This is a genomic window from Nocardia sp. NPDC051981 (assembly GCF_040680715.1).
Lineage (GTDB): Bacteria > Actinomycetota > Actinomycetes > Mycobacteriales > Mycobacteriaceae > Nocardia.
The window spans coordinates 226,135-310,564 of the sequence record NZ_JBFAXK010000007.1 but is presented as its reverse complement, the minus strand read 5'-3'; the positions used below and the strand labels follow the sequence as shown (position 1 = coordinate 310,564).

Genomic DNA, 84,430 nt, shown 5'->3' with positions numbered 1-84,430 from the left:
CCAGGGCCGAGGTCGCGGCAAACTTCGTGTAACGCATACTTCTCGTCGCTTTCTTGATCGGGCGCTTCCCTCCTGGGAGCGAGGTCCTCATCGAGCACCCGAATCAAGATAAGTCAGCAAATGTTGCCTACTTGTTGCCAAACCGTAGCGAAGACACTCCTTAAAGTATGTTTTGCGTAAAGACGGCGTTCGCTGAACCCGTTGCGAGTGACCCAGGCAACCTTTCGGCACATAAAGAGGCCCGCCTCACACCCCCTTCCAGAGCGGTCGAGGCGGGCCTTTCTTCGCGAGCCGACCGAGGCCGGATCCTTGCTGGGGTCAGCACCGCTCAGGCCGTCGACGGCCACGTCGATCGAGTACTCGAGGTCGGCGAGGGTGTAGCTCAGCGGGCAGCCGGCGCTGAGCGATAGCCAAGAGCGTGTATCGATAGCCGATGTCACTGACTCCCAAACATGGTGAGCCAGATCACTTTTCAGTGGATCAGCGGCGGAAGCGCTCGCGCAGCTGCGGGTCGTTCTCCCACCACAGTCCGGTGGACACCGGCTCGTCGTCGGCCTCCCCGTCCCGGGTCGCGGTGCGCGACACCGCCTTCCGCCGCGTCCGCGCCGCCTCGGCGGCATCCAGCTCGGCATCGATCTCCCGGGCCCGGCGCTTCTCGTCGGCGGCGAAAGCCCGCATGACGACCAGCGAGTAGATCAGCCCGAGGAAATCGCCGAGCAGCCACAGGATGCCCGCGCCGATGGTCTGGTCCAGGCGCGCGTCCGGACCCCAGGTGCGGCCGAGCGAACCGTAGTAGCCGGCGGCGACCAGCGGCCCCAGCCACAGCACGATGCCGAGGATGCCGTCGGCCAGGGACTCCGCGATGGTGATGAGCAGCGACAGCCCCTGCGTGAAGTGCTTGGGCACCGGATCGATCTGCAGGCGCGAATAGAAGTACAGGAACCCGATGGCCACCACGATGATTCGGGTGACCGCGTCGACGCCCCCGTGCCGCAGCACCGACTCGTACCAGGGCGAGAGGAACAACGCCCAGGGCAGCAGCAGGATCAGCATCGAGGCGGTGGCCGGGTGGGTGAGCAGCCGGGCGACACTGCCGGAGAGCATGGCGTCCAGGCGTTTCCGGCCCGCCGGGCCCAGTGCCGCGCGCAGCACGGTGAACGGCGCACCGGCCGCGAGCGCGAAGGGCACCAGGTAGAGCAGCAGGAGCACCTGTAGCGCGCGCACCCAGAACAGGGTGTCGGAGTAGACGCCGATCATGCCGACGCCGGTGTACAGCCACACTCCCAGCCCGGCCAGCCCGAAGTAGAGGGCCCGGCTCACCGGAAGCTGTTCGCCGCGCTGTCTTCCCTTGAGGAAGCAGGCCGCGTACGCGAGCCCCAGGAGCGCGATGACCAGCACGGTCGAGGTGTCCCACCGCCAGGAGATCACCACACTGCTCAACTGCAGCGGTGTTCGGGTCTGTAACACGGGACCCAGTATGCGCCGTGCCGCCGCGGGGGACGGCACGGCTCCCGGGAAGGCGGTGCGCGGCTAGCGTGAGACCAGGCGGCGGTAGGTCACGGTGTCGAATTCGCGCCCATGCTCGTCGACCGCGACCACGTCCATCTCGCTGGAGAACACGCCGGGCCGCACATCCACGCGAATGAACGAGTAGCGGCTGAACCGCACCCGCGACCAGGCGACGGCCTCCTTGCCCTCCTTGCCGTCGGAGCCCCACAGGGTGCTCTCCGGCACGAAGGTGTCGGGCTGCTCGTTGCCGCGGTAGGTGTCGCCCGCGGCGAAGGTGCCGTGCGCCGCGCCGCCTCCGCCGACCACGTAGTAGACGGTGCCGTCGGTGTCGGGGTAGACGATCGAGTTGTCGGGCGCGGCCTTCGTCGGCTGCCCGCCGCGCATCGGGTCGGTGCGCTCGAAGTTGTGATTGTGGCCCTGCAGCACCAGATCGACCCGGTACTTGTCGAACAGGTCGGCCCAGGCCCCGCGCACGCCGCCGTCGCTGGCGCCGCCGATGCCGGTGGCGTAGGCGCACTCGTGGAAGAAGCAGACGATGAAGTCGATGCTCGGGTTCGCGCGGTAGCCGGCCAGGCTGGATTCCACCCAACTGGTCTGTGCGCCACCGGAATAGCCGAGGTTGGCGCGGACCTGCCAGCTCACCTCGTTGGCGTCCAGCGACAGCACCGCCACATTGCCGTAGGTGAACGAGTACACCGACGGGCAGCCCGCGGGCCCGTTGTCCGGAAAGTCCATGCGCGCCATCAGGCCGCCGTAGCCGTGATTGCCGTAGACGGCTTCCATGTCGTGGTTGCCGGTGGCGAACATCCAGGGCACATGGCCCGCGCTGCTCTCGATGGCCTGCAGGTAGGTGTCCCACACGAACGGGTTGTAGGCGTCGATGGCGTCGGTGTCGGCCTTGCCGTTGGGCACGAACCAGTCCGGGCCGCCGCCGTGGGAGGTGTCGGCGTAGCAGATGTCGCCGGCCAGAATGTGGAATTCCGGGTTGCTGGCGACGATCTGGCGCTGGATGTTCTCGGCATTGCGGGAGCTGGGGGCGTCGCCCTCGCCGTACTTGTTGCGGTAGGCGCCCGCGGGCAGTGCCGGGGTGTCGTCGACGCCCTGGTCGCCCATCATGGTGAAGCGGAACGGCAGCAGTGCGGCGCGTGAGCTCGGCATGGCGGTGTTCGCGGAGAGCACGTCGCTGCTGTAGCCGTCGGCGGTGCGCCAGCGGTAGAAGTGCGGCAGGCGGCCGGGCAGTCCGTCGACGGGGGCGTGGACGTAGAACTGTTCGGCCGACAACACTCCCCCGTCGGTGCGCGGGAGCTGGGTGACCAGGTTGCGGACCTCGGCCTCGAGGGTGCCGCCGAGCGCGGGGGTCGGGCCGTGGTCGAGGAAGACCTTGGTGGAGCCCGGGTTTCGCGACAGCTGGGCGGAGAAGCGCAGCTGGCTGGCCGCGTCCGTGCCGTACCCGACGCGGCGGCCGCCGACGGTCAGCGGGGCGTCGTCGGCGTAGGCGACGCCGCGGCCGCCGAAGGCGGAGCCGAGTCCGGCGGCGATGGCCGCGCTGCCTCGCAGGAAGGTGCGCCGGCTCACGCGATGCCGTTTCAAATACGAACGGTGCCAGTCGTATTGCTCGTCCATCGTCATCTGTGCGGCGAGCTGTGCCGGAATGCCCGTGCGGGGCACCGTGCCGAGGGGATTCAGCATCGAGAAAACCTTGTCACCGTGAGTCCGTTTGCGCGGTCATCAAAACGCCGCAAGCTTACGGACTCGCGACATGGCGGTGAACACAGGACAATTCGCGCGGCGAGTCGTCGGAATCAGGCGGGCAGCGCGATGTGCGGGTCGGTCGAGCGATACGGCTCGGCACGCGGACCAGTGGCGAAGCCGCGCAGCACGGTGGCGACGGCATGGTCGATGGAACAGGCCGCGCTCCCGCTCCGCGTATTCGATGTAGGCGCGCCCGGCGGTGGCCAGAGTTCCGCCGCCGCGGCGACGGGTCAGCGGCAGGCCTACGACAGCCGCAGCGCGAACTGGCTGCGGTCTGAGCCGGGCGACGCCCGAAACCGGTTGGGCTCAATCGGTTTCGGGCGTCATCAGACCCTGGTGGGTCGCCTCGTACTCGGTCTCGAAGGCCCGCTCACGGCGACGTTCGCGCAGCTTCCACACGATCAGCGCGAGTACGACGATGACGACGACACCGATGGCCAGGTCCCGGCCGACCGTCTTGGCCACCGCCTCGTAGGACTGCCCGGCCACGAAGCCGAGCACCACGAACGTGGTGCCCCAGACGATTCCGCCGGCGGCATTGAACAGCAGGAAGCGCGGATAGGGCATGCGCGAGGTGCCCGCCAGCGCGGGCATCATGGCCCGGAAGAACGCGGTGAACCGGCCGAGGAACACCGCCCAGCCGCCGCGCCGGGCCAGATAGTCCTGGGCGCGGTCGAGGCGGCCGCGATGCCGGTCCAGGATCGAGGCCTGCAGCAGCCGCGGACCCACGTGCTTGCCGATCTCGTAGCCGACGCTGTCGCCGAGGATGGCGGCAGCCACCACCAGCAGGATCATCAGCCACAACAGCACATGGCCCTGGCTGGCGGCCACACCGCCGAGCACCGCCGCCGTCTCACCGGGGATCACGAAGCCGACGAAGATCGCGTCCTCGGCGAACACCAGCAGGGTGACGACCAGGTACACCCAGATCGGCGCGATATCCAATATCCGGTGCAACAGCGAATTCATGTCCGCCACGGTACCCAGGCCGCTCGACCCGGGTGCTCGGGACGCTCAGCTCGCGGACGCCGCCATCCGAGCCTGTTCGGGCCGTCGCCGCAGCAGCGCCCACAGGCCCAGCGCACAGCCCACCGCGATCGCGAGGGCCGCGCAGCCCGGTGCGTACGAGGTGAAATCGGCTATGGTGCAAGGCTTTCCGGGATCGATCAGCAGGCAGTGCCCACGCCGGGCATAGTCGCGCAGCGCGAGCACCGGTGAGGGCACGTAGATCAGGGCGATGCCGAGCACCCGGGTGGAGCCGTAGCGCGGGGTGACCGCGCCGAAGCAGTAACCCGCCAGCAGGGCGAGCAGCGCGTGCCCGAGCACGGTGAGGACGACGGGATGCCCGGCCACGACCGTCAGCACCGCGTAGACGGACAGGCCGATGATGCCGACCGCGGCGGCCCGCGCACCGGGCCAGCGGATACCCACCACCAGCCCGCCGGCGACCAGCACCAGGAGACCCCAGATCGACCATCCCGGAATGCTGGTCACGAGGACGGCGCTGCCCGTCCCGGCCAGCGCCACCGCGAGCAACACCTGGACGCCGTCCCGCTTGGGCAGCATGAGCGCGGTGAGCAGGGCCCCGGCCGCCGTGGCCGCGCACGTCACCGCGATCACGAGCGGGCTGTCGCCGTGGCGGGCCAGCACACCGGACCCGACCAGGTCGACGCCGATCATGAAGGCGCCCGCGATGATCGGGACGATGGGCAGCTGGATCGAATGTGCTTCCACCGGATGCGCGCCCGGCTCGCGCAGGAACCGGAGTCCGATGACGAGCAGGGCCAGCGCGATCAGCCACAGCGGGGGCGCGCCGAGCGCGGGCCAATTCTGCGGGAAGTGCGGATCGACCACCTTGGACTTGGATTCCGGGAGGAGATCCTGGGCGACCACGCTGCCGAGCGCGCCCAGCAGCCACGCCGACGCCGCCCAGGTATACCGGGATTCGACGCGGGAGCGGGACAGCACCCCGGCCCCCGAACCGCCGAGAATGAGCCCGCCGGCAATGGAATCCAGGAAGTTCAGGGTGGCCAGCGAGGTGCCGAGCACGGCGTGGCCCCCCAGCAGGTGATTGACGAACAGCAGCGCCGCCCCGCCCAGCGCCACACCCCAGCGCAGGCTCTGCCCGCCCAGCGCGGTCGACAGCACGGCGGTCACGATCGCGACCAGCGCCCCCGCGGCAATCGCCTGCGGCAGACTGAAGACCAGCAGATCAAGATGCAGCGCCGAACTGCGGGAGGTCCACGCGAAGTCAATGGGCAGCATGAGCGCCAGCCCGGCGACGAGCGCCGCCAGGAACGCGGTGCCCGCCTCGATGGCGTCGCGGCCGCCCCGGACCCTCATCGGGATCCGGTGGACCGAGATCCGTCCAGCCGCTGACCAGCACTCATGGCGCCAGATTAGCAATCATCACGCTATCGAGCCGGGAGGTCGGCGGCCGCGTCCCCCACCCGCGATTCGCACATTCCGGGCCGGTGAGCAGGATGGATACCATGCGGCGGGCGGAATCCCGTCAGGCCCAGTGCGCGAGGACCATCGCCATCGCGGCGAGCCCCACCGCCGCCACACCCGCGAGCACCAGGAGCAGCAGCGGTCCGGTGCCGCGATGCGCGCCGCGGTGCAGACTTCGGCTGCGCGCCATGGCGATTGCCGCCACCAGCATCATGACCACGGCCGCGCTCAACGGCAGCAGGCCGGTCGGCCGCCAGTCGATCCCGCCCTCGGCGGCCACCTTCGTGAACAGTGCGGCATTGGCGATGGCGGAGATGGCGGTGCGCCGCCAGGCCAGCGCGGTGCGCTCGGTCGCCAGTCCGGGATCGCGGGCGATCGCCGGCGTGCTCACAGGCTGAGCACGCCGACCACGGCGATCGCGGAGATCAGCGCGACACCGGCCGCGAGTACCGGGATCAGCGCATTGCCCGGCAGCCGTTCGCCCGCCCGCATGGCCCGTTCCACCTTGCGCCACTGCGCGTACGCCCCGACCGCGAGCACCACCGCCAGCACGATGGCCGACATGGCGATGGCCGCGCGCACGCCGTGGATATGGAAGCCTTCGACCAGCGTGTGGACGGCGACACCGCCCGCGAGCAGGCCCAGCGCGGTGCGGATCCAGGCCAGGAAGGTGCGTTCGTTCGCGAGGGTGAATCGGTAGTCGAGTTCGGTCTGCTCTTCGGAAGCCACCCCTCCAAGTTATTGCGCAAAAACTGCAATAGCAGCACAGTGTGAGCACTCGGACAGGCCGGTGACCGGCCATGGCCGGCGCGAATCAGCGCACTCGGCTCACCGGATCCTCCGCAGCCGAGCTGTACGACGCGCTGATGCTCCGAATCCCTCCCCCACGGTCGCTTTGAATCGCGCCATTGCCGTCGGCATGCGCTCCGGCCCCGACGCCGGGCTCGAATTACTCGACACGGTGGCCGCCGCACCCGGCTCCGACCCGGCCCGCCTGGTCGCCGCCGCGCGCCGATCTGCTGCGCCGCTCGGGCCGCAATGATGCCGCGGCACGCGAATATCGGGCCGCGCTCGATCTCACCGCGAACGAGGCCGAGCGCGCCTACCTGCTCCGCCGGCTCGCCGCGGTCGGAGGCTGATTCAGCCGGTCGACCACATGCTCTGCTCCGGTACCGGACCATCCACACACAGCGGCTACCTGCGACCGCAGCATGTCGATCCGGCGGTGATCAGCGATATTGCCGACTGGCTCGGCGCGGAACCCGTCCGGCCGGGCCTGGGAGAGCGCCTGACAGAAGGCTGGAAACGCTTGCGCGGCATCGCCTCTCGAGCCAGCATCAGCGGATGAAAATGAGACATGTTGCAGTGTTGACGGCGAGCGCGGCGGTCGCGTTCGGTGTCGCCTCCGCAAGCGCGGGCGCGGCACCCATGCACACCCGCGACACCGCCATCGCGCTCGCCTATCTCGACGCGCTGATCAGCCACGACGCGTCGGCGGTGCCGTTCGCGCCGGACGCGACGCGGGTCGAAGCGGGCCTGCAGACCGGCTTCTCGGGGTCGCAGCTCACCTACGACCTCGAGCACGGGCCGCAGTATTCGCTCGTGCAGCGCTTCTACAATCTGCGCCTGACCGAGGCGGACGGTGTGGTGACGGCACGGTATCTGCTGGATTCCGGCGTCGCGGGGGTGCGGCTGGTGACGGTGGACATCACCGAAACCTTCGCGATCAGTGACGGTCTCATCCACACCATCGACGCCACCATCGTGCCGGTCGGCTAGCTCGCCCGGGAGCGGCGCATGAGCAGCAGCGGCCGTCCCGTCGACACCAACCAGTACTCGAAGGCGTTGAGGCCGGCCAGGATCGCGGTCGCCGCGGCCAGCGTCGCGATCTGCGGCAGCAGCGGCGCGGCGGCGGTCAGGACCGCCAGCGCCAGCGCGGTGACGAACCGGCCGAGGGTGGCCGCGCCGAACATGCGCCAGCGGGTGAACAGGAAGGTGGTCACGTAGAGGGTGGCGCCCAGCGGCAGCAGATATCCGGTCACGCCATGCGCCACCGCGGTCGGATGCTCGACCATGGTCCGCGCGCCCACCGCCACCAGCACCAGGCCGATCACCAGCAGCAGGTGCCCGTAGCTGAGCACATCCCGCACGACCGTGCCGCGCACCTGGTTGGTGCGCAGCGAATGCTCGACCGCGGCGAAGCCGTAGGCGAAGTACAGCCACCACAGGCCGCAGCCGAGCACGAAGATCAGCACCACCGCGATCCAGGCCGCCACACCCAGGTGTGCTTCCGCCGCTTGGGAACCCACCGAGGCGACGGTCTCGCCGAGCGCGATGATGACGAAGGTGGCGAAGCGTTCGGGCAGATGGGTCGCACCGAACTGGACCTTCTCCAGGCGGCGCGCCAGCAGCGCCGGACCGCCGAAGGCCAGCGCCACCGCGATGATCCAGAGCCCGTTGCGCATTCCGCCCGCGGGCGCGAGTGCGGCCGCCACCAGGAGCACCGCCGCCGCCAGGGTCACCGTGAACGGATTGAGCCAGTTCCCGAAGGTCCCCGCCGACGAGAATGCCCGCTTGTGCTGCATCTCGCCCCACAGCAGCAGCCGCAGTGCCAGGTGCGCGCCGGCCAGCAGCAGCGGTTGCGCGTGCCCGGTGAACGCGTGTGGCGCGGTGATCGCGATGACGAACATGCACAATCCGCAGGCGAACAGGAATAGCCGCTGCTGGTTGGAATCCTCCACCCCGTGCACGGCCAGCGTGGTCCCCACCCACGACCACCACATGATGCCCAGCAGCAGCACCGTCTGCCCGACCGCGCCCCAGCTCTGCCCCGTCACCGCCACGTGCGCGGCCTGCGTCACCGCGAACACCAGCACCAGATCGAAGAACAACTCGGCCCAGCTGGCCCGCTCGTGGGCCTCGTGTAGAGGTTCAGTCACACCCGTAAATCCCTGCCTAGCTCCACATCCGGCGGGTTCACTCTAGATCGTCTGGGCGGCATCGGCTTCCGTCAGGGCGCGGAGGAAGGCGGGTGGGACCTCGGGCCAGTCGGGGCGCCAGCGGCCCGCGGCCTGGTCGGCGGCGAGGGCGGCGAGGGTGGCGACGACGTGCGGGCCGCCGTCGAGGATGTAGCGCACCGAGCCGTGTTCGGCGCACTGGGCGGTGACGGTGGCGAGCAGGGTCTTGGCGGCGTCGGTGCGGCCGGTGGCGGCGAGGCACGCGACCAGCAGGCGGCGGGCCTTCAGGAGTTCGCGGGGGCGGCGGACGGCTTCGAGCTCGTCGACCCATTCCTGGGCCCAGGCGCGGGCCAGTTCCCGGGACTCGGTGGCGGATTCGGCCAGCAGCAGGCGGATGGCGGTGAATTCCTCGTACAGGACGGTGAATTCGTCGATGGGGTCGATCGGGGTGCGGCGGTGGGCGTGGTCGACCACCGCGAGCGGGCCGAAGTCGGGGTGCGGCGGCAGGCCCAGGCGCAGCCGCTCGTTCTCGACCTCGGCGCGCAGCCGGGGAAGCGACATCGAATCGGCCACGCGCGCACCCTCGTTCAGGCGGCGGATGGCGGCGGCGCGGTCGCCGCGCAGCGCCTTCACCCGGGCGCCGACCACGTAGCGGGCCAGTTTGAAGTCGACGACACCGGCGTCGGCGCCGAGTTTGTAGCCCTCGTCGAGCAGGCGCTCCGCCTCGGCGACCTCGCCACGCTCGTAGAGCAGTTCACCGAGCAGCGATCCGGCCAGGCGGGCTCCGTAGGAGTGGCTGCCGCCGGATTGCTTGGCGATCTTCAGGGCGCTGCGGAAGTACTCCTCGGCGCGCGGGATGTCGAGTTGCAGGCTGGCGGCCAGACCCAGAAAGCACAGGCCGTGAACATTGTTGTAGTAGCCCTTGTTCCGGCGCATGTACGGGGCCGACCACTCCTGGATGCGGATCGCCTCCTCGAAGTCGTAGCGGTAACCCGCGGCGAAACTCGCGCAGTTGGCGCCGATGGCCACCACATACGGTGAGAGTTCGTCGGCCATCGCGAAACACGGTGCGAGCCAATCCTCCACGCCGGTCAGCACATCCGCGCGGACCGTCACCACCGCGTGCACCACACCCGCTTCGGAGCGCAGCCGGGTCGTGGTCCGCGGGTCGAGACCGCCGCGCTCGAGCGTCTGTTCCGCCAGGGACAGCGCGCGTTCGGCCGGACCGGCCCGGTGCAGCAGGATGTTCGCCCACGCCAGATCCAGTTGCAGCCGCGGATGGGATTCGATGACGGCCGGCGGCAGCTTGTTCACCAGGCCGATGAGGCTGGCCATCTGGCCGTATTCGAGCAGCGACATGCCGTCGCGCTCCACGATTTCGACCGCGCGCTGCTCGTCACCGGTCAGCAGGGCGTGGTCGACCGCCTCGCTCACGTGCCGGTGCCCGGCGAACCATTCCGAGGCCGCACGATGCAGGCGGTCGATCTCCGCGGGCCGATCGTGTTCGAGCCGCTGCCGTAGGAAGTCCTGGAACAGCTGGTGGTAGCGGAACCACGGGCCGCCGTCGACCCGGCGCAGGAATAGGTCCTGCTGCTCGATCCGTTCCAGCAGGGCCTGCCCGTCGGGCACGCCGGTGAGCGCGGCGGCCAGCTCGCCGCAGGTGCGTTCGGTGACCGAGGTCGCCACCATGAAGTCGAGCACGCCGGGTTCGAGGGCCTCCAGCACGTTCTCGGCGAGGAATTCGCCGATGGCGTGGTGACGCCCGGTGAGCTGCCCGATCAGCTGCCCGGGATCGTCACTGCCGCGCAGCGACAGCGCCGCCAGTTGCAGTGCCGCGACCCAGCCGCCGGTGGATTCGGTGAGGTCCGCCACGTCATCGCGGTCGAGTTCCAGCCCGCCCAGCTCGACCAGCAGGGCATAGGCCTCGCCGGCGGAGAATCGCAATGCGGCGGTGTCGATTTCCACCAGCTCGTCGCGGGCGCGCATGGAGCTCATGGGCAGCCCGGTCTGGTGGCGGCTGGTCACCAGCATGCACAGCACCGGACTGCAGCTCTCGATCAGGAAGCGCAGCGCGGCCTGGGTATTCGGGTCGCTCACACGATGCCAGTCGTCGATGACCACGGTGAGCGGCTCGCCGCGCTGGTCGATGTCGTTGATGAGCGAGGTCAGTACGAAGCGCCCGGCCTCGTCGCCGTGTTCCTCGAGCAGTTCGCTCAGTTCGCGCGCCAGGGCGGGCCGGACCGCGCGCACCGCTTCGATCAGGTGGGAGAGGAACCACACCACATTGTCGTCGTCGTTGTCGACGGTCAGCCAGGCCACCGAGCCGCCGGCGGCGGCGACCGCCGCACACCATTGCGCGGCGAGGGTGGTCTTGCCGAAACCGGTGGGGCCGTGGACGACCGCGAGCCGGCGGTCGCTGCCCGAGCGCAGCGCGTCGAGCAGGCGCGGGCGGTCCACCAGGACCCGGGTGAGCGTGGGCGGGCGCAGCCGGGTGGCCGGGACCGGCGGCGTGGCGGTGGTGATGCGGGAGCGCCGGCGCCCGGCCTGGGGCGGGGTGGTGCGACCGACGGTCCGGGCCCGGTCCGTCGGCGGTGGCGGTTCCGCGGCGGGCGCCGGAATCGGTATGTCGTCAGGTGGCAGCCCGTGCCGTTGCTGGATATCCCGCAGCGCCGCACCGAATTCGGCGGCGGAGCCGGGGCGTTGGGAGCGCTCGCGCGACATGGCCGCCTCGATCGCCCCGGTGAGGTCGGCGGGCAGGCCCTCCCCGGTCAGGTCCGGCATCGGATGCCTGGTGATCCGCACGAACTGTGCGACCAGCTGTTCCCCGCTGCGCCGTTCGAACACCGCGTGCCCGGTGGCCGCGCAGAACAGGGTCGCCGCCAGGCTGTAGACGTCGGCGGTGACATCCGGGGTCTGCCCCTGCAGCACCTCCGGCGCGGTGTAGGCGGGCGACCCGGTGATCGTGCCCGCCGCGGTCTCGAATCCGCCTGTCAGCCGCGCGATTCCGAAATCGGCGAGCTGCGGCTCCCCGTACTCGGTGAGCAGAATGTTCCCGGGCTTCACATCCCGGTGCAGCAGTCCCCGCCGATGCGCCGTCTCCAACGCCCCCGACAGCCGCACCCCGAGATGCAGCACCTCCGGCCATTCGACCGGACCGCCCTGCTGTATGCGGGTATCGAGCGACCCGTGCGCGTGGAACGGCATCACGATGTAGGGCCGCCCGGTGTCGGTGGACCCGACCTCGAACACCGTCACGATATTCGGATGCCCCGACAGTTTCCCCATGGCGAGCTGCTCGCGCACAAACCGTTCCAGACTGTCGGATTCCAGATCCGTGGTCAGTACCTTGATGGCCACGGTTCGCCCCAGCGCGTGCTGAAAACAGCGGTACACCACGCCGAATCCCCCGCGCCCCACCTCGACCGGCTCCCCGAACCCGGCAGCCGCCAGCTCCGCCGCGAACCCGAGAGTCTCTTCGCGGCGCGTGGAAAACGGATCGACATGCGGCACAGCGACCCCGATACGAGAACGAGCCAGTCACCCCGAGCATAAGCCGATCACCGCCACCGCGCGCCGATCTCCGCCCGCGTGAATCTGCGTCGCGCATCGATCAGCCAGTCGGGCCGTTCCCGCCGCAGCCGCAGCACCTCCCCGACGGTCCAGCCGCAGCCCAGTTCCGGCAGGTCCCCGACCGCGATGTTCAACCGCGCGGCCGCGGCCGCGCGCTTCAAGGGCGTTGCCGCCGAGGCATTTCGATTCCGCTTCGTTGTCATGGTCGTCAATGGTGCGGACGGTCCATGCGGCGCCGCGGCGGTTCGGCGACTTCGCACCCCTCGGTGGTTCAGCGCGGCCGGAAGAAGTCCGCTCGGGGCGCAACTGGACACCGCAGGTCGACTTCAGTTCTCCGCCCCCAATTCCGCACCGCGCCAGCCCGTCCGCCGGATCCTCGTTTGCACGAGCTCCGTACTCGGCGAGATCAGATCTGCGACAGCACTATCCGGTAGCACAGTCGGAGCGGACCGAACTGTCGCTTCCATGCGAACGCGGGATGGTGCGCCGCAGCGCCGCTACCGTCCGACCGCTGGGTATGGTGGTCGCGTCGCTGGTCCTCTCGGGAATCGCAGGGTTTCGGCACTCCCGCTGGACACAAGGTTCACGAAACAATCCCGAGACAAGGATGGTTCATGGCCGTGAGCGTGAAGACAGTGCCGACGGCTCGGTCTGCCTCGGCCCGGCGGGGGCGTATGCGGCCGGGCCGGGCCGCGACAGCCGCGCTCATGTGTGCGGCACTCGCCTCGACGATGCTCTCCGGGCGAGTGTGCGCCGAAACGGCCGATGGTTCCGAGGGGTGGTCGGCGATGGCGGAGGTATTCTCTCCGAACGATTTCCGTGCGGCGCCGTTTCTGGGCAACGGCCGCATCGGTGCGATGATCCCACCCAGCGGGGCCGGGTACCAAGGCTACGGCGAGGGAGTCGTCACCTCGTATCCATTGCAGGAGCCGCGCTACACGGGCACCTATCTGGCCGGGTTCTACGCGGATGCCCCCTCCTTGCAAGCCACCCAGGCATTGGCGGCGCTGCCGGCGTGGTCGGGGCTGACCGTGGCCGCCGACGGGAATACCTATCGAGCAGATGTCGATCCGGCGACGGTCGGCACCTATAGTCAGCGTCTGAACTACCGCGACGCGACCGCCACCACCAAGGCGACCTGGTCGCCGAGCCCCGAGCACCACGTGGATCTGGAGTTCGAGACCTTCATCTCCCGGTCCGAACCGAACCTGGCGATTCAACAGCTCACCGTCACCCCGCACTACTCCGGGCGGCTCGACATCACCGATCTCATCGACGGCGCCGCAGCCCGCCGAGTCACCCCGGTCACGGCCTCGAGCGACGCCGCGAGCAAACAGAGCACCGTTGGCGTGCGCGCCGAAAACACCGACAGCACAGCCTATCTGGTCTCCACTATCGACACCCCCGACAACCTGATTGCCACCTCGATCCCGGCGGCGGCCAACACCGCCGGACTGGGGTTCACCGCCTCGATGACCGCCGGTCACCCCTACACCTTCACCAAGTACGTCGGCATCGCCTCCTCCGACGACGGCCCCGACCCTCGGGCGATCGCCACCGCGGCATCCCAGCGCGGCCTCGAACGCGGCTACGCGACCGAGCACGCCGATCATGTCGCCGCATGGAACACCCTGTGGCAGCCCGCGATCGAGGTTCCCGGACGCGAGGATTACCGCTTGTGGCTCCGGGCCTCGCTGTACTCGGTGTTGTCCAGCGTGCGCGAAGGCCAACACTGGTCGGTGCAACCGGCGGGCCTGTCCTCCACCGATTACGCGGGCATGACCTTCTGGGACGCCGACACCTTCGTCTTTCCCATGCTGCTTGCGCTCTACCCGGCGTTGGCGCGCACCATTGTCGACTTCCGGGTCGCCGCGCTACCGCAGGCCCGCGCCAACGCACACGCGTACGGGCTGCCCGGTGCGGTGTATCCGTGGAACGATGGTCCCGCACAGCGCTGCGGGAGCCCGGTGGTGTGCGGGCTGAGCGAAGAACATCTGGCCAACGACATCGTGCTCGCCCAATGGCAGTACTACCTGGCCACCGCGGATCTGGCATGGCTGTGCACCGGTGGCGCGCCGGTGATCACCGCGATCGCCGACTACCTCACCGTGCGCGTCGGCCCGAAACTGCCCGACGGTCGCTACCATTACGCACCGGTCGGCGGGCCCGACGAGTATGTCGCCGTCTCCATCGACAATGCCGTCACGAACGCCGGTGTGGTCAACACCATGCGTACTGCCGCTGCTGCCGCACAACTGTCCGGGCTTCCCGTGGACCCGCGCTGGGCCGACATCGCAGCGAACATGGCCATGCCTCCCGACATCGCTCCCGGCGTTCCCGCGGAATACCTCGGATATCAAGGCACACCGATCAAACAAGCCGACACCGTGCTGCTGAGCTACCCGTTCTCCTACACCGCACCGGGATACTCGGCGGTCGACACCTACCGCTATTACTTCGACCGCACCGATCCCGACGGCCCGAACATGAGCAACAGCATCGGAGCCATCATCGCCGCACAATTTGATCCGGGCCGCACTCAGGAATTCCTCGACCGGTCTGTCCAGCCGTATGTCCGCGAGCCCTACTACTTCCAATCCGAGGCGCGCGGGGACCGCTCCGGCGCCAACACCATCGGACAACCCGCGTGGGTCTTCGTCACCGGCGCAGCGGGATTCCTGCAAGCAATGCTGTACGCCCCCTCCGGATTACGCTGGACCGACACCGGCCCACGCCTGGACCCCATGCTGCCCAGCGGATTCCCGGACGGTCTCACCATCAGGCACCTCTCCATCCGAGGCAGCACCCTCACCCTGCGGATCCAACCCGAAATCTCCACTGTCGAAGTGACCGCCGGTGATCCGATCACCCTCGAAACACCCACCGGCACACGCACTGTCACCTCGGCGGCGCCGTTGACCCTGCCGACACGACGAGCCGACCGATAGCACTCGAACAGCCGCCTCGAACCGAGCAACGCGTCCCCGCGGAGACAGCAGGCGGAATACCCGTGCAGGGCTGCCACTATGCCTGTTGTCTCTCGGGGTCCCGGCCTGGCAGGACGGACAATGCCGCCGAGCGCGCGGCGATTCCACTGCCGAGACCCGGGCGATTTACCGCCTACCCGGGCGCACGATCGACAAAACGAACTCCCGCTCAACAGGTTTCGGACTCGCAGCCCACTTGCTCCCCGGCGTTGTTCGACAGCCTACGAAAGGTTAGGTCCCAGCCACGGCAAACAGCTCGAGCTGCAGTCCGTCGGGGTCGCGGAAGCACAGAACCTTGCCGAACGGCGTGTCTGCCACCGGCGACCAGGTGACGCCACGTTCGTCCAGGAACGTGGACCACTCCTCCAGCGCAGCCGTGCTGTCCACCCCGAACGCCAGGTGATCCAGCCCCTTTTGACTCGGGTGGTAATCCGAGCCGCCCTCGAGGTGCTGCTGGAACGCGAGGATGGTGCCCTTGGAGTCCATGCAGATGGTCTCCAGGAAGTCGTCGCAGTCGAGCGTGGTGATCGGCTGGAACCCGAGGAGGTCGCCGTACCAGGCGACGCTGGCGTCGCGGTTGCTGACCGACAACGACAGGTGGGATATGCCGGTGATCTGAGGGGACAAGACTCACTCCAATACTCCGAAACGGAGCATTAGAATACTCCGGAACGGAGTATTGTGACAAGGTATGGCGCTGACTACCACTTCGTATGCGATCCTGTCCCTGCTGGCCGTCCGTCCGTGGACGACTTACGAACTCAAACAGCAGATGGACCGGAGCCTGCGCGCGATGTGGCCACGCGCGGGCAGCGTCCTCTACGACGAGCCCAAGAAGCTGGTGGAGCACGGCCTGGCGGTGAGCCGCGCCGAGTTCACCGGCCGCCGCAGGAGCACGGTGTACGAGATCACCGAGGCAGGTCGGCAGACGCTGCGGGAGTGGCTGGACGTGCCCGGGGCCGGTCCGGTCCTGGAGTTCGAGGGCCTGCTCAAGGTGGCGTTTGCCGACCATGGCGACATCGACCAGCTCCGCGCCAACATAGCCCGGATCAGGGTCGAGGCCGAGTCCCGGATGGCCGCCGTCGCCGACCGGATGGCCGAATTCGAGCAGACCGGCGGCCCCTACCCCGACCGGCTCCCGGTCATCGCGTTGAGCGCTCGCTTCCTGCGCGAACAGAACGAGCTCCTGCTCCGCTGGGCCCAGTGGGCCGAACAGGAGACCGCCCACTGGACCGGCACGACCCCCGAGACCGGCGCTCGGGTACCACCGGACGCATTCTCGGATTCGATGTGACGACCCCCTGCACCGCCGAAACCATCCTGCGGCCACCAGCTCGTTCCCGGTCGTCAGCTCGCGCACCTGCGCCAGCCGGCGCTCGGTCAGCGGTCGGTCGACAGCGACGAACTCGTGATACTGATATTCGCTCGGAGCCGCTCCTCGTATACCGCGGACTCTGATGGCACGGCACGGAAGTCGGATTCGTCACCGAAGTGGAAGTACAAGCGTCCGTGCAGAACTCCCGTATCGGTCACGCTTTCTGCGCGCCGATAACCGAAACGCTATGCCTCGGCCGCGAGCTGGCCGCACGCCGCGGCGATTTCCTGGCCGCGGGTATCGCGTACCGTGCACGGCACGCCCTGAGCCTCCACTCGCCGAACGAATTCCCGCTCAACAGGTTTGGGGCTCGCATCCCACTTGCTCCCCGGAGTCGGGTTCAGCGGGATCAGGTTCACGTGCACACGGGAGCCCAATGCCTTGTGCAGCTTTTTACCGAGCATGTCGGCACGCCAGGGCTGGTCGTTGACGTCGCGGATCAACGCATACTCGATCGACACCCGGCGACCCGACTTATCGGCGTAATACCGTGCGGCATCGAGAACTTCGGCAACCGGCCAACGATTGTTGACCGGCACCAAGGTGTCTCGGAGTTCATCGTCGGGAGTGTGCAGCGAAACAGCCAAGGTCACCGAGAGATCCTCGTCGGCGAGCTTGCGGATGGCGGGAGCCAGACCCACGGTGGAGACCACCACATTGCGCTGGGAGATGCCGAGGCCGTCGGGGGCGGGAGAGGTGATGCGGCGGACCGCGTTGACCACGCGCTTGTAGTTGGCCAGCGGCTCGCCCATGCCCATGAACACGATGTTGGACAGGCGGCCGGGGCCGCCGGCCACCTCGCCGTCGCGCAGGGCCGCCGCGGCGGCGCGGACCTGGTCGACGATTTCCGCGGTGGACAGGTTGCGGTTCAGGCCGCCCTGGCCGGTGGCGCAGAAGGGGCAGGCCATGCCGCAACCTGCCTGCGACGAGATGCACAGGGTGTTGCGGTCGGGATAGCGCATCAGCACCGACTCGAGCAGCGTGCCGTCGTTCGCCCGCCACAGGGATTTGCGGGTGGTCCCGTCGTCACATTCGATGTGCCGGACCTCGGTGAGCAGCGGCGGGAACAGCGCCTCGGCGACGGTGGCCCGCATGGCCTCCGGCAGATCGGTCATCAGGGCCGGGTCGGCGACCAGCCGTCCGTAGTACTGGCGCGCGATCTGATCGGCGCGGAACTTCGGCAGGCCGAGCTCCTCGACCACCGTCTTGCGCTCCTGCGAATCGAGGTCGGCGAGATGCCGCGGCGGCATACCGCGACGAGGGGCGTCGAAAACGAGGGGCAAGGGGGTAGTCATAACCGTTCCAGTGTCCCATCCCCCGGCGGGCCGACGCCGCCCGGGGGAATCGCGTTCCTCACAGTCAGCGCGATCACATGGGCGGCGGCTCCACGTCGCAGGTGCCCCGCATCCGGGCGGCGGCCGCCCGCGATTCCGGATGGTCGGGGCCGGGGGCGGCCGCGTAGGCCTCCAGGGTGTCCTATAGTCGCCGAGGCCGGCGTCACCACCGGCCTGCTCGTCCTCATCGGAGACGACCCGGGCATGGATGATCGTGCCGTCGGGCAGTTCGATCTGCTTGATCTCGCCCATGGTCGCCCCCCTGTCACCGCTGCCGCGTCAGCGCCCCTGCGTTGAACCACCGAAACATTCTGAGCGGCAACCGTTTCAACGTGTCAGAGCAGCGCGGTGAGTACCAGCCAGGCCACGAAGGCCGACGGCAGCATGGAATCCAGGCGATCCATGATCCCGCCGTGGCCGGGCAGCAGCGTGCCCATGTCCTTGATCCCGAGCTCCCGCTTGACCTGCGATTCGATCAGGTCCCCGCTGGTCGCCACCAGCACCAGGCCCACGCCGAGCAGCACGCCGATCATCGAGTTCGCCTGCAGCAGCAGCGTCACCGTGAGCAGGCCGCCGATCACGCAGAACACCAGCGATCCGCCGAAGCCCTCCCAGGACTTCTTCGGGCTGATGTGCGGCACCATCGGGTGCTTGCCGAACAGCACGCCGGCCACATAGCCGCCCACGTCCGAGCAGACCACCAGGATCATGAAGGTGAGCACCCGCAGGTTGCCCTTGTCCTCCTGCAGCATCAGTACCGCGAAGGCCGCCAGCAGCGGAATCCAGGCCAGCACGAACACCGCGATGGCGGTGTCGCGCAGGTAGTTTCGCGGTGTGGCCCGCAGGCCGTGGTCGAACAGCCGCCACACCATGATCGTCAGCGCGGTCGCGCCGAAGGCGCCCAGCACCCCCTGCGGCCCGGACGGCCAGGCCAGCCACACCACCGCCTGCCCGCCGACCAGCAGCGGAATCCGGGGCACCAGCACATCGGCCTCGCGCAGCCGCTTGGCCACCTCCCAGGTCGCCACCGCGATCGCCACCGCGATCACGCCGATCAGCACCTTGGGCGCCCACAGCAGAATCGCGATGAGGGACAACCCCAGCCCGAATCCGACCGCCAGCGCCGCCGGCAGGTTGCGGCCCGCCTTCGACGCCGGCGGGTTCCCCTCGTCATTTCCCGGCCCTGCCGACTGCGCGCCCGCCACCGGCGGTGTGGCGGCGTCCTCCGGCCTCTGGCCGGTGGCGGCAGTCTCTTCGGCCACGATTGTCCCGTCGCTCACTTGTCGTCCGTTCGTCCCTGCCCCCGGCCGGCGTCGGCCGTCCTAGACCTCGAGCAGCTCAGCTTCCTTGTGCTTCACCAGTTCGTCGACGTGCGCGACGTATTTCTGCGTGGTCTTGTCGAGTTCCTTCTCGGCGCGGCCGACCTCGTCCTCGCCGGCCTCGCCGTCTTTCTGGATGCGGCCGAGCTCGTCCATCGCCTTGCGGCGGACATTGCGGATCGAGATCTTGGCATCCTCGCCCTTGGACTTGGCCTGCTTGACCATTTCCCGGCGGCGCTCCTCGGTGAGCTGCGGGACGCTGACGCGAATGATGTCGCCATTGTTGGTCGGGTTCACCCCGAGGTCCGAGTTGCGGATCGCGGTCTCGATCGGCTGCAGCTGGGACTGCTCGTAGGGCTTGATGACGAGCATGCGCGGCTCGGGCACCGTGATGGAGGCCATCTGGGTGATCGGCGTCGGCGAACCGTAGTAGTCGACCACAACTCGCGAGAACATGCTGGGATTCGCGCGCCCGGTCCGAATGGAGCCCAGATCGTCCTTCACCACCGAGACGGCCTTCTCCATTTTTTCTTCGGCGTCGAAGAGCGCTTCTTCAATCACGGCGATTCCTCCACTGCGTCATCGTTCTTGTCTCGGTCATGACCGGACCAGCGTGCCGATCTTCTCACCGGCGACCGCGCGGGCGATATTTCCCTTGGTCAACAGATTGAACACCAGCATGGGCATCTGGTTGTCCATACACAGGCTGAAAGCGGTGGCATCGGCGACCTTCAGGCCGCGTTCCAACGCCTCCTTGTGGGTGATCTCGGTGAACATGGTGGCGTCGGGGTCCTCCCGCGGATCCGCGGTGAAGACGCCGTCCACGGCCTTCGCCATCAGGACCACCTCGGCGCCGATCTCCAGCGCGCGCTGGGCGGCGGTGGTGTCGGTGGAGAAGTAGGGCATGCCCATGCCCGCGCCGAAGATCACGACGCGGCCCTTCTCCAGGTGCCGCTTGGCGCGCAGCGGCAGGTACGGCTCGGCGACCTGTCCCATGGTGATGGCGGTCTGCACCCGGGTATCGATGCCCTGCTTCTGCAGGAAGTCCTGCAGCGCAAGGGAGTTCATGACGGTACCGAGCATGCCCATGTAGTCCGAGCGGGCCCGCTCCATGCCGCGTTCCTCGAGCTCGGCGCCACGGAAGAAGTTACCGCCGCCGATGACGACCGCCACCTGGACACCGGTCTCGACGACCTCGGCGATCTGCTCCGCGACCGCCTGCACCACATCGGGATCGAGACCCACCCGACCACCGCCGAACATCTCGCCACCGAGCTTGAGGAGCACTCGGCGGTAGCCCTTGCGATCGGGGGCGGTATCCGGGTCCGTCATCGGTCTCCTTGTCTCGGCGGTCGAGCGTGCGCACGCACATGAAAAGACCATCCCGGCCGATGGATTGCACGGGACGGCTTGAAAGCTCCATCCATCCTGCCTCACGACCGGTGGCGAGCGTGACCCGACCCTCGATACGGCGCTCCGATTCGTGACATTTACCCGATTTATCCGGCCGCCAGGACCGCGGCGATTCGCCCAGCGGCGACCGGCGTGGCCGGGGCCTGCACCACCATCAGCAGGTTCGGGTGCTCGACCGGGCGCAATTGGAATACTTCGAGTTCGATCGGCCCGGCCCGCGGATGACGCACGGTAATGGTGGCGGGCCGGAATCGGCGCACCGGATACTCCGACCACCAGCGCCGGAAGTCCGAGCTCACAACGGACAATTCCGACACCAAGGCGGCCAGCCGGGGATCATCGGGGCGACGGCCCACGGCATCGCGCACCTGACTCACCATCGCGCGCGCCGCACGCTCCCAATGCGCCATGCGCATGCGATTCGCGTTCTCGGTGAACATCATCCAGAGCAGATTGCGGCGTTCCGGCGGCAGGGCGAGCGGATCGTCGCGGACCAGCACATAGGCCCGATTCCAGACCAGATAGTCGAATCCAGCGTCGTACACGCTCGCCGGACTGGGCATGACCGCGTCCACCAATCGCTGCAGTCGAGGCCGGTCGGCCTCGGGCCCGGCGTCCTCCGGCTCGGCGAGACCGGCCAGAAACCGCAGGTGACGATGCTGATCGGGATCCAGCCGGAGGGTGCGGGCCAGGGCGTCGATGACCTGCCGGCTGGCCGCCACCTCGCGCCCCTGCTCCAGCCACGTGTACCAGGTCACCCCCACCCCCGACAGCTCGGCGACCTCCTCCCGCCGCAATCCGGGCGTGCGCCGCCGCGCGGGATCGCCGTACGGCACCAGGCCCACGTCCCCCGGCTGCAACCGCGCCCGCTGCGCCCGCAGGAACTCGCCCAGCTGCGCATGCCGGGCGGAGACGTGATGCGAGCCGGAAGTGCCGTTGCCACTTACCATTCGGCCGTCCCCCTGTACAGAGACCTGCCTAGCATTATCGCCACCAGGACAGGCGCGCACGCGGCTTCCTACCGTCGAATCGAGATCGACGCGACGGGAGCTGAAGATGAGCGCGGACAACGGACCGGTACTGGTCATCGGAGCAACCGGGCGGCAAGGCAGCGCCACCGCCACCGCACTACTGGAGCGGGGCCGGCCGGTCCGGGCCTTCGTCCGCAATCCGAACGCACCGCAGGCGCGCCGACTGCGGGAAGCGGGGGCCGAGCTCACGGCCGGCGACCTGGACGACGAGGAATCGCTGCGGACCGCCATGGACGGCGCACACGGCGTCTTCCTCATGCTGACCATGATGGACGGCGTCCACATCAGCCTGGCCGCCGTCGCCGACGAGGAGCGGCGCGGGAAAGCGGTAGCGGACGTGGCCGCCAAAGCCGGCGTCGCGCACCTGGTCTACAGCTCGCTGCACGGGGTCGGAGCGGGCTCCGGCATCGAGTACTACGACGCCAAGGAGCACATCGAGGACCACATCCGCGCCCTCGGACTGCCCGCGACCGTACTGCGGCCGGTGTCGTTCATGGACAATTTCGCCACCTACAACCGGCCTGCCCGCGACGGAGACCACCTGGTCCTGGCCCTGCCGGTGCCTCCGGACCTGCCCATGCCGCTCATCGCCATCCGCGATATCGGCCGCTTCGCCGCCCTGGCCTTCGACCGCCCCGACGAGTTCCTGGGCCGCACCCTGACCCTCGCCGGCGACAGCCCGACGCCGTCGCAGATCGCCGAAACCCTCGCGCGCTCAGCCGGATTACTCCCGCGGACCGTCCAGGTCCCCGTCGAGCAGATCCGCGCCTTCGACGAGCAGGTCGGAAAGATGTTCGCCTTCTTCAACTCCCGCCCCGCCCCGGCCATCGACGTGCCCGCCTTGCGCGCGGCTCTCCCCGATCTGATGACCCTCGACGCCTGGCTGACCGCCACCGACTGGACGCTCTGAGGAGCACGCGATGACCGACGGACTACTGGCCGCCGACGGCCTGCTGCTGCCACCCGGCGCAGGCGAGAAGGTGCAGCCCACCATGACGCTCAAGGTCGGGGCCGACCACTCCGATGCCTGGTCCGCCTTCGAAGCCGAGGTTCCGCCCGGTTTCGACGTCGGCGCACACTGGCACGGCCACGCCGAGGAGATCTTCTACATCGTCGAGGGCGAACTCGACCTGCTGGCCTTCCACCCCGAGGCCGAGGCCGTGGGCGACTGGCTCAGCTGGCGGGCCGCCGACGGCACGCCCGTCTACCGTGGCGGCCCGGGCAGCTTCATGTACGTGCCCGCGGGTTGCCCCCACGCCTTCCACAATCCCGGAACCACCACCGCCAGAATGCTTTTCATGGTCACGCCGGCCGGGCACGAGAAGTATCTCGCCGAGCTGAGCGACCTGCTACTGTCCGGCTCGGCAACCACGGAGGCTATCTCCGAGCTACGGCTGAAGCATGACATCCACCAGCTGACGGCACTACAGAACCGGCCCACCTGACACCCGGCCCCCGGAAACCTTGCCCAGGAAACAGGGGGGCGCTCAATCCTGTTTCACATAAAGCTGTTTCACATACCTTCGGCGCGTGACCACGAAGAACCGCACGGTCCGGACCGGACTGGCAGCCCCCGCCCTCGCCGCGACCCTCGCGACCGTCGCGGGCCCCGCGGCGGCCATTCGCCACCGGCACCGACAGCGGGAGCAGGGCCTGACTCTCCCCCCGGCAGCAGCCGCGGCGGAACACGAGAAGGCCCCTCGCTCATCGGAATCCGATGGGCGAGGGGCCTTTTCGATGCTTCAGGCGATTACGCCTGGCCGACCTCGAAGCGGGCGAAGCGGGTGATGGTGACACCGGCCTCGTCCAGCTGCTGCTTGACGGTCTTCTTGGAGTCGGTGACCGACGCCTGCTCCAGCAGGACGACGTCCTTGTAGAAGCCGTTGACGCGACCCTCGACGATCTTCGACAGGGCGGCCTCCGGCTTGCCCTCCTCCTTGGCGGTCGCCTCGGCGATCTCGCGCTCCTTGGCGACGAGCTCGGCCGGGACGTCCTCGCGGGTCAGGTACTTGGCCTTGAGGGCCGCGACCTGCATGCCGGCCGCACGGGCGGCGTCGGCGTCGGTGCCGGTGTACTCGACCAGAACGCCGACGGCGGGCGGCAGGTCGGTGGCGCGCTTGTGCAGGTAGACGGTGGTGGTGCCGTCGAAGGTGGCGACGCGGCGCAGCTCGAGCTTCTCGCCGATCTTGGCGGCCAGCTCCTGCAGCACCTGGTCGGCGGTCTTGCCATCGACCTCAACGGCCTTCAGGGCGTCCAGGTCGGCCGGGCGGGCCTTCGCGGCGGCGGCCACGATGGCGTTCGCGACGTCCTGGAACTCCTGGTTCTTGGCCACGAAGTCGGTCTCGGAGTTGATCTCGATCAGGACGCCGTCCTGCGCGACGACCAGGCCCTCGGCGGTGGCGCGCTCAGCGCGCTTGCCGACATCCTTGGCGCCCTTGATACGCAGGAACTCGACGGCCTTGTCGAAGTCGCCCGCGTTCTCCTCGAGCGCCTTCTTGCAGTCCATCATGCCGGAGCCGGTGAGCTCGCGGAGCCGCTTCACATCGGCGGCGGTGTAGTTCGCCATCTCGGGCGAGCCTCCCTTTGTGAGTGAAAGTCTGTGGGGGTCACACCTTGCCGACCGTCATGGAACATGAGCGGTCGGCAAGGTGAACAGATGCCTCGCGGCTGGAAATCAGAAGTCGGCCGGGGTCTTCGGGGCCGGCTCGTCCTTCACCTCGGCCTCGGCCGCGGTCTCCGGCTCGGCGGCCGGGGTGGCCTGAGCCAGCAGCTCCTGCTCCCACTCGGCGAGCGGCTCGCCGGCGCCGGCCTCGGGCTTCGCATCGCCGGTGGCACGCGCGGCACGAGCCTGCACGCCCTCGGCGACGGCGGAGGCGACGACCTTGGTCAGCAGCGCGGCCGAGCGGATCGCGTCGTCGTTGCCCGGGATCGGGTAGTCGACCAGGTCCGGGTCGCAGTTGGTGTCCAGGATCGCGATGACCGGGATGTTCAGCTTGCGAGCCTCACCGACGGCGATGTGCTCCTTGTTGGTGTCGACAACCCAGATGGCCGAGGGAACCTTGGCCATGTCCCGGATGCCGCCCAGGGTGCGCTCCAGCTTGTTCTTCTCACGCGTCAGCATGAGGATTTCCTTCTTGGTGCGACCCTCGAAACCGCCGGTCTGCTCCATCGACTCCAGCTCCTTCAGGCGCTGCAGCCGCTTGTGGACGGTCGAGAAGTTGGTGAGCATGCCGCCCAGCCAGCGCTGGTTCACGTAGGGCATGCCGACGCGGGTCGCCTCGGAGGCGATCGACTCCTGAGCCTGCTTCTTGGTACCGACGAAGAGAACGGTGCCGCCGTGGGCAACGGTCTCCTTCACGAACTCGTAGGCCTTGTCGATGTAGGTCAGCGTCTGCTGCAGGTCGATGATGTAGATGCCGTTGCGGTCGGTGAAGATGAACCGCTTCATCTTCGGGTTCCACCGGCGGGTCTGGTGACCGAAGTGCGCGCCGCTATCGAGCAGCTGCTTCATTGTTACGACAGCCATGGCTCCGTAACTTCCTCTCGTTGCTGGTTGACACAGGAATCGGCGATCCCTGCCCTGGCGCTCACGGCCACCGGAACCCTCCGAAAACGAATCAGGGGGACCAGCCGGCGACACTCACTGTGGGCGCGCGAAGTCGGTCTGCGTTCACGCAAACCGCTGGATCAGTTTACGCAGCTGAGGCGTCAGACCGAAATCGGGCCCAGTGGGTGTGCGTTACTCAGGTGCGCTATCGCAGGTCAGCGACCTACGGTGGGGCAATGCTGCGAACCGGGCGACTGGCGCTCACACCGGTGTGCGCGAGCGATCGCGACGAACTCGTGGCGCTGTGGCACGACCCGCGTGTCCGCGAATTCCTCTTCGACGGCGAAATGCTCTCCGCCGAAGAGGTGACGCGGATCATCACGAATTCCGAAAATAGTTTCGCCACCGTGAATTTCGGGCTCTGGGCGCTCCGAGAAAGAAGCGGCGGGCCACTGCTCGGCACGGCTGGATTGCGTGGACTCGACGGCGGCCCCGACCTGGAGATCGTCTACAGCCTGACCCCGGCCCGCTGGGGCCACGGCCTGGCAGGCGAGGCCGCAGCCGCGGTCCTGGACTATGCCTTCGACACGCTCGGGATGGATCGAGTCCTCGCCGAAATCGACGAAGGCAATACCGCCTCACGTGCCGTTGTGGAGCGCCTGGGAATGCGTCCCTACGAAACCGTCCAGGGCGTACTCGGCCCGATGATCCACTACTCCCTGACGCGACCCGGCAACTGACATCCACGCTGTCCACAACCGGTCGTGTCATCCACACTCGCCGCGCAGCCTCTCGCCTACCGCCCCACCACGGCGCAGGCTGATTCCCATGCCCGAACCACCACCTCTCACCCAGCACACCGACGTCTCAGCCGTGCCGTCCATGACGGCTTCGAATGCCGCGGGCGCAGGCGTTTCCCCCGGTCTGCACACCAGATTTCGGCTCGCATCGCGTGCGCATGGTCCGGGCGGCACAGTCGTCCGGGTCGTGGCCGGAGCGTGCGCGACGAGCCTGATCGGGCTGTGCGCCGCCATGCCCGCTGCCGGCGGTTCACCTGCGCCCGTCGGCGATTTCGATTGGCCGCTGTGGCCGCGGCCAGGGGTCGTGCGCGCCTTCGACAAGCCCGAACACGATTGGCTGCCGGGGCATCGCGGGGTGGATTTGGCGGGCGATCAGAGGCAGGTGGTGCTCGCGGCCGGGGACGGCATCGTCGTCTTCGCGGGAATCGTGGCCGACAAACCGGTTGTCTCCATCGACCATCCCGGCGGGCTCCGAACGACCTACGAGCCGGTCACCGCAGTAATTCCCGTGGGCCGCAGGCTGACTCGCGGCACACCGATCGGGCTGCTGGAGGCCGGACACCCGCCCTGCTCTCCGTGCCTGCACTGGGGAGCGCGGCGAGACGGCGAATACCTCGATCCGCTCGGGCTACTCCACCGCACTCCGATCCGGCTCAAGCCCCTCACCGGCGACATCCCGGCCCGTCCCGGCCGCATGGACGTCAACTTCGAAACCGAGCGAGGATGGTGACCATGTCGCAGAAACCCGCGCCCTTCACCTACTCCGATGTCGGCGCGACCGCGGGTGAATTTCCGCCGGGCTACGACCATTTCCGGCTACGCAGGCACATCGGTTCGGGCCGAGCCCTGTTCGAGCAGGCGGCCGAACACATTCTCGGGTACGGGATGCAGCGCGGTACCGGGATCTTCCAGGACTCGACCACGCCGGTAGCCGAGCCGGGAACCGAGTTGACGGTGCGGCTCGGACTGGGGCCGATCGGCGTGAGCGCGCCGTGCCGGGTCGTCTACGTCCTCGACGAGCCGGATCGGCGCGGTTTCGCCTATGGGACGCTCCCCGGCCACCCCGAGAGCGGTGAGGAGTTGTTCTGCGTCGAATACGACACCGCCGACGGCTCGGTCCACGCGCTCATTGCCGCGTTCTCGCAACCGGGCGCCTGGTACACCCGGCTCGGCGGCCCGATCGTGCGACTCGTCCAGCGCTGGTTCGCACACCGCTACATCGGAACCATCCGGCCACGCTGAGGCGCGCGGCCTCAGCCATCCACGAGGTGAGCCGAGAGGGCAGCGGCCTCGGCGCGCAGCGAGGCGGCACGGTCCGCCCCACCGGAGAGCGCATCGTATTCCGCTGCGGCAGTGAGACGGTCGTCGATCTCGGCACGCACGATACCGGCGATATCGGACTCGGTGAGGTCGCGCCGAGCGCGTTCCGCCGCGCCCACCCCCACTGCACTGGACTCGATGGCCCCGGCACGAACATCGGAACCGTCCACAGCTTCGGCATTGTCGATAGCGCCCAGAGCCGAACGAAGCGCCGCGGTAGCACTTCGGTCGCGGGCCTTCATCGCCACAGGAAGCGCAGCGCGCAGACGTTCACGCAGGGAGGATGGATTCGTCATGATCATCGACGCTACCCGCTAGGGTTTCGGGCACGGCGCTGCGGTGGTGAGGTCTCCGGGACCGAAACACATTGTCCGAGGGGGCGCCTGGCACGGCGGGGACACATGCGCCTGGAGGCGATCCTCACGCCACAGCCCGCCAGTCGGTCCCGCGACCACACCTCGACCAACTCGAACACGTGCTGCACGCCGTAATCATCAGCCGCGCCTGCGATTTCGTCCCGGAAGCCCGGCTACGACTGCCCCATACGCGTGCGGCGAGCCTCTCGCGGAGCAGCCGAGCCGAGTGGATTGGCTAAAGGACTGCGGGGGTGGCCTTTTCGCGTTCGGCGAGTTCGGACTTCCAGCGGCGGAAGCCCTCCTCGGTGCGGCCGCGCCGCCAGTAACCGGAGATGGATGCCCAGTCGGCGGGGACGCCGCGGTCCTTGCGGATGTAGGGCCGGAGGTTGTGCATGACGGCCTGGGCTTCACCGTGGATGAAGACGTGCACCTGGCCGTCACGCCAGGGGGCGGAGTGGACGGCGGCGGCGAGGCGCACTCCCGGTTCGTCCGCGCCGCGGTGAATCCAGGTCAGCTCCACGCCCTCCGGGTGGGCGAAGGTGAGTTCGTCAGCGGGATCCGCGACCTCCACGAATACTTGCCCGACCGCGTCGGCGGGCAGCGACTCGCAGGCCGCGGCAATGGCGGGGAGTGCGGATTCGTCGCCGGCCAGCAGGTGCCAGTCGGCGTCGGAACGCGGGGCGTAGGCGCCGCCCGGGCCCATCAGGTCGATGGTGTCGCCCGGCTGGGCCGCGGCGGCCCACGGTCCGGCGACGCCCTCGTCGCCGTGGTGGACGAAGTCGATGGCGAGCTCCTGCGCCGCGCGATCCACCTCGCGCACGGTGTAGGTGCGCACGGTATCGCCGTCGGCACCGGGGAAGACCAGTTTGACGTAGGCGTCGGTGCGGTCGTTGGGCTGGAAGGACGCGAAGCCGGGGCCGCCCAGCCGGACCCGGATCAGGTGATCAGTCAGTCGGATGGTGTTCTGGACCACCAGCGTGATGCGTGTGCGTGCCAAAGGAAGCCTCCATAATTAGGATTACCTAAGTGACGCTAGCATGAATTCCGATAGGTCGTCGATAGTATTTCGATAGGCCGTCGGTCACCGGATATCGGCAATGAGCGCGGCCAGGGCGGCGGCCAGGCGATCGATTACGGGACCGGGCGGACCGCCGGGTTCGGACAGGTACAGGTCGCGGCGGATCTCCACCATCAGCGCGGTGACGCGGGGTTCGGTGCCGTAGAAGTCCAGCGGCACATAGGTTCCCGCGAACGGGCTGTTCACGCCGACGCCGCCGAAGTCCGCGAAGGCCCCGGCCGCGTGGGTGAGCAGTTCGGGCGGCGTGTGAAAGGCGTCCGCGCCCAAGCAGATCGGCGGACGCGGTAGGTCGCCGTGCAGCTCATAGGGCAGGGGCTGAGCCGGGTAGGAGTGGATGTCGATAATCACCGCACGGCCGGTCGCCGACAGGCGATCGGCGACCAGATCCGTCATGGCTTGCGCATAGGGGTGGAAATAGCGGTCCAGCAACGGTGCGGGATCGAAATCCGCCGCCCGCAACGGCATCCGGTCCGTGGTTGCGGTGTACACCGCGCCCATGCCGACGGCGAGCATCTCCTCACGCTCGTCCGGGAACCGCTCCGGGTCGACGACCAGCCGGGACAGCCGGTTCACGAATTGCCATGGCCGAGTGGGCGACAGGCGTGCGGCCGCGACGGCCAGCCGCGCGGTGTGGACGTCGGTGATGGCGTCGAGCTCACGGTCGAGCGCCCCGTCATCGAGCAGCAGCTCCGCACGGACCGCGGCTGGGATCGTGCGCGCAGAGTGCGGAACGTGCAGCACCACAGGCGAATCGGCGGCGCCGGGCACCAATTCGGCCGAGTCGGGCATTCGCATGGCGGTCAGGCGCGCGGGTGGGCTTGGTCGTGCACCTTCTTGAGCCGATCGATCGACACGTGGGTGTACAGCTGTGTGGTGGCCATGCTGGCGTGGCCCAGGATCTCCTGCACCACCCGCAGATCGGCCCCGCCCTCGAGCAGATGGGTCGCGGCGGTGTGACGGAAACCGTGCGGGCCCATATCGGGTGCGCCCGGAATGGCGGAAACCACCTCGTGCACAACAGTTCTGGCCTGCCGCTGGTCGATGCGTCGGCCCCGCCGGCCCAGCAGCAGCGCGCGTCCCGACTGCGGGGTGGCAAAGGCGGCCCGGCCAAACCGCAGCCAGCCGTCCAGCGCCTGCTCGGCGGGCACGCCGAACGGCACCGCCCGCTCCTTGTTCCCCTTCCCCAGCACGCGCACCAGCCGCCGTTCCCGATCCACGTCCTCAATATCGAGCCCGCACAGCTCGCTCACCCGGATCCCGGTCGCGTACAGCATCTCGACAATCAGCCGATCCCGCAAGGCCATCGGATCATGCTGCGCCGCACCTGATTCCGCCGCCGCCATGGCCGCCTGCGCCTGCTCGCGCCCCAGCACCGACGGCAGCACCCGATGCGCCCGCGCCGACCCCAGCCGCGGCCCCGGATCCACCGCCAGCCGCCCTGTGTGCGTCAGCCAGGCCGTGAACGTCCGAGCCGACGAGGCCCGCCGCGCCACGGTGGTCCGCGCCGCGCCCCCAGCCGCCTGCGCCGCCAGCCACGACCGCAGCAACGCCAGATCCACCTCCCCCACACCGGAATCCACCGCCCGCCCCAGCAAATGCTCCAGCAACCCGCGCGCATCGCCCACGTACGCCCGCGCCGTATGCTCCGACCGATTCCGCCCCAACCGCAAGTGCCGCCCATACTCGGCCAGCAATGCCTCCAAATCCTCGGGCAGCTCACTCATCCGTCCACGCTGACCCGAATCCCGCCACATATCAAGCACCGTCCACGGAGAGTGTCGTCCTCGCGTGACCCATCCGATTGCTCGAACAGGGTTGGCCCGCAACCGCAGTTTCGGGTCTTCCTGCGGCGATACCACTGCCCGGCGAACCGGGTCTGACACGGTTTCCATCGAGCATGTTTATCGTCCCGCCGCAACTCTGCGTGGACGCCAACACCGTCAAGTTCCTGGCGGCGTCGAGATCACGATCCAGCACGAGACCGCACCGATCGCACACCAGATAGCTCAGTGCCGTCACCCACCGCCTTGTGCGGATCCGAACCAGCTGGATCACAGCAATCGCCGATGTTGTTCATGTGCGGCAACGATCGCGGTGGTAGATGAGGTCGTGGGAGGGTTCGTTCGGTACCAGCCATTGCCATCGCAGGCGACCAAGCCCGCGATCTCCAGCGCGGACAGAGTGGCACGGACCGCGGGCAATGGGAGGCCGGTGTCGGTAGCCAGGCCACGAGGCAGGCGGGAACCGGTGTTGGGGAGGGCGGCGAGGACCAGGGCCTCGTCGCCGGAGAGATTGTCCTCCGGGCTGGGTGGGACCGCGCCCGGCAGGGACAGGCGCAGCGGCCCGGCTTCGTCGAGGATGTCCTCGGCGCGGGTGACGATGAAGGCTTCGCCCTCGCGGATCATGCGGTGGCAGCCGACCGAGGCCGCCGAGGTGACCGGGCCGGGAACGGCCATCGCGGGCCGGCCCAGCCGGCGGCACCATTTCACCGTGTTGCGTGCCCCGCTGCGCATCCCGGCCTCCACCACTACGACACCGTCCGCGAAGGCGGCTATCAGCCGATTGCGGGCCAGGAAATGGTGTTTGCGCGCGGAGGTGCCGGGCGGGTACTCGGTGACGACCAGACCGGTATCGACGATCTCGGCCAGCAGCTGATCGTGCTGCACGGGGTACGGCCGATCCGGACCGCAGGCGAGCACGGCGATCGTCATACCGCCGACGGCCAGCGCGGCCCGGTGTGCCATCCCGTCGATCCCGAACGCAGCCCCGGACACGATCGTCCACCCGCGCGCCGCGAGCTCACCGGCAATCTCGCCGGTCGCATGATTCCCGTACCCGGTGCTGCACCGCGCCCCCACCACCGCGATCGCCCGCTCGGTGGTCTCCAGCAGCGACCGCGGCCCCCGCACCCACAACACCAGCGGCACAGCCGCATCCGCATCCTGCGCCGGATCCAACTGCCCCAGCCCGAGCATCCGCCAGGCCGGCCACTCCGCATCGTCCGGCGTCACCACCCGCCCACCCAACCGCTCGATATACGCCAAATCCCTTTCCGCCCGGTCGATCCCCCGCCGCAGCTCGGTAGGCCCCCGCAACACCTCGGGCAATGCGCACTCCCGAACCGCCCGCGCCGCCTCCACCACCCCCACTGACCCGATCAACGCCGACAACGCCGCACAGGGCCCCTCCACCACCCGCGACAAATACACCCAAGCCAACCGCCTCTCATCCGCATCCCCGCCCGCGACCGCCGCGCCGACAGTGCCTTTCGCACCGTGCTTCGCCCCCGTCCACCCGGAGCCCCGGCCGAATTCGCTGACGCGACCGGGTTCGCGTGACCCGGATTCGTTTATGCCGAACGAACCAGGCTGACCAAGTCCGGTGTCGGTCGCACCGGCAGCACTTCCAGAGGCAGGCACAACCGATGCTTTCGCCGCCACATCCCCTGAGGCCGAACTGAATTCGTGGCGTACGCCAGTGCACCGCATCGAATCGAAGTTATCCGTCGTCTCGCTCATACCCCACCTCGCTGTCGAAAGCTCAATGCCTGCAGGACATCCTGGGCGCTGGGCACATCACCGCCACGCAAGTCACAGACGGTCCAGGCAACCCTGATCGCGCGGTCGGCGCCGCGGGCGGACATACGGCCGTGCTGGAGGGCATTCTCGACCGGGGCGAGCGCCTCACGGGGCAACCGGAAGCGTTGGCGGAGTATGTGACCGGGCACCTCCGCATTGGTGGTCATGCCGAGCTCGACCCATCGTTCGGCGGCCGCGTTCCGTGCCGCCGTCACGCGGGCGCGGACCTTCTCGCTGCTCTCGACCTCGTCGCCGGTGAAGGCTCCGGCGGCCTGGGCGTGCATCTGCACCGAAAGATCGATGCGATCCATCAGCGGTCCGGAGAGTTTGCCGAGGTAGCGGCGGCGGGCCAGCGGTGCGCAGATGCAGTCGATATCGCGGGCGGGTGCGCACGGGCACGGGTTGGCCGCGAGGACGAGTTGGAATCGGGCCGGGAAACGGGACACCCCGTCCCGGCGCGCGATGCGAACCTCCCCTTCCTCCAAGGGAGTTCGCAGCGCCTCGAGGACCTTGCTGCCGATCTCGGCGCACTCGTCCAGGAACAGGACGCCGCGATGGGCGCAGCTGACCGCCCCGGGCCGGGCGGACCCCGAACCGCCGCCGATCATCGCGGTGACCGACGACGAATGATGGGGTGCCACGAAGGGCGGCGCGGTGATCAGCGGGGCATCGTCGGACAGTTTGCCCGCCACCGAGTGAATCGCGGTCACCTCCAGGGAATCCCGTTCGCGCAGCGGTGGCAGCAAGCCTGGAAGCCGTTGCGCCAACATGGTTTTCCCGATGCCGGGCGGGCCCGTCAGCAGCAGGTGATGCCCGCCCGCCGCGGCCACCTCCAGGGCCCAGCGCGCCTCGTCCTGGCCCACCACCTCGCGCAGGTCCCCGATCGATGTCTCGGCCGTCGGCTGGACCGGATCGGGAAGCGCGAGCTCACTTCCGCCACGCAGCCATTCCAGTAATTCGAGCAGGGTCGACGCCCCGAGGACGCGAATGCCGTCGACCAGACCCGCCTCGGGCAGGGCGGCCGTCGGGACGATGACGGTGCGCCGCCCCGCATTCCGCGCCGCCAGTACCGCCGGAAGAATGCCGCGCACCCGGCGCACGCGGCCGTCCAGTGCCAGTTCACCCAGCAGTACCGACTCCGAGAGACGATTCGACGGGATCGCCCCGGCCGCGTCCAGCACGGCACCGGCCAGAGCGACGTCGTACACGCTGCCGACCTTCGGCAGCGTGGCCGGGGACAGGGCGAGGATGACGCGGCCGTCAGGCCATTTCTCACCCGTATTGGTGACGGCGGCGCGGACGCGGTCGCGGGATTCCTGGAGGGTGGTGTCGGGGCGGCCGACCAGGTGGACCGAGGGGAGGCCCTGGCCTATGTCGGCTTCGATTTCCACGAGTTGGCCCTCTACGCCGTTGACGGCGACGGAATAGGCTCTGCCCAAAGTCATTTCAGAACACCGCCTTCAGGTGGCGGATTTCCGGGGTGCGGCCCGGACGCAGGAGGACGGAGACCACGTCGAAGCGGATGCGCAGAAATGGGCCATTCTGTTCGTGCAGCCAGCGGGTGGCGAGTTCGCGAATGCGGCGCTGTTTGAGGTAGGTGACGGCTTCCTCGGGTGGGCCGCAGGTCAGGGTGCGGCGGGTTTTGACCTCGACGAAGGCCGTCACCTCGCCCTCGCGGGCGATGACGTCGAGCTCGCCGAAGCGGCATCGCCAATTGCGGGCGACGATCTCCATGCCGGCCGCGCGGAGAAAGTCCGCGGCCAGTTCCTCCCCCTGCGCTCCCAGCGCCAGATGCTGTGCCATTCAGCCAGCATGGCCGGGCCCGTGACGGACCCGGCCATGCCGAACTGGGAAAACAGTGAGCCTGTGGATAACCTGCGGCCTGTGGACTAGTCGGGAAGCCGCAGGTCGGTCTTCTCCAGCTCCTCGATATTCACATCTTTGAAGGTGATCACGCGAACGTGCTTCACGAAGCGCGCCGGCCGGTACATGTCCCACACCCATGCATCCGACATCCGTACCTCGAAGTACACCTCGCCATCGGCGTTCTGCGGCCGCAGTTCGACGGAATTGGCGAGGTAGAAGCGACGTTCGGTCTCCACCACGTACGAGAATTGCCCGACGATGTCCTTGTACTCGCGGTACAGGGATAGCTCCATCTCGGTTTCGTACTTCTCGAGGTCCTCGGCGCTCATCGGGTGGAACGTCCTCCTTGTCGCCCAACTGGGTGTAAAGACATCATCCCGCATGCGCCGTCTCGGTAGCCACTCGGCCGGTCTCCCGGACGTTTCGCCACGAACGGCGGTGCTCGGGGGTGATGCCGAGACGGGTCAGCGCCTCATTGTGCTCGGGGGTGTTGTAGCCCTTGTGGGCGGCGAATCCGTAGCCCGGGTATAGCTCGTCCAGCTCCACCATGATGCGGTCACGGGTCACCTTGGCCAGCACGCTGGCCGCGGCGATGCAGGCCGCCGAGGCGTCGCCGCCGATCACCGGCAGCGACGGCACCGGGATGCCGGGCACCCGGAAGCCGTCGGTGAGCACGTAGCCGGGCACCGGATCCAGCCCGGCCACCGCACGCCGCATGCCCTCGATATTGGCCACGTGGATGCCGATGGCGTCGATCTCCCAGGCCGGGACGACCACCACCTCCCAGGCCAGCGCGAGCCGCTTGATGATGGGGAACAGCTGTTCGCGGGCATTCTCGGTGAGCTTCTTCGAGTCGTCGAGACCGGCGAGGGAGGCGTAGGCCTTCGGTGGCAGCAGGCAGGAGGCCACCACCAGCGGGCCCGCCGCGCAGCCGCGCCCGGCCTCGTCGACACCCGCGACCGGACCGAGGCCGCTGCGGATCAGCGCGGCTTCCAGTGTGCGTAGCCCGCCCGCCTGCCGCATGACCACGCGCGGCGGCCAGTCACCGCGGTCGATCCGCTGAATCTTCTTGCCGCCGCTCGCCTTCCGGCTCGCACCGGGCCCGGCGGCCCTCGCCATCTTCACCACCGGTCGATTATCCCGCGATTCTCGCTTCTACTGCGGGTCCTGCGCCCGGACCGGACCCATCCGGCTCGGCGGCCAGATCTTGAACACGGCCTTGCCGCGCACATCCTTCACCGGCACGGTGCCCTGCAGCTCGTCCTTCATGTGGTAGCGGGAGTCGGCGGACTCGGCGCGGTTGTCACCCATCACCCACAGGTTGCCGGCGGGCACCTTGATCTCGGGGAAGGCCCGGCCGCCCGCGTTGAACTGCACGTCCGGGTGCTGGGGGTCGAAGGGGTTGTTGAACTTCACGTACGGCTCGTCGAGCGGCTTCCAGTCGGCGCCGGGGCTGTCGTCCTTGACCAGGATCCGGCCTTGTGCGTCACAGCATTTGACCGATTGCCCACCCGTGGCGATGACCCGCTTCACCAGATCGTTCTCGTCCGGCGGCACCAGGCCGAAGAAGGACAGGAAGTTCTGCACCCCGCGCACCACGGTGGTGGAGGAGCGGATCGACTTGTAGTGGCTGTTCCACGAGCTGGTCGGGCCGACGAACACCACCACGTCGCCAGGCTCGGGATCGCCGAAGTAGTAGCTCAGCTTCTCGACATAGATGCGGTCGCCGGTGCAACCCGCGCAGCCGTGCAGGGTGGGTTCCATGGACTGCGAGGGAATGACGTAGGGCCGGCCGATGAAGGTCACCAGCAGCGCCACGATCAGCGCCGCGAAGCCGATCAGGATGGGCAGCTCCTGCCAGAACGGGCGTTGCTTCTTCTTCGACTTCGGCCGGGGTGTCTCGGGCGCCTCGGGCGTCTTCGCCCCATTGCCGTTGCCGGACCCGGACTTCGTCACCGACTCGCTCTCGTCTGCCACCGGAACAGAGTAGCCCGGCACCGCGAAGAACCATGCGGTGCCGGGCTACTCGTTGTCGGCGAGCCGACTGTCGATCCTGCGCCGAGCCGTTCACCGGCTCAGCGGGAGCTGCGACTACTTCAGCGCTTTTCCTTGATCTTGGCGGCCTTGCCGCGCAGATCGCGCAGGTAGTACAGCTTGGCGCGACGCACGTCACCGCGGGTCACGACCTCGATCTTGTCCAGGTTGGGGCTGTGCACCGGGAAGGTGCGCTCCACGCCGACACCGAACGAAACCTTGCGCACGGTGAAGGTCTCGCGGATGCCACCGTTCTGGCGGCGGATGACGACGCCCTTGAAGACCTGGATGCGCTCCTTGTTGCCTTCGATAACCTTCACGTGCACGTTGACCGTGTCACCCGGGCGGAAGTCCGGGATGTCGCTGCGCAGCGAGCTTGCGTCGACGAAGTCGAGGGTGTTCATGTCCGTCCTTATTGGAGTTCGCGCGAACAGAGGAACCTGGCGGCTACCCGGGGAGGGTGCTCTACCGGTTCGTGCTCCGGATATTTGGGCGGTGCCCGGGCACAGCGCGCCCAAAGCAACCTGAGCATTGTGCCAGACGTCGGGATCGCGCGGTTAATCGGCCCCTACGTGCGGGTATTCGCGCGGGTGAGGGCGGAGGCGATGTCCGAGACCAGTGGCGGGTAGTCCGTGGCGCCGGTGATCACCTGCAGGAAGACCAGCCGGTCCTGCTCGTCCGTCGCGACTTTCAGGCAGTGTTGCAGCTCGCCGACCGTGGTCGCGCGGAGAGTCAGGACGGACTCGTCGTCGCCGCCGAAGGCGTGCGGGAGTTCGGGCCAGCGCCACGGGGCGATGTCGTTGTACGGGGCGGCCGGGCCGTGGATGGCGCGTTCGATGGCATAGCCGTCGTTGTCGACCAGGATGATCACGCCGTTCAGCTGCTCGCGGATCCAGGTGCCCAGCTCCTGGATCGAAAGCTGGGCCGCGCCATCGCCGATGACGAGAACCGCGCGACGGTCGGGGCAGGCGATGCCCGCGCCGAGCGCGGCCGGGAGGGCATAGCCGATCGAGCCCCACAGCGGCTGGCCGAGAAAGGTGATGCCGGTCGGCATGCGCAACGTGGCCAGGCCGAAGAAGGCCGAGCCCTGGTCGGCCACGACAATGTTGTTGTTGCCCAGCGCCGCCGCGACCAGGGGCCACAGGGCGGCCTGGGTGAGCGGGGCGTCCACGACGGGCGGGGCGTCCGCGGCGGCGGCCGCCGGGGCGGGAATCGGTGCGGGAGCGGCGAATTCGGGGGCGAGCTCGGTGAGGATCTCCAGGGCCGCGGTCAGCGACAGCGGTGCGAAGGCGTCGACTGCCCCGATCACCGTTCGCTCGGGACCGATATCGATGGTGCGGTGCGGGTCGATGCGGTGGCTGAAACCCGCGGTGATGCTGTCGGTGTACTGGACCCCGACGGTCACCAGGCGGTCGGCGTCCTCGACGGCGGCACGTACCTGCGGCGGGGAGGCCGCGCCGGTGTAGACGCCGAGGAAGTTCGGGGCGGATTCGTCGACCACGGTCTTGCCCCAGGCCAGGGTGGCGTGCGGGAGTCCGTGCGGTTGTCCCGGGGTCGGGCCGACCAGGGTGCGCAACCGGTCGGTCGCTCCGACCCGGTCGACGAAGATGTCCGCGAGGACGGTCACCCGCCGGCCGCCGAGGAATTCGCGTGCCGCCTGCGCGAAGGCTGCCCGCGCGCCCGCACTCGAGAAGTCGGCGGGCGGCGCCAGCGGCGTCGCGGGCGGGGACACCTCCACCCGCGCGGTATCGGTGGCCAGCATGAGATACCCCGGACGGCGGTGCACGCGAACCGAATTCAGCACCCGGTCGATCTCCTGGCAGGCGTCGGCCGCGCCGAGATCGGCCTGCGCACAGGTGACTTCGGCGGCGATCCGGCGGAAGTGGTGGAAGTCGCCGTCGCCGAGGGTGTGGTGGATGACGCGGTGACCGGCCTGGATGTCCTTGGCGGGCACGCCGACGACGTGCACCACGGGCACGTGCTCGGCGTAGCTGCCCGCGATGGCATTGACCGCGCTCAGCTCGCCCACGCCGTAGGTGGTGACGACCGTGCCGACGCCGCGCAGCCGCGCGTAGCCGTCGGCGGCGTAGCCGGCGTTCAGCTCGTTGGCGCTGCCGATCCAGCGAATGTCGGGGTGGGCGATGACATGGTCGAGGAACTGCAGATTGAAATCACCGGGAACGCCGAAGATTTCGGTGACGCCGAGTTCCCGGAGCCGATCGAGCAGATAGTCGCCGACAACGTAGCCCATGGCTCAACACTGGCACGCCGACCGAGAGTCAGCAACTCATTGGCTATCGACCGATTCCGGGGGACGCTCGGCGGACTTGGGCCCGAGGGGCCGATCCACGTGCTTGCGACCGTGCATGAGGTGCAGGTGGGCCGAGGGCGGCGCGTGCGGCGCCGGGACCACGGTCCGGGCCAGCTCCTCCTCGGCGGCGCGGAGCACGTGCGCGGCATCGGGCTTGCCCGCCAGCAGGTCCTGCACGAAGATCTTGGCCCGGATCACCGGGCGGCGATAGCGGCGCTCGCGCCGCACCGCACGCCGCATGAGGCCCGAGCCGGAGGCGTAGCGCCAGCGCGCCCAGGGTGCGCCCGGGCGGCTCAGCCGCAGCGCGCCGATGACCAGCAGCGGCGGGAAGAACATTCCGAACAGACCGGTCCAAATCTTGCCCTTGGCAATGACAATGGCCGCCAGCAGCAGATTCCCGAACGCGAACCCGATCGTGAACAGCCGCTCGGGCACATTCTGATCGGTGCGGAGATCACGAATATTGCCGATGTCCAGCAACCACAGCGGATGGAAACCGAGCAGCAGCAGCCCGGTCACGGCAAGGGCCACGAACACCGCATCGACCGAGGTGCGGCCCTGCTCCTCCCAGTACACGTCGCGCAGGTAGTAGATGAGCGCGAACTCGTCGAGCACCAGCGCCGCGCCGAGCCCGAACACCGCGGCCAGCGCACTGGTGACGCCGACACTGCTCTGATACAGCGTCACGAACCCGACGCCGGCGCCGAGCACCAGGATCACCCCGAACACCATGTGGTGGATGTGCACGTCCCCGGCCCGCACATTGCCCGGCCACCAGCGCACCTGTTTGCGGATGAGCCGCACGCTGATTCGGATCAGCAGGAACCCGACGATGAACCCCAGAAGCAGGCATGCCAATGGCAATCTGCCGTGTGCCACCACGACATCTTCCCACCACCGATGTACGTGCATGCCCGTGTCGCCTCCGAAACCCTCGTGCGAACGCCAACCCCCGCCACGCTACCCGCGCCGCCGACCCGCACGGAACGATCACATGCGGTCGCGACGTGATTGAGCAACCTTTCAGCCACCATCGAAATGGCGGCCACCGGTGACTAGGCTCACCACCATGCGACTGAGTACACGAAACCAACTCGATGGAACAGTCACCAAGGTCACCCGCGGCGAGGCCATGGCGGTGGTGCGCATCCGCCTCGCAGGTGGTGACGAGATCACCTCCTCCATCACCCGCGACGCCGCCGACGACCTGGGTCTCACCGACGGCAAACCCGTCAAGGTCCTCATCAAATCCACCGAGGTCTCCCTCGGCGTCGAATAACCCACCACGAGCACGCCGAGGTGCCCCCGAACCGGGACCGCCTCGGCGTCTTCATTTTTCGGAGCTTCCATGCCGGACGACATCACCTTCGATCGCGTTGCCCCCGTGATCCCGGTCCTCGACCTCGACGCCGCCCTGGCCCGCTACCGTCGCCTCGGGTTCAGCGTCCACGCCTATGAGGGCGACGCCCGCTACGGTTTCGCCGACCGCGGCCGCGTATCCCTGCACCTCACCGAGTGGGACGAACACGACTCGACACGAACCGCCGCAGCGGTCTACCTCTACGTCTCCGACGCCGACGCGCTGCACGCGGAGTGGGCTGCCGCAGGCCTGCCCGGCCGCCTCACCACCCCGGTCGACACCGATTACGGCCTGAGGGAATTCGGCTACGTCGACCCCGACGGCACCCTGCACCGGGTCGGCTCCCCACTGAGTTAGCCGTGCCGGTCCGAGGTCGGAAACGGCCGTCCGGCCGGACCCGGGTGTGGGTGCGGCCGGACGGGGTGGTTCGGGATCGGCTGGTCAGCGCCCGAAGCCGGCGCGCCGGAGGGCGTCGGCCATCGAACCGCTGGGGGCGGGCTGGTTGCGGTTGCCGCCGCCCTGACGCTGTCCGCCCTGGCGCTGGCCACCTTGGCCGCCCTGCCGGTTGTCGCGGTTGCCGCCGCGCTGGCCGCCGCCCTGGTTGTTGCGCGGGCCGCGGTCGGCGCGGTCGGGCTTGGCGTTTCCGGGCTCGTCGTCGAGGCGCAGGGACAGGCCGATGCGCTGGCGCTGGACATCGACCTCGAGGACCTTGACCTTCACGACGTCGCCGGACTTCACGACCTCGCGAGGGTCCTTGACGAAGTTGTGGGACATGGCCGAGACATGGACCAGGCCGTCCTGGTGGACGCCGATGTCGACGAAGGCGCCGAAGGCGGCCACATTGGTGACGACGCCCTCGAGCACCATGCCGGGCTTCAGGTCGGCGACCTTCTCGATGCCCGCGGCGAATTCGGCGGTCTTGAATTCGGGCCGAGGGTCGCGGCCGGGCTTCTCGAGTTCGGCGATGATGTCGGTGACGGTCGGAACACCGAATCGCTCATCGGTGAAGTCGGCCGGCCGCAGGGCGCGCAGGGCGGAGGTGTTGCCGATGATCTCCTTCACGCTCTTACCGCTGGCATCGAGGATGCGCCGGACCACGGGGTACGCCTCGGGGTGCACGCCGGAGGCGTCCAGCGGGTCGTCGCCCTCGCGGATGCGGAGGAAGCCCGCGCACTGTTCGAACGCCTTGGGGCCCAGGCGTGGGACATCCTTGAGTGCGGCGCGACTGCGGAACGGGCCGTTGGCATCGCGGTGCGCCACAATGCTTTCCGCGATCGAGTTGGAAATGCCCGAGACCCGGGACAGGAGGGGGACGGAGGCGATGTTCACGTCGACGCCGACGGCGTTCACAGCGTCCTCGACGACCGCGCCCAGCGAGCGGGCCAGCAGGGTTTCGGAGACGTCGTGCTGGTACTGGCCGACGCCGATGGACTTCGGGTCGATCTTCACCAATTCGGCCAGCGGGTCCTGGAGCCGGCGGGCGATGGAGACGGCGCCGCGCAGCGACACGTCCATGTCGGGCAGTTCCTGTGAGGCGTATGCGGAAGCCGAGTACACCGACGCGCCCGCCTCGGAGACCACGATCTTGGTGGGCTTGTTCTCGGGGATGCGCGAGATCAGTTCGGCGGCAAGGGCGTCGGTCTCGCGGGAGGCGGTGCCGTTGCCGATGGCGATGAGCTCGACATTGAAGCGGGCGACCAGTGCACCCAGCACGGCCAGGGACTTCTCGGTCTGCCCCTGCGGCTTGTGCGGGTAGATGACCTCGGTGGCGACCACCTTGCCGGTGGCGTCCACGACGGCGACCTTCACACCGGTGCGGTAGCCCGGGTCCAGGCCCATCGTCGAGCGGGTGCCAGCGGGCGCGGCGAGCAGCAGGTCGCGCAGATTGGCCGCGAACACATCGACGGCATCGCGTTCGGCGGACTGCCGCAACCGCATTCGGGTGTCGATGCCCATACTGACCTGCAGCTTGGTCCGCCACGCCCAGCGCACGGTGTCCAGCAGCCAGGAGTCGGCGGCGCGGCCCTGATCGGCGATGCCGAACTTGAGGGCGATGCGGCCCTCGTAGATCGAGCGCTGCCCGTCCTCGCCACGGGTGGAGCTTGCGGAGCCCGCACCGGACGCCGTCTCGGTGTCGGGTTCGAGGTGCAGGTTGAGCACCTCCTCCTTCTCGCCGCGCAGCAGCGCCAGGATGCGGTGCGAGGGCAGCTTGCTGAAGGGCTCGGAGAATTCGAAGTAGTCGGCGAACTTCGCGCCCGCCTCCTCCTTGCCCGCGCGCACCGTCGAACTCATCTGCCCGCGTTCCCACATGAGCTCGCGCAGTTCACCGACCAGGTCGGCGTCCTCGGCGAAACGCTCCACCAGGATGGCCCGCGCGCCGTCGAGCTGTTCGGCGTTGTACTGCGCGGGATCGGTGGTCGGGTCGGTCAGCAGCGCGTCGGCCACGGGCTCGTGCCCGGCCTCGCGCGCGATCTGCGCCTTGGTGCGCCGCTTGGGCTTGTAGGGCAGGTAGATGTCCTCGAGGCGGGCCTTGGTGTCGGCGAGCATGATCTGCGCGTGCAGCGCCTCGTCCAATTTGCCCTGGCCACGGATGGATTCGATGATCGAGCCCCGGCGCTCGTCGAGTTCGCGCAGGTAGCTCAGGCGCTCGTCGAGGGTGCGTAGCTGGGCGTCGTCGAGTCCGCCGGTGACTTCCTTGCGGTAACGGGCGATGAACGGCACGGTCGACCCGGCGTCCAGGAGTTCGACGGCGGAGCGCACCTGTTCCTCGCGCACCCCCAGCTCGTCGGCGATACGCCGGCCGACGCTGGCGAGGCGGACGGTGCTCTCGGTGCTCGCTGCACCCGTGGATGCGGCACCTGCGGATGCTGCGCTGACGGTTTCGGAGGCTGTCGTCACGCCCGCAGACACTACCGCCGCCACCCGACAGTGCGTGCAAGGCCCACACAGGATTCGGTGACTACCCCGCCTCTCCGAGACTTCAGCGCCCCGCCGAGAGCCGTCACCCGCGACGCATGCGTGCCCGCGACGGGTGCCGAATCACGTCTGGGCGTACCCGGGGAGTTACCCCGATCCTCGCGAAATCAGTTGTTACGTACCGAATTTCACCGTCAGCCGAAATCTCTTGGGGTCGATTTGAATTCGGGGCAGTACACCGAGACGGCCGCGCGGGCGAGCCTTTCCCCGAATCCCCACTGGTCGGTCGCTACAACCGGGGTGCCCGCGCGCAGGCGGGCGCAGATGTCCTTGCCCTCGGCGATCAGCCGCTGCCCGTCCGCGGTGTCCTCGTAGCCGGGCGACGCGACCGTCTGGTCGCCCAGGTGGCTCAGGAAGAGCACATCGAGGTTGTCCGCGACCGCCTTGCCGCCGCCGAACATCGCGGCGAACAGGGCCAGCCCGGCCAGCGTCGCGCTGAGAAATCCTCTGGTTTCACGCATGATCGACCCTCCTTCACGCATGGCCCAGGTTATCCGGTAGAAGGTCGGGCCTGCGTTCGGCCGTGCGGCGCAGCGACTGTTCGTGCCGCCACCCGGCGATCTTGGCATGGTTGCCGGACAACAGGATTTCGGGGACGTCGAGGCCGCGCCAGGACACCGGCCGGGTGTAGGAGGGGCCTTCCAGGAGACCGTCGGAGAACGAATCCTGTTCGTGGGATTGCTGATTGCCGAGGACGCCCGGGATCAGCCGGACGAACGCCTCGGTCATGACCAGCACGGCGGCCTCGCCGCCGATGAGCACGTAGTCGCCGATGCTGACCTCTTCGACGCGCACCCGGCGCGCGGCATCGTCGAAGACACGCTGGTCGATGCCCTCGTAACGCCCGCAGGCGAACACGATGTGCCGTTCGGCGGACCACCGTTGCGCGGTCTCCTGCGTGAACGGCACGCCCGCCGGAGTCGGCACCACCAGGAGCGCGTCGTCCGGGCACACCTCGTCGAGGGCGTCGCCCCACACGGTCGGCTTCATGACCATGCCCGGCCCGCCGCCGTACGGGGTGTCGTCCACCGACTTGTGGACGTCGTGGGTCCAGCGGCGCAGGTCGTGCACCTCCACCTCGAGCAGACCCTTGTCGATCGCCTTGCCCAGCAAGGCCGCTCGCATCGGCTCGAGGTATTCGGGGAAGATCGTGACTACGTCGATTCGCACGCCGCTACTCCGGGTCCAGCAGGCCCTCGGGCGGGTCGATGACGATCAGGCCGTCGGCGACCGACACCGTCGGCACCATGGCCAGCACGAACGGCACCAGGATCTCCCGGCCCGCGGGCGGGAACGCGTCCCCGGCCTTGATCGAAAGCAGTTCTCCCGCAGCGGAATGCAGCACCTCGTTGACGGTGCCGACCCGGGTGCCGTCGCCGAGTTCGACGCGCAGGCCCTCGAGTTCGTGATCGTAGTACTCGTCCGGGTCCTCCGACGGCGGCAGATCCGCGGAGTCCACCACGAAGAGCATGCCCCGCAACGCATCCGCGGCCGTGCGGTCGGCGACGCCGTCCAGACGCAGGAGAAGCCGGCCCGAGTGCTCCCGGACCGACTCCACTTCGAATTCCTGCGTCTGCTTCGCGCGCGGCAGCTTCCCCTTCAGGACGCTGCCGGGCGCGAACCGCAGTTCCGGCTCGTCGGTGCGGACTTCTACGACGAGTTCGCCACGCACACCGTGTGACTTGGCGACCCGCCCGACGACCAGTTCCATCTACTGATCCGTGTCGACCACGTCGACGCGAATGCCCTTACCGCCGATCCCGGCGACCAGGGTGCGCAGGGCGGTCGCGGTACGACCGCCGCGACCGATCACCTTGCCCAGATCATCCGGGTGCACGTGCACCTCGACGGTCCGGCCACGACGGCTGGTGATCAGCTCGACGTGGACGTCGTCGGGATTGGCGACGATGCCGCGCACCAGGTGCTCGACAGCATCGGCGACAACGGCGCTCATGCCTCCACCTCGCTAGCGCTCGGCTCCGGCATGACCGCCGAGGCGGCTGTGCCGTTGGTTCGCTCGCTGCGCTCGCTCACGGTTACTCGGCGGCTTCGGTGGTGGCCTCAGCGGCCTCGGCCTCGGCGGCCTCGTCCTTCTTGGCGGCCTTCTTCTTGGGGGTGACGGCCTCGGCGACCGGCTCGTTCTCGGCGGCGGCCAGCGCAGCGTTGAACAGGTCCAGCTTGGACGGCTTCGGGGCCTTGGTCTTCAGGGTGCCCTCGGCGCCCGGCAGGCCCTTGAACTTCTGCCAGTCGCCGGTGATCTCCAGCAGACGCTTCACCGGCTCGGTCGGCTGCGCGCCGACACCCAGCCAGTACTGAGCGCGCTCCGAGTCGATCTCGATGAGCGACGGCTCTTCCTTCGGGTGGTACTTGCCGATGGACTCGATGGCGCGGCCGTCACGACGAGTACGGGCGTCGGCGATGACGACGCGGTACTGCGGGTTGCGGATCTTGCCCATACGGGTCAGCTTGATACGAACAGCCATGAGCTGATGCCTTTCAAATGGTTGGTCACGTCGCAATTCAGCAGCCCACACGAGGTGGACCCGGTTTTGCGTCAAGTGCTGTGACCGCCGCGCGGTACGGAACCGGAGACGGGCTGACACTGTCCTCGATGAGGACGGTCGTCCATTCTGCCAGAGCACCGGCGACCCGGAGAAATCGCCCCGACCCGGCCACGGAAACACCGCAGACCCGGCCCCGGAAACACCACAGCCCACCGGGTACGACCCCGATGGGCTGCGTCTCACGCAGAGCCTACGGCTGAACCGGGCCGGGCCCGGAACTCCCGGACGTCAGCAGCTTCACGATCAAACCGGCCAACACACCAATGGCCAGGGTTTCGATAGACCCCACGGTCATCTCCTCATCGAGTCGAAACAACAAACGTCTGAAGCATGACCGATTCACTTTGAATGCGCAGCCGAATCGCCATACCCGCCCAACCGACCCCCCACCTGCAGCACATGTAGCTCGCGATGCCCAGAGTCGGTTACCGCTTCCGAGGGGATGGGCGAGTCTTCAGCGCAACTCGGCGGTTGCCACCTCGACCGGGACGGGGGAGGGAGCCGACACCGTCTCCCCTGCTGCCGCATAGATCTCCTGGCGATACCCGGATTCGCCCAACCGGTAGCCGCAGAACGTGGCGGGTTTGCCGTCGGGCAGTTCGACTATCCAGAGGAAAGGGACTCGCGCAGCGGCATATCCCGCGATCTTCGTATCGCGTTCCTCGCGGGTATTGCCGGACGACCAGACTTCGACGGCGAGCACCAGTTCATGCGACTCGAAGCACTTGCGGTGCGCTTCGGCCGCGACGACCGCGACGACATCGGGGATGACAGCTGTCCTGAACGCCGTACTGATCCGCACACCGACGCCGGGAAGCACCTGCAGGTCCGATCGCCCCGCAGCTCGGACCGCACCTCGGAGTGCCACGAACAACTCACCGGTCGCGTACTGGTGCGACCCCGTGGGTGGAGGTGTCATGTAGAGGTACCCCAGGATGAGCTCGAGACGAGATCCATCGGACGGCTGCTCCGCAGCCAGCCAGTCTTCCACGGTTGTTGGCCCAAGTGGGTGGAACGTCGAAACCTCAGCGGTCATCGTCATTTCCCGTCCGATCTATCCGCTTCGAACACAGTCGGTGGCGTACCGGTCCGAATGGCGTATCCGGGTGTATCGGATTCAATCCAATCGACATCGTTCCATGTGCGGGATATGCACGTTCCATACGCTGAACCAGCAATTCTCGTCGGCTCAGTACCCGGAACTCAGCGGTGGCTGGTGACCGGGTCGCGGCGGTTGTAGACGCGGCCGCGTAAAACCACCCAGGCGGGGGTGGCAAGCGCGGAGAGGTTCTCGCGTGGGTCTTCTTGGTACACAACGAAATCGGCGGGGGCGCCGGGTTCGATGCCTGAGCGGCCGAGCCAGGTGCGGGCGTGCCAGGACGAGGCGCCGAGGGCGTTGTGGGGGGTGAAGCCGGCGCCGGCGAGGGCGGCGATCTCGTCGGCGATGCGGCCGTGGCGGATGGAGCCGCCGGCGTCGGTGCCGGTGTAGATGGGTACGCCGGCCTCGTGGGCCTTGGCGACGGTGGTGCGGGAGCGGCGGTGGAGGTCGCGCATGTGGGCGGCGTAGGTGGGGAATTTGGTTGCGCCGTCGGCGATTCCGGGGAAGGTGTCGATATTGATGAGGGTGGGGACGAGGGCGGTGCCGTGGGCGGCCATCAGGGCGATGGTGTCGTCGGTGAGGCCGGTGCCGTGCTCGATGCAGTCGATGCCGGCGTTCAGCAGGCCGGGCAGGGCGTCCTCGCCGAAGACGTGGGCGGTGACACGGGCGCCCTCGCCGTGGGCGGCGTCGATGGCGGCCTTCAGGATGTCGTCGGACCACAGTGGGGCGAGGTCGCCGATCGCGCGGTCGATCCAGTCGCCGATGATCTTGACCCACCCGTCGCCGCGGCGGGCCTGCTCGGCGACGATCTCGGGCAGGTCGCGCTCGTCGTCGAGTTCGATGCCGAGTTCGCGGATGTAGCGCCGGGGGCGGGCGATGTGGCGGCCCGCGCGGATGATGCGCGGGAGGTCGTCGCGGTCGTCGATGAAACGGGTGTCGATGGGCGAGCCCGCATCACGCAGCAGCAGGGCGCCCGCGTCCCGCTCGACCTCGGCCTGGGCGATCGCGCCCGCCGAATCCTCGTGTCCGCCGCCGTATTTGACGCCGACATGGCAGTGGGCATCGACCAGGCCGGGCACGATCCAGCCGGAGGCCTGCACGGTGTCGGCGTCGGGAATCGGCTCCGCGGAGATCCGGCCGTCGCGCACCCAGAGGTCGCGGACTTCGTCATCGGGCAGGACCACGCCGCGGAAATGCAGCCGCATGCCGACCTCCTTGCCTGGACGGTACGTCTCGACACGATTCCGGGTCCACTATCGCATCAGTCGTCGAGCACGGTGATGTCGGTGCGCTCCCGGCAGAGCCCGCGAATGGCATCCAGCCCGGCCGCGATCACCGGATGCTCGGCGCTGCCCCGCCGCACCGCGGACAGGTGACGGCGGACCGGGACCGGATCGTCGTGCAGCGGGACGCGCACCACCGCCAGCTCCGGCGGCAGGAACGCGAGCCGGGGCACCAGACTCACCCCGAATCCGTGCGCCACCATGGCCGCCACACCTGGGAAATCGACCGCCTGCCCGGCGATCCGGGGTGTGAACCCGGCCGCGGCGCAGGCGGCCGACACCACCAGGTGATGGGTGATGCGCGCACGTCCGGTAATCCACGGCTCGGACGCCGCCTCGGACAGGGCGACGCTGTCGCGCCCGGCGAGTGAATGGCCCACGGGCACAAGCAGATCCAACGGCTCGGCCAACAGCGGACGCTGCTCGAACCGCAGGTCGTCGGGCGCGGGGCTGCCGGGCGCGGGCAGCACTATCCCGATATCGCTGTCCCCGACCAGCAGGGTTTCGAAGCAGTGCGCGCTCTCGTCCTCGATCAGTTCCACGGTCAGCCCCGGATTCGCGTCCCGTAGCCGGGCGGCGGCCGGCGCCACCAGGGCCGCGAGAGCGGTCGGCATCGCACTGATCCGCAGCACCCCCGCGATGCCAGCCCGGTGCGCCGCCAGCTCCGCCCGTGCGCTCTCCGCCTGTGCCGCAAGCAGATCCGCGTGCCGCAGCAGCGCGTGCCCGGCGGCCGTCAACTGCACCCTGCGCCCCACCTGCTCGAGCAGTTCGACATCCAATTCCCGGGCCAGGCCACGCAGCTGCTGCGACACCGTGGACGGCGTCAGATGCAGTGCCGCCGCGGCCGCGGTCACCGTGCCGTGCTCACGCAGTACCCGCAGGGCCTGCAACCGAGGATCGATCATGTGGCAATTCCGAACGATTCGCTACGAAAACTTTCGATGGACCGAGACTACCGCCCCGCGAAGACTGGCCTCATGACCGAATCGGACCGGCAGTGTCGCCACTGCGGCTGGCCCACAGCCCAACCCTTCCAAGTCCTTTCGCGCCACCGCACCTCCGAGGGCATCGTCAGCTACACCCGCTGCGCCTGTGGCGTCCTGCGAATGCACCTGTCCCCCGTGGCCTTCAAAATTTGAAGCACGCGAGTTTCAATATCCGTTTACGATCGGGTCACACATCACTTTGCCGGAGGCCCACCCATGTCATTGTTGTTCGCCCGCAATCGAATCCGCCTGACATTCGCCGCGTTGGCGATCGGCGCGACCGTCACCGCAGCCGGAGCCACCGCACAGGCCGCGCCCGTCTCCCTCGACCAGCCGTCCCCGGACACCACCGCCGCCCCCGTCGCGACCAGCTCGGGGTCCAGCGCGTTCGGAGTCAACTGGGATCCGGGCATGATCACCGCCTCGGCCGCGGCACCCATCTCGATCGTGGCCGTGATCCTCTGCAGTATCGGGTTGAGCACCGGCAGCACCAAGGTCACGCCCGGCAACGACAACCCCTGCCTGCCGATCTGACCTCATCGCGGCGATCACGGCCGGGCGAAATCACCCAGCAGGCTCGACAGGTCGTGCCGGACCGGCAGGCCATGCCCGGGAACCAGAATCCCGGCCTCCAGCGTGCAGAGCGCGCGGGCGCTCGCGAGCGTCCCCGCCTCATCGTGGTTGAACACGCTCGGAAGAAGCTGCAGACCGGTCTCGAGCAACAGGGGGTGGCCGGTGACCAGGGCGTCGCCGGAGAACAGCACACCCTCGGACGGCATCAGATACGCCGTGTGACCGTTGGTGTGACCGGGCGTCGGCACCTCGACGAAACCGCCCGGGAGCGCCGCCAGGGTGTCGGCGTCGGCGGTTCGAGCGGTCGGCACGGTCATCCCGATGTGACCGACGCAGGCGCGCAGGGTCTGCGCGACCCAGACCGCCCCGCGCCGAGTCCGCAGCTGCCGCACCATGTCCACGGGCGTGATCTGTTGCAGGTACTCACGTTTGGCGTGCCGGACCTCCTCGGCGCCGGTGTAGACCGGCACGCCCAGGCGTTCGACCAGGGTCGGAATCGCACCGATGTGATCGAGGTGCGCATGGGTCAGCAGGACCGCGGCGATATCGCCGAGCTCGCGCCCTATCTGGCGCACCGAGCTCAGCACCGACTCGGTGTCGGCGGGATATCCGGCGTCCACGATGGTCACACCGCGCTCGTCACTGATCAACGCCCAGTTGACGTTCGTACCCGCGACGACGTAGACGGAATCGGCAACCTGGTCGATTTTCACGTGCCCCTCCTCAGTGCTGGATTCGGTGGTCGATCACGGCTGGATTCGATGTTCGATGACGCCGATGGCGTCGATCTCCAGGCGCAGCTCGTCGCCGGGAGCCAGCCAGCGGCCCACTTCCATACCGCTGCCACCGGGCAGGGTGCCGGTGGCCAGCAGCTCACCCGGATACAGCTGCTCGGAGCGCGAGACATGCGCGATGGCCTCACCGAGCGAGAAGCGCATGCCCCCGGTCCCGGTGCGGGACACCGTCTCCCCATTGATCGCCACCGTGGCCGTGAGCCGATCGAGCCGGTCGGCCACCGCCGCACCGGCGACCGCCGTCCCGGACATCGAGCTGACGAAGTGCTTGGACTTCTGCGGGCCGAAACCCGACCGCATTTCCGCCAATTGCACATCCCGTGCCGAGAAGTCGTTGACCACCACCACCGCCGCGATCGCTGCCAGCGCCTGCTCCGGCGACGCGTCGCGCAGCGGAGCGCCCAGCACCACCCCGAGTTCGAGCTCGAAATCCAGTGCGCGACTGTAGGCGGGCGGCGCGACCGGGACACCCGAGGGCACGATGGTCAGCGCATTGGACAGGTAGTAGATGGGCTGGGCGTACCAGAGCCGGTGCGGCCGGTAGGCCGGGAACGTCCGGCGGGTCAGCGTCTCGAACGCCTGCCCGAGCCGGTATCCGGCGGGCAGGAACCGGCGGGCCATCCCGCGCGCGGCGTCCACGGCATGCTTCTCGTAGAGCATGAAGTCCCGGAACGAGGCCGGGCACACCGGCAGTACCGTGGCCCCGTCGGCGAGGTCCAGATGCTCGTAGCGGGCCAGCTCGAACTCCTCGGTCCAGGCCGAGGGCACGAGATCGGCTGCGCCGCCATCGGATTCGCCGACCGTCGTCCACCCGCCACCGGTGTCGATCTGGCGGAGGATGCGCCGTCGGCCGCGGTCGAGGGTGCGGCGCAGGCGCGGGAGCGGGGTGGGTTCGGTCATCGCATCACCGGTTCTGCCGCGTCGAAGGACACCAAGTGGTCACGCAGGAACCGTACCGATAATTCCGACCATTGCACGGCATGACCCATGGCGCAGTGGTCGTCGGCGTACAGGACCAGTTGGGCGTTGGGGGCACCGATGGCGATGTCGATCGAATCCCGGGTGCTGATCAGGCTGTCGTTGGCGCCGTTGACCACCAGCAGCTCGCCGAGCGGGATCCGCACCGATTCAATGGTCAACCCCGTCGCGGGAGCCAGTGCGGTGAGCAGGATTTCGGTCAGCCGGTGCGACCCAATTCGGCCCCGCCCGGGGTGGGCGGGGCCGAATCAGGTTCGCGTGGATCAGTTCTTGGGGAAGTTCAGCTTCGAGAGGTCGAAACCTTCCAGGCCCGGCGGCAGCTCATTGAGACCGGCGGGGAGGTTGGAGAGGTCGGGCATACCGGCGGGCATACCGCCCGGGAGGCCCGGCATGCCGGGGAAGCCGCCGCGCACCTTCGGCGGGGTCGGGCCACGTCCGCCCTTCTTGCCCTTCTTGCCCTTCTTGGTGTTCTTGCCGCCACGGCCCGCACCCGGCAGGCCGAACTGCCGGGACATCGCGCCCATCATCTTCCTGGCCTCGAAGAACCGGTCGACCAGCTGGTTGACGTCGGACACCGCGACGCCCGAGCCATTGGCGATGCGCAGGCGGCGGGAGGCGTTGATGATCTTGGGGTTGGCGCGCTCTGCGGGGGTCATGCCGCGGATGATGGCCTGCACCCGGTCGAGCTGCTTGTCGTCGACCTGGGCCAGCACGTCCTTCATCTGCCCCGCGCCGGGCAGCATGCCCAGCAGGTTGCCGATCGGGCCCATCTTGCGGATGGCCAGCATCTGCTCGAGGAAGTCCTCGAGGGTCAGCTCACCCGAGCCGATCTTGCGGGCGGCCTCCTCGGCCTGCTTGGCGTCGTAGACCTGTTCGGCCTGCTCGATCAGGGTGAGCAGGTCGCCCATGCCGAGGATGCGGCTGGCCATGCGGTCGGGGTGGAAGACGTCGAAGTCCTCGAGCTTCTCGCCGGTGGAGGCGAAAAGGATGGGCTGGCCGGTGATTTCACGTACCGACAGGGCCGCACCACCGCGGGCGTCGCCGTCGAGCTTGGTGAGCACGACACCGGTGAAGCCGACGCCGTCACGGAACGCCTCGGCGGTGGCGACCGCGTCCTGACCGATCATGGCATCGAGGACGAACAGGGTCTCGTCGGGGTTGACGGCGTCGCGGATGCCCGCGGCCTGCCGCATGAGCTCCTCGTCGATGCCGAGGCGACCGGCGGTGTCCACGATGACCACGTCGTACTGCTTGGTCTTCGCCTCTTCGATACCGGCGCGCGCCACATCGATCGGGTCGGAGGCCGAGACGCCCAGCGGGTTCTCACCGCCGCCGATGGAGGTGCCCGGATGCGGCGCGAAGACCGGCACCCCGGCCCGCTCGCCGACCACCTGCAGCTGGGTGACCGCGCCGGGACGCTGGAGGTCACAGGCCACCAGCAGCGGCGTGTGTCCCTGTGCCTTCAGCCATTTGGCGAGCTTGCCCGCGAGGGTGGTCTTACCGGCACCCTGCAGACCGGCCAGCATGATGACGGTCGGCGGGTTCTTGGCCAGCCGCACCCGCCGGGTCTCACCGCCGAGGATATTGATGAGCTCCTCGTTGACGATCTTGACAACCTGCTGCGCCGGATTCAGGGCGGCGGAGACCTCGGAGCCCTTGGCCCGCTCCTTGATCTTGGCGATGAAGCCGCGCACCACGGGCAGCGCCACGTCGGCCTCGAGCAGCGCCAGCCGGATCTCACGGGCGGTCGCGTCGATGTCCGCCGGCGACAGGCGTCCCTTGCCACGCAGATCCTTGAGGGCACCGGCCAACCGGTCGGAAAGGGATTCGAACACCGATGCTCCTGATCTCGAGGGACGTCACTCGAGATACCAGGGTAGTGGGATCCGCGTGATGCCGTTGCGCCAGGCTCGGACCTGCGCGAACGGGGCGGCGCGGCAAGCTGTTCCGGCGGCTATTCCAGCGAGCGGGGACGCGGGCCGGGCCGCCGCAGATCGTGGTTCTCGGTGGCGACCATACCGACCGCCTCGCGGGCGGTGAGGCCCAGTTCCAGAGCGAGCCCGTCCAGCAACGCCCATTCGGCGTCGGAGGGTGCCTGGTCGGCGACGGTGGACGCGATGGTCATCGCGGTCACCGCCTGCTGGCCGCTCAGGGTGCGCCCCGGCAGCCAGGAGACCACCCAGCGATCACCACCGACGCAGCGGGCGATGTGCGCGGTCAAATCGCTGGTCATCATCGACGCGGATACGACTTCGATTGCCACCGACCTGCTCCCCTCATGCTCGCGACAGTTTGGGACCTCCGGATCGACCTTGCACGCGAATACTAGGGTGTGACTCCGATCACCCGATCGGTATTACAGCAAATCTCCTGCAACATTCTTATTAACTGGCAATCGTGCGGTTTGTCCGCCAATGCCGGTTCATGGCAAACAATCGGAAAACTATCGGGAGATCCGATTCAGCTGTCCGATTCGAGAGGTTTCTTCGGTTGCTGTGGCGGCACCACCGTCAGCACCGCCGCCTCGATCTCCGCCCGCCGCCCGGGCGTGTCGGAAGCGCCCAGATCCAGGCAGAACGAGTCGATGACCGCCGAACCCATGGTCACCACCTTCGCCCAGCAGACATTCACCCCGGCCTCGGCCAGCGCCGCGGCCAAGCGGCTCAGCAACCCGATGCGATCCTCGGCACGCAATTCCAGCAGCACCCGGCCCGGATCGGCGGTCTCGTGCCAGAACACCCGCGGCCGCGCCTGCGCGAACGGCCTCGGCTGGGTCCCGCCCGCATCGCGCTCCTTGCGGGCCAGCACCGAGGCCAGATCCAGATCGCCGTTGATGGCGCGGATCAGTTCCTGGCGCAGCAGGCCCGGGTCCGGCGGATCACCGAAACGGGGTGCCACGACGAAGGTATCGATGGCCGAGGCGCCCACACTGGCGAGTTCGGCCGACAGTACCCGCAGCGAGTGCACGGCCAGCACGCCCGCCGCATCGGAGAGCAGACCCGGATTATCGGGCGCGACCACGGTGACCACATGCTGGTAGCGGCTCTCTCCCGGCTTCAGATCCACGTGCACGCCACCGGATTCCGCGCGGGCGCGCAGCTCGTCGGGAATCGGGGTCGGCTCGGGCAGGGCGTAGCCCGCCATGGCCGTGCGGCAGTTGCGCACGAGATCGCCGATGAGCGAGGCCTTCCAGTCGTTCCACACGCCGGGCCCGGTGGCCAGCGCGTCGGCCTCGGCCAGGGCGTGCAGCAGCTCCAGCAGCTGCGGGTCACCGTCGAGGGCGTCGATCACCATCTTCACGGTGTCGGAATCGGTGATGTCGCGCCGCGTGGCCGTGTCGGGCAGCAGCAGGTGGTGGCGCACCACACCCGCGAGCGTCTGCACGTCGGAAGGCCACAGCCCCAGGCGATTTCCGATGGAGACGGCCAGCTCCGCACCTACCACGCTGTGATCCTCGGTGCGGCCTTTGCCGATATCGTGCAGCAGCGCGCTCAGTAGCAGCAGGTCCGGGCGGGCGACCCGGGTGGACAGCGCCCCGGCCTGGGCGACGGTCTCCATGAGGTGACGGTCCACGGTCCAGGTGTGCATGGCATCGCGCGGCGGCAGATCACGCACCACGCCCCATTCCGGAAAGAGCCTGCCCCACAGGCCCGTCCGGTCCAGCGCCTCCACGGCATCGACGGCGCCGCGGCCCGTGCCCAGCAGGACCAGCAGGTCGTTGAGGGCTTCCTTGGGCCACGGCTCGCGTAGCTCGGGCGCGTCCTCGCCGAGCCGGTTGAGCGTGGTCGCCGACATCGGCAGCCCGGTCTGCGCCGAGGCCGCGGCCACCCGCAGGATCAGCCCGGGATCGCGCTGCGGCCGGGCATCACGGGCGAGCACCACCTCCCCGGAATGTTCGACCACCCCCTCATCGAGTGGTCGGCGTACCGGGGCGCGGCGCAAGCGCGCGAGCCCGCGCCGTGGCAGCGCGTTCCCCGCGGTCCGCAGCCCGACGTCGGTGGAGTAGCTCACCGTGCGGGCCGCATCACTGAGCGTGCGGGCCAGATCGAAGCGATCGCCGATGCGCAGGGCCGCCCCGATCTCGTCGGCGTCCTGGGCCCGCAACTGGTCGCGGGCCCGGCCCGCCACCCGGTGCAGTTCGGTGCGGACATCCAGCAGGCGGCGATGCACCTGCCGCAACCCGCCACCGGGCACATCCGGACCGAGCCCCGGCATGGCGTCGGTCAGTTGTGCGATGGCGAGCGCGTCCAGCAGCTGGATGTCCCGCAGCCCGCCGCGCCCGTTCTTGATGTCGGGCTCGGCGCGGTGCGCGACGTCTCCGCTTCTGCGCCAGCGGGTTTGGGCCTGTTCGATCAGGGCGTCGAAGCGGGACCGGATTCCGGCACGCCAGTCCCGGCGCACGCCGCTGATGAGCAGGTTGCTCAGACCGTCGTCGCCCACGATGTGCCGGGCCTCGAGCATGCCGAGGGCGGCGGTGAGATCGTCGGCGGCCACGCGCAGCGCCTGCGGGACGGTGCGCACGCTGTGATCGAGCTTGATGTGGGCGTCCCACAGCGGATACCAGAGCTGATCGGCGACCTCGGCGACCCGATGCGGATCGACGTCGTCGTAGAGCAGCACCAGATCCAGGTCGGAGTAAGGCAGCATTTCCCGGCGGCCCAGTCCGCCCACGGCGACGAGGGCCAGCCCGCTGTCGGCGGTGATGCCGACCTCGTGGCCCTTGGTGGTCAGCCACAGCTCGTAGAGATCCACCAGCGCTTCCCGCAGCGCCTCGGGGTCCAGACGGGCCGCGCGGCCGTTGGCGCTCTGCTCCGCGAGCAGTTGGTTGCGGGCCCGGACCAGGTCCGAGGCTCCGCCGGAAACCTGCTCGGCCTTGGTTCTGTCGTCGCGTTCCTGTTGGAAACCCACAACCCACCACCCGTCTGAATTCAGTTCTTCGCCGCACATGGGGGCGGCCCCGCCACCGCCGGTTCGACACCGACGGTGGCCAGGGCCGCCACTGGTTCCGCTGCTCCGGTTACCGCTTACAGAGCGTCGGAACCACGTTCGCCGGTGCGCACCCGGACGATGGCGTCGACCGGGGTCACCCAGACCTTGCCGTCACCGATCTTGCCGGTGCGGGCGGCCTCCACGATGACCTCGACGACCTTGTCGACGGAGGCGTCGTCCACGACCACCTCGACCCGAACCTTCGGGACGAAGTCGACGGAGTACTCGGCACCGCGGTAGACCTCGGTGTGGCCCTTCTGGCGACCGTAACCCTGAACCTCGCTGACGGTCATGCCGAGCACGCCCGCCTGCTCCAGGCCGGTCTTCACGTCCTCCAGGGTGAACGGCTTCACGATCGCAGTGATCAGTTTCATTTTCGTCATGCCTCCTTGACGGCGGCGGTGCGCGCCGCACCACCCACAGCAGCGAAATCGTATGCCGTTTCAGCGTGATCCGACTCGTCCATGCCGACGAACTCCTCTTCCTCGCTCGCGCGCAGGCCGATGGTGAACTTGATGGCGAACGCGATGATCAGCGTCACGATGAACGAGAAGGCAAGCACCACACCGGCTCCCACGGCCTGACGCCACAGCTGGTTGAAGCCGCCGCCGTAGAACAGACCCGCGACACCGGCCGGCGCCTCCTTGGTGGCCACCAGGCCGACCATCAGGGTGCCGATGATGCCGCCGACCAGGTGGACGCCCACCACGTCGAGCGAGTCGTCGAAGCCCAGCTTGAACTTCAGGCCGACGGCCAGGGCACAGGCCACACCGGCGACCGCGCCGATGGCCAGCGCGCCGAGGACGTTCACCGAGGAGCAGGACGGGGTGATGGCGACCAGACCCGCGACGACGCCGGACGCGGCGCCCAGCGAGGTGGCGTGACCGTCACGCAGCTTCTCCACGAGCAGCCAGCCGAGCATGGCCGAGCAGGTGGCGAAGGTGGTGGTCAGGAAGGTGGAACCCGCGGTGCCGTTGGAGGACAGCGCCGAACCGGCATTGAATCCGAACCAGCCGAACCACAGCAGACCGGCGCCGAGCATGACGAAGGGCAGGTTGTGCGGACGCATCGGGGTCTTCGGCCAGCCCTTGCGCTTACCCAGGACGAGGCAGAGGGCCAGGCCCGCGGCACCGGCGTTGATGTGGACCGCGGTACCACCGGCGAAGTCGATCACGTGCAGCTTGTTGGCGATCCAGCCGCCCTCGTGGATGACATTGCCGTCGGAGTCGGTGGCGTTGAAGTCGAAGACCCAGTGCGCGACCGGGAAGTAGACGATCGTGGCCCACACCGCGGCGAACAGCGCCCAGGCGCCGAACTTCAGGCGGTCCGCGACCGCGCCCGAGATCAGGGCGACGGTGATGATCGCGAACATCAGCTGGAACGCCACGAACACGGTCATCGGAATGTGGGTGTTACCGGCCAGCGGGATCCCGACGACCTTGGTCGGATCGGAATCCGCGACCGCGTCGGGACCGATGAGGCCCTTCAGCCCGAAGAACTGCTTCGGGTTGCCGATCAGTCCGAACTTGTTGTTGCCGAACGCTGCCGAGAATCCGAAGATTGCCCATAGCACGCCGACGATGCCCATGGCACTGATGCTCATCATGATCATGTTGAGCACGTTCTTGCTACGGACCATGCCGCCGTAGAAGAACGCGAGCCCCGGGGTCATTAAAAGCACCAATGCCGAACTCGCCAACATCCAGGCTGTGTCGCCGGTGTTCGGCAAATCAACGATGGGGTACGCCACCTTTGTCCTCCTCATCTCTGGCCCCGCAGCAACCTGCGAATAAGCCTGCAATGAGATTCACCAGTCGGTGTTTCAGCTGTGATCCTGCGGCGTTTCGCCTAGGTGAACGGGTGAGCTTGCAGTGTTGCGGTCACGTTTCCGAAACCGCACCGCTGTTACCGCGACCGGGTGAGGATGATGTCGATTTCGATATCGATGCAGTTCAGCAGCGGTTAACCGAGCAGAGCGTCGACGAAGGCGCCCGGTTCGAAGGGTGCGAGGTCGTCGGCGCCCTCTCCCAAACCGACCAGTTTGACCGGAACGCCCAGCTCATGCTGCACCTGGAAGACGATGCCGCCCTTGGCGGTCCCGTCCAGCTTGGTCAGCGCGACACCGGTGATGTCCACGACATCGGCGAAGACCCGCGCCTGCATCAGGCCGTTCTGGCCGACCGTGGAGTCGAGCACCAGGATGACCTCGTCCACCGCGGCCTTCTTCTCCACCACGCGCTTGACCTTGCCCAGTTCGTCCATCAGGCCGGTCTTCGTGTGCAGGCGGCCGGCGGTATCGATGAGCACCACGTCCACGCCGCGATCGATGCCGGCCGACACCGCGTCGAAGGCCACGGCCGCGGGATCCGCGCCCTCCTTGCCGCGCACGGTCTCCGCGCCCACGCGCTCACCCCAGGTCTGCAGCTGATCGGCGGCCGCGGCACGGAAGGTGTCGGCCGCGCCCAGCAGCACGCGGCGGCCGTCGGCCACCAGCACACGCGCCAATTTGCCGGTGGTGGTGGTCTTTCCGGTGCCGTTCACCCCCACGACCAGCAGGATCGACGGGTGGTCGGCGTGCGGTAGGGCACGGATGGAGCGATCCAGCTCGGGTCGTAGCGCGTCGACGAGCACCTCGCGCAGCAGGGTGCGCGCGTCGGCGGCGGTGCGGATGCTGCGGGCGGCCATCTCGTGGCGCAGCCGCTCCACGACGGCGGCGGTGCTGGCGGTACCCAGGTCGGCCATGACCAGGGTGTCCTCGATCTCCTCCCAGGAGTCCTCGTCCAGATCGCCACCGCCCAGCAGGCCGAGCAGCGATTTGCCGACGGCGTTCTGGGAGCGGGCCAGGCGACCACGCAGCCGGGTCAGCCGGCCCGCGGTGGGCTCGATCTCGGCGATGGCCGGGGCGGCCGCCTCGGCGGGGGGCGCGGTTTCGGGCGCGGCGGCAGGCGCGCCCGCGTGCGCGGCGATAGCGGCCTCGGCGGCAGCGGCCACCTCGGCGGCGGCGACCGCGGCCTCGGCGGCCTCCTCGGCGGCGGCCTCTTCCGAGGCGGGGTGCTCGACGACATCCCCGGCGGCGGTGTCGGCCGCGGTCTCACCGGCCTGCTCGGCGGCCTCGACCGCCGCGGCCCGGGCGCTGTCCTCGGCGTTCTCGGGCGACTGCGTGGCCGTGTCGCCCGCGTCGGCGGCCTCGCCGGCCTCGGTGGCCGGTGCGGATTCGGTAGCGGCGGGCTCGGTGGGCGTGACGGGCTCGATGGGTGTGACGGGCTCGGTGGGTGTGACGGGCTCGGTGGCCGGAGCGGGCTCGGGGCCCTCGACCGGTTCGGGGAGGCGGACATTGGTGATGCTGCGCTTGGCGGCGTCGCGCGGGACGGCGGCGTCGTCGCCGATGTGCGGCTGACCCTCGTCGTCGGTGCGCTCGGGCGGGAGCGGCAGCGGTTGCGGTTTGGGTTTGGCGGCGGGCGCCTGCTCGCGCTCGGCGGTGCCGCTGCCCTGGCTGAAGTTGAATCCGCTCGAGGCCTGATATCCGCCCGACCGGTCGGTCACCTCCTTGGTCTCGGTGACCTCCGGGGTCAGCGAGATCCGGCGGCGCTTGTTCAGGGCGTAGCCGGCAACCAGCGCCACGAGCAGCACCGCCGCGATCGCGGCGATGAGAATCCACAGTTCAGCAGTCGTCACGCCCCCATCCTTTCAGAAGCACCTGCATGCCGGATTCACATGCCTACCGACGCGTCGCAGGGCAGTGTCGTCTATCACACAGCAATGCCGTGTGGTGCGGAGACACGCCGGGTGGGGGCCTGGAAATCCCAGCAACTACCAACCGGTCTGCTCGAGAACGTGCCACAGTGCGGAAGGAGCGGCGAATGCGACACCGAGACAATAGGATCGGCGACGTGACCGATCGAAATGTGCTTGGGGGACCGCTGGAGGAGTGTGGCACCGATCCTCTCACCGGCTTCTACCGGGACGGATGCTGCAGCACCGGTCCCGAGGATTTGGGCAGCCACACCGTCTGCACCGTGGTGACGGCGGAATTCCTGGAGCACCAGAAGTCGATCGGCAACGATCTCGTCACTCCGCGGCCCGAGAACAACTTCCCGGGCCTGCAACCGGGCGACAGGTGGTGTGTGGTGGCCGTGCGCTGGCTGCACGCCCACGAGGACGGGGTGGCCGCGCCGGTGGTGCTGGCCGCCACCCATGAGAACGCCCTCGAGGTGGTGCCCATGGAAACCCTGCGCAAATACGCCGTCGACGTCCCCGACGACGTCAGCGACCTGCTCTGAGACCCTGCCGCAGTCGGCTCAGCCGCCGGTGTGCAGCCCGTTGTCGCTACCCCTGCGCAGCAATGCCTCTGTGGCGCTGCGCAATTCGACGCGGGCCGCGCACAGCTGAGGATCCGAGGCGAAGGCCACGCGGTCGGCGCCGGCGTGCAGGGGGCCGTGCAGGACCTGCAGGGTGATGGAGCCGGCGACGGCACCGAAGAACAGGGCGATCAGGGCGGGGCGCTCACCGGCCAGGGTGAGGGCGAGTGCGGCCTGACCCCCGAACACGGCCGCGGTGGCCGCCGAGAGCACCAGCGAGTGGGTCATGTCGGCGCGCAGCGCCTCGCCCTCCTCGTAGGCGTCCACCACGGCGATGCCCAGGCCCAGCACCACCAGGTCGGCCGCGATCACCGACAGCATGGCCGTGCGCGGCAGGACGTTGAGCCCCAACAGGATCAGGGCCGCGCTGAGCCCGAGCAGGAGCGCGCCGATGGTGAGCAGGCCGGCCGCCGACCGCCGCGAATCCTCGGACCATTCCGCGTGCTGCCCCAGCATCCCGAGCATGGTGCCGAGCAGCGCCAACAGGGTGAGCGCGCCGAGCAGGTATCCGGCGGGCAGGAAGCCGCCCGCGGCGGGCATGGCCAGCAGGGCGCACAGCGGCAGCAGCCCGACCCGCCACCAGCGGTCCACGCGCTCGACGGCGCCGAGGGGCAGCAGCCGCACGAAGACTCCGCTGAAGGCCAGCACCGGCGCGCACACCAGCACGATCCGCGGACCGTCGAACCAGGAGTTACCGCCGGCCAGCCGATCCGCCACCACGGCCGCGGCGAATGCCAGCAGCCCGATGGCAGCCCTGCGTAACAACGGCTTTCGCGGATCCCGCGCCAGTAGATACAAACCGAGCCACCATGCGACACCGAACGTCACGGCCGACACCCAAACCACGCAGGGAGCGTACTTCCCCACTGGCCCGTTGCGGGTCCATACGAAGACGCCAAATATGGCCTTCTACCAGTATTTTTCGCCTCCACACCCGCCTCGTCACACCTTCGCATCCGTTCGGACACACCCAGGTCACGAAGTGCCCCAACGGCTTTCAGGGCGGGCCCGATCAGGGGCTCATGCGGGGGTGGCGTGGCGACGGCGATGGGCCTTCTGACGGCAGGCGGCGGAGCAGTAGCGGGCCGGGCGGCCGGTGCCGGTCGGGTGGATCGGGGTGGCGCAGATCGGGCAGTGGGGTGTTTCGTCACGCGCCCTGGTTTCATCACGGGGCGCGGGCGGGTTCCGGAGTTTCGTTACGGTGCCGGATGCGGCCCGGGCGCGCATGGAGTCCAGGACCAGGGCGGCGGGCCGGGACAGCTCGCGACCCGGGCTGAGGCGTTGGATGGCAACACATCCCGTGAACAGGGCCAGCGCATCGGAGAGCGCGAGGTCCGGGCGGACCGCTCCGGCGCGCTGCGCGGCGACCAGCAGATCGTCGAGGGCGGTGTGGAAGCGGGCGCCCGCGTCCTGCACCAGTTCGCGGGGCCAGCCGTCATTGGCGGCCAGGTCGCAGACGGCCTGGTTGCGATGCGACGAGATGATGACCTCGGTACAGAAGACGAAGAAGGCCCGGCCCGGGTCGGGCGCATCCCGCAGGCGGTGCGCGAGAGCGGTGAGGCGGTCGATGCGCTGCTGCATGACCGCTTCCAGCAGTGCGGTTTTGGTGGGGAAATGCCGGTAGACGGTGCCCGCGCCGACGCCCGCGCGGCGGGCCACCTCGGCCAGTGACACCGCGACGCCGCCCTCGGCGAGGGCTCGCTGCGCCGCCGCCAGCACCAGCGCGCGATTGCGGCGCGCATCGGACCGGCTGTTCGGGGCGGACCTGTCGCGAAGCGGGGTCGGCTCGACGTGGGACAGAGTGCGCTCTATGTCGGACAGGGTGGGCTCTACGTGGGACAGGCTGGGCGCGGACATTTCGTTACGCGGGTCCTTTCCGGTGGTGGTCAACGGAAACGGGCGGTTCTAGCGTCCGTATTCGGGTCGACCGACCCGAATACTACCGAACGAAATGGCTGACGATGTCTTCTCGAAATGATCCGACCGAGCCTGCTCGCAATGATCTGGTGCTGGTGACCGGGGCGACCGGCAAGCAGGGCGGGGCCACCGCGCGCCGGCTGCTCGCCGCAGGCCGGGCGGTGCGGGCGCTGGTGCGTGATCCGGAATCGCCTGCGGCACAGCAACTCGCGGAGGCGGGTGCGCAACTGGCCGTCGGGGACTTCGACGCTCCGGAGTCCCTTGCCCCGGCGCTGTCCGGCGCGGGCGCGGCCTTCCTGGTGCCGCCCGCGACCTTCGGCCCGAACGGCTGGGACACCGAACTGGAAGTCGAGCGCGGCACGCGGTTCATCGCGGCGGCGCGCGCCGCCGGGGTGGAGTTCATCGTGTTCACCACCGTCGCCTCCTACACCGAGGACGGCAAGTGGGGTGCGCAGGGCAAGCGGCGGGTGGAGGAGGCGCTGCAGTCCAGTGGTCTGCACTGGACGATCCTGCGCCCGGCCCGCTTCATGGAGAACTACTTCATGCAGGGCTTCCCGGTGGACGGCATCAACGATGGCGTGCACAAGCATCTGTTCCCGGCGGACCGGCCGGTGCAGTCCATCGCCCTCGACGATATCGCCGTGTTCGCCCAGCTGGCCTTCGAGGATCCGGCCCGATTCCACGGCCGGGTCCTGGAATTGGCGGGTGATGATCCGACCATGCCCGCCGCGGCCGCGGCCATCACGGCCGCCACCGGGCACGCGGTGCGCTACCTGGAGGGCACCGAGGCCGAGGCCGACGCCATGGGGCCCGAGGTCGGGGCGGTCTGGCGCTTGTCGCGGCAGGGCCAGGGCTGGCACGCCGACATTCCCGCGCTGCGCGAAATCCATCCCGGCTTGCGGACTTTCGACATGTGGCTCGCCGAAACCGGTGCGGCGCGGCTGAAGTCGCTGCTGGAGGGGTGAGAACCGCGGGCGAGTAGGACCCGAGCCTCCTTTCCCGCGGTCACGGGACTCGGTAGGTCACGCCAGGGCGCCGTTGTAGTCCGGCAGCTTGAAGGTCTCGAGGGCGTGGCCGCCGGACAGGTCGGAGGCGCTGTTGCCGATATTGGCGACGATGGTGTAACCCTGGGCCTCGATGGAGGCGCGGGTGGCGGTCTTGTAGTCGGCGAGGGCGCCCGCGCCGCTGGAGCCCGTGGTGAGGCCGCCGCCGTAGAGCCCGTCCACCGGGTAGCCGACGGTGGTCAGGTTGATCTGGGTGTAGAAGTTCATGAGCGCGGGCCGGCCGGTCACGAAGATGATGGACGCGCCTTGGCTTTTCGCCCACTGCGCCAGCTTCAGGATCGGCTGGATGGCCGGAGTGATCGGGCCCGGATGGTAGGTCGTCTCGAGCACGGTGTTGTCGACGTCGAAGACGATGGCGGGCTTGGTGGTTCCGGGCAGCGCGGTGGTGAGGTAGGTCTGAGCGTCGGCGGCGATCGGGGTGATGTCGCCGATCCACTGGCTGTAGGGCGGCAGGTTGCTGTTGCTGCCGCCGGAACCGGACAGGGAGCCGGTGCCCGAGCCGGAGGCCGATCCGGATCCGAGCGCGGAGGATCCGGAGTCCGCCAGGGCGGCCGGGAGCGGGGCGACCAGGCCGACGGCGACGCCGGCGGCCAGTACTGCGATGGAGCGTCTCATGGGGCCGGACGCTAATGCCTCGCCCGTGCGACGCGCAGGCGTTTCACTTTGCCCTGCACCGCAATCCCGCTCACCGGGACGGCGGCGCCGGGCTCGTCACCGGGTCACGGTGTCGCGCCGACCAGATTCTCCCCGCGCATGCGCTGCGAGATCACCTGCGTGATGCCGTCACCGCGCATGCTGACGCCGTAGAGCGCGTCGGCGATCTCCATGGTCGGCTTCTGGTGGGTGATGACGATGAGCTGGCTCTTCTCGCGCAGCTGCTCGAACAGGCCGATGAGCCGGCGCAGGTTGGTGTCGTCCAGCGCCGCCTCGACCTCGTCCATGACATAGAACGGGGAGGGCCGGGCCCGGAAGATCGACACCAGGAAAGCCACTGCCGCAAGGGATTTCTCGCCACCGGAGAGCAGCGACAGCCGCTTGACCTTCTTGCCCGGCGGGCGGGCCTCGACCTCGACGCCGGTGGCGAGCATGTCGCTGGGATCGGTGAGCAGCAGCCGCCCCTCACCGCCGGGGAACAGGCGGCCGAAGACGCCGGTGAATTCGCGTTCGACGTCCTCGTAGGCCTCGGTGAAGACCTGCAGGATGCGCTCGTCCACCTCGGCGACCACGTCGAGCAGGTCCTGGCGGGCCTTCTTGACGTCCTCGAGCTGGGTGTTGAGGAAGGTGTAGCGCTCCTCGAGGGCCGCGAACTCCTCCAGCGCCAGGGGATTCACCTTGCCCAGGGTGGTGAGGTCCTTCTCGGCGCGCTTGGCGCGGCGCTCCTGGGTGGCGCGGTCGTAGGGCATGGGCTGGGGTGCGTTGACGGCTTCACCGCGGTCGCGGGCCTGCTCGTACTCCATCAGCTCCAGCGCGGTGGGCGGCATGGGGACGTCCGGGCCGTATTCGGCGATGAGGTCGTCGAGGCTGATGCCGAACTGTTCGGAGATGGTGGTCTCGACCTGTTCGATGCGCAGCGCGGCCTGGGCGCGGGCCACCTCGTCGCGGTGCACGGCGTCCGTGAGCTGGGTGAGCTGGGTGGTGAGGGCGCGGGAGCGTTCCTTGGTCTGCTCCACCTGGGCCGCGAATTCGCTACGGCGGCGCACCAATTCGTCGCGGCGGGTGGCGGCCTGGCCGACCACCTGCTCGAGTTCGGCGGCCACCCGTTCCGCGGACTCGGCGACCACGGCGGCGACGGCGGCGGCCTGGCGGCGGGCGGCCTGGGCGCGTTCGGCGCGGGCGCGGGTCTCGCGTTCGGCGCGGGCCGCGCGGCGCAGCGAATCCGCTCTGCCGCGGACCGATTCCGCGCGTTCCTCGGCGGTGCGGACGGCCAGGCGGGCCTCGACCTCCATCGAGCGGGCCTCGGCGAGGGCGGCGGCGGCCTCCTCGCGGGCGTACCCCGCGGTCTCGGTGCCGGCGGCCTCCGGATCCATTTCGGCCTGTTCGAGTTCGGCGTGGCGCAGCCGGTCCTCGAGGTCGGCCAGTTTGGAAAGCGTTTCCTCGCGGCCGGTTTCGGCGTCGTCGCGCTGGGCCAGCAGGCGGTCGCATTCGCGCTGGGCGGTGCGGGCGGCGTGGCCGAGGCGGCCCAGGCGGTCGTAGATGGCGACCAGGGCCTGATCGGATTCGTGCAGGGCGAGCAGGGCGTGGTCGACCGCCTCCTTGCGGTCGGACTGTTCGGCGAGCGCGCCCGCGAGCGCGGCCTCGAGTTCCTCGGCCGTGCGCTGCCAGGAGGCCAATTCGTCCTTGGCGGAATCGATGTCGGCCTGCACCTCGAGCTGGCTGGGGGCGCGGTCGGAGCCGCCGAGCAGCCAGCCGCTGCCCGTGAGGTCGCCGTCGCGGGTGACCACGCGCAGTTCCGGGCGCTCGGCGAGGACCCGGGCAGCGGTGGCGAGGTCGTCGGTGACGGCGATGCCGGCGGTGAGGGCGGCGATGGCGCCGCGCAGATCGGCGGGGCAGTCCACCACCTCGGCGAGCCAGCGCGCGGTGGCCGGTAGTCGCGAATCCGCCAGTGCCACCGGCTGATCGGTGGCGCCGGCGTAGACGATGGCGGCGCGGCCGCCATCGGATTCCTTGAGGGCGCGCACGGCGGCGTGGGCCGAGGGCCCGGTGTCGGCGGCGACGGCGTCGGCCAGCGGGCCCAGTGCGGCGGCGACCGCGGACTCGAAACCGCCGTGCACCCGGATCAGCCCGGACAGCGGGCCGAGCAGGCCGTCGGTGCGGTGCTCGAGCAGCCAGGCCGCGCCGTCCTTGCGGCGCAGGCCCATGGTGAGGGCCTCGATGCGGGCGGTCAGCGAGGCGACGCGTTGACCGGCCTCGCGGTCCTTCTCGCGCAGTTCGGTGACGCGCTGGTCGGCCAGGGCGAGCGCCTGGGCGGCGTGCTCGTAGGAGGTGTCGAGGCCCTCCTCGCCCGCGTCGAGTTCGCTCAATTCACCCTGGACGGCCTCGAATTCGGCGTTCGCGTCCTCGCCGCGGCGGCGGGCCTCGGCGATGCCGGTGGACATGCGCGCGATCTCGCCGTCCACGGACTGGGCGCGGATGCGCAGGGTGTCGACCTGGCCGGACAGGCGGGCCAGGCCCTCGCGTCGGTCGGCGATGGCGCGGACGGCGGCCAGGTGGGCCTGTTCGGCGGCCTTGGCGGCCTGCTCTCGTTCGTGCAGTTGCTCGCGGGCGGCTTCCAAGGTTTCGGTGGCCATTTCGACCGCTTCGCGCAGTTCGGCCTCTTCGGCCTCGACCCGATCCGCCTCGCGCTCCAGCTGTTCCGGGTCGCGGCCGGCGCCGGCGGGTTGCTCGATGGTGAGGTTGCGCGCGCGATCGCGGGCAATGCGGATAGTGGCATTGACGCGTTCGGTCAGGGCGGACAGCTGGAACCAGGTCTGGGCGGCGGCCTCGGCGCTGGGGGTGAGCTTGGAGAGCTCGAATTCCTGCTGGGCCAGGGCGGCATTGGCGGCGTCCAGCTCGGCCTGCACGTTGACCTGCTGCTCGCGGGCGTAGGCCTCCTTGCTCTGCTGACTCTCCAGTTCGCGGCGACGGCTCACCAGATCGTCGGCGGCCAGGCGCAAGCGGGCGTCGCGGAGCTCGGACTGAACGGTCGCGGCGCGGCGGGCCACCTCGGCCTGCCGGCCCAGCGGCTTCAACTGCCTGCGCAATTCGGTGGTGAGGTCGGTGAGGCGGGCCAGGTTGGCCTGCATGGCGTCCAGCTTGCGGACCGCCTTCTCCTTGCGCCGCCGGTGCTTGAGCACGCCCGCGGCCTCCTCGATGAAGGCCCGCCGATCCTCCGGCCGCGATTCCAGAATCGCCGACAGCTGGCCCTGACCGACGATGACGTGCATTTCCCGGCCGATGCCGGAGTCGCTGAGCAGCTCCTGGACATCCATGAGCCGGCAGGAGTTTCCATTGATCTCGTACTCGCCCGCACCGTCGCGGAACATGCGGCGGGTAATGGACACTTCGGAGTACTCGATGGGCAGCACGCCGTCGGAGTTGTCGATGGTCAGCGTGACTTCGGCACGACCGAGCGGGGCACGGCCCGCGGTACCGGCGAAGATGACGTCCTGCATCTTCCCGCCCCGCAGGGCTTTCGCGCCCTGCTCACCCATCACCCAGGTGAGTGCGTCGACGACGTTCGATTTCCCCGACCCGTTGGGCCCGACCACGCAGGTGATCCCCGGTTCGAATCGCAACGTCGTCGCGGACGCGAAGGACTTGAACCCCTTCAGCGTCAGACTCTTCAGGTGCACAGCGGCTCAGACTACCCGCTCCGCCGGGATTGCCCCGAGTATGCCGGACACCAGGACTTGAGTCTCCACCAAGGGGAACCACCAAGGTTGACGCATGGACGACGTAACGCTCTACACGATCGGGGCGCTGGCCGAACGCACCGGCCTGACGGTCAAGACCATTCGGTTCTACTCCGACAAAGGGATCGTTCCGGCGACCATGTACAGCCCCGGCGGCTACCGGCTGTACGACATCGAGGCCGTGGCGCGCCTGGAACTGGTACGTACCCTGCGCGAACTGGGTATGGACCTGGCGACCGTGCGGCGCGTGCTGTCCCGCGAAACCTCCCTGACCGAGGTCGCGACCGCGCACGCCGAGGCGGTGGACGTACAGATCCGCGTACTGCGGCTCCGGCGCGCGGTGCTCCGCGCGGTGGCCAACCGGGGATCGGATGACAAGGAGATGGGATTCATGCACAAACTGGTGCAATTGTCCGAAGCCGAACGCGCCCGCATCATTCACGACTTCGTCGACGACACCTTCGGCGCCGTGGACGGCAACCCCGCCGTCCTGGAACTGCTCCGCTCCACCATGCCGGAACTCCCCGACGACCCCACCCCCGACCAGGTCGGCGCCTGGATGGACCTGGTGGAACTGGTGCAGGACAGGGAATTTCGCGCCGCGGTCCGCCGCATGGCGGACTACCAGGCCAAGGAACGCGCCGCCGGCGACCACACCGGCCTCCACCACGACCTCACCGAGGCCGTCCGCACCGAAGTCGCCCGAGCCCTGACCGACGGCATCGCCCCCGAAAGCCCCGCTGCAGCACCCGTCCTCGACACCCTCTCAGCCCGCTACGCCGAAACCTTCACCAAGCCGGACGACCGCAACCTCCGCGAATGGATCCTGAACCGCCTGGAAATCGCCAACGACCCACGCGTAGAACGCTATTGGCACCTGGTAGCCACCATCAACGCCTGGCCCCCACTCCCCGACCTGACCCCAGCCTTCGACTGGTTCGCCACCGCGCTGCGAAGCCGACTCACCCAGTCGTAGAGCAGCCAGAACCTGAGCCAGCGGCCAATTAGTGTGCCGCACTTCCCGAAAAAAGGAAGTGCGGCACACTAATCCTCGAACACCTCGTCGAGACTGGTGGCGGTAAGCAGCACCCGCTCACACCAGACCCTCAGCTGTTCCAGATCCGCGGTCCAGACAATGCCGAAAACTTCGTCAGATGACATCCCGAACTTGATTGGCAACCATTCGGCCAGAGCCTCGGCGTACCACTCGAAGTATCCCCGGACACATCCTCTGACATATCCCTCGAAATATCCCTCGAGATATCTCTCGATGTACCACCGGCCGAATCCCTCGGCCCGCAGCCGATCCACCGTTGTCGTAACGGTCTCTGGAGCATCGCTCACTATTGGAAGACCTCGTCGAGACTGCTCGCCGTCAGAATCCGCGCACTCCACACCCGCAATCGCTCCGGGGTCGCGGAACGGACCGTGGCAACAGTCTCGGCGGTCAGGGTCCCGAACTTCTCCGACAGCTGCTCGACCAGAGCCTGCGCACGCCATTTCGCTTCGCTTTTCGCTTCACCCCTCGCTTCCCCCCTCGCCTCGCCTTCCGCGCGGAGTCGGTCCGCTGTCGTCATGATGGCCTCCCTGGCCTGGGGTCCGAGTTGTCCGATGACAGATCCGAGATCGGATTCACTGGTTTCGCCGACAATGAGAATGTACGTCAGCGCGCACACCAATTCCGCCTTGCCGCCCGACGCTGCCAGCATCGCACCGAAGTCATCGAGCAGGAGTGTCAGATCCTTGTCGAGATGACGGTTTCCCTGTGCCCTCTTCAACAGCACTAACATCACGCGGGCCTCGGGAGTCAGTTTCCGCGTGAGGAGGGCAGGCACGTCCACCGCCGCAAGATCGTCGAGGAGGAAGCGCAGGTTCGGGAGGTAATCCCCGAGCGCGGTGCGACCGCCTGGGTCGATGCTGATCAGGTCGGCGAGTTCGGTCGGTTTGTTCCAACGGCGCCCGTTGGGGCTGGCGTATACGACCATGGGGATCACCACCGGCAGGGTGTCGGTCTTGGGGTGGTCGTCTATGTAGTGGTTCCAGATCCGGACCATGTATTCCAGCATCCGGAACGGCATCAGCGGGTGGGGTTGGCTTTGATGTTCGACCAGGACGTAGATGAAGGCGTCGTGGCCCGCCAGGCGAGTGCGGAACAGGAGGTCGCTGAAGCGGGAGCGGAGCTCTGGAGTGACGAAGCTGCAGGGCTGCAGTTCCAGGGCGCCCCAGTCCACGCGCGCGGATACGGCCGGTGGGAGCACCGCCTGCAATTCTCCGGCAGCGTTCGCGGGCTTGGCCAGGACGTGCCTGAAGTAGGCGTCGTGCGGATTGTTCGGCGGGTCAGCCATATTCGGGCAACCTACGCCGCATCCGCTCCCCTGTAATCGGTTTCATGGTGACTCGCCATCTGACACGCGGCGATGTCACGCCCCGACGAGCATTCGGGGTCAGCGAGTGCGGTGGCGGTTCCAGGCGGCGGATTCCCAGCCCATGAGGACGCGGAAGACGAGGACTGCGCCCCAGGGGCCGATGACCCAGATGGGCCAGGCGTAGGTGAATTCGCCTGTGGTGAGGGAGATTGCGGCCCAGATGACGAGGCAGAGGAGGCTGACGCCGAGCCAGGCGCTGCCTTCGATCTGCTGCCAGATGGGGAAGCGGGTGCGGGAGATGGACTGGGGTGCAACCGTCTTGGGCAGTTCGGGGAGGTCCTGGAGGACCAGTTGGAGGTCTTCGCGGGTGGCGGTGGCGTAGACCCGGGTGAGGCGCTCGTTGTATTCGGCCAGGTCGAGGCGGCCGTCGGAGAGGTGGCGGCCGAGGAGGTCGGCGATGTGGGCGCGCTCGGCGTCGGAGGCGCGGGTGCCGGTGGTGATGTCCATGTCGATCCTCTCGGTCGGACGCTGCATATGTTCCACAGTGGAATATGAATCCAGGATAAACCTCCACAATGGAATGTCAAGAAATTGAAGTGAAGGCGGGTGCCAGCACATTTGCCTGCAGGAGTGATGCGGTGAGATGGTTAGTGTCAGTTCTCGGACAAGGAGTCATCGTGGACCTCGACTGGTCGCCTGCCGATCTGGCATTTCGTGATGAAGTGCGCAGCTTCATCGACGAAAAGTTAACCGACGATCTTCGCCGTGCGGGACGGTTGGCGACCAGCGTCTACCCGGACCACGAGGCCAGCATGCGGTGGCAGGCCATCCTGCATGAACGCGGCTGGGCCGCCCCGGCATGGCCGGTGCAGTACGGCGGCTGCGACTGGAGCCTGACCCAGCACTACATCTTCGGCCGCGAATGCACCCTGGCCGGCGCACCGAACCTGTCCCCCATGGGAATTCGCATGGTCGCGCACGCCATCATGGCCTTCGGCACGCCGGAGCAGAAGGACTTCTTCCTGCCCCGCATCCTCACCGGCGAGGTCTTCTTCTGCCAGGGCTATTCGGAGCCCGAGGCGGGCTCGGACCTGGCCTCGCTGACCATGGCCGCGGTGCCCGACGGCGAGGACCTGGTCGTCACCGGCTCCAAGATCTGGACCACGCACGCCACCGAGGCCAACTGGATCTTCGCCCTGGTCCGCACCTCCCGGCAGGCCAAGAAGCAGCAGGGCATCACCTTCGTGCTCATCGACATGCGCACCCCGGGCATCGAGATCCGCCCGCTGGTCATGACCTCCGGCGAGCAGGTGCAGAACCAGGTGTTCTTCGATCAGGTGCGGGTGCCGCAGGCGAATGTGCTGGGCGCCATCGACGACGGCTGGACCGTCGCCAAGTACCTGCTCAACTTCGAGCGCGGCGGCGGCGCGGCGGCCCCGGCCCTGCAGGTCATGGCCGAGGAGCTCGCCCAGGCGGCCACGCAGCAGGTCGCCCCGAACGGCGGCGTGCTCATCGACGACCCCGCCTTCGCCGCCAAGTTGGCCGATGCCCGCCTGCGCGCGGACGTGCTCGAGATCCTCGAATACCGCACCCTCGCACTGGTTTCCAGTGGCAAGGACCCGGGCCCCGCCGCGTCCACCATCAAGATCCTGGGCACCGAACTGAGCCAGGCACTCACCGAGCTCGCGCTGGAGGCCGCCGGTCCGCGCGGTCGCGCCTATCAGCCGCACGCCACCATGCCGGGCGGCCCGATCGCCGATTTCATCGCGCCCGCAGACGGTTTCGTCGCCGGCGCCGACTGGCAGGCGGTCGCCCCGCTGCGGTACTTCAACGACCGCGCCGGCTCGATCTACGCCGGCAGCAACGAGATTCAGCGCAACATCATCGCCAAAGCCACCCTGGGACTGTAGCCATGGACTTCTCCTTCACCGCCGAACAAGAACTGCTCCGCGACACCGTCACCGAGTTCCTCGCGGCGCGCTATCCGCTCGAGCCCAGCCGCGCGGCGGCGCGCACCGGGGCCGGCTGGCAGCCGGAGGTGTGGCGCGGGCTGGCCGAGGAGGTCGGGATTCTCGGGGCGAGCCTGCCGGAGTCGGCCGGCGGCATCGGGGGCGGCCCGGTCGAGACCATGATCATCGCCGAGGCGCTGGGCGCGGCACTCGTGCTGGAACCGTACGTGGACACCGTGGTGGTCGGCGGCGGCCTGCTGCGGCGCGCCGACGGCAAGCGGGCCGAGGATCTGCTGACGGGCATCGCCGCCGGCGAGGTGGTCACCGGATTCGCCGCGCTGGAACCGCGATCCGGCTACGACTACACCGCTGTCGCGACCACCGCGGTCCGCGACGGTGACGACTGGGTGCTGACCGGTGAGAAGACGGTGGTGACCGCCGCACCGCTGGCCACCCACCTGCTGGTGACCGCGCGACTGGACGGCGGCATCGCGCTGTTCGTGGTCGATTTCGACGCCGCCCATCCCCCCGCCGGGCTCAGCGCGCGCCCGTACCGCACCATCGACGAGCGCCAGGCCGCGGATCTGACCTTCGAGGGCCTGCGCGTGCCCGCCGACGCCCTGCTGCTCGCGGACGCGGGCGAGGCCATTGCCGCCACCCTGGACGAGGCCATCGCGGCGGTATGCGCCGAGGCGGTCGGAGCCATGCGCATGGTGGTCGCCGATACCGTCGCCTACACCAAACAGCGCCGGCAGTTCGGCGTCCCGATCGCCAGCTTCCAGGCGCTGCAGCACCGCATGGTGGACATGCTGCTGGAGCTCGAACAGGCCGTGGCCGCAACGTATCTGGTGACGCTGAAGCTGGATGCCCCCACACCCGAGCGGGCCCGCGCCGCCTCGGCCGCCAAGGCCACCATCGGCCGTGCCGCCCGGCGCATCGGCCAGGAGTCGGTGCAGTTGCACGGCGCGATGGGCATGACCGAAGAGCTGGCCATCGGTCACTTCTTCAAGCGCCTGACCGCCGTGCAGTACGAGTTCGGCACCACCGACCAGCACATCGCCCGCTATGCCGCGCTGACGCGGCCGTAGCGGTTCCCGCGCACCGGTTCGGGGGTTATCCGGTGTCCGGCCGGGTTCCGGTGGATCGCCTGGGGGATCCATCGGAACCTGGCCGTCGCGCGGGCGATCCCGTGGCTACCGGCGGTGGCCCTGGTCGACGCCGACGGGTATCCGTCCGACATCACGGAGTCCGGTCCGGGGCGCGGCGGCGGCGCCCCGTGCCGACCCTCGTACGGCGAGCACGATAACCAGCGCCAATGCGGGTCCGGTGACGAAGCACAGCAGACCCAGCGCGATCAGCAGAACTGTTCCCACGTGCGGATTATTGTCCGCCGCGCTGCATTTCGCACAATTACGGCAAACGCCACCCTCCGGACCGAACGAGCCGACCGGTCCAGCTGGGACGCGGTCCGGGAACCCATCGGCAACTGCGGCCGCGACCAGCGCCATGCCGGTGTGATCGAGGCCACAGCGGCCCACCCGTCACGTCCGCGGGCCCTGTCTCGTCCTTGGTGTGGAAACGAACCGGAGGAAAGGACGACACCATGTCGCGATTGAACATGCAGCAGGCGGCCCCTGAGGTCTACAAGGCCTGGATCGCCGCCGAGACCGCGATCCGTCGCGGCCCCCTCGACGCCACCGTGCGGGAACTGGTCAAGATCCAGGTCTCACAGGTCAACGGTTGCCTGTTCTGCATCGACATGCACTCCACCGAGGCCCGCAAGGAGGGCGAGACCGAACGGCGGCTCTGGCACCTCAACGCCTGGCGGGAGTCCGAGCTCTTTACCCCGGCCGAGCAGGCCGCGCTGGAATACGCCGAGGCCGCAACGCAACTCGGCCCGCACGGGGTGAGCGACGAGATCTGGGCGGGCGTGGAGAAGCACTTCGACGAGGGCCAGCGGGCGGGTCTGGTCGCGGTGACCGCGCAGATCAACCTGTGGAACCGGATCGGCGTCCCGCTGCGGCTGGAGCCCCTGGGCGAGTAGGGCCGCACCGGCCCCGGCCCGAATAGCGTTGACAGCCAGGAAGGTTCTGTGGCTGGCTGACGGTATGGGCCGTGGTGAGAGCGAGTCCGGACGCGTCCGGATCGCGGCAGTGGGCGATCTGCACATGCGCGAGAGCATGCGCGGCCGATTCCGGCCCGCCCTGCTCGAACTGGGTGAACGCGCGGATGTGCTGCTGCTGGCCGGTGATCTGACCAATGGCGGCACCCTGCGCGATACCGACGCGCTGTGCGCCGAGATCGGGGAGCTGCCGGTCCCGGTGGTCGCCGTCCTGGGTAATCACGATCACGACCGCCGGCTCGGCTTCCGGATCTCGGTGCGGCTCAGCGAGATCGGCGTCCACATGCTCGACGGAACCGCGATCACCCTGCCCGTCAATGGGATTCGCCTGGGCATCGCCGGGGTGATGGGCGGCAGCGGCGGATTTCCCGGCCACCCGGGCAATCCCGCCGAGGGCAGTGTCGAACACCGCGCCCGCTTCCGCCGCGGCCCCGCCGACGCCACCCGCCTGCGCGCCGCCCTGGAATCCCTCGACACCGATCTCCGCATCGCCCTCATGCACTTCTCGCCCGTCGTCGACACCCTGGCCGGCGAACCCCCGAAGATCTACCCGGGCCTGGGCTGTCACGATCTCGCCGAGGCGGTGGACGCGGCCGGCACCGCCCTCGCCATCCATGGCCACGCCCACGGCGGCACCGAATTCGGCCGCACCGCGGGCGGCGTCGAGGTGCGCAACGTCTCCTATCCGGTCATCCACGCAGCCTGCCGGGTATACGAGCTCAGCCACCCGGGCGACAGGTAAACCCGTTCGCGGTACCGTTGACGAAATCTCTACACACGGTGTGCCGGGAAGTCTGGTCGGCCGGTCCGAAACCTCGGGCCGCATGGTCCGGCCTGGGAGTTTCGATGCGGCATCCGTTTTCGATCTTGACGTATTCTGCTGCCGTGAACGCCCGGCTATTCGTCGTATCCTGCACATATGCATGCCGCTCAGATGGCCGAGGATTATCCCGTGATCGATCTGGACTCCGACGCGATCGACGCGGCGAAGTTGCTGGCCGAGCATCGACTACCCGGGATTCTGGTGACCGATGCCAAGGGGGAGCCGCATTCGGTGCTGCCGGCGTCGCAGGTGGTGCTGTTCATCGTGCCGAAGTACGTGCAGGACGATCCGTCGCTGGCGGGGGTGCTGAACGAGTCCATGTGCGGGCAGGTGGTGAAGCGGTTGCGGGGCAAGAAGGTTCGGGATGTGATTCCGGAGCGGCTCACCAAGATTCCGGCCGCGAAGGCCGACGACAATATCGTCGAGGTGGCCGCGCTGATGGCGAGGTACAAATCGCCGCTGGTGGCGGTGCAGGATGGGACGACGCTGCTCGGCGTGATCACGTCCGCGCGGCTGCTCGAGGTGGCGCTGGCGAACTGAGCCCGCCGGGGCGGCAGTCGTGACCGCTGTCGGAATCGCCGTTTTCGTCGTCGCGTATGTGCTCATCGCGACGGAGCGGGTGCACAAGACCATTGCGGCGCTGGTCGGCGGGGGCGTGGTCATCGGCATCGGCATCCTCGACTCCGACGACGTCTTCTACTCGCACGAGACCGGCATTGACTGGAACGTCATCTACCTGCTGCTCGGCATGATGATCATCGTCGGGGTACTGCGACAGACCGGCATCTTCGAGTACGTCGCGATCTGGGCGGCCAAGCGCGCCAGGGGATCCGCGCTGCGGGTGATGATCCTGCTGGTGCTCATCACCGCCACCGCGTCCGGCTTCCTGGACAATGTCACCACCGTGCTGCTCATCGCCCCGGTCACCCTGCTGGTGTGCGAGCGCCTCGAGGTACCGCCGGCGCCGTTCCTCATCGCCGAGGTGCTGGCCTCCAATATCGGCGGCGCGGCGACCCTCATCGGCGACCCGCCCAACATCATCATCGGCAGCCGGGCGGGGCTGTCGTTCAACGACTTCTTCCTGAATCTGACACCGATCGTGCTGATCACGCTGGCCGTGTTCACCCTGCTGCTGCCGCGCCTGTTCAAGGGCTCCTTCGTCGTCGATCCCGAACGCGCCGCCGACATCATGCAGCTGAACGAGCGCGAGGCGATTCGCGATCCGAAGCTGTTGATCAAGTGCGGAATTGTGCTCGCCGCCGTGTTCGCGGGATTCTTCGGCCACCCGATTCTCCACCTCGAACCGTCGCTGGTGGCATTGCTCGGCGCGGGCGCGCTGGTGTTGATTTCCGGTCTGCCGCAACGGGATTACCTGTCCGCGGTGGAATGGGAAACACTGCTGTTCTTCGCCGGTCTGTTCGTGATGATCGGGGCGCTGGTGAAAACCGGTGTGATCGCCCGGCTGGCGAAATCCGCGACCGAACTCACCGGCGGTGACGCGCTCGTGGCAACCATGCTGATACTCGTGGTCTCGGCGGTGCTGTCGGGTGTCATCGACAACATCCCGTACGTGGCGACCATGAGCCCACTGGTGGCCCAGCTGGTGGAGCACGTCGATCACCCGGCCCAGGCGAACGCCCTGTGGTGGGCGCTGACACTGGGCGCGGATTTCGGTGGCAATCTCACAGCAGTCGGAGCCAGCGCGAATGTGGTGATGCTCGGCATCGCACGGCGCTCGGACCATCCGATCTCGTTCTGGGAATTCACCCGGAAGGGCATTCCGGTGACCGCGGTCACGATTGCGGTGGCTGCGCCATATCTGTGGCTGCGCTATTTCGCATTCGCCTGACCAGCGACAATCGGCACAACACGGACCTCTTCTGTGTGGCGATTGGTAATTTCCGCGACCCCTGACCGACAATGACAGCCGCCATGTCCATATCCAGCACCGATCACCCGACCGCGCCGGGCAGCGACCGACAGGACGCACCGGACGCACCCACCAGGCCCGGGGCCTACCGACGCGATCTGGACGGATTGCGTGGCGTAGCTATCGCGCTGGTGGTCGCCTTCCATATCTGGGCCGGACGCGTATCCGGCGGTGTGGACGTGTTCCTGGTGCTGTCCGGCTTCTTCTTCACCGGCATGCTGGTGCGCCGCGCCGACCGCGGATCGGTGGGGGTGCTGACTACCATCCGGCGCACGCTGCGCCGGCTGCTGCCCGCCATGGTGGTGGTACTGGCGGCGGTGGTCGTCGCCACGGTGGTGCTGCTCCCCCACACCCGCTGGTCGAATATCGCGGGCCAGACGCTGGCCTCGCTGTTCTACTATCAGAACTGGTACCTGGCGCTGTCCTGGTCGGACTATCTGGCCGCGGATCCCTCGGTGAGCCCGCTCCAGCATCTGTGGTCGATGTCGGTCCAGGGCCAGATGTATCTCGTACTGCTGCTGACGGTCGCCGCCGTGGCCTGGATGCTGCGCCACGTGGTCCGGGCGGGGGCGTGGAAACTGGCCGCCGAGCATCCGCTACTGCGCCGCATCGGACAGGACGGCGTGCTGCGGCTGACGCTCGCGGTGATATTCGCCGCCGCCGCCATCATCTCGTTCCGCCATGCCGGTGCAGGGGTTTCGACACAGCAGGGCTGGAACTACTACGACACCTTCGCCCGTGCCTGGGAACCGCTCGTGGGCGGTCTGCTCGCCCTGGCCGCGCCGCTGATCCGGCTGCCCAGGCCGACGCGGGAAGTGTTCGCCTGGACTGGAATCGCGGCCATCGCCTGCTGCGGCTGGATGGTGAACGGCTCCCTGGTCTTCCCCGGCCCGGCCGCGCTGATTCCGGTCCTGGCCACGGCCGCACTGATTCTCGCGGGTGCGGGCCGCGACACCGCCGATCAGCCGGTGGTGAATCGCCTGCTGGCCACCGGACCCGTGGTGCAGCTCGGCGGGTTCGCCTACGCGCTGTACCTGTGGCACTGGCCGATGCTCATCTTCTATCTGGGTGAACAGCATCAGCGCCGGGCCGGGTGGCTGGGCGGGCTGGTCATCATCCTGATCTCGCTGCTGCTGGCCTTCGTGACCCATCATCTGGTCGAGGAGCCGCTGCGGCTGCGCTCGCGGCCCGCCGCGACTCCCGCGCTCGGCCGCGTGCTCGCCGGGGTGGCGGTGTCCACGGTCGGGGTGCTGCTGGTCGGTTCCACCCTCGCCTGGCAGTGGAGCATGGGCGCGAAGGCGCACGCGGTCGGCGAGCTGGATCCCGCCAAATATCCGGGTGCGGAGGCGCTCACCGATCACGCGCTGGTGCCGCGGGCCCCGATGCGCCCCACCACCGAGGAAGCCCCCGCCGATATCCCCTACCCCACGCGCGACGGCTGCATCTCCGACTTCGACACCCGCGCGGTCACCACCTGCACCTACGGTGATCGCGACGCGCACCGCACCCTCGCGGTGGTGGGCAATTCGCATGCCGAGCACTGGATTCCGGCATTGCAGATCCTGGGCGAGCAGTACCGTTTCCGGGTCGTCGTCTACTTGAAGATGGGCTGCCCGCTCACGGTCGCCGAGGAGCCCGTGTACAAGGGCCAGCAGAATCCGGACTGCCGAGACTGGTCGTCCGAGGTGATCGACCGGCTCGGCGTGGAGCGCCCCGACTACGTCTTCACCACCGCCACCCGCCCCAGCGACAATGGCGGCGACGAGACCCCGCAGGACTACGTCGACGTCTGGTCGGCGCTCTCCGACCGCGGCCTCCAGCTCATCGGCATCCGCGACACTCCGTGGCTGCGCCGCAACGGCATTCGCTACCGCGCCATCGACTGCCTGGCCGGCGGCGGCGATCGCCTCAGCTGCGGCATCCCGCGCGCCGAGGCCCTCAATGCGGAGAACCCGGCCGCCACACCCGCCGCCGCCTTCCCGAACATGCACCTCATCGACCCCAACGACGCGGTCTGCGAACACGACATCTGCCCCGTCGTGGAGGGCAACATCCTCATCTACCACGACGAACACCATTTGACCGCAAGCTATTCACGGTCCATGGCCCCCGAACTGGGCCGCGAACTCCAGCCCATCCTGGACTGGTGGTAGCTCCATCCCGGACCGGTGGTGGCCGAAGTGCACGGGTGTCCTGAAACCTGGTGAGTGTCCGGTGGATTGATCTGCTCAGCTGAGCCGGTCGAGAGCCGACGCGGTCTCGCGGATGGCCTCGGCGACGACGTGGAAGTCCTTGGCGAGGGGCCCGATGCTGCGCGGACCCGGCTGGTGATCAGCGGTCGCGGGCCGAATGCGGGTGCTGGTAGAGCGCTTCCCAGACCGCGAAGCTGCTGAGCAATTCGATGGTGCGCCAGCCGCTTTCGGTCAGGTGAACGGAGCCGGCGAAGTCGAGGGGGTCGTCCCAGGTGCCGACGTGGTCGGCGGTGACGGCGCCGTAGGCGGCGAGAAGCCGGAGAACTCGCGATACTCCGGGCCTGCGGAGGCCGAGCTCGGCGCGCAGTTGCCGCAGCGTGCGCGGCTCGCGGGCCAGGAGGTCGAGCAACTCCACCACGCCGCGGTGATTCACCAGCTCGCGCAGTGCGGACAGCTCATCCGCTGGGTTGTCCATCGAACCGACGCCTCGCCTTTCGACCACGGAACCTTGTCGCAACCGACGCTAGGCCGCGCGGACGGGCTGGTCGCCCGATCTTGACGGCCCCCGTCCGCCCCGGCCCACCTTCTTTACCGAATCCATACGCGCTACCGATGACGTGGCAACACAACAGAATTCGGGGCCTCACATGTGCTCGGCGACGACCGGCCCCCTGCGCCGGGCGCCACCTGCTGCCGCACCATCGCGGCTACTACTCGACGCCGGAAGCCTGTGCCGCGTCGGAGTATTCGGTCCGGGCGGATTTCGCTGCACCGGTAGCACACATGCCAAGGGGCCCGGTCGCCTTCGTGAGCGAAGCGACCGGACCCCAGGGATCGGCTGATCAACCCTTGAACGGGTACTTGCTGTCCAAGTCGTAGTTCAGCTCGACGACATTGACCGTGGGCTCACCCATGAAGCCCAGGGTTCGGCCGCTCTTGTGGGCATCCACGAGAGCCTTGATCTGATCGGCGGAGACGTTGCGCGCCTTGGCGACCCGCGCCACCTGGATGGCCGCGTACTCCGGGGAGATCTGCGGGTCCAGGCCGGAGGCCGAGGCGGTCACTGCGTCCGTCGGCACCGGGGTGTCGGAGGAGGCGTCGCCACGGATCGGCACGATCTGGCCGGCCGAGTAGTCCTCGCCACGCTTGGCACACTCCACCTTGACACCCTCGTACGCCTCTTGGAAGGGAGTGGTCGGGTTCTTCGGATCGGTGGAGCAGGCCTCGTTGACGCTGATCACCTGGGTCGGGTGGGTGACCAGACCGTGCGAGTCACGGTCGCCCATCACCGCCAGCACCGAGCCGACGCCACCGGGGGTGCAGTACGGACGGCTGCCGTCCACGCCCTCCAGTTGGCCGACCGCCGCGCTACGCGAGCACACGGTGCTGAGCAGGCTCAGCTTGTCCTTCTTCGGATCACTGGCGTCGAGGGTGTCGACCACCGACTCCGGGCCCATATTGCCGAACGCGGTGTTGGTCGGGTCGTAGCCGTCGGGAATGCTGCCGTCGGTCGGAGCGGAGTTGGACGGACGCGTCTGGAAGTACTGCACCAGCGCGTTGCCCTTGCCGTCGGTGAACGCCTGCCCGATCAGGCTGGAGCCCACCAGCTTTCCGTCCTTGGTGATCAGCGAGCCGTCCGCCTTGTCCTTCAGCCCGGGTATCTGCGAGATACCCAGAACCACGGCCGGGTAGATGAGCCCGGTGATCACCGTGAGCACCAGCAGCGCGCGCAGCGCCGCGATGTGTTGCCGGATCCAGGTTGACATACGCATTAGGACATCCCCGGGAAGAATTGGATGACGAGGTCGATGAGCTTGATCCCGATGAACGGCGCGATGATGCCACCGAGGCCGTAGATGTACAGGTTGCGGCTCAACAGTTTCGACGCGCTCGACGGACGGTAGTTCACGCCGCGCAGCGCCAGCGGGATCAGGCCCACGATGACGAGCGCGTTGAAGATGACCGCCGACAGGATCGCCGATTGCGGCGAGTGCAGTCGCATGATGTTCAGGACGTCCAGGCCCGGGAACAGCACCACGAACATCGCGGGAATGATCGCGAAGTACTTGGCGATGTCGTTGGCGATCGAGAACGTGGTGAGCGCACCACGGGTGATCAGCAACTGCTTGCCGATCTCCACGATCTCGATCAGCTTGGTCGGGTCGGAATCCAGGTCGACCATATTGCCGGCTTCCTTGGCCGCCGACGTTCCGGTGTTCATGGCGACACCCACGTCGGCCTGCGCGAGCGCGGGCGCGTCATTGGTGCCGTCACCGGTCATGGCGACCATGCGGCCACCGGCCTGTTCCTTCTTGATGAGCGCGAGCTTGTCCTCCGGAGTCGCCTCCGCGAGGAAGTCGTCCACGCCCGCCTCGTCGGCAATGGCCTTGGCGGTCAACGGATTGTCGCCGGTGATCATGACGGTGCGGATGCCCATGCGGCGCATCTCGTCGAAGCGCTCCCGCATGCCCTGCTTCACCACGTCCTTGAGGTGGATGACGCCGAGCAGCGTGGCGGTGCCGTTCTTGATCTCGGCCACCACCAGCGGGGTGCCGCCGGACGCCGAGATGCCGTCGACGGTCACGCCGACCTCGGTCGGCACCGGACCGCCGTTGGAACGGACCCATTCGGTGACGGCGCTGGCCGCGCCCTTGCGCAGCTGGTGGCCGTCGGCCAGGTCCACACCCGACATGCGGGTCTGGGCGGTGAATTCCACCCAATGGGCGCCGGTCAACTCGCCCGGGGTGCGCTCGCGCTTGTTGTACGCCTGCTTGGCGTACACCACGATCGAGCGGCCCTCCGGGGTCTCGTCCGCGAGGCTGGAAAGCTGTGCGGCGTCGGCCAATTCGTCGGCGGTGATGCCCGGCATCGGCACGAAGTCCGAAGCCTGGCGGTTGCCCAGGGTGATGGTGCCGGTCTTGTCCAGCAGCAGCGTGTTCACGTCACCGGCGGCCTCGACGGCCCGCCCGGACATGGCCAGCACATTGCGCTGCACCAGGCGGTCCATGCCGGCGATGCCGATGGCCGACAGCAGCGCGCCGATGGTGGTCGGGATGAGACACACCAGCAGCGAGACCATCACGATGCCGGTGACGCCGTTGAGGTCCAGCGCTAGATTGTCCGGCACGCCAGGGTTGCTGGCCTTGGAGAAGATGGCCAGCGGCTGCAGGGTCGCCACCGCGAACACGAAGATGATCGTCAGCGCGGCCAGCAGGATGTTGAGCGCGATCTCGTTCGGCGTCTTCTGCCGCGAGGCGCCCTCGACCAGCGCGATCATCTTGTCGATGAACGAGCCGCCCGGCTCCTGGGTGATCTTGACGACGATCCGGTCCGACAGCACCGTGGTGCCGCCGGTGACCGCGGAACGGTCACCGCCGGACTCGCGGATGACGGGCGCGGACTCACCGGTGATGGCCGACTCGTCCACGGAGGCAATGCCTTCCACGACATCGCCGTCACCCGGAATGACCTGGCCTGCCTCGACGACCACGTAGTCGCCGCGCTGCAGATCGGGGGCCGCGACCTTCTCCTCGACCACCCGCGCGCCCGGGGACCAGTTCACCAGACGGCGAGCGATGGTGTCGGTCTTGGCCTTTCGCAGGGTGTCGGCCTGCGCCTTGCCGCGGCCCTCGGCCACCGCCTCGGCCAGGTTGGCGAAAATCACTGTCAGCCAGAGCCATACGACGATCGCCCAGGCGAAGAACGTCGGATGCACCAGCGCGAGAATGGTGGACCAGACCGCACCGATCTCGACGATCAGCATCACCGGATTGCGCCACATGATGCGCGGATCCAGCTTCTTGACCGCGTCCGGCAGGGACTTCACCAGCATCTTGGGGTCGAACAACCCCGCCGAGACACCGCGTTTCGGCTTGCCGTGCGCCTGTTCCGCCGGCGCGGAATCGAGGATGGGAGTGCTCATGAGTGGATTCCTTCAGCGAGCGGGCCGAGCGCCAGCATCGGCAGGAAGGTGAGCGCGACCAGGATGACGGTGACGCCCGCGACCATGCCGACGAACTGCGGCCGATGCGTGGGCAGCGTGCCCTCGGAGGCGGGGGTGTGACCCTGCGCCGCCAGCGAACCGGCCAGTGCCAGTACGAAGATCATGGGAATGAAGCGGCCGAAGACCATGGCCAGGCCGAGTGCGGTGTTCCACCACACCGTGTTGCCGGACAGACCGGCGAAGGCCGAGCCATTGTTGTTGGCCGCGGAGGTGAAGGCGTACAACACCTCCGAGAGCCCGTGCGGACCCGAGTTGGCCATGCCCGCGCGCTCGCCCGGCAGGGCCATGGCGACGGCGGTGCCGGTCAGCACGATCAGCGGGGTGACGAGGAAATACGAAGCGGCGAGCTTGATTTCCTTCGGGGTGATCTTCTTGCCCAGGTACTCCGGGGTGCGGCCGACCATCAGTCCGGCGATGAACACCGTGATGACCGCGAGGATCAGCATGCCGTACAGGCCCGAACCGGTACCACCGGGCGCGACCTCACCGAGCTGCATGTTGAACATGGTCATCATGCCGCCGAGGCTGGTGTAGGAGTCGTGCGCCGAGTCCACCGCACCGGTCGAGGTGAGCGTGGTCGCGGTGGCGAAGGTCGCCGAATTCGAGACGCCGAAACGGGTTTCCACACCCTCCATGGACGCGCCGATGGCGGACGGCACCGTGCCGTGATGCTGCAGCTGGAAGAGGTTCATCACCGTGACGCTGAGGATGGCCAGGGTCGCCATGACGGCGGCGATGGCCACGCCCTGCTTCTTGGAGCCGATCATGCGACCGAAGGTCCGTGGCAGCGAGAAGCTGATCACCAGCAGCATGAAGATCTCGACCCAGTTGGTCCAGGCGGTCGGGTTCTCGAACGGGTGCGCCGAGTTCACGTTGAAGAAGCCGCCGCCGTTGGTGCCGAGCAGCTTGATCGCCTCCTGGCTGGCAACGGGTCCGCCCGGCAGGGTTTGCGAACCGGTGTTGCCCACCGTCTGGGCGATCTGGTCGTACACGTGCAGGTTCTGGATGGCGCCGCCCGCGACGAGCACGATGGCGAACACGATCGACAGCGGCAGCAGAATACGGGTGGTTCCCCTCACCAGATCCACCCAGAAGTTGCCGAGTTCGCCGCTGCGACGCCGGGCG

Annotated in this window: 82 protein-coding genes (1 of these 82 cut by a window edge); 22 read left to right on the top strand and 60 right to left on the bottom strand. The window is 68.5% G+C overall.

Annotated features, from left to right (window positions below):
* Nucleotides 1-480 precede the first annotated feature (480 nt).
* The 6 genes from AB0L60_RS16685 to AB0L60_RS16660 form a co-directional block, all read right to left on the bottom strand.
* The gene (locus AB0L60_RS16685) at nt 481-1,467 is read right to left on the bottom strand and encodes a cytochrome c oxidase assembly protein (protein WP_364613966.1); all 987 of its coding nucleotides are present in this window, start codon (nt 1,465-1,467) and stop codon (nt 481-483) included.
* A 63-nt stretch (nt 1,468-1,530) separates the two neighbouring features.
* Nucleotides 1,531-3,198, bottom strand: coding sequence for a metallophosphoesterase (locus AB0L60_RS16680; protein WP_364613963.1), 1,668 nt, complete (start codon nt 3,196-3,198; stop codon nt 1,531-1,533).
* 369 nt (nt 3,199-3,567) lie between these two features.
* Nucleotides 3,568-4,230, bottom strand: coding sequence for a DedA family protein (locus tag AB0L60_RS16675; protein ID WP_364613960.1), 663 nt, complete (start codon nt 4,228-4,230; stop codon nt 3,568-3,570).
* A gap of 45 nt (nt 4,231-4,275) precedes the next feature.
* On the bottom strand, nt 4,276-5,604 hold the full coding sequence (locus tag AB0L60_RS16670; protein WP_364613957.1) for a hypothetical protein: 1,329 nt from the start codon (nt 5,602-5,604) through the stop codon (nt 4,276-4,278).
* 169 nt (nt 5,605-5,773) lie between these two features.
* Nucleotides 5,774-6,103, bottom strand: a complete 330-nt coding sequence (locus AB0L60_RS16665; RefSeq protein WP_364613954.1) for a DUF202 domain-containing protein — start codon at nt 6,101-6,103, stop codon at nt 5,774-5,776.
* Nucleotides 6,100-6,441, bottom strand: coding sequence for a DUF202 domain-containing protein (locus tag AB0L60_RS16660; protein WP_364613952.1), 342 nt, complete (start codon nt 6,439-6,441; stop codon nt 6,100-6,102). The genes AB0L60_RS16665 and AB0L60_RS16660 overlap by 4 nt, the downstream gene beginning before the upstream one ends.
* A gap of 179 nt (nt 6,442-6,620) precedes the next feature.
* On the opposite strand from AB0L60_RS16660, the gene AB0L60_RS16655 reads away from it, so the two are divergent.
* Nucleotides 6,621-6,851, top strand: a complete 231-nt coding sequence (locus AB0L60_RS16655) for a hypothetical protein (RefSeq protein ID WP_364613949.1) — start codon at nt 6,621-6,623, stop codon at nt 6,849-6,851.
* Nucleotides 6,852-7,062: 211 nt separating this feature from the next.
* Nucleotides 7,063-7,491, top strand: coding sequence for a hypothetical protein (locus AB0L60_RS16650; protein WP_364613946.1), 429 nt, complete (start codon nt 7,063-7,065; stop codon nt 7,489-7,491).
* Here the strand turns inward: AB0L60_RS16650 and AB0L60_RS16645 are convergent.
* From AB0L60_RS16645 to AB0L60_RS16635, 3 genes are read right to left on the bottom strand one after another with little or no spacing between them, the layout of a single operon-like run.
* Nucleotides 7,488-8,651: a low temperature requirement protein A gene (locus AB0L60_RS16645; RefSeq protein WP_364613943.1), complete on the bottom strand. Its 1,164-nt coding sequence runs from the start codon at nt 8,649-8,651 to the stop codon at nt 7,488-7,490. The genes AB0L60_RS16650 and AB0L60_RS16645 overlap by 4 nt on opposite strands.
* A gap of 42 nt (nt 8,652-8,693) precedes the next feature.
* On the bottom strand, nt 8,694-12,179 hold the full coding sequence (locus AB0L60_RS16640) for a protein kinase (protein ID WP_364613940.1): 3,486 nt from the start codon (nt 12,177-12,179) through the stop codon (nt 8,694-8,696).
* Nucleotides 12,180-12,226: 47 nt separating this feature from the next.
* Nucleotides 12,227-12,442, bottom strand: a complete 216-nt coding sequence (locus tag AB0L60_RS16635; RefSeq protein ID WP_364613937.1) for a hypothetical protein — start codon at nt 12,440-12,442, stop codon at nt 12,227-12,229.
* A gap of 585 nt (nt 12,443-13,027) precedes the next feature.
* Here AB0L60_RS16635 and AB0L60_RS16630 point away from each other — a divergent pair.
* The gene (locus AB0L60_RS16630; RefSeq protein ID WP_364613934.1) at nt 13,028-15,187 is read left to right on the top strand and encodes a glycosyl hydrolase family 65 protein; all 2,160 of its coding nucleotides are present in this window, start codon (nt 13,028-13,030) and stop codon (nt 15,185-15,187) included.
* A 270-nt stretch (nt 15,188-15,457) separates the two neighbouring features.
* Here AB0L60_RS16630 and AB0L60_RS16625 read toward each other — a convergent pair whose 3' ends face one another.
* On the bottom strand, nt 15,458-15,853 hold the full coding sequence (locus AB0L60_RS16625; RefSeq protein WP_364613931.1) for a VOC family protein: 396 nt from the start codon (nt 15,851-15,853) through the stop codon (nt 15,458-15,460).
* Between the two features lie 64 nt (nt 15,854-15,917).
* Here AB0L60_RS16625 and AB0L60_RS16620 point away from each other — a divergent pair, with 64 nt between their 5' ends.
* A complete protein-coding gene (locus AB0L60_RS16620) occupies nt 15,918-16,520 on the top strand; it encodes a PadR family transcriptional regulator (RefSeq protein WP_364613928.1) in 603 nt (200 codons plus the stop codon).
* A 266-nt stretch (nt 16,521-16,786) separates the two neighbouring features.
* Here the strand turns inward: AB0L60_RS16620 and rlmN are convergent, their stop codons facing one another.
* The 5 genes from rlmN to AB0L60_RS16595 form a co-directional block, all read right to left on the bottom strand.
* A complete protein-coding gene (gene rlmN / locus AB0L60_RS16615) occupies nt 16,787-17,896 on the bottom strand; it encodes a 23S rRNA (adenine(2503)-C(2))-methyltransferase RlmN (RefSeq protein ID WP_364613925.1) in 1,110 nt (369 codons plus the stop codon).
* 374 nt (nt 17,897-18,270) lie between these two features.
* Nucleotides 18,271-19,140 carry a phosphatidate cytidylyltransferase gene (locus tag AB0L60_RS16610; protein ID WP_364614009.1) on the bottom strand — a complete coding sequence of 290 codons (870 nt, stop codon included), beginning with the start codon at nt 19,138-19,140 and terminating at the stop codon, nt 18,271-18,273.
* Nucleotides 19,141-19,257: 117 nt separating this feature from the next.
* Nucleotides 19,258-19,815, bottom strand: a complete 558-nt coding sequence (frr, locus tag AB0L60_RS16605; protein WP_364613922.1) for a ribosome recycling factor — start codon at nt 19,813-19,815, stop codon at nt 19,258-19,260.
* Between the two features lie 36 nt (nt 19,816-19,851).
* On the bottom strand, nt 19,852-20,586 hold the full coding sequence (gene pyrH, locus AB0L60_RS16600) for a UMP kinase (RefSeq protein WP_040859803.1): 735 nt from the start codon (nt 20,584-20,586) through the stop codon (nt 19,852-19,854).
* 167 nt (nt 20,587-20,753) lie between these two features.
* Nucleotides 20,754-21,617 carry a helix-turn-helix transcriptional regulator gene (locus AB0L60_RS16595; protein ID WP_364613918.1) on the bottom strand — a complete coding sequence of 288 codons (864 nt, stop codon included), beginning with the start codon at nt 21,615-21,617 and terminating at the stop codon, nt 20,754-20,756.
* A 106-nt stretch (nt 21,618-21,723) separates the two neighbouring features.
* Here AB0L60_RS16595 and AB0L60_RS16590 point away from each other — a divergent pair, with 106 nt between their 5' ends.
* Both AB0L60_RS16590 and AB0L60_RS16585 read left to right on the top strand, forming a co-directional pair.
* Nucleotides 21,724-22,608: an NmrA/HSCARG family protein gene (locus tag AB0L60_RS16590; RefSeq protein WP_364613915.1), complete on the top strand. Its 885-nt coding sequence runs from the start codon at nt 21,724-21,726 to the stop codon at nt 22,606-22,608.
* Nucleotides 22,609-22,618: 10 nt separating this feature from the next.
* The gene (locus AB0L60_RS16585) at nt 22,619-23,143 is read left to right on the top strand and encodes a cupin domain-containing protein (RefSeq protein WP_364613912.1); all 525 of its coding nucleotides are present in this window, start codon (nt 22,619-22,621) and stop codon (nt 23,141-23,143) included.
* A gap of 305 nt (nt 23,144-23,448) precedes the next feature.
* On the opposite strand, the gene tsf is transcribed toward AB0L60_RS16585, so the two are convergent.
* Together tsf and rpsB are read right to left on the bottom strand one after the other, a co-directional pair.
* On the bottom strand, nt 23,449-24,264 hold the full coding sequence (tsf, locus tag AB0L60_RS16580) for a translation elongation factor Ts (protein WP_364613909.1): 816 nt from the start codon (nt 24,262-24,264) through the stop codon (nt 23,449-23,451).
* Nucleotides 24,265-24,372: 108 nt separating this feature from the next.
* Nucleotides 24,373-25,224 carry a 30S ribosomal protein S2 gene (gene rpsB, locus AB0L60_RS16575; RefSeq protein WP_364613906.1) on the bottom strand — a complete coding sequence of 284 codons (852 nt, stop codon included), beginning with the start codon at nt 25,222-25,224 and terminating at the stop codon, nt 24,373-24,375.
* Between the two features lie 257 nt (nt 25,225-25,481).
* Here rpsB and AB0L60_RS16570 point away from each other — a divergent pair, with 257 nt between their 5' ends.
* The 3 genes from AB0L60_RS16570 to AB0L60_RS16560 all read left to right on the top strand — a co-directional run bounded on the left by AB0L60_RS16570 (nt 25,482) and on the right by AB0L60_RS16560 (nt 27,287).
* Nucleotides 25,482-25,985, top strand: a complete 504-nt coding sequence (locus AB0L60_RS16570) for a GNAT family N-acetyltransferase (RefSeq protein WP_364613903.1) — start codon at nt 25,482-25,484, stop codon at nt 25,983-25,985.
* Nucleotides 25,986-26,277: 292 nt separating this feature from the next.
* Complete coding sequence (locus AB0L60_RS16565; protein WP_364614006.1) at nt 26,278-26,775, top strand: M23 family metallopeptidase; 498 nt, start codon at nt 26,278-26,280, stop codon at nt 26,773-26,775.
* A 2-nt stretch (nt 26,776-26,777) separates the two neighbouring features.
* Nucleotides 26,778-27,287, top strand: coding sequence for a DUF1990 domain-containing protein (locus AB0L60_RS16560; protein WP_364613899.1), 510 nt, complete (start codon nt 26,778-26,780; stop codon nt 27,285-27,287).
* Nucleotides 27,288-27,298: 11 nt separating this feature from the next.
* Here the strand turns inward: AB0L60_RS16560 and AB0L60_RS16555 are convergent, their stop codons facing one another.
* The 13 genes from AB0L60_RS16555 to AB0L60_RS16495 all read right to left on the bottom strand — a co-directional run bounded on the left by AB0L60_RS16555 (nt 27,299) and on the right by AB0L60_RS16495 (nt 39,500).
* On the bottom strand, nt 27,299-27,661 hold the full coding sequence (locus AB0L60_RS16555) for a hypothetical protein (protein WP_364613896.1): 363 nt from the start codon (nt 27,659-27,661) through the stop codon (nt 27,299-27,301).
* A gap of 295 nt (nt 27,662-27,956) precedes the next feature.
* Nucleotides 27,957-28,718, bottom strand: a complete 762-nt coding sequence (locus AB0L60_RS16550) for a siderophore-interacting protein (protein WP_364613893.1) — start codon at nt 28,716-28,718, stop codon at nt 27,957-27,959.
* A gap of 84 nt (nt 28,719-28,802) precedes the next feature.
* A complete protein-coding gene (locus AB0L60_RS16545) occupies nt 28,803-29,594 on the bottom strand; it encodes an N-formylglutamate amidohydrolase (protein WP_364613891.1) in 792 nt (263 codons plus the stop codon).
* 5 nt (nt 29,595-29,599) lie between these two features.
* The gene (locus AB0L60_RS16540; RefSeq protein ID WP_364613888.1) at nt 29,600-30,523 is read right to left on the bottom strand and encodes a tyrosine recombinase XerC; all 924 of its coding nucleotides are present in this window, start codon (nt 30,521-30,523) and stop codon (nt 29,600-29,602) included.
* A 327-nt stretch (nt 30,524-30,850) separates the two neighbouring features.
* Nucleotides 30,851-32,017 (bottom strand): DNA-processing protein DprA, encoded by a 1,167-nt coding sequence (gene dprA, locus AB0L60_RS16535; protein ID WP_364613885.1) that lies wholly within the window; start codon nt 32,015-32,017, stop codon nt 30,851-30,853.
* Nucleotides 32,018-32,313: 296 nt separating this feature from the next.
* Nucleotides 32,314-33,822, bottom strand: a complete 1,509-nt coding sequence (locus AB0L60_RS16530; protein ID WP_364613882.1) for a YifB family Mg chelatase-like AAA ATPase — start codon at nt 33,820-33,822, stop codon at nt 32,314-32,316.
* Between the two features lies 1 nt (nt 33,823).
* On the bottom strand, nt 33,824-34,180 hold the full coding sequence (locus tag AB0L60_RS16525) for a YraN family protein (RefSeq protein WP_364613879.1): 357 nt from the start codon (nt 34,178-34,180) through the stop codon (nt 33,824-33,826).
* An 86-nt stretch (nt 34,181-34,266) separates the two neighbouring features.
* Entirely contained in the window at nt 34,267-34,572 is a 306-nt protein-coding gene (locus AB0L60_RS16520; protein WP_040859817.1) for a DUF2469 domain-containing protein, read from the bottom strand.
* A gap of 43 nt (nt 34,573-34,615) precedes the next feature.
* Entirely contained in the window at nt 34,616-35,371 is a 756-nt protein-coding gene (locus AB0L60_RS16515) for a ribonuclease HII (protein WP_364613875.1), read from the bottom strand.
* 27 nt (nt 35,372-35,398) lie between these two features.
* Nucleotides 35,399-36,094, bottom strand: coding sequence for a signal peptidase I (gene lepB / locus AB0L60_RS16510; protein ID WP_364614003.1), 696 nt, complete (start codon nt 36,092-36,094; stop codon nt 35,399-35,401).
* A gap of 245 nt (nt 36,095-36,339) precedes the next feature.
* The gene (rplS, locus tag AB0L60_RS16505; RefSeq protein ID WP_033086110.1) at nt 36,340-36,681 is read right to left on the bottom strand and encodes a 50S ribosomal protein L19; all 342 of its coding nucleotides are present in this window, start codon (nt 36,679-36,681) and stop codon (nt 36,340-36,342) included.
* A 164-nt stretch (nt 36,682-36,845) separates the two neighbouring features.
* On the bottom strand, nt 36,846-38,528 hold the full coding sequence (locus tag AB0L60_RS16500) for a thiamine pyrophosphate-binding protein (protein ID WP_364613871.1): 1,683 nt from the start codon (nt 38,526-38,528) through the stop codon (nt 36,846-36,848).
* 36 nt (nt 38,529-38,564) lie between these two features.
* On the bottom strand, nt 38,565-39,500 hold the full coding sequence (locus tag AB0L60_RS16495) for a hypothetical protein (RefSeq protein ID WP_364613868.1): 936 nt from the start codon (nt 39,498-39,500) through the stop codon (nt 38,565-38,567).
* A gap of 157 nt (nt 39,501-39,657) precedes the next feature.
* On the opposite strand from AB0L60_RS16495, the gene AB0L60_RS16490 reads away from it, so the two are divergent.
* Together AB0L60_RS16490 and AB0L60_RS16485 are read left to right on the top strand one after the other, a co-directional pair.
* Complete coding sequence (locus tag AB0L60_RS16490) at nt 39,658-39,867, top strand: TOBE domain-containing protein (protein WP_364613865.1); 210 nt, start codon at nt 39,658-39,660, stop codon at nt 39,865-39,867.
* Nucleotides 39,868-39,948: 81 nt separating this feature from the next.
* Nucleotides 39,949-40,305 carry a VOC family protein gene (locus AB0L60_RS16485; protein WP_364614000.1) on the top strand — a complete coding sequence of 119 codons (357 nt, stop codon included), beginning with the start codon at nt 39,949-39,951 and terminating at the stop codon, nt 40,303-40,305.
* Between the two features lie 84 nt (nt 40,306-40,389).
* On the opposite strand, the gene AB0L60_RS16480 is transcribed toward AB0L60_RS16485, so the two are convergent.
* From AB0L60_RS16480 to AB0L60_RS16440, 9 genes are all read right to left on the bottom strand, one after another.
* Complete coding sequence (locus AB0L60_RS16480; RefSeq protein WP_364613997.1) at nt 40,390-42,741, bottom strand: Tex family protein; 2,352 nt, start codon at nt 42,739-42,741, stop codon at nt 40,390-40,392.
* Nucleotides 42,742-43,058: 317 nt separating this feature from the next.
* Nucleotides 43,059-43,385 (bottom strand): DUF732 domain-containing protein, encoded by a 327-nt coding sequence (locus AB0L60_RS16475; protein WP_364613862.1) that lies wholly within the window; start codon nt 43,383-43,385, stop codon nt 43,059-43,061.
* 13 nt (nt 43,386-43,398) lie between these two features.
* Nucleotides 43,399-44,094, bottom strand: coding sequence for a tRNA (guanosine(37)-N1)-methyltransferase TrmD (trmD, locus tag AB0L60_RS16470; protein ID WP_364613859.1), 696 nt, complete (start codon nt 44,092-44,094; stop codon nt 43,399-43,401).
* A gap of 4 nt (nt 44,095-44,098) precedes the next feature.
* The gene (rimM, locus tag AB0L60_RS16465; protein WP_364613856.1) at nt 44,099-44,635 is read right to left on the bottom strand and encodes a ribosome maturation factor RimM; all 537 of its coding nucleotides are present in this window, start codon (nt 44,633-44,635) and stop codon (nt 44,099-44,101) included.
* Nucleotides 44,636-44,878 (bottom strand): RNA-binding protein, encoded by a 243-nt coding sequence (locus AB0L60_RS16460; protein ID WP_029930032.1) that lies wholly within the window; start codon nt 44,876-44,878, stop codon nt 44,636-44,638.
* 82 nt (nt 44,879-44,960) lie between these two features.
* The gene (gene rpsP, locus AB0L60_RS16455; RefSeq protein ID WP_364613852.1) at nt 44,961-45,407 is read right to left on the bottom strand and encodes a 30S ribosomal protein S16; all 447 of its coding nucleotides are present in this window, start codon (nt 45,405-45,407) and stop codon (nt 44,961-44,963) included.
* A 535-nt stretch (nt 45,408-45,942) separates the two neighbouring features.
* Nucleotides 45,943-46,524: a Uma2 family endonuclease gene (locus AB0L60_RS16450; RefSeq protein ID WP_364613849.1), complete on the bottom strand. Its 582-nt coding sequence runs from the start codon at nt 46,522-46,524 to the stop codon at nt 45,943-45,945.
* A 167-nt stretch (nt 46,525-46,691) separates the two neighbouring features.
* Nucleotides 46,692-47,792 carry an amidohydrolase family protein gene (locus AB0L60_RS16445; RefSeq protein WP_364613846.1) on the bottom strand — a complete coding sequence of 367 codons (1,101 nt, stop codon included), beginning with the start codon at nt 47,790-47,792 and terminating at the stop codon, nt 46,692-46,694.
* A gap of 56 nt (nt 47,793-47,848) precedes the next feature.
* Complete coding sequence (locus AB0L60_RS16440) at nt 47,849-48,775, bottom strand: LysR family transcriptional regulator (protein ID WP_364613843.1); 927 nt, start codon at nt 48,773-48,775, stop codon at nt 47,849-47,851.
* Nucleotides 48,776-49,072: 297 nt separating this feature from the next.
* Between AB0L60_RS16440 and AB0L60_RS16435 the strand changes: the two genes are divergently transcribed.
* Entirely contained in the window at nt 49,073-49,390 is a 318-nt protein-coding gene (locus tag AB0L60_RS16435) for a hypothetical protein (RefSeq protein WP_364613840.1), read from the top strand.
* 14 nt (nt 49,391-49,404) lie between these two features.
* On the opposite strand, the gene AB0L60_RS16430 is transcribed toward AB0L60_RS16435, so the two are convergent.
* The 9 genes from AB0L60_RS16430 to ftsY form a co-directional block, all read right to left on the bottom strand.
* Nucleotides 49,405-50,142: an MBL fold metallo-hydrolase gene (locus AB0L60_RS16430; protein WP_364613837.1), complete on the bottom strand. Its 738-nt coding sequence runs from the start codon at nt 50,140-50,142 to the stop codon at nt 49,405-49,407.
* A gap of 33 nt (nt 50,143-50,175) precedes the next feature.
* Nucleotides 50,176-51,123 (bottom strand): fumarylacetoacetate hydrolase family protein, encoded by a 948-nt coding sequence (locus AB0L60_RS16425; RefSeq protein ID WP_364613834.1) that lies wholly within the window; start codon nt 51,121-51,123, stop codon nt 50,176-50,178.
* Entirely contained in the window at nt 51,120-51,347 is a 228-nt protein-coding gene (locus AB0L60_RS16420) for a hypothetical protein (RefSeq protein ID WP_364613831.1), read from the bottom strand. Before AB0L60_RS16420 ends, AB0L60_RS16425 begins: the two co-directional genes overlap by 4 nt.
* Nucleotides 51,348-51,464: 117 nt before the next feature.
* Nucleotides 51,465-53,036, bottom strand: coding sequence for a signal recognition particle protein (gene ffh, locus AB0L60_RS16415; RefSeq protein WP_364613828.1), 1,572 nt, complete (start codon nt 53,034-53,036; stop codon nt 51,465-51,467).
* A 119-nt stretch (nt 53,037-53,155) separates the two neighbouring features.
* Nucleotides 53,156-53,464, bottom strand: a complete 309-nt coding sequence (locus AB0L60_RS16410; protein WP_354837728.1) for a hypothetical protein — start codon at nt 53,462-53,464, stop codon at nt 53,156-53,158.
* A gap of 197 nt (nt 53,465-53,661) precedes the next feature.
* Nucleotides 53,662-56,109, bottom strand: coding sequence for a [protein-PII] uridylyltransferase (locus tag AB0L60_RS16405; protein ID WP_364613824.1), 2,448 nt, complete (start codon nt 56,107-56,109; stop codon nt 53,662-53,664).
* A gap of 116 nt (nt 56,110-56,225) precedes the next feature.
* Nucleotides 56,226-56,564 carry a P-II family nitrogen regulator gene (locus AB0L60_RS16400; RefSeq protein ID WP_040859831.1) on the bottom strand — a complete coding sequence of 113 codons (339 nt, stop codon included), beginning with the start codon at nt 56,562-56,564 and terminating at the stop codon, nt 56,226-56,228.
* Nucleotides 56,565-56,569: 5 nt separating this feature from the next.
* Nucleotides 56,570-57,955 carry an ammonium transporter gene (locus AB0L60_RS16395; RefSeq protein WP_364613820.1) on the bottom strand — a complete coding sequence of 462 codons (1,386 nt, stop codon included), beginning with the start codon at nt 57,953-57,955 and terminating at the stop codon, nt 56,570-56,572.
* A 197-nt stretch (nt 57,956-58,152) separates the two neighbouring features.
* Nucleotides 58,153-59,865 (bottom strand): signal recognition particle-docking protein FtsY, encoded by a 1,713-nt coding sequence (ftsY, locus tag AB0L60_RS16390; RefSeq protein WP_364613817.1) that lies wholly within the window; start codon nt 59,863-59,865, stop codon nt 58,153-58,155.
* Between the two features lie 215 nt (nt 59,866-60,080).
* On the opposite strand from ftsY, the gene AB0L60_RS16385 reads away from it, so the two are divergent.
* The gene (locus tag AB0L60_RS16385; RefSeq protein WP_326357779.1) at nt 60,081-60,470 is read left to right on the top strand and encodes a DUF2237 domain-containing protein; all 390 of its coding nucleotides are present in this window, start codon (nt 60,081-60,083) and stop codon (nt 60,468-60,470) included.
* Nucleotides 60,471-60,488: 18 nt separating this feature from the next.
* On the opposite strand, the gene AB0L60_RS16380 is transcribed toward AB0L60_RS16385, so the two are convergent.
* Nucleotides 60,489-61,376, bottom strand: a complete 888-nt coding sequence (locus tag AB0L60_RS16380) for a hypothetical protein (protein ID WP_364613813.1) — start codon at nt 61,374-61,376, stop codon at nt 60,489-60,491.
* Between the two features lie 192 nt (nt 61,377-61,568).
* A complete protein-coding gene (locus tag AB0L60_RS16375) occupies nt 61,569-62,405 on the bottom strand; it encodes a TetR/AcrR family transcriptional regulator (protein ID WP_364613810.1) in 837 nt (278 codons plus the stop codon).
* Nucleotides 62,406-62,509: 104 nt separating this feature from the next.
* Here AB0L60_RS16375 and AB0L60_RS16370 point away from each other — a divergent pair, with 104 nt between their 5' ends.
* The gene (locus AB0L60_RS16370) at nt 62,510-63,430 is read left to right on the top strand and encodes an NmrA/HSCARG family protein (protein WP_364613807.1); all 921 of its coding nucleotides are present in this window, start codon (nt 62,510-62,512) and stop codon (nt 63,428-63,430) included.
* A 57-nt stretch (nt 63,431-63,487) separates the two neighbouring features.
* Here AB0L60_RS16370 and AB0L60_RS16365 read toward each other — a convergent pair whose 3' ends face one another.
* Together AB0L60_RS16365 and smc are read right to left on the bottom strand one after the other, a co-directional pair.
* Entirely contained in the window at nt 63,488-64,144 is a 657-nt protein-coding gene (locus AB0L60_RS16365; protein WP_364613804.1) for an HAD family acid phosphatase, read from the bottom strand.
* A 104-nt stretch (nt 64,145-64,248) separates the two neighbouring features.
* On the bottom strand, nt 64,249-67,860 hold the full coding sequence (gene smc / locus AB0L60_RS16360) for a chromosome segregation protein SMC (RefSeq protein ID WP_364613801.1): 3,612 nt from the start codon (nt 67,858-67,860) through the stop codon (nt 64,249-64,251).
* 94 nt (nt 67,861-67,954) lie between these two features.
* Between smc and AB0L60_RS16355 the strand changes: the two genes are divergently transcribed.
* The gene (locus tag AB0L60_RS16355; RefSeq protein ID WP_364613798.1) at nt 67,955-68,896 is read left to right on the top strand and encodes a MerR family transcriptional regulator; all 942 of its coding nucleotides are present in this window, start codon (nt 67,955-67,957) and stop codon (nt 68,894-68,896) included.
* A 68-nt stretch (nt 68,897-68,964) separates the two neighbouring features.
* Here AB0L60_RS16355 and AB0L60_RS16350 read toward each other — a convergent pair whose 3' ends face one another.
* The 3 genes from AB0L60_RS16350 to AB0L60_RS16340 form a co-directional block, all read right to left on the bottom strand.
* Nucleotides 68,965-69,264, bottom strand: coding sequence for a hypothetical protein (locus tag AB0L60_RS16350; protein ID WP_364613795.1), 300 nt, complete (start codon nt 69,262-69,264; stop codon nt 68,965-68,967).
* Nucleotides 69,264-70,265, bottom strand: coding sequence for an Rpn family recombination-promoting nuclease/putative transposase (locus tag AB0L60_RS16345; protein ID WP_364613792.1), 1,002 nt, complete (start codon nt 70,263-70,265; stop codon nt 69,264-69,266). Before AB0L60_RS16345 ends, AB0L60_RS16350 begins: the two co-directional genes overlap by 1 nt.
* A gap of 99 nt (nt 70,266-70,364) precedes the next feature.
* Entirely contained in the window at nt 70,365-70,820 is a 456-nt protein-coding gene (locus tag AB0L60_RS16340; protein ID WP_364613789.1) for a DUF1707 domain-containing protein, read from the bottom strand.
* Between the two features lie 143 nt (nt 70,821-70,963).
* Here AB0L60_RS16340 and AB0L60_RS16335 point away from each other — a divergent pair, with 143 nt between their 5' ends.
* Together AB0L60_RS16335 and AB0L60_RS16330 are read left to right on the top strand one after the other, a co-directional pair.
* Nucleotides 70,964-72,196, top strand: coding sequence for an acyl-CoA dehydrogenase family protein (locus AB0L60_RS16335; RefSeq protein ID WP_364613786.1), 1,233 nt, complete (start codon nt 70,964-70,966; stop codon nt 72,194-72,196).
* A gap of 2 nt (nt 72,197-72,198) precedes the next feature.
* Nucleotides 72,199-73,323, top strand: coding sequence for an acyl-CoA dehydrogenase (locus AB0L60_RS16330; RefSeq protein ID WP_364613783.1), 1,125 nt, complete (start codon nt 72,199-72,201; stop codon nt 73,321-73,323).
* Nucleotides 73,324-73,428: 105 nt separating this feature from the next.
* On the opposite strand, the gene AB0L60_RS16325 is transcribed toward AB0L60_RS16330, so the two are convergent.
* Nucleotides 73,429-73,608 (bottom strand): hypothetical protein, encoded by a 180-nt coding sequence (locus tag AB0L60_RS16325; protein ID WP_364613780.1) that lies wholly within the window; start codon nt 73,606-73,608, stop codon nt 73,429-73,431.
* A 230-nt stretch (nt 73,609-73,838) separates the two neighbouring features.
* Between AB0L60_RS16325 and AB0L60_RS16320 the strand changes: the two genes are divergently transcribed.
* From AB0L60_RS16320 to AB0L60_RS16300, 5 genes are all read left to right on the top strand, one after another.
* Nucleotides 73,839-74,279, top strand: coding sequence for a carboxymuconolactone decarboxylase family protein (locus AB0L60_RS16320; RefSeq protein WP_364613777.1), 441 nt, complete (start codon nt 73,839-73,841; stop codon nt 74,277-74,279).
* Between the two features lie 109 nt (nt 74,280-74,388).
* Nucleotides 74,389-75,099 carry a metallophosphoesterase gene (locus AB0L60_RS16315; RefSeq protein ID WP_364613774.1) on the top strand — a complete coding sequence of 237 codons (711 nt, stop codon included), beginning with the start codon at nt 74,389-74,391 and terminating at the stop codon, nt 75,097-75,099.
* Between the two features lie 177 nt (nt 75,100-75,276).
* Entirely contained in the window at nt 75,277-75,720 is a 444-nt protein-coding gene (locus AB0L60_RS16310; protein WP_364613771.1) for a CBS domain-containing protein, read from the top strand.
* Between the two features lie 19 nt (nt 75,721-75,739).
* Nucleotides 75,740-77,029 (top strand): ArsB/NhaD family transporter, encoded by a 1,290-nt coding sequence (locus AB0L60_RS16305; RefSeq protein ID WP_364613768.1) that lies wholly within the window; start codon nt 75,740-75,742, stop codon nt 77,027-77,029.
* A gap of 83 nt (nt 77,030-77,112) precedes the next feature.
* Nucleotides 77,113-79,263, top strand: a complete 2,151-nt coding sequence (locus tag AB0L60_RS16300; protein WP_364613765.1) for an acyltransferase family protein — start codon at nt 77,113-77,115, stop codon at nt 79,261-79,263.
* 178 nt (nt 79,264-79,441) lie between these two features.
* Here AB0L60_RS16300 and AB0L60_RS16295 read toward each other — a convergent pair whose 3' ends face one another.
* The 4 genes from AB0L60_RS16295 to kdpA form a co-directional block, all read right to left on the bottom strand.
* On the bottom strand, nt 79,442-79,777 hold the full coding sequence (locus tag AB0L60_RS16295; RefSeq protein WP_364613762.1) for a helix-turn-helix domain-containing protein: 336 nt from the start codon (nt 79,775-79,777) through the stop codon (nt 79,442-79,444).
* Nucleotides 79,778-80,144: 367 nt separating this feature from the next.
* Nucleotides 80,145-81,074, bottom strand: a complete 930-nt coding sequence (locus tag AB0L60_RS16290; protein WP_364613759.1) for a potassium-transporting ATPase subunit C — start codon at nt 81,072-81,074, stop codon at nt 80,145-80,147.
* The gene (kdpB, locus tag AB0L60_RS16285; RefSeq protein WP_364613756.1) at nt 81,074-83,224 is read right to left on the bottom strand and encodes a potassium-transporting ATPase subunit KdpB; all 2,151 of its coding nucleotides are present in this window, start codon (nt 83,222-83,224) and stop codon (nt 81,074-81,076) included. The genes AB0L60_RS16290 and kdpB overlap by 1 nt, the downstream gene beginning before the upstream one ends.
* Nucleotides 83,221-84,430: the 3' portion of a potassium-transporting ATPase subunit KdpA gene (kdpA, locus tag AB0L60_RS16280; protein ID WP_364613752.1), read on the bottom strand. Its footprint extends 467 nt past the window's final position; only the last 1,210 of its 1,677 coding nucleotides appear in the window; its start codon lies off the right edge, out of view; the stop codon is at nt 83,221-83,223. Before kdpA ends, kdpB begins: the two co-directional genes overlap by 4 nt.

Bases quoted from the DNA above. Each gene is read 5' to 3' on its own strand.
- AB0L60_RS16365 (WP_364613804.1), bottom strand. From the start codon at position 64,144: ATGAGACGCTCCATCGCAGTACTGGCCGCCGGCGTCGCCGTCGGCCTG.
- AB0L60_RS16495 (WP_364613868.1), bottom strand. From the start codon at position 39,500: ATGCACGTACATCGGTGGTGGGAAGATGTCGTGGTGGCACACGGCAGA.
- AB0L60_RS16395 (WP_364613820.1), bottom strand. From the start codon at position 57,955: ATGAGGAGGACAAAGGTGGCGTACCCCATCGTTGATTTGCCGAACACC.
- AB0L60_RS16525 (WP_364613879.1), bottom strand. From the start codon at position 34,180: ATGGCACAGCATCTGGCGCTGGGAGCGCAGGGGGAGGAACTGGCCGCG.
- AB0L60_RS16445 (WP_364613846.1), bottom strand. From the start codon at position 47,792: ATGCGGCTGCATTTCCGCGGCGTGGTCCTGCCCGATGACGAAGTCCGC.
- AB0L60_RS16570 (WP_364613903.1), top strand. From the start codon at position 25,482: ATGCTGCGAACCGGGCGACTGGCGCTCACACCGGTGTGCGCGAGCGAT.
- AB0L60_RS16400 (WP_040859831.1), bottom strand. From the start codon at position 56,564: ATGAAACTGATCACTGCGATCGTGAAGCCGTTCACCCTGGAGGACGTG.
- AB0L60_RS16340 (WP_364613789.1), bottom strand. From the start codon at position 70,820: ATGCAGCGTCCGACCGAGAGGATCGACATGGACATCACCACCGGCACC.
- AB0L60_RS16370 (WP_364613807.1), top strand. From the start codon at position 62,510: ATGTCTTCTCGAAATGATCCGACCGAGCCTGCTCGCAATGATCTGGTG.
- rpsP (WP_364613852.1), bottom strand. From the start codon at position 45,407: ATGGCTGTTCGTATCAAGCTGACCCGTATGGGCAAGATCCGCAACCCG.
- AB0L60_RS16565 (WP_364614006.1), top strand. From the start codon at position 26,278: ATGCCCGCTGCCGGCGGTTCACCTGCGCCCGTCGGCGATTTCGATTGG.
- kdpB (WP_364613756.1), bottom strand. From the start codon at position 83,224: ATGAGCACTCCCATCCTCGATTCCGCGCCGGCGGAACAGGCGCACGGC.
- AB0L60_RS16530 (WP_364613882.1), bottom strand. From the start codon at position 33,822: ATGACTTTGGGCAGAGCCTATTCCGTCGCCGTCAACGGCGTAGAGGGC.
- rplS (WP_033086110.1), bottom strand. From the start codon at position 36,681: ATGAACACCCTCGACTTCGTCGACGCAAGCTCGCTGCGCAGCGACATC.
- AB0L60_RS16300 (WP_364613765.1), top strand. From the start codon at position 77,113: ATGTCCATATCCAGCACCGATCACCCGACCGCGCCGGGCAGCGACCGA.
- AB0L60_RS16635 (WP_364613937.1), bottom strand. From the start codon at position 12,442: ATGACAACGAAGCGGAATCGAAATGCCTCGGCGGCAACGCCCTTGAAG.
- AB0L60_RS16375 (WP_364613810.1), bottom strand. From the start codon at position 62,405: ATGTCCGCGCCCAGCCTGTCCCACGTAGAGCCCACCCTGTCCGACATA.
- AB0L60_RS16475 (WP_364613862.1), bottom strand. From the start codon at position 43,385: ATGCGTGAAACCAGAGGATTTCTCAGCGCGACGCTGGCCGGGCTGGCC.
- AB0L60_RS16595 (WP_364613918.1), bottom strand. From the start codon at position 21,617: ATGGTAAGTGGCAACGGCACTTCCGGCTCGCATCACGTCTCCGCCCGG.
- AB0L60_RS16620 (WP_364613928.1), top strand. From the start codon at position 15,918: ATGGCGCTGACTACCACTTCGTATGCGATCCTGTCCCTGCTGGCCGTC.
- AB0L60_RS16545 (WP_364613891.1), bottom strand. From the start codon at position 29,594: ATGCGAATGCCCGACTCGGCCGAATTGGTGCCCGGCGCCGCCGATTCG.
- AB0L60_RS16310 (WP_364613771.1), top strand. From the start codon at position 75,277: ATGCATGCCGCTCAGATGGCCGAGGATTATCCCGTGATCGATCTGGAC.
- AB0L60_RS16555 (WP_364613896.1), bottom strand. From the start codon at position 27,661: ATGACGAATCCATCCTCCCTGCGTGAACGTCTGCGCGCTGCGCTTCCT.
- AB0L60_RS16435 (WP_364613840.1), top strand. From the start codon at position 49,073: ATGTCATTGTTGTTCGCCCGCAATCGAATCCGCCTGACATTCGCCGCG.
- AB0L60_RS16500 (WP_364613871.1), bottom strand. From the start codon at position 38,528: ATGGGCTACGTTGTCGGCGACTATCTGCTCGATCGGCTCCGGGAACTC.
- AB0L60_RS16490 (WP_364613865.1), top strand. From the start codon at position 39,658: ATGCGACTGAGTACACGAAACCAACTCGATGGAACAGTCACCAAGGTC.
- AB0L60_RS16540 (WP_364613888.1), bottom strand. From the start codon at position 30,523: ATGAGTGAGCTGCCCGAGGATTTGGAGGCATTGCTGGCCGAGTATGGG.
- AB0L60_RS16290 (WP_364613759.1), bottom strand. From the start codon at position 81,074: ATGCGTATGTCAACCTGGATCCGGCAACACATCGCGGCGCTGCGCGCG.
- AB0L60_RS16460 (WP_029930032.1), bottom strand. From the start codon at position 44,878: ATGAGCGCCGTTGTCGCCGATGCTGTCGAGCACCTGGTGCGCGGCATC.
- rlmN (WP_364613925.1), bottom strand. From the start codon at position 17,896: ATGACTACCCCCTTGCCCCTCGTTTTCGACGCCCCTCGTCGCGGTATG.
- rimM (WP_364613856.1), bottom strand. From the start codon at position 44,635: ATGGAACTGGTCGTCGGGCGGGTCGCCAAGTCACACGGTGTGCGTGGC.
- AB0L60_RS16345 (WP_364613792.1), bottom strand. From the start codon at position 70,265: ATGGCTGACCCGCCGAACAATCCGCACGACGCCTACTTCAGGCACGTC.
- AB0L60_RS16560 (WP_364613899.1), top strand. From the start codon at position 26,778: ATGTCGCAGAAACCCGCGCCCTTCACCTACTCCGATGTCGGCGCGACC.
- AB0L60_RS16675 (WP_364613960.1), bottom strand. From the start codon at position 4,230: ATGAATTCGCTGTTGCACCGGATATTGGATATCGCGCCGATCTGGGTG.
- AB0L60_RS16590 (WP_364613915.1), top strand. From the start codon at position 21,724: ATGAGCGCGGACAACGGACCGGTACTGGTCATCGGAGCAACCGGGCGG.
- AB0L60_RS16585 (WP_364613912.1), top strand. From the start codon at position 22,619: ATGACCGACGGACTACTGGCCGCCGACGGCCTGCTGCTGCCACCCGGC.
- AB0L60_RS16450 (WP_364613849.1), bottom strand. From the start codon at position 46,524: ATGACCGCTGAGGTTTCGACGTTCCACCCACTTGGGCCAACAACCGTG.
- AB0L60_RS16670 (WP_364613957.1), bottom strand. From the start codon at position 5,604: ATGAGGGTCCGGGGCGGCCGCGACGCCATCGAGGCGGGCACCGCGTTC.
- pyrH (WP_040859803.1), bottom strand. From the start codon at position 20,586: ATGACGGACCCGGATACCGCCCCCGATCGCAAGGGCTACCGCCGAGTG.
- AB0L60_RS16330 (WP_364613783.1), top strand. From the start codon at position 72,199: ATGGACTTCTCCTTCACCGCCGAACAAGAACTGCTCCGCGACACCGTC.
- AB0L60_RS16295 (WP_364613762.1), bottom strand. From the start codon at position 79,777: ATGGACAACCCAGCGGATGAGCTGTCCGCACTGCGCGAGCTGGTGAAT.
- AB0L60_RS16520 (WP_040859817.1), bottom strand. From the start codon at position 34,572: ATGAGCGCCGAGGACCTCGAGAAGTACGAAACCGAGATGGAGCTATCC.
- AB0L60_RS16320 (WP_364613777.1), top strand. From the start codon at position 73,839: ATGTCGCGATTGAACATGCAGCAGGCGGCCCCTGAGGTCTACAAGGCC.
- AB0L60_RS16355 (WP_364613798.1), top strand. From the start codon at position 67,955: ATGGACGACGTAACGCTCTACACGATCGGGGCGCTGGCCGAACGCACC.
- AB0L60_RS16680 (WP_364613963.1), bottom strand. From the start codon at position 3,198: ATGCTGAATCCCCTCGGCACGGTGCCCCGCACGGGCATTCCGGCACAG.
- rpsB (WP_364613906.1), bottom strand. From the start codon at position 25,224: ATGGCTGTCGTAACAATGAAGCAGCTGCTCGATAGCGGCGCGCACTTC.
- AB0L60_RS16425 (WP_364613834.1), bottom strand. From the start codon at position 51,123: ATGACCGAACCCACCCCGCTCCCGCGCCTGCGCCGCACCCTCGACCGC.
- tsf (WP_364613909.1), bottom strand. From the start codon at position 24,264: ATGGCGAACTACACCGCCGCCGATGTGAAGCGGCTCCGCGAGCTCACC.
- AB0L60_RS16650 (WP_364613946.1), top strand. From the start codon at position 7,063: ATGAGACATGTTGCAGTGTTGACGGCGAGCGCGGCGGTCGCGTTCGGT.
- AB0L60_RS16440 (WP_364613843.1), bottom strand. From the start codon at position 48,775: ATGATCGATCCTCGGTTGCAGGCCCTGCGGGTACTGCGTGAGCACGGC.
- AB0L60_RS16630 (WP_364613934.1), top strand. From the start codon at position 13,028: ATGGCGGAGGTATTCTCTCCGAACGATTTCCGTGCGGCGCCGTTTCTG.